The sequence below is a fragment of the Shewanella decolorationis genome (genome assembly GCF_004354305.1).
In the GTDB taxonomy this organism is placed as follows: Bacteria; Pseudomonadota; Gammaproteobacteria; order Enterobacterales; family Shewanellaceae; genus Shewanella; species Shewanella decolorationis.
In genome coordinates, this window is record NZ_CP037898.1 from 2,556,009 (window position 1) to 2,671,351 (window position 115,343).

104 protein-coding genes, 1 rRNA gene, 1 other RNA gene and 1 other annotated feature (2 of these 107 cut by a window edge) are annotated in these 115,343 nt (G+C 48.4%); of the genes, 54 read left to right on the forward strand and 52 right to left on the reverse strand.

All coding sequences use genetic code 11. From position 1 onward, the window contains the following. Positions 1 to 2,477, forward strand: a sequence feature (mutual gap in cmsearch alignment for this rRNA model is longer than 100); it begins 136 nt to the left of the window's first position. Between the two features lie 177 nt (positions 2,478 to 2,654). Both rrf and EYR25_RS11625 read left to right on the forward strand, forming a co-directional pair. Continuing rightward, positions 2,655 to 2,770: ribosomal RNA gene (gene rrf / locus EYR25_RS11620) — 5S ribosomal RNA — on the forward strand. 261 nt (positions 2,771 to 3,031) lie between these two features. Further along, the gene (locus EYR25_RS11625; RefSeq protein ID WP_039977728.1) at positions 3,032 to 4,306 is read left to right on the forward strand and encodes a CinA family nicotinamide mononucleotide deamidase-related protein; all 1,275 of its coding nucleotides are present in this window, start codon (positions 3,032 to 3,034) and stop codon (positions 4,304 to 4,306) included. A gap of 97 nt (positions 4,307 to 4,403) precedes the next feature. Here the strand turns inward: EYR25_RS11625 and EYR25_RS11630 are convergent, their stop codons facing one another. Both EYR25_RS11630 and ppc read right to left on the reverse strand, forming a co-directional pair. After that, positions 4,404 to 4,949: a YceB family lipoprotein gene (locus EYR25_RS11630; protein WP_133180230.1), complete on the reverse strand. Its 546-nt coding sequence runs from the start codon at positions 4,947 to 4,949 to the stop codon at positions 4,404 to 4,406. Next, on the reverse strand, positions 4,949 to 7,618 hold the full coding sequence (ppc, locus tag EYR25_RS11635; RefSeq protein ID WP_088212224.1) for a phosphoenolpyruvate carboxylase: 2,670 nt from the start codon (positions 7,616 to 7,618) through the stop codon (positions 4,949 to 4,951). The genes EYR25_RS11630 and ppc overlap by 1 nt, the downstream gene beginning before the upstream one ends. 670 nt (positions 7,619 to 8,288) lie before the next feature. On the opposite strand from ppc, the gene argC reads away from it, so the two are divergent. From argC to argH, 5 genes are all read left to right on the forward strand, one after another. Beyond that, positions 8,289 to 9,269: an N-acetyl-gamma-glutamyl-phosphate reductase gene (gene argC, locus EYR25_RS11640; protein WP_133180232.1), complete on the forward strand. Its 981-nt coding sequence runs from the start codon at positions 8,289 to 8,291 to the stop codon at positions 9,267 to 9,269. A gap of 31 nt (positions 9,270 to 9,300) precedes the next feature. Further along, positions 9,301 to 10,083, forward strand: a complete 783-nt coding sequence (gene argB / locus EYR25_RS11645) for an acetylglutamate kinase (protein ID WP_037424139.1) — start codon at positions 9,301 to 9,303, stop codon at positions 10,081 to 10,083. Between the two features lie 12 nt (positions 10,084 to 10,095). Next, positions 10,096 to 11,001, forward strand: a complete 906-nt coding sequence (locus tag EYR25_RS11650) for an ornithine carbamoyltransferase (protein ID WP_133180234.1) — start codon at positions 10,096 to 10,098, stop codon at positions 10,999 to 11,001. A 60-nt stretch (positions 11,002 to 11,061) separates the two neighbouring features. Beyond that, positions 11,062 to 12,285: an argininosuccinate synthase gene (locus EYR25_RS11655; protein WP_011624428.1), complete on the forward strand. Its 1,224-nt coding sequence runs from the start codon at positions 11,062 to 11,064 to the stop codon at positions 12,283 to 12,285. Positions 12,286 to 12,368: 83 nt separating this feature from the next. After that, entirely contained in the window at positions 12,369 to 13,736 is a 1,368-nt protein-coding gene (gene argH / locus EYR25_RS11660) for an argininosuccinate lyase (protein WP_133180236.1), read from the forward strand. 64 nt (positions 13,737 to 13,800) lie between these two features. On the opposite strand, the gene EYR25_RS11665 is transcribed toward argH, so the two are convergent. Further along, complete coding sequence (locus EYR25_RS11665) at positions 13,801 to 16,320, reverse strand: penicillin-binding protein 1A (protein WP_133180238.1); 2,520 nt, start codon at positions 16,318 to 16,320, stop codon at positions 13,801 to 13,803. A 189-nt stretch (positions 16,321 to 16,509) separates the two neighbouring features. Between EYR25_RS11665 and EYR25_RS11670 the strand changes: the two genes are divergently transcribed. The 9 genes from EYR25_RS11670 (at position 16,510) to EYR25_RS11710 (ending at position 25,514) form a co-directional block, all read left to right on the forward strand. After that, on the forward strand, positions 16,510 to 17,589 hold the full coding sequence (locus tag EYR25_RS11670; RefSeq protein ID WP_133180240.1) for a pilus assembly protein PilM: 1,080 nt from the start codon (positions 16,510 to 16,512) through the stop codon (positions 17,587 to 17,589). Further along, a complete protein-coding gene (locus EYR25_RS11675; protein ID WP_023266408.1) occupies positions 17,577 to 18,161 on the forward strand; it encodes a PilN domain-containing protein in 585 nt (194 codons plus the stop codon). Before EYR25_RS11670 ends, EYR25_RS11675 begins: the two co-directional genes overlap by 13 nt. Continuing rightward, positions 18,158 to 18,784: a type IV pilus inner membrane component PilO gene (locus tag EYR25_RS11680; RefSeq protein ID WP_133180242.1), complete on the forward strand. Its 627-nt coding sequence runs from the start codon at positions 18,158 to 18,160 to the stop codon at positions 18,782 to 18,784. Before EYR25_RS11675 ends, EYR25_RS11680 begins: the two co-directional genes overlap by 4 nt. After that, a complete protein-coding gene (locus EYR25_RS11685) occupies positions 18,784 to 19,299 on the forward strand; it encodes a pilus assembly protein PilP (RefSeq protein WP_023266406.1) in 516 nt (171 codons plus the stop codon). The genes EYR25_RS11680 and EYR25_RS11685 overlap by 1 nt, the downstream gene beginning before the upstream one ends. A 21-nt stretch (positions 19,300 to 19,320) precedes the next feature. Further along, the gene (locus EYR25_RS11690) at positions 19,321 to 21,375 is read left to right on the forward strand and encodes a type IV pilus secretin PilQ (RefSeq protein ID WP_023266405.1); all 2,055 of its coding nucleotides are present in this window, start codon (positions 19,321 to 19,323) and stop codon (positions 21,373 to 21,375) included. A gap of 219 nt (positions 21,376 to 21,594) precedes the next feature. After that, positions 21,595 to 22,110, forward strand: a complete 516-nt coding sequence (gene aroK / locus EYR25_RS11695; RefSeq protein ID WP_011624420.1) for a shikimate kinase AroK — start codon at positions 21,595 to 21,597, stop codon at positions 22,108 to 22,110. A 5-nt stretch (positions 22,111 to 22,115) separates the two neighbouring features. Continuing rightward, positions 22,116 to 23,195, forward strand: coding sequence for a 3-dehydroquinate synthase (aroB, locus tag EYR25_RS11700; RefSeq protein ID WP_133180244.1), 1,080 nt, complete (start codon positions 22,116 to 22,118; stop codon positions 23,193 to 23,195). Positions 23,196 to 23,213: 18 nt separating this feature from the next. Next, complete coding sequence (locus EYR25_RS11705; protein ID WP_133180247.1) at positions 23,214 to 24,626, forward strand: AAA family ATPase; 1,413 nt, start codon at positions 23,214 to 23,216, stop codon at positions 24,624 to 24,626. Positions 24,627 to 24,674: 48 nt separating this feature from the next. Continuing rightward, on the forward strand, positions 24,675 to 25,514 hold the full coding sequence (locus EYR25_RS11710; RefSeq protein ID WP_133180249.1) for a Dam family site-specific DNA-(adenine-N6)-methyltransferase: 840 nt from the start codon (positions 24,675 to 24,677) through the stop codon (positions 25,512 to 25,514). A 24-nt stretch (positions 25,515 to 25,538) separates the two neighbouring features. On the opposite strand, the gene EYR25_RS11715 is transcribed toward EYR25_RS11710, so the two are convergent. Together EYR25_RS11715 and EYR25_RS11720 are read right to left on the reverse strand one after the other, a co-directional pair. After that, a complete protein-coding gene (locus tag EYR25_RS11715) occupies positions 25,539 to 25,724 on the reverse strand; it encodes a DUF2970 domain-containing protein (RefSeq protein WP_011624416.1) in 186 nt (61 codons plus the stop codon). After that, positions 25,724 to 26,089 (reverse strand): hypothetical protein, encoded by a 366-nt coding sequence (locus tag EYR25_RS11720; RefSeq protein ID WP_011624415.1) that lies wholly within the window; start codon positions 26,087 to 26,089, stop codon positions 25,724 to 25,726. Before EYR25_RS11720 ends, EYR25_RS11715 begins: the two co-directional genes overlap by 1 nt. A 262-nt stretch (positions 26,090 to 26,351) precedes the next feature. On the opposite strand from EYR25_RS11720, the gene rpe reads away from it, so the two are divergent. Genes rpe through trpS form a run of 3 tightly spaced genes read left to right on the forward strand, consistent with a single transcriptional unit; the run spans position 26,352 to position 28,747 of the window. Further along, positions 26,352 to 27,029, forward strand: coding sequence for a ribulose-phosphate 3-epimerase (gene rpe, locus EYR25_RS11725; protein ID WP_023266401.1), 678 nt, complete (start codon positions 26,352 to 26,354; stop codon positions 27,027 to 27,029). Next, positions 27,029 to 27,712 (forward strand): phosphoglycolate phosphatase, encoded by a 684-nt coding sequence (locus EYR25_RS11730; RefSeq protein ID WP_133180251.1) that lies wholly within the window; start codon positions 27,029 to 27,031, stop codon positions 27,710 to 27,712. The genes rpe and EYR25_RS11730 overlap by 1 nt, the downstream gene beginning before the upstream one ends. Positions 27,713 to 27,748: 36 nt before the next feature. Continuing rightward, entirely contained in the window at positions 27,749 to 28,747 is a 999-nt protein-coding gene (trpS, locus tag EYR25_RS11735) for a tryptophan--tRNA ligase (protein WP_133180253.1), read from the forward strand. 96 nt (positions 28,748 to 28,843) lie between these two features. On the opposite strand, the gene EYR25_RS11740 is transcribed toward trpS, so the two are convergent. Continuing rightward, the gene (locus EYR25_RS11740) at positions 28,844 to 29,716 is read right to left on the reverse strand and encodes a LysR substrate-binding domain-containing protein (RefSeq protein WP_089066716.1); all 873 of its coding nucleotides are present in this window, start codon (positions 29,714 to 29,716) and stop codon (positions 28,844 to 28,846) included. A gap of 120 nt (positions 29,717 to 29,836) precedes the next feature. Here EYR25_RS11740 and EYR25_RS11745 point away from each other — a divergent pair, with 120 nt between their 5' ends. Beyond that, positions 29,837 to 30,757 carry a DMT family transporter gene (locus tag EYR25_RS11745; protein WP_133180255.1) on the forward strand — a complete coding sequence of 307 codons (921 nt, stop codon included), beginning with the start codon at positions 29,837 to 29,839 and terminating at the stop codon, positions 30,755 to 30,757. Between the two features lie 18 nt (positions 30,758 to 30,775). Here the strand turns inward: EYR25_RS11745 and dolP are convergent, their stop codons facing one another. The 4 genes from dolP to EYR25_RS11765 all read right to left on the reverse strand — a co-directional run bounded on the left by dolP (position 30,776) and on the right by EYR25_RS11765 (position 34,245). Continuing rightward, positions 30,776 to 31,342 carry a division/outer membrane stress-associated lipid-binding lipoprotein gene (dolP, locus tag EYR25_RS11750; RefSeq protein WP_133180257.1) on the reverse strand — a complete coding sequence of 189 codons (567 nt, stop codon included), beginning with the start codon at positions 31,340 to 31,342 and terminating at the stop codon, positions 30,776 to 30,778. Continuing rightward, positions 31,339 to 31,932 (reverse strand): phosphoheptose isomerase, encoded by a 594-nt coding sequence (locus EYR25_RS11755; RefSeq protein WP_023266396.1) that lies wholly within the window; start codon positions 31,930 to 31,932, stop codon positions 31,339 to 31,341. Before EYR25_RS11755 ends, dolP begins: the two co-directional genes overlap by 4 nt. Before the next feature lie 106 nt (positions 31,933 to 32,038). Next, positions 32,039 to 32,365 carry a YraN family protein gene (locus EYR25_RS11760; RefSeq protein WP_023266395.1) on the reverse strand — a complete coding sequence of 109 codons (327 nt, stop codon included), beginning with the start codon at positions 32,363 to 32,365 and terminating at the stop codon, positions 32,039 to 32,041. Continuing rightward, entirely contained in the window at positions 32,362 to 34,245 is a 1,884-nt protein-coding gene (locus tag EYR25_RS11765) for a penicillin-binding protein activator (protein WP_133180259.1), read from the reverse strand. Before EYR25_RS11765 ends, EYR25_RS11760 begins: the two co-directional genes overlap by 4 nt. An 88-nt stretch (positions 34,246 to 34,333) precedes the next feature. On the opposite strand from EYR25_RS11765, the gene rsmI reads away from it, so the two are divergent. Further along, positions 34,334 to 35,179 (forward strand): 16S rRNA (cytidine(1402)-2'-O)-methyltransferase, encoded by an 846-nt coding sequence (gene rsmI / locus EYR25_RS11770; protein ID WP_023266393.1) that lies wholly within the window; start codon positions 34,334 to 34,336, stop codon positions 35,177 to 35,179. Positions 35,180 to 35,254: 75 nt separating this feature from the next. Further along, an RNA gene (gene rnpB / locus EYR25_RS11775) (RNase P RNA component class A) lies at positions 35,255 to 35,608 on the forward strand. 351 nt (positions 35,609 to 35,959) lie between these two features. Here the strand turns inward: rnpB and EYR25_RS11785 are convergent. Further along, positions 35,960 to 37,303: an anaerobic C4-dicarboxylate transporter gene (locus EYR25_RS11785; RefSeq protein ID WP_133180262.1), complete on the reverse strand. Its 1,344-nt coding sequence runs from the start codon at positions 37,301 to 37,303 to the stop codon at positions 35,960 to 35,962. Positions 37,304 to 37,586: 283 nt separating this feature from the next. On the opposite strand from EYR25_RS11785, the gene EYR25_RS11790 reads away from it, so the two are divergent. Then, positions 37,587 to 38,765 (forward strand): PrnB family protein, encoded by a 1,179-nt coding sequence (locus EYR25_RS11790; protein WP_133180264.1) that lies wholly within the window; start codon positions 37,587 to 37,589, stop codon positions 38,763 to 38,765. Between the two features lie 4 nt (positions 38,766 to 38,769). Continuing rightward, on the forward strand, positions 38,770 to 39,891 hold the full coding sequence (locus EYR25_RS11795; protein ID WP_133180266.1) for an aminotransferase class V-fold PLP-dependent enzyme: 1,122 nt from the start codon (positions 38,770 to 38,772) through the stop codon (positions 39,889 to 39,891). A 125-nt stretch (positions 39,892 to 40,016) separates the two neighbouring features. On the opposite strand, the gene EYR25_RS21365 is transcribed toward EYR25_RS11795, so the two are convergent. Together EYR25_RS21365 and EYR25_RS11805 are read right to left on the reverse strand one after the other, a co-directional pair. Continuing rightward, positions 40,017 to 40,340, reverse strand: coding sequence for a YceK/YidQ family lipoprotein (locus tag EYR25_RS21365; RefSeq protein ID WP_133180268.1), 324 nt, complete (start codon positions 40,338 to 40,340; stop codon positions 40,017 to 40,019). A 185-nt stretch (positions 40,341 to 40,525) separates the two neighbouring features. Beyond that, entirely contained in the window at positions 40,526 to 41,728 is a 1,203-nt protein-coding gene (locus tag EYR25_RS11805; RefSeq protein ID WP_133180270.1) for a dicarboxylate/amino acid:cation symporter, read from the reverse strand. A gap of 404 nt (positions 41,729 to 42,132) precedes the next feature. Here EYR25_RS11805 and EYR25_RS21210 point away from each other — a divergent pair, with 404 nt between their 5' ends. After that, complete coding sequence (locus EYR25_RS21210) at positions 42,133 to 42,312, forward strand: hypothetical protein (RefSeq protein ID WP_165953492.1); 180 nt, start codon at positions 42,133 to 42,135, stop codon at positions 42,310 to 42,312. A 434-nt stretch (positions 42,313 to 42,746) separates the two neighbouring features. Here the strand turns inward: EYR25_RS21210 and EYR25_RS11815 are convergent, their stop codons facing one another. Further along, positions 42,747 to 43,541 carry a TetR/AcrR family transcriptional regulator gene (locus EYR25_RS11815; RefSeq protein ID WP_133180272.1) on the reverse strand — a complete coding sequence of 265 codons (795 nt, stop codon included), beginning with the start codon at positions 43,539 to 43,541 and terminating at the stop codon, positions 42,747 to 42,749. Positions 43,542 to 43,874: 333 nt separating this feature from the next. Here EYR25_RS11815 and EYR25_RS11820 point away from each other — a divergent pair, with 333 nt between their 5' ends. The 5 genes from EYR25_RS11820 to EYR25_RS11840 all read left to right on the forward strand — a co-directional run bounded on the left by EYR25_RS11820 (position 43,875) and on the right by EYR25_RS11840 (position 49,049). After that, a complete protein-coding gene (locus tag EYR25_RS11820; protein WP_133180274.1) occupies positions 43,875 to 45,395 on the forward strand; it encodes a flavocytochrome c in 1,521 nt (506 codons plus the stop codon). 3 nt (positions 45,396 to 45,398) lie between these two features. After that, on the forward strand, positions 45,399 to 45,770 hold the full coding sequence (locus EYR25_RS11825) for a cytochrome c3 family protein (RefSeq protein ID WP_133180276.1): 372 nt from the start codon (positions 45,399 to 45,401) through the stop codon (positions 45,768 to 45,770). Positions 45,771 to 45,807: 37 nt separating this feature from the next. After that, complete coding sequence (locus EYR25_RS11830; RefSeq protein ID WP_133180278.1) at positions 45,808 to 46,941, forward strand: hypothetical protein; 1,134 nt, start codon at positions 45,808 to 45,810, stop codon at positions 46,939 to 46,941. Between the two features lie 111 nt (positions 46,942 to 47,052). Next, a complete protein-coding gene (locus tag EYR25_RS11835) occupies positions 47,053 to 48,135 on the forward strand; it encodes a hypothetical protein (RefSeq protein ID WP_133180280.1) in 1,083 nt (360 codons plus the stop codon). 170 nt (positions 48,136 to 48,305) lie between these two features. Beyond that, positions 48,306 to 49,049 carry a cupin domain-containing protein gene (locus tag EYR25_RS11840; protein ID WP_023268209.1) on the forward strand — a complete coding sequence of 248 codons (744 nt, stop codon included), beginning with the start codon at positions 48,306 to 48,308 and terminating at the stop codon, positions 49,047 to 49,049. A 230-nt stretch (positions 49,050 to 49,279) separates the two neighbouring features. Here the strand turns inward: EYR25_RS11840 and EYR25_RS11845 are convergent, their stop codons facing one another. Continuing rightward, positions 49,280 to 51,517 carry a TonB-dependent receptor gene (locus tag EYR25_RS11845; RefSeq protein WP_133180282.1) on the reverse strand — a complete coding sequence of 746 codons (2,238 nt, stop codon included), beginning with the start codon at positions 51,515 to 51,517 and terminating at the stop codon, positions 49,280 to 49,282. 408 nt (positions 51,518 to 51,925) lie between these two features. Beyond that, positions 51,926 to 53,335, reverse strand: coding sequence for a glutamate--ammonia ligase (glnA, locus tag EYR25_RS11850; protein ID WP_023268211.1), 1,410 nt, complete (start codon positions 53,333 to 53,335; stop codon positions 51,926 to 51,928). A 965-nt stretch (positions 53,336 to 54,300) separates the two neighbouring features. Here glnA and typA point away from each other — a divergent pair. Then, positions 54,301 to 56,112: a translational GTPase TypA gene (typA, locus tag EYR25_RS11855; RefSeq protein WP_039978579.1), complete on the forward strand. Its 1,812-nt coding sequence runs from the start codon at positions 54,301 to 54,303 to the stop codon at positions 56,110 to 56,112. An 82-nt stretch (positions 56,113 to 56,194) separates the two neighbouring features. On the opposite strand, the gene EYR25_RS11860 is transcribed toward typA, so the two are convergent. After that, entirely contained in the window at positions 56,195 to 57,223 is a 1,029-nt protein-coding gene (locus tag EYR25_RS11860; protein WP_133180284.1) for a diguanylate cyclase domain-containing protein, read from the reverse strand. Between the two features lie 357 nt (positions 57,224 to 57,580). On the opposite strand from EYR25_RS11860, the gene katG reads away from it, so the two are divergent. Then, on the forward strand, positions 57,581 to 59,767 hold the full coding sequence (gene katG, locus EYR25_RS11865; protein ID WP_133180286.1) for a catalase/peroxidase HPI: 2,187 nt from the start codon (positions 57,581 to 57,583) through the stop codon (positions 59,765 to 59,767). A gap of 86 nt (positions 59,768 to 59,853) precedes the next feature. Here the strand turns inward: katG and EYR25_RS11870 are convergent, their stop codons facing one another. From EYR25_RS11870 to EYR25_RS11880, 3 genes are all read right to left on the reverse strand, one after another. Continuing rightward, the gene (locus tag EYR25_RS11870) at positions 59,854 to 61,068 is read right to left on the reverse strand and encodes a 4Fe-4S binding protein (protein WP_133180288.1); all 1,215 of its coding nucleotides are present in this window, start codon (positions 61,066 to 61,068) and stop codon (positions 59,854 to 59,856) included. Positions 61,069 to 61,380: 312 nt separating this feature from the next. Continuing rightward, on the reverse strand, positions 61,381 to 62,034 hold the full coding sequence (locus EYR25_RS11875) for a DUF2959 domain-containing protein (RefSeq protein ID WP_133180290.1): 654 nt from the start codon (positions 62,032 to 62,034) through the stop codon (positions 61,381 to 61,383). Between the two features lie 29 nt (positions 62,035 to 62,063). After that, the gene (locus EYR25_RS11880) at positions 62,064 to 62,285 is read right to left on the reverse strand and encodes a hypothetical protein (RefSeq protein ID WP_023268217.1); all 222 of its coding nucleotides are present in this window, start codon (positions 62,283 to 62,285) and stop codon (positions 62,064 to 62,066) included. A gap of 81 nt (positions 62,286 to 62,366) precedes the next feature. Between EYR25_RS11880 and EYR25_RS11885 the strand changes: the two genes are divergently transcribed. From EYR25_RS11885 to azoR, 8 genes are all read left to right on the forward strand, one after another. After that, positions 62,367 to 63,380 (forward strand): virulence factor BrkB family protein, encoded by a 1,014-nt coding sequence (locus EYR25_RS11885; protein ID WP_133180292.1) that lies wholly within the window; start codon positions 62,367 to 62,369, stop codon positions 63,378 to 63,380. 45 nt (positions 63,381 to 63,425) lie between these two features. Continuing rightward, positions 63,426 to 64,382 (forward strand): alpha/beta fold hydrolase, encoded by a 957-nt coding sequence (locus EYR25_RS11890; protein ID WP_133180294.1) that lies wholly within the window; start codon positions 63,426 to 63,428, stop codon positions 64,380 to 64,382. Beyond that, positions 64,379 to 64,981 (forward strand): hypothetical protein, encoded by a 603-nt coding sequence (locus EYR25_RS11895; RefSeq protein ID WP_023268220.1) that lies wholly within the window; start codon positions 64,379 to 64,381, stop codon positions 64,979 to 64,981. Before EYR25_RS11890 ends, EYR25_RS11895 begins: the two co-directional genes overlap by 4 nt. Before the next feature lie 15 nt (positions 64,982 to 64,996). Continuing rightward, the gene (gene dtd / locus EYR25_RS11900; protein ID WP_023268221.1) at positions 64,997 to 65,434 is read left to right on the forward strand and encodes a D-aminoacyl-tRNA deacylase; all 438 of its coding nucleotides are present in this window, start codon (positions 64,997 to 64,999) and stop codon (positions 65,432 to 65,434) included. Positions 65,435 to 65,473: 39 nt separating this feature from the next. Next, positions 65,474 to 65,917, forward strand: a complete 444-nt coding sequence (locus EYR25_RS11905; RefSeq protein ID WP_165953493.1) for a thioesterase domain-containing protein — start codon at positions 65,474 to 65,476, stop codon at positions 65,915 to 65,917. 160 nt (positions 65,918 to 66,077) lie between these two features. Next, positions 66,078 to 67,298, forward strand: coding sequence for a S1 family peptidase (locus EYR25_RS11910; RefSeq protein WP_133180298.1), 1,221 nt, complete (start codon positions 66,078 to 66,080; stop codon positions 67,296 to 67,298). An 11-nt stretch (positions 67,299 to 67,309) separates the two neighbouring features. Further along, positions 67,310 to 67,843, forward strand: a complete 534-nt coding sequence (locus EYR25_RS11915) for a hypothetical protein (protein ID WP_133180300.1) — start codon at positions 67,310 to 67,312, stop codon at positions 67,841 to 67,843. 186 nt (positions 67,844 to 68,029) lie between these two features. Further along, positions 68,030 to 68,626: an FMN-dependent NADH-azoreductase gene (azoR, locus tag EYR25_RS11920; protein WP_109287123.1), complete on the forward strand. Its 597-nt coding sequence runs from the start codon at positions 68,030 to 68,032 to the stop codon at positions 68,624 to 68,626. A gap of 61 nt (positions 68,627 to 68,687) precedes the next feature. Here the strand turns inward: azoR and EYR25_RS11925 are convergent, their stop codons facing one another. The 3 genes from EYR25_RS11925 to EYR25_RS11935 all read right to left on the reverse strand — a co-directional run bounded on the left by EYR25_RS11925 (position 68,688) and on the right by EYR25_RS11935 (position 69,882). Beyond that, positions 68,688 to 68,852 carry a hypothetical protein gene (locus tag EYR25_RS11925; protein ID WP_240131331.1) on the reverse strand — a complete coding sequence of 55 codons (165 nt, stop codon included), beginning with the start codon at positions 68,850 to 68,852 and terminating at the stop codon, positions 68,688 to 68,690. Between the two features lie 36 nt (positions 68,853 to 68,888). After that, positions 68,889 to 69,212 carry a rhodanese-like domain-containing protein gene (locus EYR25_RS11930; protein ID WP_133182836.1) on the reverse strand — a complete coding sequence of 108 codons (324 nt, stop codon included), beginning with the start codon at positions 69,210 to 69,212 and terminating at the stop codon, positions 68,889 to 68,891. A 94-nt stretch (positions 69,213 to 69,306) separates the two neighbouring features. Then, positions 69,307 to 69,882: a helix-turn-helix domain-containing protein gene (locus EYR25_RS11935; RefSeq protein ID WP_133180304.1), complete on the reverse strand. Its 576-nt coding sequence runs from the start codon at positions 69,880 to 69,882 to the stop codon at positions 69,307 to 69,309. A 127-nt stretch (positions 69,883 to 70,009) separates the two neighbouring features. Here EYR25_RS11935 and EYR25_RS11940 point away from each other — a divergent pair, with 127 nt between their 5' ends. Then, complete coding sequence (locus EYR25_RS11940) at positions 70,010 to 71,197, forward strand: benzoate/H(+) symporter BenE family transporter (protein WP_133182839.1); 1,188 nt, start codon at positions 70,010 to 70,012, stop codon at positions 71,195 to 71,197. Positions 71,198 to 71,226: 29 nt separating this feature from the next. Here the strand turns inward: EYR25_RS11940 and EYR25_RS11945 are convergent, their stop codons facing one another. Beyond that, a complete protein-coding gene (locus tag EYR25_RS11945; protein WP_011715552.1) occupies positions 71,227 to 71,682 on the reverse strand; it encodes a GNAT family N-acetyltransferase in 456 nt (151 codons plus the stop codon). A 362-nt stretch (positions 71,683 to 72,044) separates the two neighbouring features. On the opposite strand from EYR25_RS11945, the gene EYR25_RS11950 reads away from it, so the two are divergent. Beyond that, positions 72,045 to 72,629, forward strand: coding sequence for a hypothetical protein (locus EYR25_RS11950; RefSeq protein WP_133180306.1), 585 nt, complete (start codon positions 72,045 to 72,047; stop codon positions 72,627 to 72,629). A 337-nt stretch (positions 72,630 to 72,966) separates the two neighbouring features. On the opposite strand, the gene EYR25_RS11955 is transcribed toward EYR25_RS11950, so the two are convergent. From EYR25_RS11955 to recG, 23 genes are all read right to left on the reverse strand, one after another. After that, positions 72,967 to 73,266 (reverse strand): type II toxin-antitoxin system RelE/ParE family toxin, encoded by a 300-nt coding sequence (locus EYR25_RS11955; RefSeq protein WP_133180308.1) that lies wholly within the window; start codon positions 73,264 to 73,266, stop codon positions 72,967 to 72,969. An 8-nt stretch (positions 73,267 to 73,274) separates the two neighbouring features. Next, complete coding sequence (locus EYR25_RS11960; protein WP_023266112.1) at positions 73,275 to 73,517, reverse strand: type II toxin-antitoxin system Phd/YefM family antitoxin; 243 nt, start codon at positions 73,515 to 73,517, stop codon at positions 73,275 to 73,277. A gap of 185 nt (positions 73,518 to 73,702) precedes the next feature. Beyond that, positions 73,703 to 74,446 (reverse strand): hypothetical protein, encoded by a 744-nt coding sequence (locus tag EYR25_RS11965; RefSeq protein WP_133180310.1) that lies wholly within the window; start codon positions 74,444 to 74,446, stop codon positions 73,703 to 73,705. Positions 74,447 to 74,456: 10 nt separating this feature from the next. Continuing rightward, the gene (locus EYR25_RS11970; protein WP_133180313.1) at positions 74,457 to 75,710 is read right to left on the reverse strand and encodes a beta-ketoacyl-ACP synthase; all 1,254 of its coding nucleotides are present in this window, start codon (positions 75,708 to 75,710) and stop codon (positions 74,457 to 74,459) included. Beyond that, positions 75,711 to 76,436: a 3-ketoacyl-ACP reductase FabG2 gene (locus EYR25_RS11975; protein WP_133180315.1), complete on the reverse strand. Its 726-nt coding sequence runs from the start codon at positions 76,434 to 76,436 to the stop codon at positions 75,711 to 75,713. A gap of 103 nt (positions 76,437 to 76,539) precedes the next feature. After that, positions 76,540 to 77,082, reverse strand: coding sequence for a hotdog family protein (locus EYR25_RS11980; protein ID WP_133180317.1), 543 nt, complete (start codon positions 77,080 to 77,082; stop codon positions 76,540 to 76,542). A gap of 5 nt (positions 77,083 to 77,087) precedes the next feature. After that, on the reverse strand, positions 77,088 to 78,305 hold the full coding sequence (locus EYR25_RS11985) for a beta-ketoacyl-[acyl-carrier-protein] synthase family protein (RefSeq protein ID WP_133180319.1): 1,218 nt from the start codon (positions 78,303 to 78,305) through the stop codon (positions 77,088 to 77,090). Between the two features lie 96 nt (positions 78,306 to 78,401). Further along, on the reverse strand, positions 78,402 to 79,157 hold the full coding sequence (locus EYR25_RS11990) for a DUF3261 domain-containing protein (protein WP_133180321.1): 756 nt from the start codon (positions 79,155 to 79,157) through the stop codon (positions 78,402 to 78,404). Between the two features lie 4 nt (positions 79,158 to 79,161). After that, positions 79,162 to 80,469, reverse strand: a complete 1,308-nt coding sequence (locus tag EYR25_RS11995) for an NAD(P)/FAD-dependent oxidoreductase (RefSeq protein WP_133180323.1) — start codon at positions 80,467 to 80,469, stop codon at positions 79,162 to 79,164. After that, positions 80,470 to 83,007 carry an MMPL family transporter gene (locus EYR25_RS12000; protein WP_133180325.1) on the reverse strand — a complete coding sequence of 846 codons (2,538 nt, stop codon included), beginning with the start codon at positions 83,005 to 83,007 and terminating at the stop codon, positions 80,470 to 80,472. Between the two features lie 9 nt (positions 83,008 to 83,016). Continuing rightward, positions 83,017 to 83,814 (reverse strand): outer membrane lipoprotein carrier protein LolA, encoded by a 798-nt coding sequence (locus EYR25_RS12005; RefSeq protein ID WP_133180327.1) that lies wholly within the window; start codon positions 83,812 to 83,814, stop codon positions 83,017 to 83,019. After that, a complete protein-coding gene (locus EYR25_RS12010; protein ID WP_039977573.1) occupies positions 83,811 to 84,245 on the reverse strand; it encodes an acyl-CoA thioesterase in 435 nt (144 codons plus the stop codon). The genes EYR25_RS12005 and EYR25_RS12010 overlap by 4 nt, the downstream gene beginning before the upstream one ends. After that, a complete protein-coding gene (locus EYR25_RS12015; protein ID WP_133180330.1) occupies positions 84,242 to 85,807 on the reverse strand; it encodes an HAL/PAL/TAL family ammonia-lyase in 1,566 nt (521 codons plus the stop codon). Before EYR25_RS12015 ends, EYR25_RS12010 begins: the two co-directional genes overlap by 4 nt. After that, on the reverse strand, positions 85,804 to 87,612 hold the full coding sequence (locus EYR25_RS12020) for a glycosyltransferase family 2 protein (protein ID WP_165953570.1): 1,809 nt from the start codon (positions 87,610 to 87,612) through the stop codon (positions 85,804 to 85,806). The genes EYR25_RS12015 and EYR25_RS12020 overlap by 4 nt, the downstream gene beginning before the upstream one ends. A 20-nt stretch (positions 87,613 to 87,632) precedes the next feature. Then, the gene (locus EYR25_RS12025; protein WP_133180332.1) at positions 87,633 to 88,007 is read right to left on the reverse strand and encodes an ApeI family dehydratase; all 375 of its coding nucleotides are present in this window, start codon (positions 88,005 to 88,007) and stop codon (positions 87,633 to 87,635) included. Next, the gene (locus EYR25_RS12030; protein ID WP_133180335.1) at positions 88,000 to 89,364 is read right to left on the reverse strand and encodes an AMP-binding protein; all 1,365 of its coding nucleotides are present in this window, start codon (positions 89,362 to 89,364) and stop codon (positions 88,000 to 88,002) included. Before EYR25_RS12030 ends, EYR25_RS12025 begins: the two co-directional genes overlap by 8 nt. Next, positions 89,361 to 89,909 (reverse strand): COG4648 family protein, encoded by a 549-nt coding sequence (locus tag EYR25_RS12035; RefSeq protein WP_133180337.1) that lies wholly within the window; start codon positions 89,907 to 89,909, stop codon positions 89,361 to 89,363. Before EYR25_RS12035 ends, EYR25_RS12030 begins: the two co-directional genes overlap by 4 nt. Then, on the reverse strand, positions 89,909 to 90,157 hold the full coding sequence (locus tag EYR25_RS12040) for an acyl carrier protein (RefSeq protein WP_011621155.1): 249 nt from the start codon (positions 90,155 to 90,157) through the stop codon (positions 89,909 to 89,911). The genes EYR25_RS12035 and EYR25_RS12040 overlap by 1 nt, the downstream gene beginning before the upstream one ends. 9 nt (positions 90,158 to 90,166) lie before the next feature. Continuing rightward, positions 90,167 to 90,421, reverse strand: coding sequence for a phosphopantetheine-binding protein (locus EYR25_RS12045; protein ID WP_023266096.1), 255 nt, complete (start codon positions 90,419 to 90,421; stop codon positions 90,167 to 90,169). Beyond that, complete coding sequence (locus EYR25_RS12050; protein WP_133180340.1) at positions 90,399 to 91,256, reverse strand: lysophospholipid acyltransferase family protein; 858 nt, start codon at positions 91,254 to 91,256, stop codon at positions 90,399 to 90,401. Before EYR25_RS12050 ends, EYR25_RS12045 begins: the two co-directional genes overlap by 23 nt. After that, positions 91,249 to 91,983 carry a beta-ketoacyl synthase chain length factor gene (locus EYR25_RS12055; RefSeq protein WP_133180342.1) on the reverse strand — a complete coding sequence of 245 codons (735 nt, stop codon included), beginning with the start codon at positions 91,981 to 91,983 and terminating at the stop codon, positions 91,249 to 91,251. Before EYR25_RS12055 ends, EYR25_RS12050 begins: the two co-directional genes overlap by 8 nt. Before the next feature lie 370 nt (positions 91,984 to 92,353). After that, positions 92,354 to 93,250: a DUF3014 domain-containing protein gene (locus EYR25_RS12060; RefSeq protein WP_133180344.1), complete on the reverse strand. Its 897-nt coding sequence runs from the start codon at positions 93,248 to 93,250 to the stop codon at positions 92,354 to 92,356. A gap of 178 nt (positions 93,251 to 93,428) precedes the next feature. After that, positions 93,429 to 95,504, reverse strand: coding sequence for an ATP-dependent DNA helicase RecG (recG, locus tag EYR25_RS12065; RefSeq protein WP_133180346.1), 2,076 nt, complete (start codon positions 95,502 to 95,504; stop codon positions 93,429 to 93,431). A gap of 393 nt (positions 95,505 to 95,897) precedes the next feature. On the opposite strand from recG, the gene EYR25_RS12070 reads away from it, so the two are divergent. The 3 genes from EYR25_RS12070 (at position 95,898) to EYR25_RS12080 (ending at position 99,526) form a co-directional block, all read left to right on the forward strand. After that, entirely contained in the window at positions 95,898 to 96,923 is a 1,026-nt protein-coding gene (locus tag EYR25_RS12070; protein ID WP_425057225.1) for an ABC transporter substrate-binding protein, read from the forward strand. A 16-nt stretch (positions 96,924 to 96,939) separates the two neighbouring features. Then, on the forward strand, positions 96,940 to 98,772 hold the full coding sequence (locus tag EYR25_RS12075) for a sensor domain-containing diguanylate cyclase (protein ID WP_243729879.1): 1,833 nt from the start codon (positions 96,940 to 96,942) through the stop codon (positions 98,770 to 98,772). A gap of 340 nt (positions 98,773 to 99,112) precedes the next feature. After that, the gene (locus EYR25_RS12080) at positions 99,113 to 99,526 is read left to right on the forward strand and encodes a YkgJ family cysteine cluster protein (protein WP_023266089.1); all 414 of its coding nucleotides are present in this window, start codon (positions 99,113 to 99,115) and stop codon (positions 99,524 to 99,526) included. Here the strand turns inward: EYR25_RS12080 and EYR25_RS12085 are convergent. Then, positions 99,489 to 100,328 (reverse strand): substrate-binding periplasmic protein, encoded by an 840-nt coding sequence (locus tag EYR25_RS12085; protein ID WP_133180351.1) that lies wholly within the window; start codon positions 100,326 to 100,328, stop codon positions 99,489 to 99,491. The two genes, EYR25_RS12080 and EYR25_RS12085, sit on opposite strands and share 38 nt — an antisense overlap. Positions 100,329 to 100,497: 169 nt before the next feature. Here EYR25_RS12085 and paeA point away from each other — a divergent pair, with 169 nt between their 5' ends. Continuing rightward, positions 100,498 to 101,814 carry a polyamine export protein PaeA gene (gene paeA / locus EYR25_RS12090; RefSeq protein ID WP_023266087.1) on the forward strand — a complete coding sequence of 439 codons (1,317 nt, stop codon included), beginning with the start codon at positions 100,498 to 100,500 and terminating at the stop codon, positions 101,812 to 101,814. A gap of 58 nt (positions 101,815 to 101,872) precedes the next feature. On the opposite strand, the gene ilvY is transcribed toward paeA, so the two are convergent. Then, positions 101,873 to 102,745, reverse strand: coding sequence for an HTH-type transcriptional activator IlvY (gene ilvY, locus EYR25_RS12095; RefSeq protein WP_133180353.1), 873 nt, complete (start codon positions 102,743 to 102,745; stop codon positions 101,873 to 101,875). A gap of 190 nt (positions 102,746 to 102,935) precedes the next feature. Here ilvY and ilvC point away from each other — a divergent pair, with 190 nt between their 5' ends. The 7 genes from ilvC to EYR25_RS12135 all read left to right on the forward strand — a co-directional run bounded on the left by ilvC (position 102,936) and on the right by EYR25_RS12135 (position 112,089). Next, a complete protein-coding gene (gene ilvC / locus EYR25_RS12100; RefSeq protein ID WP_133180355.1) occupies positions 102,936 to 104,414 on the forward strand; it encodes a ketol-acid reductoisomerase in 1,479 nt (492 codons plus the stop codon). 588 nt (positions 104,415 to 105,002) lie between these two features. Continuing rightward, on the forward strand, positions 105,003 to 106,676 hold the full coding sequence (ilvG, locus tag EYR25_RS12110; RefSeq protein WP_023266084.1) for an acetolactate synthase 2 catalytic subunit: 1,674 nt from the start codon (positions 105,003 to 105,005) through the stop codon (positions 106,674 to 106,676). Further along, positions 106,673 to 106,933, forward strand: a complete 261-nt coding sequence (ilvM, locus tag EYR25_RS12115; protein ID WP_011621169.1) for an acetolactate synthase 2 small subunit — start codon at positions 106,673 to 106,675, stop codon at positions 106,931 to 106,933. The genes ilvG and ilvM overlap by 4 nt, the downstream gene beginning before the upstream one ends. Before the next feature lie 80 nt (positions 106,934 to 107,013). Further along, the gene (gene ilvD / locus EYR25_RS12120; RefSeq protein WP_133180357.1) at positions 107,014 to 108,873 is read left to right on the forward strand and encodes a dihydroxy-acid dehydratase; all 1,860 of its coding nucleotides are present in this window, start codon (positions 107,014 to 107,016) and stop codon (positions 108,871 to 108,873) included. A 1-nt stretch (position 108,874) separates the two neighbouring features. Next, positions 108,875 to 110,518, forward strand: a complete 1,644-nt coding sequence (ilvA, locus tag EYR25_RS12125; protein WP_133180360.1) for a threonine ammonia-lyase, biosynthetic — start codon at positions 108,875 to 108,877, stop codon at positions 110,516 to 110,518. Between the two features lie 142 nt (positions 110,519 to 110,660). Further along, positions 110,661 to 111,794, forward strand: coding sequence for a pyridoxal-phosphate-dependent aminotransferase family protein (locus tag EYR25_RS12130; RefSeq protein WP_133180362.1), 1,134 nt, complete (start codon positions 110,661 to 110,663; stop codon positions 111,792 to 111,794). 1 nt (position 111,795) lies between these two features. Next, complete coding sequence (locus tag EYR25_RS12135; RefSeq protein ID WP_133180364.1) at positions 111,796 to 112,089, forward strand: hypothetical protein; 294 nt, start codon at positions 111,796 to 111,798, stop codon at positions 112,087 to 112,089. A 482-nt stretch (positions 112,090 to 112,571) separates the two neighbouring features. Here EYR25_RS12135 and EYR25_RS12140 read toward each other — a convergent pair whose 3' ends face one another. Next, entirely contained in the window at positions 112,572 to 113,357 is a 786-nt protein-coding gene (locus EYR25_RS12140; RefSeq protein WP_023266079.1) for a hypothetical protein, read from the reverse strand. Positions 113,358 to 113,744: 387 nt separating this feature from the next. Here EYR25_RS12140 and EYR25_RS12145 point away from each other — a divergent pair, with 387 nt between their 5' ends. Then, entirely contained in the window at positions 113,745 to 114,266 is a 522-nt protein-coding gene (locus EYR25_RS12145) for a hypothetical protein (protein WP_165953494.1), read from the forward strand. Between the two features lie 102 nt (positions 114,267 to 114,368). Here EYR25_RS12145 and EYR25_RS12150 read toward each other — a convergent pair whose 3' ends face one another. Further along, the gene (locus EYR25_RS12150; RefSeq protein ID WP_133180368.1) at positions 114,369 to 115,142 is read right to left on the reverse strand and encodes a phosphatase PAP2 family protein; all 774 of its coding nucleotides are present in this window, start codon (positions 115,140 to 115,142) and stop codon (positions 114,369 to 114,371) included. A 117-nt stretch (positions 115,143 to 115,259) separates the two neighbouring features. Beyond that, on the reverse strand, positions 115,260 to 115,343 hold the end of the coding sequence (gene creD, locus EYR25_RS12155) for a cell envelope integrity protein CreD (protein ID WP_133180370.1). It continues 1,392 nt past the right edge of the window; 84 of the gene's 1,476 nt are visible here — the last part of the coding sequence; its start codon lies beyond the right edge, outside the window — the gene reads right to left on this strand; the stop codon is at positions 115,260 to 115,262.

The following is a 115,343-nucleotide window of genomic DNA, read 5'->3' on the forward strand; positions in this document are numbered from 1 at the left end:
AAATACTCCTGACTGACCGATAGTGAACCAGTACCGTGAGGGAAAGGCGAAAAGAACCCCTGTGAGGGGAGTGAAATAGAACCTGAAACCGTATACGTACAAGCAGTGGGAGCGGTACTTGAGACCGTGACTGCGTACCTTTTGTATAATGGGTCAGCGACTTACGTTTTGTAGCGAGGTTAAGCGAATAGCGGAGCCGTAGGGAAACCGAGTGTTAACTGCGCGTTTAGTTGCAAGGCGTAGACCCGAAACCCGGTGATCTAGCCATGGGCAGGTTGAAGGTTGAGTAACATCAACTGGAGGACCGAACCGACTAATGTTGAAAAATTAGCGGATGACTTGTGGCTGGGGGTGAAAGGCCAATCAAACCGGGAGATATCTGGTTCTCCTCGAAAGCTATTTAGGTAGCGCCTCGGACGAACACCTTTGGGGGTAGAGCACTGTTAAGGCTAGGGGGTCATCCCGACTTACCAACCCTTTGCAAACTCCGAATACCAAAGAGTGCTATCCGGGAGACAGACGGCGGGTGCTAACGTCCGTCGTCAAAAGGGAAACAACCCAGACCGTCAGCTAAGGTCCCAAAGTGTATGTTAAGTGGGAAACGATGTGGGAAGGCTTAGACAGCTAGGATGTTGGCTTAGAAGCAGCCATCATTTAAAGAAAGCGTAATAGCTCACTAGTCGAGTCGGCCTGCGCGGAAGATGTAACGGGGCTAAACATACCACCGAAGCTACGGGTGCAATTCATTAGAGTTGCGCGGTAGAGGAGCGTTCTGTAAGCCGTTGAAGGTGAAGGGGTAACCCACACTGGAGGTATCAGAAGTGCGAATGCTGACATGAGTAACGATAAAGGGGGTGAAAAACCCCCTCGCCGAAAGACCAAGGGTTCCTGTCCAACGTTAATCGGGGCAGGGTGAGTCGACCCCTAAGGCGAGGCCGAAAGGCGTAGTCGATGGGAAACAGATTAATATTTCTGTACTTCCGCTAACTGCGATGGAGAGACGGAGAAGGCTAGGCTAGCGCGGCGTTGGTAGTCCGCGTTTAAGGTGGTAGGTGGGTGACTTAGGCAAATCCGGGTCACTATACACTGAGAGCTGATGACGAGTCCCCAAGGGGATGAAGTAGTTGATGCCATGCTTCCAGGAAAATCTTCTAAGCTTCAGGTTAGCGGGAATCGTACCCCAAACCGACACAGGTGGTCGGGTAGAGAATACCAAGGCGCTTGAGAGAACTCGGCTGAAGGAACTAGGCAAAATGGTACCGTAACTTCGGGAGAAGGTACGCTGCTGTTGGTGATGGGACTTGCTCCCTAAGCTGACGGCAGTCGCAGATACCAGGTGGCTGCAACTGTTTATCAAAAACACAGCACTGTGCAAACTCGCAAGAGGAAGTATACGGTGTGACGCCTGCCCGGTGCCGGAAGGTTAATTGATTGGGTTATCGCAAGAGAAGCTCATGATCGAAGCCCCGGTAAACGGCGGCCGTAACTATAACGGTCCTAAGGTAGCGAAATTCCTTGTCGGGTAAGTTCCGACCTGCACGAATGGCGTAATGATGGCCACGCTGTCTCCAGCCGAGACTCAGTGAAGTTGAAATTGCGGTGAAGATGCCGTATACCCGCGGCTAGACGGAAAGACCCCGTGAACCTTTACTATAGCTTGGCACTGAACATTGACCCTACATGTGTAGGATAGGTGGGAGACTTTGAAGCGGGAACGCTAGTTCTCGTGGAGTCGTCCTTGAAATACCACCCTTGTAGTGTTGATGTTCTAACTTGGGCCCCTAATCGGGGTTAAGGACAGTGCCTGGTGGGTAGTTTGACTGGGGCGGTCTCCTCCCAAAGAGTAACGGAGGAGCACGAAGGTTGGCTAAGTACGGTCGGACATCGTACGGTTAGTGCAATGGCATAAGCCAGCTTAACTGCGAGACAGACACGTCGAGCAGGTACGAAAGTAGGTCATAGTGATCCGGTGGTTCTGAATGGAAGGGCCATCGCTCAACGGATAAAAGGTACTCCGGGGATAACAGGCTGATACCGCCCAAGAGTTCATATCGACGGCGGTGTTTGGCACCTCGATGTCGGCTCATCACATCCTGGGGCTGAAGTCGGTCCCAAGGGTATGGCTGTTCGCCATTTAAAGTGGTACGCGAGCTGGGTTCAGAACGTCGTGAGACAGTTCGGTCCCTATCTGCCGTGGGCGTTGGATGATTGAGGGGAGTTGCTCCTAGTACGAGAGGACCGGAGTGAACGAACCGCTGGTGTTCGGGTTGTCATGCCAATGGCATTGCCCGGTAGCTATGTTCGGAATCGATAACCGCTGAAAGCATCTAAGCGGGAAGCGAGCCCCAAGATGAGTCATCCCTTGGACTTTAAGTCCACTAAAGAGCCGTTCGAGACTAGGACGTTGATAGGTCAGGTGTGTAAGCGTTGTGAGGCGTTGAGCTAACTGATACTAATGACTCGAGAGGCTTAACCATACAACCCAGATGGGTTTTACTGAAAATGTTCCAGACATTTTCCAGTACTTCCTCCTTCCCTGGAGGTCGTACAGTACTTAGCTTGAATACAAACACTTAAGAAGTGTAACTCAAACCAGCTTTCCGAATTTAATTTACTGCCTGCGACAATAAGACGGGTAGTGAATAACAAATTTGCTTGGTGACAATAGCATTGTGGTCCCACCTGATCCCATCCCGAACTCAGAAGTGAAACGCAATCGCGCCGATGGTAGTGTGGGGTCTCCCCATGTGAGAGTAGGTCATCGCCAAGCGCCTAATTAAACAATGAAGCCAGCTGAATAAGCTGGCTTTTTTGCTTTTGGCGTTTGCCGTTTTTCGATTTTGATTTTGAAATCATTTATTCCAGTTTTCAGCCTCTTCAACTCGCACACTCCCAATGTTCGCTAAATCGCGCCTTACTGCCTTATTTTCTTAACACTACTTAACCATACCTCCCCAAGGTCAACTCTTGCTATTACTTCAGAGGTTACTTACCTTATGCAGTAACTTATTGGGGTAGCTAAGGATCTATGATGAAGTTAGAGATGATTTGTACTGGGGAAGAGGTGCTGTCGGGTCAGATTGTTGATACTAACGCGGCCTGGTTTGCCAGCACTATGATGGAGCATGGCATTGAGATCCAACGACGAGTGACTGTGGGAGATCGCCTCGAGGATTTAATTGCGGTTTTCCAAGAGCGTAGCTTGCATGCCGATGTCATCTTAGTAAATGGTGGCTTGGGGCCGACCAGTGATGATATGTCTGCCGAGGCAATGGCTAAGGCGAAGGGAGAATCTTTGGTTGAGAATCGTGAGTGGCGCCAACGTTTAGAAGATTGGTTTACGCGCAATAATCGCGAGATGCCAGTGAGTAATTTGAAGCAAGCAATGCTGCCTGAGTCTGCAGTGATGGTGGATAACCCCGTTGGCACGGCCTGTGGATTTAGAGTGAAGTTGAATCGAGCCTGGTTGTTCTTCACTCCTGGCGTGCCATTTGAACTCAAACATATGGTGAAGGAGCAATTTATTCCTTTTATCCGTGAAGAGTTTGGCCTCAACGCTAAGGTGGCGCTGAAGAAGTTGCTGACCATAGGTCATGGCGAGTCTTCCCTTGCCGACAAAATTGAGCCACTGGAGTTGCCTGAGGGAATTACCATTGGTTATCGCTCCTCCATGCCACATATTGAAATCAAGATCTTTGCCCGCGGAGAGAAGGCGATTGCTTTGCTGCCTCGGGTGACTGGGCACATCAAAATGGTGCTGGGTACTGCGGTTGTCGCCGAAGATAAAGCAACGCTTGCCGAGGAAATCCATGCTAAGTTACTGAATTCGGGTTTGACCTTGAGTGTTGCCGAGTCTTGCACGGGTGGGATGATTACCAGCCAATTAGTGGACTTCCCCGGCAGTTCTTCCTATTTGCAACACGGTCTAGTGACTTACAGTAATGAGTCTAAGGTACGAGTGTTAGGGGTTAATCCGGCGACCTTAGATGATCATGGCGCAGTGTCTATTCCTACGGTTGAAGAAATGGCCAAGGGCGCGCGTGCTATCTTAGACAGTGATTTTGCCCTAGCAACCAGTGGGATAGCTGGACCGGATGGCGGAACCGAAGAAAAGCCCGTCGGTACAGTGGCAATTGCCTTGGCAACCCGCAGTGGCGTTTACAGCCAAATGATTAAACTGCCGCGACGTTCGCGGGATTTAGTGCGTAGCTTAAGTGCGGCGGTTGCCTACGATATGTTAAGACGTGAATTACTCACCGAAGCTGTGATTGTGGATTATCAGTCGATAGGCCGCTTCAGCAAGTAACTTTTGGATACTTAAGAGTTTTAGTCAGTCTAGATGGATTAACAAAAATGCTCCCGAGGGAGCATTTTTTATGGCGAATGGTTTGCAACACAAGCCGTTATTTAGTGAATTTAAGGACTAATTTGCCAGGAACCACTTGAATGCTCTCGGTCATCTTGGCCATCAGCGCCTGATTACTATCTTTCGTATCGAGCACATAAACGGGCTGATTCTCGAGGAAATGCCTTAAGTAGCCCGTAACCTGTGGCGTCGCGCTACTGATGGCTTTCTCGATATCCTTGGGTGTTGACTCGACTTTCACCAATTCAAGCTGGCGTAGGTAGACGCTATGGGTGGCACTGTCATACCAAGGCTTAGCCTCAAAGGTGGTTGAAAGTTGCGCCTTCAACGGATAAATAGGGTTAGTGATGGACACCTGAGTGGTTGCACTTACGCTCATAGTGTCAGGCTTTTCACCGAGTCTGACACTGATGTCGTTAATACGCACTTGCGCGCCCACCAGTTGATTACCTTGTTTCACCTCAAAATGGATCTCTTTGCTGAGATACTGCTCCATTTCATGCTCGCTGATACTGTACTGCGTGACGCAGCCGCCAAGCAGTACAGATAATCCCAAGCAAAGGCTAAGCGTGAGTTTTTTCATTAACCTGTGTTTCTCATGCCCGCTGCAACACCGGCAATCGTCAGCATTAAGGCGAGTTGCACGTGTTCGGAAGCGGGAGCTTCGGTTGTTTCCTTGCGGGTACGAGCCAATAACTCGGTCTGCAGGAAGTTTAATGGATCGATATAGGGATTGCGCAGTTTGACAGATTCGCGATTCCAGGGTGTATGCGCCATTAAGGTATCCGATTTAGTCAGCTCCAGCACCACTTTAATGCCGAGATCTAAACGCTGGCGTAAAGTTTCGCCTAAGTGATGTAGATTGGTCGGTACCAAGCAGCTTTCATAGTAACGCGCCAAATTAGGTTCCGCCTTAGCGTACACCATCTCCAGCATGGAAATCCGCGTGCTAAAGAAGGGCCATTCGCGCTCCATATCCTGTAGTAAGCCCATTTCGCCACGTTGGCAGGCAGCCTGTAATGCTTCACCGGCGCCGAGCCATGCTGGCAACATTAAGCGGTTTTGTGACCAAGCAAAAATCCAAGGAATGGCACGCAAACTCTCGATACCGCCATCAACACGGCGTTTTGCTGGACGACTGCCTAATGGTAGTTTGCCCAGTTCAACCTCTGGTGTGGCTGCACGGAAATAAGGCACAAAATCAGGCTCTTCACGAACAATACCGCGGTAAGCACTCACTGACTCCTCAGCAATTCGTTCCATACAATTGCGCCATTCCTGCTTAGGCTCGGGCGGCGGAAGCAAGGTCGCTTCTAACACCGCTGAGGTGTACAGGGCTAAGCTTTGCACCGCCAATTTAGGCAGGCCGAACTTAAAGCGGATCATCTCACCTTGCTCGGTGACGCGAATACGGCCATCAACTGAGCCGGGCGGTTGTGACAGAATCGCTTTGTGAGCTGGGCCGCCGCCGCGACCAATACTGCCACCACGACCATGGAACAGCGTCAGCTTAACGCCAGCCTGTTTACAGACGGCGACTAACTGTTCCTGTGCACGGTATTGTGCCCAAGCGGCAGCCATTACACCCGCGTCTTTGGCCGAGTCAGAATAGCCGATCATCACCTCTTGCATACCTTTGGTGTAACCACGGTACCAGTCGATATCGAGCAGTGCGGTAATACACTCGGCAGCATTATTTAAGTCGCTTAAGGTTTCAAATAGCGGTACAACGCGCATTGGATGAGTGCAGCCGGTTTCTTTGAGCAGTAATAACACGGTTAATACATCTGAAGGCTTGCTCGCCATCGAGATCACATAGGAGCCCAAGGCCTTAGCAGGATGTTTAGCAATTAAGCGGCAAGTGTTAAGCACTTCGGCCACATCGGCGGAAGGTTGCCAGTTGCTTGGGATCAGCGGACGACGGTTACTGAGTTCACGCAGTAAGAAGGCTTGTTTTTCAGTTTCATCCCAATGGTTAAAGTCACCCATCCCCAAATAGCGGGTTAATTCTGCAAGTACATCGCAGTGACGGCCGGCGTCTTGGCGGATGTCGAGCCTTAACATATGGATGCCAAAACAAGCGAGACGACGCAGGATATCGAGCAGCAAACCGTTAGCGATCAAACGCATGCCGCAGTCACATAAACTCTTATACAGCATCTCTAGCGGCGCTTTCAGATCGCTTTCTTGCCAAATCAGCGTCGATTTATCCACTTCTGGATTATGGCCCTCGATGCGGGCGTTTAAGTAATCTATGGTGTCGCGCAGTTTTTGTCTTAATGAGCGCAGCACAAAACGATAGGGTTCACAGCTATTGTTGGTAAACGCCATCAGCTCGCTGTTGGCTTCTTCCATCGATAACTCGCCAACCAGCAACACTATATCCTTGAGGAATAAACGAGCGGCGGCATGGCGATTACGATCTAACACTTCTTGGGTGACTTTAGCGGTCACAAAAGGGTTGCCGTCGCGATCGCCACCCATCCAGCTTGAGAAACGCACTGGTGCGATATCGATAGGCAATTGCTGGCCAGTCCGATCTTGCACTTGATCGTTGAGTTGCCTTAAAAAGTCGGGGACGGCATGCCAGAGTGATTCTTCAATGGTGGATAATCCCCAGCGTGCTTCATCCACTGGAGTTGGGCGTTCACGACGAATTTCATTGGTGTGCCAAATCTGGGCGATTAACTGGCGCAGACGCAGATTAATTTGGCGGCGCTCTCTGTCGGACAGTTGATTGTTTTCTTGCTCGGCGAGGCAATCCACAATCGCAGCATATTTTTGGATCAGTGTGCGGCGAGAGATTTCCGTTGGATGCGCGGTGAGGACTAAGTCGATATCCAGCGTTTTTAAGCAATCCAACATTTTGGTTTGATCGATACGGCCATTAAGCATGCGGCCAAGCAATTGTTCGACCGGATCCGGCACGCAAACCAGTTCATCGCAGTTACGGCTAATAGTATGAAATTGTTCGGATAAGTTTGCTAAGTTGAGGAATTGGTTGAAGGCTTTGGCAAAGGGCACTAACTCTTCATCGGGGAGTGCGGTGAGCAGTTCTAGCATTTGCTCCCGTGCCGCTTCGTCGCCACGGCGGGAGTCTTTTGCGAGTTTACGAATTTGCTCAACCTTCTCGAGGAAAGAATCGCCGAGGTGGGTGCGCATTGTATCGCCCAGGATCTGCCCTAACATACTCACGTTCGATCTTAACGACGCATACATGTCGGTCACATTGTCTGCCACATTACCTGCCATAGTTACTCCGAATTGAAAAATATAAAAATCCGCAATATACCCAAACAACCTCTAGGTGATGAGAATCCTATCTTCAGGTCGCTTGGGTATATAGCCCGCTAGCACAATACCCACCACTGAGGGCAATGGTCAACAGCAGAACTTATAACTTATACGACTGGCTTATCTTATATGCAACCAATCACGATAATTGTTGAGGAATATTCAATATAAATGCGAGCTAACGCAATATTTTATTATGTTTAGCGGAGGTGAATATGAACTGCATCATTTTAGGTTTTGCAGGGATGTGTATTCGGTGTTAATAAAAAGGACTGATTTTTCAGTCTTTCATCCATAGATAACTGAGTTATTAGGCAGTTAGTGAAGTATGGTGTTATTTGTTAAGCGTGCTTGAATGCAGCTAAAAGATAAAATTTAATAAAAATATATATTCACATATATTGCATAAATAGATCTTTGTGGTAGTCTAGCCAGCAGTTGAGATGAGTCACCCCTTGTGACCTGTAGAGTAAATATCATGATGTATAGCGTTAAGCCGTCAGTGAATAAAATAACGAGCCATTACGATTTTCTACGACGATAGTCTTGTCATCATAGATATACGCTGGTGCGTGTACGCTATTCATCCATTCTTTAAGTCTCTTTGATTCGGTTTATAAAAATACATATGAAAAACATCGCCATTATCGGTGCCAGTGGTTACACAGGCGCACAACTAACAGCTTTAGTCCATGCGGAGTCTGAATTATCGATTCAAGGTCTGTATGTCTCTGAAAATAGTTTAGATAAAGGTAGAGCTTTAGCAGATTTGTACCCTGTCTACAGCCACATTGACTTAGCGCTGTCACCACTGACTGAAGATGCGAAGGCGAAGATCGTCGCCGAGGCGGATGCCGTAGTGTTAGCGACCGAGCATTCGGTGAGTTTGCATTTAGCGGCTTGGTTCTACAACCAAGGTTTAGCCGTATTCGACTTAAGCGGTGCCTATCGTTTCAGCGATGTGGCGCAGTACCCTAAGTGGTACGGTTTTGAGCATGAATATCCCGAAGTGTTGGCCAAGGCAGTCTATGGTCTGGCCGAGTGGAATGCCAAAGAAGTCGCCGCGACTAAGATGATTGCCGTGCCGGGTTGTTACCCAACAGCATCATTAACAGCATTGAAACCATTAAAGAATTTACTCACCTCAGCCTATCCAGTGATCAATGCGGTCAGCGGTGTGACGGGTGCGGGTCGTAAGGCACAGTTGCATACCAGTTTTTGCGAAGTGAGCCTCACACCCTACGGCGTATTAGGCCACAGACATCAACCCGAAATTGCCACTCAACTGGGGCAAGAGGTGATCTTCACGCCGCACCTTGGCAACTTCAAGCGCGGCATTTTAGCAACCATCACTGTTCAGCTAAAACCGGGCACCACCACCGCCGATGTGGCTGCGGCATACAGTGTTTATGACCAAGCTGCGCTGGTGACGGTGAAACAGAACCAGTTCCCGAAAGTGGATGATGTGGTGCTGACTCCGAATTGCCACTTAGGTTGGAAGTTTGATGAGAACAGTGGCTACCTAGTGGTTGCCAGTGCCATCGACAATTTGATGAAAGGCGCGGCGAGCCAAGCCCTGCAATGCATAAAGATTCACTTTAACCTTTAACCGTTCATCCTTATTTAAGAGAGTCGTCAAGATGTCTACCAACAACTCAGTATTAGTTCTTAAAGTCGGCGGCGCCCTGCTGCAGTGTGAAATGGGGATGGCGCGTTTAATGGATACCGCAGCAGCAATGATCGCCAATGGTCAGCAAGTGCTGATGGTGCATGGCGGCGGCTGTTTGGTCGACGAGCAATTAGCCGCAAACGGCATGGAAACCGTCAAGCTAGAAGGCTTGCGGGTCACTCCGCCGGAGCAAATGCCGATTATTGCCGGTGCATTGGCCGGAACATCAAACAAGATCCTCCAAGGCGCAGCGACTAAAGCTGGGATTGTGAGCGTTGGCATGAGCTTAGCCGATGGCAACACAGTATCGGCCAAGATCAAAGATGAGCGTTTAGGGTTAGTGGGCGAGGTTTCTCCTAAAGACGCCACTTACCTCAAGTTTATTCTGTCCCAAGGTTGGATGCCGATTTGTAGCTCGATTGCCATGATGGATGATGGCCAAATGCTGAACGTGAACGCCGACCAAGCGGCGACGGTATTGGCTAAGTTGGTCGGTGGCAAGTTGGTGCTGCTATCGGATGTGTCTGGCGTGCTCGATGGTAAAGGTCAATTAATCCCTTCACTGAATGGTAAGCAGATTGCTGAGCTGGTTAAGCAAGGCGTGATCGAAAAGGGAATGAAGGTAAAAGTAGAAGCTGCGCTCGAAGTGGCGCAGTGGATGGGGCAGGCGGTTCAAGTTGCCTCATGGCGTGATGCAAGCCAATTAGTCGCATTAGCAAAAGGTGAGGCCGTGGGCACACAAATCCAACCATAAGCGGAGTAGGTTATGAAGCATTTACTATCGATAAAAGAGTTAACCCAGCAACAGTTGCTGGATCTGATTACCTTAGCCAAGACGATTAAAGCGAATCCCGCTGAGTATCGTCATGCGCTGGACGGTAAGAGTGTGGTGATGTTATTTGAAAAGCCATCGCTGCGTACTCGTGTTAGCTTCGATATCGGTATTAACAAGCTCGGTGGCCACTGTTTATACCTAGACCAACAAAATGGTGCCTTAGGTAAGCGGGAATCGGTCGCTGATTTTGCTTCTAACCTATCCTGTTGGGCCGATGCTATTGTGGCGAGAACTTTCTCCCACAAGACCATCGAACAATTGGCCGAGTTTGGCACTGTGCCTGTGATAAATGCGCTTTCGGATTTATACCATCCCTGCCAAGCGCTGGCCGATTTCTTAACCTTGGCCGAGCATTTTGAAAATATCAGTGATGTTAAGTTAGCGTACGTAGGTGACGGTAATAACGTGACGAATTCATTGATGTATTGCGCGGCCATTCTCGGTGCCACCATGACAGTGATCTGCCCTGCGGGTCACTTTCCTGATGGCTACGTCGTGGCCGAAGTGCAAGAACTGGCCAGCCGATATGGCGGCAAGGTTGTACTGTCTTCAGATATTGGTGCTATCGAAGGTCACGATGCTATCTATACTGATACCTGGATTTCCATGGGTGATCCAACACCGTTAGCGGAAATTAAGGATAAGTTTGCACCTTATCAGGTCAATAAGGGCTTGATGGCGAAAGCGGGTGCTCACTTCTTTATGCACTGCTTACCCGCTCACCGCGGTGTTGAAGTGACCGATGAGGTGATGGATGGCGAAGGCTCCTTGATCCTGCAACAAGCAGAGAATCGGATGCACGCCCAAAACGCAGTACTGGTAACCCTATTTAGTTAATTTAACCCTGTTTAGCAGCCTACTTTCTCCAAGGTGAGAAACGAGTTATAGGAATTTAAGATGTCTATCGAGAACAAAAACACTGGCGTGAAAAAAGTCGTTTTAGCCTATTCGGGTGGTCTAGATACTTCGGCCATTATTCCTTGGTTAAAAGAAACCTACGACAACTGTGAAATCATCGCCTTTTGCGCTGACGTAGGTCAGGGTGAAGAAGAGTTAGTGGGTCTGACTGAAAAGGCATTAGCTTCTGGCGCATCAGAATGCCATATCGTCGATCTGAAAGAAGAATTTGTTAAAGACTATATCTACCCAACCATGGCAACGGGTGCGATTTACGAAGGGACTTACCTGTTAGGTACTTCAATGGCGCGTCCAATCATCGCTAAGGCGCAGGTTGAAGTGGCACGTAAAGTGGGCGCCGATGCCCTGTGTCACGGTTGTACTGGTAAGGGTAACGACCAAGTGCGTTTCGAAGGTTGCTTTGCGGCATTAGCACCTGATTTAAAAGTGATTGCACCATGGCGTGAATGGACCATGCAGAGCCGTGAAGATCTACTGGCTTACTTAGCCGAGCGTAATATCAAAACGTCGGCTTCTGCCACTAAGATCTACAGCCGTGATGCCAACGCATTTCACATTTCCCACGAAGGTGGTGAGTTGGAAGATCCATGGAACGAGCCAAGTAAAGGTGTGTGGACGCTGACTGCTGATCCGGAAGATGCGCCAAACCAAGCAGAATACGTGTCACTCGAAGTTGAACATGGTCGTGTGACTAAAGTAAATGGCGAAGCATTAACGCCTTACGCTGCACTGATGAAACTGAACGCCATCGCTGCACCACATGGCGTGGGTCGTATCGATATCACCGAAAACCGTTTAGTAGGCATGAAGTCTCGTGGTTGCTACGAAACCCCAGGCGGCACTGTTATGTTTGCTGCGCTGCGCGCGATTGAAGAGTTAGTGCTGGATAAAACCAGCCGTACTTGGCGCGAGCAAGTGGGTGCCCAAATGGCACACTTAGTGTATGACGGTCGTTGGTTTACACCTCTGTGTAAGTCTCTGTTGGCGGCATCTGAGTCATTAGCCGAGTCTGTTAACGGTGAAGTTGTGGTTAAACTCTACAAAGGTCACGCGATTGCCGTTAAGAAGCGTTCGCCAAACAGCTTGTACTCTGAAGCCTTTGCCACCTTTGGTGAAGACCAAGTGTACGACCAAAAACACGCTGAAGGCTTTATCCGTCTGTACTCGTTAGCGAGCCGCATCCGCGCGCTCAACGCTAAGTAATAGGCAGACTCAAAGGGCGCCTAGCGCCCTTTTTTATATCTTAAGTTTTAACGTATTCAAAGCAGTGACCGAGGGGATTGAGCATGGCTTTATGGGGTGGAAGATTTCAGGGCGAAACCAGCGCGCTATTTAAATTATTCAACGATTCACTGCCTGTGGATTACCGTTTGTTTGAGCAGGATGTGGTCGGCTCTATCGCTTGGGCCGATGCGATTGCCAGCGTCGGCATTATCACTGCCACGGAATGCAGCGACTTGAAGAAAGCGCTGAACGAGCTGCTGGTGGAAGTGAAGGGCGATCCTGCGATTATTCTCGCCTCGGGCGTGGAAGATATTCATAGCTTCGTGGAGTCGGCGCTGATCGCTAAAGTCGGCGATCTGGGTAAAAAACTCCATACGGGCCGTAGCCGTAATGACCAAGTCGCGACCGACTTAAAACTCTGGTGCCAATCCGAAGGTGCGGCATTAGTGGCTCGCCTGCAAACCTTACGCAGCGAACTTATTGCGCTTGCTGAGCGTGAGTTCGACGCTGTGATGCCTGGTTATACTCATTTGCAACGTGCTCAGCCTGTGACCTTCGGCCACTGGTGTTTGGCCTATGTGGAGATGATTGAGCGTGATCTTAGCCGCTTAACCGATGCCTTAAAACGCGCCAATACCTGTCCGCTCGGTTCGGGCGCTTTGGCGGGTACAGCCTATCAAATGGATAGACATGCGCTGGCTGCGGCACTGAACTTTGCATCGCCAACCTTAAACAGTTTGGACAGTGTGTCGGATCGCGACCATGTGGTTGAGCTATGTTCTACGGCCTCAATCAGCATGATGCACTTAAGCCGCATGGCTGAAGATTTGATTTTCTTCAACTCGGGTGAAGCGGGCTTTATCTCATTAAGTGATGAAGTGACCTCGGGTTCATCGTTGATGCCACAAAAGAAAAACCCCGATGCGCTGGAACTTATTCGTGGTAAAACGGGCCGTGTGTACGGCAGTTTAGTGGGCATTCTCACCACCATGAAAGCCCTACCTCTGGCCTACAACAAAGATATGCAGGAAGACAAGGAAGGCCTGTTCGATGTGGTCGACAGCTGGGCAATCTGCTTGGATATGGCGGCGTTAGTGTTATCTGGCTTGGTCGTGAATCGCCCGAATGCGCTGTTAGCCGCGCAGCAAGGTTATGCCAACGCGACCGAATTGGCGGATTATCTAGTGTCTAAAGGCATGCCATTCCGCGAAGCGCACCATGTGGTCGGCGTGGCAGTGGTTGCGGCGATTGCCAAGAAGATCCCGTTAGAAGGTTTTACGCTGGCCGAGTTTAAAACCTTTGCCGAGATTATCGAAGATGACGTCTATCCAAACCTCACCATCGAAGCCTGTTTGGCAAAACGTGATGTCCTCGGCGGCACAGCGCTGACTCAGGTGAAGCAAGCCATCGCGGCGAAGAAAGCGGGCTAATGCCTTAATCGGGTAATAAAAAACGCGACTCTAGGGTCGCGTTTTTTGTTTCTGTTACAGAGGCCTATTGGAATAAATCGTCTGTCGGCGCATCAATGAATAGGTTGTTTTCATCTTGGCTTTCACTGATGTATTCCTTAGGTTCAGTGCCCGAGATAAAGTATTCAAATGCGCTGGTATAATCTGTCTTACGAGTTAGCTTGCCGGTCGCCAGATCGATCCGTACCGAGACAATCCCCTCTGGCGGAATCGCTGTGGTTTCAGGTACGCCCTTCAGCACGTTATTCATAAACTCGTTCCAGCCCGGGCCTGCGGTCTTAGCGCCTGCCTCGGTACCCGTGATCTGATCTTTCTCGCCGTTAGAGTTCCATGCGGTTCTGCCTAACTGACGACCATGGTCGTCAAAGCCTACCCAGAAGGTGCTGGTCAGTGTCGGGCCAAAACCACTGAACCAGGTATCGCGCGATTCGTTGGTTGTACCCGTTTTACCAGCGATATCATGACGTTTGATTAACTGCGCCGCACGCCACGCTGTACCTTGCCAGCCAGTGCCTTTACTCCAATCGCCGCCACCCCAGATCACGCTCTTGAGCGCTTCGGTGATCAGGAATGCCGTTTGTTCAGAGATAATTTGTGGAGCATAACGGCCCGTTTGCTCAAAGCAATGAGCGACAGGCTCATCAGTTGGAGTTGTTGGCTCACCAAAGTTCATTGGAACGCTGCTAGGCTGCATTGAGCTGTTGCTAGGCTTACAGGCTAAGGTTGGATTGGCTTTTTCAATCACGTTACCGAAGGAGTCTTCTACCCGCTCGATATAGAAAGGCTCGACTAAGAAGCCTCCATTGGCAAAGACGTTAAAAGCCGTTACCACTTGAAGCGGTGTTACCGAAGGAGAACCTAAGGCTAATGACTCGTTACGAGGTAGGTCGTTAGGGTCAAAGCCAAACTTAGTCAATTCGGCGATAGCCGCATCTAAACCAATATGGCGCATGGCGCGAACCGACATTACGTTGATCGATTGTGCTAAGCCCACACGCAGGCGGGTCGGACCGCCATAGATATCGGGCGAGTTTTTAGGACGCCACGCAGTACCTTGGCTAATATCGGGTTTGTTAATTGGCGCATTGTTAATTAGGGTCGCGAGCGTAAAGCCTTTTTCTAATGCAGCAGCGTAGATGAAAGGTTTAATATTCGAACCTAATTGACGTTTCGCTTGGGTCACGCGGTTGTACTGGCTTTGGCTGAAGCTGTAGCCACCTACTAAGGTACGGATTGCACCATTTGTAGGATCGAGTGCCACAGTGGCACTTGCCACTTCAGGCACTTGCGATAATTGTAAGTACTGACCATTGTCACGGATCCAAATACGTTCACCAACGGTCAGCATATCTGAAGCAGATTTAGGTACAGCACCTTGGCGTTTATCGGTAATAAATTTGCGTGCCCATTTTAGGCCATCCCATTTAATGACTTTAGTTTCGCCCTTGGCAGTTAACACGCTGGCTTGCTGACCATCGATGCTTAATACCGCCGCGGGTTGCAATTCTTGTACAGGCGTAATTTTTGCGAGCTCAGCCTTAATTTGCGCGTTATCCGGCTTAGTGTCGGTCCAGAGAACGGCCGCAGGACCACGGTAACCATGGCGCTCATCGTAGGCGTAGACGTTATTGCGTAATGCTTGCTGGGCTAGCAGTTGTTGTTCCGATGAAATCGTAGTGTAGACGTTATAGCCATTGGTATAGGCTTCCTCTTCGCCGTATTTTTGCACCATATAATCTCGAGCCATTTCAGAGATATAAGGAGCGTACAGATCGATTTCAGCGCCATGATATTTGGCGACGAGAGGCTCTTGCACAGCAGCTTGGTATTCAGCCTTGCTGATGTAACCTACTTCGTTCATCCGCATCAATACCACGTTGCGGCGAGCCAGTGCGCGTGAGGGCGAGGTAATAGGGTTAAGAGTTGACGGCGCCTTAGGCAAACCAGCGATCATGCTCATTTCGGAAAGCGTCAGATCTTGGACGTTTTTACCAAAATACACTTGAGCGGCAGCGCCAACACCATAGGCTCTCTGACCCAAATAAATACGGTTAACGTAGAGCTCTAAAATCTCATCTTTAGTTAACAACTGCTCTATGTGGTAGGAAATAAAAATTTCCTTCACTTTACGAATAATGGTTTTGTCGCGGGTTAGGAAGAAGTTGCGCGCCACCTGCATGGTGATAGTACTTGCACCTTGCTTTTTTTCACCCGTGGTCAGCATGACAATCGCCGCACGGATCACCCCAACAGGATCGATACCGCCATGCTCATAAAAACGCGCATCTTCGGTGGCGAGGAAGGCTTGCAGCAGCGGTTTGGGGACTTCTTCTAACTTGAGCGGAATGCGACGCTTCTCACCAAACTGAGAGATGAGTTTGCCATCGCTACTGTAAATGCGCAAAGGTGTCTGTAATTGCACATTTTTTAGTGTCGAAACATCCGGCAGATCCGGCAAAACATAAAAGTATGCTGCAACAATGGCGCCCACGCCCAAAAGGGCTAGACTGAATAGAGCTATAACAATACGTTTTAACCACTTCACCTAAATTGATCCTAATGTTCAGTTAAGTGCGACAGTATATAAGGCGCGCACGTTTGGGTGAAGCAAAAACGTGATGTCCCTAAAATAGCGTTTGTAAAATCTTGAAACATTCTATACAAATACGTATAACGGGTTGATTTTGTGCTAATCTCTCTTACTGCAATATAAATAATAAAGTGACAACGGATTATGCTTTCAAATTTATGGAAGCGTCAGGCTCCGCAGATGGTTGGAATTGATATAGGTTCCCATGAAGTTAAGGCCATTTTGCTGAGTAAGACTGCTGATGGATACAAAATATTAAGTCACGCAGCGGTTCCCGTAAAAAAGGGGGCTATTAACGATCATGATATTCGTGATGCCGATGCCGTTGTTGAATGTTTAAGACAAATTAAACGATCTTTGCCTAAGTCGGTTAAATATGCAGCAGTTGCTGTTTCTGGCTCAGCGGTGATGACAAAAGTTATCTACATGGATGCTTCGCTGAGCGAAGAGGAAATGGAAGCGCAGATTGAGATTGAAGCCGATAACCTAATCCCTTATTCCCTTGATGAAGTCAGCATTGATTTCGAAACTTTAAATGTCAACAGTACTGACCCATCTAAAGTGGATGTGCTCCTTAGTGCTTGCCGTACCGATAATATTGATACACGAGTCGATGCCCTTGATGAAGTTGAGTTAGAGACCAAAGTGGTTGATGTCGAAGGTTACGCTTTAGGTCGATCTGTGGAATTAGTTCTCGGTCAGTTACCCGAAGGCGCTCGGCAGAAAGTCGTCGCTATGGTTGATATTGGTGCCAATATGACAACGTTCTGTGTTGTCGAGTCTGGAGAAACGACTTTTATCCGCGAACAGGCTTTCGGTGGCGAGCTATTCACTCAGTCAATTCTCTCTTTTTATGGAATGTCATATGAGCAAGCCGAAAAGGCCAAAATAGAGGGTGATTTACCGCGTAATTATATGTTTGAAGTGTTATCTCCCTTCCAAACCCAGTTATTGCAGCAGATTAAGCGGACATTACAAATTTACTGCACTTCGAGTGGTAAGGATAAAGTGGATTATCTCATTTTATGTGGTGGGACATCTAAGCTTGAAGGGATGGCAAATTTACTCACGAATGAATTAGGTGTTCACACTATCATTGCCGATCCTTTTCAGGGATGTTTACACGCGGAAGAGTCGGTTAAAAATATACTGCAACCTAGCATTAGTAAATATATGGTTGCGTGTGGCTTAGCGCTGAGGAGCTACGGTCAATGGCGAACATAAACCTGCTTCCTTGGCGTGAAGAAGCAAGAGAAAAACAAAAGCGTGATTACATTGGCATACTCGCTCTTGTATTTTTAGGCTCTGCGATTTTAGTTTATGTCGCTCTTTCTCTACTGGAAATAATGACAGATGAGCAAAGAGACAGAAATGCCTATTTGCAATCTGAGATCCAACAACTCGAAACCCAAATCGCAGAGATTAAAAAAATCACTGAGCGCAAAAAGGACATTGAACGACGAACTGAGATTATTTTAAATCTTCAGCAATCGCGTAATTTGCCGACACATGTATTAGATGAGTTGGTTCGTGTTGTGCCTCCCGGCATCTATCTATCTAGCCTAGAGAAGAAGGGTAGTTTATTACTGATCGAAGGCCGCAGTGAATCGAATAATAACGTTGCGAATATGATGCGTAAGGTTAAAGCATCCGAGTGGCTAACAGATCCCAACATGCAATCGATCGTAACTCAAGATGACGAATTAAGGCAGCTGCAGCGCTTTAGCTTAAGAGTGAGTATAAAAGGCGCTATCGCTGAAGAGCCTGCGAAACAGGCAAAAGGAGCTAGTAAATGAAGCTCGATCTCAGTCAATTCAATGATATCGATTTCGAGAATATCGGTAGCTGGCCCAATCAGGTAAAAGTTTTTTTTGCTGTTTTGCTTGCGTTGTGCGTATTTGCCGCAGGTTATTTTGTTGTATTGTCGGATGCGATTGATGTTTTCAACAACGAACAAAACAAAGAGTTACAGCTAAGGGATGATTTTAAGAACAAGTATCAGTTAGCAGCAAACCTAAAACTGTATCGTGAGCAATTAGCGATAATGGAAGGGCAATTTGCTGAATTGCTTAAGATGCTGCCCTCTGAGAATGAGATGCCCGGACTGCTTGATGACCTAACCTTCGTTGCCACTGATGCTGGTTTGCGAATTAAAAGTCTAAATTGGGAGCCAGAGATTCAGCGGGATTTCTATATTGAGTTCCCTATTAAGATGTCAGTGACAGGTGATTATCATCAGCTCGGCAATATGGTTAGCGGTGTTGCTAAGTTACCCCGTATTGTCAGCTTGCATGATTTCACTATTAAGCGGGATGAGGCTGGTAATTTGGCTATGGACATTCTGGCTAAAACATACCGCTTTAAAGAAGGTGCTGAATTACCGCCTGAAAACCCAAATAAAAAGAAAGGAGGTAAATAATGAAAGCATTACCTCTATTGTTTATGAGCCTTTTTTTATGGGGTTGCGTTGGCGATCGAAGTGATTTGGAGCTATTTGTTACTACAACGAAAGCACAGCACGTGGCTCATATTCCACCTTTGAAAGAGCCTCCAAAATTTGAGCATTTTGCTTATCAAGCAGAATTGATGCGTAGCCCCTTTGTTCCTCCGTCACGGGAGTTAACGGAGGAGGTGGTTGATACCAGTAAAAACTGCTTACAACCTGATTTAAAACGTCGTAAAGGGCGCCTAGAAACCTATGCTTTAGATAACCTAAAAATGCGCGGTACCCTAAGTGAAGCCAATTCAACTTGGGCCCTTATTGAAACGAACGATGGCAGTGTATATCGGATGGGGGTTGGTGAGTATTTAGGGCTGTTTAATGGACGCATTGCGAAAGTGACTCCACAAAACGTGGAAGTTGTAGAATTAATTCCTGATGGTTCGGGTTGTTGGTCAGAGCGAACAAACAACATCGAACTTTCTGGAAAATAACAAGCGAAGGATGAGGGAATAATGAAATCTTCTGCCGCGATAAAAATCCCAAGAGCATTTTTATCTTCAGGCTTAGCTAAGTCTGTTATTGGGATCGCATTAATATTTGGATTTTTGCCATCAAGCTTTGCGGCAAACAGATTAATCGATGTTAAGTACCATGCCTTGGTCGATCACCAATTGGAAGTAGAGTTAGTGTTTGAGGATGCCATTTCTGCACCCAAAATCGACTCTAATGCTGCTCCTGCTGAATTGGTATTAACTTTTGATGATAGTATTTCTGGTTTATCAAAAGACAAATTACCGATTAACCAAGTCGGTGTTAATGAGATTACTACTACGCAGCAAGACTCTCATCTGATGGTGACTTTGGGTTTATCCAAAGTGAAACCTTATCAAGGTAGCGTGACTGGTAACTCTTATCGTTTAACCATTAATGATGATGTGGTGAGTTCTCAAGCGAGTAATAATCCTTTTGTTAATAGTGTAAAGAATATTGATTTTCGCCGTAATGCAAACGGCGGTGGCGATTTACTTGTCTATCTCAATAACCGTTCTGTTGCAGCAAACGTTGAACAAGTTGGCGCTAAGCTTGAGGTTCAGTTGTACAACACTGATATCAATAACGACTTGCTATATGTGATGGATGTACAGGATTTTTCAACACCCGTTAAAAACTTTGAAACCTTTAAAGATGATTTGACCACTCGAATTTTAGTGGATGTATCGGGTAATTATGAATTTAACTATAAGCAGGAAGATAATCTGTTTAGGTTATCTATTAATAAAGCTGAACGTGCTGTTGCGACGAAGGAAGTCAAAAAATATAACGGTAAAACCCTTTCATTAAACTTCCAAAATATTTCAGTGCGAACAGTGCTGCAAATTATTGCTGATTATAACAATTTCAACTTAGTTACCAGTGATACGGTTGAAGGCGATATCACCTTAAGACTGGATGATGTGCCTTGGGATCAAGCTTTGGATTTGATTTTGCAAACCAAAGGACTGGATAAGCGCATTGAAGGTAATATTTTGATGGTGGCGCCAAGTGAAGAATTGGCGATTCGTGAAAGTCAAAACCTTAAGAATAAACAAGAGGTTAAAGAGCTTGCGCCTCTGTATTCTGAGTATCTACAGATTAACTATGCTAAAGCAACTGACATTGCAGAGTTATTGAAAGGTGCCGATTCCAGTTTATTGTCTCCTCGTGGTTCAGTCGCCGTTGATGAACGTACCAACACTGTACTCGTAAAAGATACTGCTGAAATCATCGAGAATATCCATCGTTTGGTTGAGGTGCTCGATATTCCTATCCGCCAAGTGCTGATTGAATCTCGTATGGTCACAGTAAAAGACGATGTGTCTGAAGATTTAGGTATCCGTTGGGGCGTGACTGATCAACAGGGGAGTAAAGGGACGTCTGGCTCACTTGAGGGGGCTGGAAGCATTGCCAATGGTGTGGTTCCATCACTAGATAACCGTTTGAACGTGAATTTGCCTGCGGCGGTCACTAACCCAACCAGTATTGCCTTCCATGTGGCAAAGCTTGCCGATGGCACTATCTTAGATTTAGAGTTGAGTGCGCTTGAGCAAGAAAATAAAGGTGAGATTATCGCTAGCCCTCGCATTACTACCTCTAACCAAAAAGCTGCGTATATTGAGCAGGGTGTGGAAATCCCTTATGTTCAGTCCACTTCCAGCGGGGCGACGTCGGTGACCTTTAAGAAGGCGGTATTGTCATTAAGAGTGACACCACAAATTACGCCTGATAACCGCGTGATTCTGGATCTTGAAATCACTCAAGACTCTCAGGGTAAAACGGTGGACACCCCCACAGGTCCGGCAGTGGCTATCGATACTCAACGTATTGGTACGCAAGTGTTAGTGGATAATGGGGAAACCATTGTGCTTGGTGGTATCTATCAACAGAACTTGATAAGCCGCGTAAGCAAGGTGCCTATCCTTGGCGACATTCCTTTAGTTGGCTTCTTATTCCGCAATACTACCGATAAGAATGAACGCCAAGAGCTGTTGATTTTCGTGACACCTAAAATAGTGAACGAAAAACTCTAACCATTTGTTATGGGTCGAATAAAGCCAGCACACCTTGCTGGCTTTGTTGTATCTGCAATACAATTCTTATCATAAATAGCGTGCATCACTTGCCAGACTAGACATGAAACTGAGATAATCCTCGGTCAAGTCTCATAAGAGCAAGGTAACATACAGTAGGTCGGCTTGATCGTGAGTCGATATAGGCATACTTTTCATTAAGATTCAGACGTACAAGAAATGGCTGAAAAACGTAATATTTTTCTGGTAGGCCCAATGGGCGCAGGTAAAAGCACAATTGGTCGCCATCTGGCGCAAATGCTGCATTTAGAATTCCACGATTCAGATCAAGAGATTGAGCAACGCACAGGCGCCGATATTGCTTGGGTGTTTGACGTCGAAGGCGAAGAAGGTTTCCGTCGTCGTGAGGCTCAGGTTATTGCTGATCTGTCTGAAAAACAGGGTATTGTCCTTGCCACTGGTGGTGGTTCAGTTCAGAGCAAAGATATCCGTAATCATTTATCTGCTCGCGGTATTGTGGTGTACCTTGAAACCACAATCGATAAACAGGTTGCGCGTACTCAAAGAGATAAGCGTCGCCCGTTATTGCAAGTAGATGATCCGCGAGAAGTGTTAGAAAACCTCGCAGAAATCCGTAACCCTCTGTACGAAGAAATTGCTGATGTGATCGTTAAGACCGACGATCAAAGTGCAAAGGTTGTTGCGAATCAAATCATTGAGAAATTAGGTTTCTAGGCAGAATGGCAAAACAAATTCAGGTTAATTTAGGTGAACGTAGTTACCCCATTTATATTGGCCAGAGTTTGATGAGTAATGGCGAGACCTTGTCTCGCTATCTGCTGAAAAAACGTATCCTTATCGTCACCAATGAAACCGTCGCGCCCTTGTATCTTAAGCAGGTACAAGACACGATGGCTTCGTTTGGTGAAGTCTCTAACGTCATCCTTCCCGATGGCGAACAGTTCAAAGACTTAACGCATTTAGATTTAATTTATACAGCGTTATTACAACAAAATTATGGTCGTGATTCGGTGCTGGTGGCCCTCGGTGGCGGGGTAATTGGTGATATGACGGGCTTCGCTGCTGCCTGTTACCAACGTGGTGTCGATTTTATTCAAGTTCCTACAACGCTTTTATCTCAAGTGGATTCTTCTGTCGGAGGCAAAACCGCTGTTAATCATCCGCTTGGAAAAAATATGATTGGGGCTTTTTACCAGCCACAGATCGTTATTATCGATACCGAGTGTTTACAGACGCTGCCCGCGCGTGAATTTGCGGCGGGAATGGCGGAAGTAATCAAGTATGGCATTATGTGGGATGCTGAATTTTTTCAATGGCTTGAGAACAATGTCGAAGCGTTGAAAAGTTTAGATACCCAAGCTTTGGTCTATGCGATCTCTCGCTGCTGTGAGATTAAAGCCGATGTCGTGAGCCAGGATGAGACCGAGCAAGGCGTGCGCGCGTTATTAAACCTTGGGCACACCTTTGGCCATGCGATCGAAGCAGAGATGGGATATGGCAATTGGCTACATGGTGAAGCGGTTGCGGCTGGCACAGTCCTTGCTGCACAAACAGCTAAGTCTATGGGATTGATTGATGAGTCAATTGTTCGACGTATTGTGCAATTGCTGCGTGCTTTCGATCTGCCTGTAACAGCGCCGGAATCAATGGATTTCGACAGTTTTATTCAACATATGCGTCGCGATAAGAAAGTGTTAGGTGGTCAGATCCGGCTGGTGCTCCCGACGGCCATTGGTCGAGCTGATGTCTTTAGCCAAGTTCCGGAATCTACCCTAGAACAGGTTATCTGCTGCGCATAAACCTTGTGTGGTGGATAAGTGACGTTTCAGGGCCAAGTCTTGCTTCCCTCACAGGAAGCCCTCGTAGAAAGATTGCATCATGTAGCCAGCTATAGCGACCAGCTACTGGTGCTTGTGGGTGCGCACGGCTCGGGAAAGACAACACTGCTGACCGCGTTAGCCACAGATTTTGATGAGTCGAATGCTGCGTTAGTCATCTGTCCTATGCACGCCGACAATGCTGAAATTCGTCGCAAGATCCTAGTACAGTTGGTCTCATCCCCAATTTTTGATGACGAAATCTCCCTCGCTGAAACCATACTCCGTGTCGCGCCAAAACAAAGTAAGCCGCTGCACATCATTATCGATGATGCGCATTTACTCTCTAAAGAATTGTGGGCCGAGTGCATCATACTCAATCAAGTGCAATGTGCAGGCCATCGTATTGCAGTGACCTTAGCGGTTCCTCCAGAGTTTTTAGCCGACTTATTACCACAATTACCAGAATCCTCAAGACGGCAGATTTTGCCTGTCAGTGTGGAACCCTTAAGTCTGCCAGAACGTGAAGCGCTCTATCAGACCTTGCTGCGATATAGTGACCAAAATCCATTTACGCCAAGAGATATAGTGCGAGCTCAGCTTGAGAAGCAGATGGGGACTCCTAAAGAGGTTGTCACTTTATTGGAGCTCGCTTTGCACGGCAAAAACGAGCAAAAGTCACTCTGGATTCAATATAAAGTCGCATTGATTGGGCTAGCCAGTGTATTGATCACACTTGTTATTTGGCTCGGTCTTGCGAAACCTTTTTCCAATGAGCCAATAGCTGAAGTCGTTATTTATCCCGCTATAGACTCCGCAGAGTTTCTTGCTCGTGGTCAACAGATATTGGCACCCTATTTTCAGCAACGTGATGCGTCCTTAGCACAGGCTCTATTAGATGAAGTCGCTAATCAAGCCGATCCATTGGCTCGGTTTCACGGTGAAGAGCCTACAAACGAAGGGATAAATGAAACATCGTTTGTAAACGAAACGACGTTAAAATCCGCAGCGGAGCAGGAGCCTTCATCCAAGGTTATCCCTGAAGACTCACCTGCAGTTCTTCCGCAAAAGCCCGTCGATTCAAAGGCTGAATTAGCTCCGAAACCCAAAGATGAAGTGAAATCGGTTAAGCCAACGCAAGGCTATACCATACAGATTGCGAGTGTGGAGCGACTCGATTCATTGCGTGCTGCCCTCGCTCAAGTTGAAGGAGCGCAAGATATCTCGGTTGCTAAACACAAGCGGCGTTGGGTTGTGTTAGTGGGGCATTTTGATAGTAGTAAGCTGGCCCATGAGACGGCGGCCATGTTAGTTAAACAATATCGGATTGATTCACCTTGGGTGAGAAAGTGGCGAGAATTGAAGGACTATCAGTTACAAGATAAGTTACCAAGCGATGAAATTTCAGAATAAACAGAGTACAATCATGGCCTTTATTTTTGTCGGCATTCATCAAGTTAAATGATCAAAAAACATAGAGCCTTCCTGAAATGGGCCGGCGGAAAATTTAAATTGGTGGATGAGCTCGCGAACTACTTACCAACTGGTGAGCGTTTAGTTGAGCCCTTTGTCGGCGCAGGTTCAGTCTTTTTAAATACTGACTATCCCAGCTATTTACTCTGCGACATCAATCAAGATCTGATCAACCTCTACAACATAGTGAAAGAAAGGCCTGCCGAATACATTGCGGCGGCCAAGAAGCTATTCGTCGATGAGATGAATCAAAAGGATGCCTACTACCGCGTGCGTACAGACTTTAATAAATCCCGCGATCCTTTTTTGCGCTCGGTTTATTTTTTGTACTTGAATCGCCATGGTTTTAATGGCTTGTGCCGTTATAACCGCAAAGGTGGCTTTAATGTGCCCTTTGGCTCCTACAAAAAGCCGTATTTCCCTGAGAAGGAAATCCTCGCCTTTTCAAAGAAAGCGCAGCGCGCCGAGTTTAAGTGCATCGGCTATGAACAAGCCTTCGAGCAAATCCGTACTGGCGATGTGATCTATTGCGATCCGCCCTATGCGCCGCTATCGACCACCGCGAGTTTCACCACTTATGTTGGTGCGGGTTTCAGCTTGGATGATCAGGCGCTGCTGGCGCGTTATTCACGGCATATGGCCTTAGAGCAGCGCATTCCTGTTGTGATCAGTAACCATGATATTCCGCTGACACGTGAGTTGTATCGCGGTGCCCACCTTGCCAAGATCCAAGTGCAGCGCAACATTAGCCAAAATGGCAGTGGTCGCAATAAAGTCGACGAGCTGATTGCGTTGTACGACGAGAATTATGACCCACAGGATGATTGATACTAGGTTGTAGTATCGAGTGACTTAACCAACGACTTGGCTAACAAGCAGAATCAGGCTGGCGACTAAGGCTATCGCTAGCACTATCCCCATCAAGATGTACGGTAATGGCGAGTTGGTCTGGAAGTCTTTTTGACGATTTCTATCTGACTGCACCCCAAAGAAGGCGGCTATCGTACTGTGAAAGACTTGCCAGATCCGGCTTAGCATCAATAGGACTGTTGTGAATTAGCAGGCTTCAAGTCATCGATAGGTTTATCTTGATGACCATGAAGTAATTCAAGCAAGTCAACAAAATGGAACTGGCTAGAGCGATTTTTGCCAGTGAGCCAAGTCTTCCAGCTTAAGGTTTGTGCCTGTTCGGCACAGCGGTTATTTGGATGGCTGCTAGGTAAACTGTTGTTGTAGCGAGTATCGCTGCTGCAAGCGCAGGCTGACGTATCGTTACTTGCGGTGAGTTTTTCCACGCCAAAGGCTAAGGAGGCGACTACCACTGCGGTAAATGCCAACATCATCGATGACTTAAATGTCACCGAGCCTAAAATGTGTGAAAACTGTGTTAACCGCCCCTTCATGATACTTCCTTTGAAACCACTAAATGATCCACGTTAGCGACCCGAGTATAACAAACTCGCTTAGTTTATGAACAATAATTTATCAATCTTCACTAAAAACTTTCTAACGCTTCAGCATCTCCTTGCGTTTACCGTACGTTATGAGTACTCCAATTGTGTTTCTATTGGGTTTCAATCGCGATAAATGTGGCATTTGCTATAGAGGCATGGCCTAGCTAAGGGTAAAATAAGGCACTTTTTGTTCAATTGCAGCGAGTGTCCTATGCGCCCATTTTTAATTGCTCCATCGATTTTATCCGCCGATTTCGCCCGTTTAGGGGATGACGTTAAAGCCGTGTTAGATGCAGGGGCTGACGTAGTACATTTTGATGTGATGGATAACCACTATGTGCCCAACTTAACCATTGGCCCTATGGTGTGCAAAGCGTTACGCGACTATGGCATCACGGCCGATATCGATGTGCATTTAATGGTTAAGCCTGTTGACCGCATCGTGCCTGATTTTGCCAAGGCGGGTGCGTCTATTATTACTTTCCATCCCGAAGCATCTGAGCATATCGACCGCACTCTGCAGTTGATTAAAGAATCGGGTTGTAAAGCGGGTTTAGTGTTTAACCCAGCAACACCGCTGCACTATCTTGACCATGTGATGGATAAGTTAGATGTGATTCTGCTGATGTCGGTCAACCCAGGTTTTGGCGGCCAATCCTTTATTCCTTCGACGTTAGATAAATTACGCCAAGTGCGTGAGCGTATCGATGCTAGCGGTTTCGATATTCGTTTAGAAGTCGATGGTGGCGTTAAAGTGGATAATATTGCCGAAATCGCCGCCGCAGGCGCCGATATGTTTGTCGCCGGCTCTGCCATTTTCGGTAAGCCAGACTATAAAGCCGTCGTCGACGAGATGCGCGCTGAGTTAGCGAAAGTAGAGGCCAAATAATGCGGGAACAGATTAAAGCGATTGCCTTTGATCTCGACGGCACACTGATTGACAGTGTGCCCGATCTTGCGGTCGCGACCCAGGCGGCACTCGCCGAATTAGGTTTAGCAAGGTGTACCGAGGCGCAGGTGAGAACTTGGGTGGGTAATGGCGCTGAAATGCTGATGCGACGCGCCATGAGCCACGCTTTAGGCACAGATGTTGAGCAAACGGCATTGGATGCGGCTATGCCCATCTTTATGCATCACTATCAAGAAAACCTTGAGAAGCACAGTGCACTCTATGCCGATGTGCACCTAGTGCTGCAAATCCTGTTTGATGCAGGATTTAAGCTGGCGGTGGTGACCAATAAGCCTTATCGCTTTACCTTGCCTTTGCTTGAAGCCTTTAAGATTAATGACTTCTTTAGCCTAGTGCTTGGTGGCGATTCGCTGGCGAAGATGAAACCCGATCCATTACCGCTCGAGCATCTATTAGCCGAATGGCAACTCGATAAAAGTGAGTTGTTGATGGTGGGCGATTCTAAAAATGACATTTTAGCGGCGAAAGCGGCGGGTGTAGCATCAATCGGCTTGACCTATGGCTACAACTACGGTGAAGATATTGGGCTCACTGGCCCTGACGCTGTATGCGAGCAGTTTGTCGAGATCCTGCGCTGGCTAAATCTCGCTCAGCCAGTTTAATCGAATCTTTTTATCTTTTTTTGGAGCAATGACGTAATGACCAAACCCATAGTACTCAGCGGTGCACAGCCGTCCGGCGAATTAACCATAGGTAACTACATGGGTGCATTGCGTCAGTGGGTTGCCATGCAAGATAGCCACGACTGCCTATATTGCGTGGTGGACTTGCATGCCATTACTGTGCGCCAAGACCCTCAAGCATTGCGTGAAGCCTGTTTAGATACGCTTGCACTGTATTTAGCCTGCGGTGTCGATCCAAAGAAGAGCACAGTGTTTATCCAATCTCAAGTGCCACAGCACACCCAGTTGGGTTGGGCGTTAAATTGCTACACCCAAATGGGTGAATTGAGCCGTATGACGCAGTTTAAGGATAAGTCACAAAAGCATGCCAACAATATTAACGTCGGTTTGTTTGGTTATCCGGTGTTGATGGCGGCGGATATTCTGCTGTATCAAGCGAATGAAATCCCAGTCGGTCAAGACCAGAAGCAACATCTTGAATTAACACGTGATATCGCGACTCGCTTTAACAACGCTTACGGCGAGACGTTTACCATTCCTGAGCCTTTTATCCCTGAGCATGGCGCTAAGGTGATGTCGCTACAGGATCCGCTGAAGAAGATGTCTAAGTCGGACGATAACCGTAACAACGTAATTGGCCTGCTTGAAGATCCAAAAGCGGTTATGAAAAAGCTGAAAAAAGCCATGACCGACAGTGACGAGCCGCCAGTCGTGCGTTTCGATATGGAAAACAAGCCTGGCGTGTCTAACCTGCTGAGCTTAATGTCGGGTATCACAGGTCAAAGCATTGCCAGCCTCGAAGTCGAGTTTGAAGGCAAGATGTATGGTCACTTAAAAGGTGCCGCGGGTGAAGCGGTCGTGGGCATGTTAGAGCCGCTGCAAGAGCGTTACCGTGCCCTGCGTGCCGACCGTGCTTACCTCGACCAAGTGATGAGAGCGGGCGCCGAAAATGCCCAGGCTCGCGCCGAAGTGACGCTGAAAAAGGTGTACGAGAAGATTGGTTTGTTAGTGTAATTTGACCTAAAAAGCGCATTACATAACTCTCGATTAAGCCGACCCATTCTTAGGTCGGCTTTTTTATGTCTGTTATTCATTGGGCTGTTTAAGCGTTTAGGCCTGTGATTTTAGCCAGGAGGAAAAGGCGGCAATCGCGGGTTCAGCTAGACGGCGCTGCTTACAGATAAAACTAAACTCAAAGCCTGTATGGACATCGGGCAGGTTAACCGCAACCAGTCTGCCGGTGCTGATATCACCCGCCACCATAAAATCCGGGGCGAGGGCAAGGCCTTGGCCCGCAATTGCTGCCTCAATCGCCATTACGATATGGCTAAAAATATGTTGCTGCTCGTTATTCAGCGGGATCTGATGGGCCGATGACCATTTATGCCAATCGAGTCCTAGCGGACCCTCGTCCACAATCAGTAGTGCCTGTTGCTGGAAATTGCTTAAGTTAATATCACGCCACTTGGGGTAAAAACTCGGGCTACATACTGGGATGAGCCGCTCCTTATGCAGTAGCTGCTGCCAATAGCCCCGTTGATTGAGTTTGCCTGCGATAAAGATATCGGCCGTGCTGGTGCTGAGATCGGGGTCTTGAGTGATCATCTCGAGGCGAATTTTAACGCTGGGATACTGGCGCCTAAAATCCGCTAATCTCGGGATCAACCATTTCACCGCAAAAGAGCTGTACACCGCCAAACAGAGTTGTTGGTTCGGGGTGTCGCGGATCTTGAGATTAAGATCGCTTAACTCATTAAAAATCCTTTCTAACTCAATAAATAAGCTTTGGCCTTTAGGTGTGAGTTGCAATTTTCGTCCCTGACGGTCGAAAAGCTGCTCGCCAAAATATTCCTCTAATACACGCACTTGGTGTGAAACCGCGCTTTGGGTAATGCAAAGTTCGGCGGCAGCCTTGGAAAAATGCTGTTGTCTAGCGGCGGTCTCAAAGACTTGTAGTGCGCGTAATGGAGGAAGCTTTCTCATGATTTTCAATGCCTAAAAGATTTAGTATGAATTTAATTCATCTAGTATGAGAAAGCATCATTTCAGCTTAAGTTTTGTGGGGATTATCATGCCTGCATTGAGATTTGTGGATGGTAAAAAATGCAGCGCCCTGTAGTTATCGGTCTGATTTTATTGATAGTGGGTAATCTATTTAGTGCTTTTTACGATGTATCGATCAAATGGTTGCCAGAAGATGCAAATGCGGCCACTTTTCTACTCGTGAGACAAATCACCTCAGTATTGATGTTACTCCCCATTTGGTTGTACTCGCAGCGACCTAAGACGGAACATATTCCGGTCCACCTTTGGCGTGCCAACATAGGCTCGGTTGGCGCGCTTTTTTTAATTATTGGCCTAATGGCTTTGCCTTTAGCGACGGTTAGCTCCCTATTTTACTCGGCGCCGTTGATGATTATTTTGATGGGCTATTGGTTTTTAAAGGAGCGGATCACCACAGGGCAAGTGGTATGCACATTGCTTGGGTTTGTCGGGATCTTAATTATCCTCAGACCGAGTGAAATGAACTGGTTTGGATTGGCAGTGCTATTTTCGGCATTTACCTTTGCGGTCAATCAGTTGACCCTGAAAAAAGTCCCTAACACTGAGCATCCAGTATTAACCTTGATGCTGTATAACCTGCTGGGTATTCCTGCGACCTTAATCATCGCGGCCTTTCAAGGACTTGAGGGGCTGAGCTGGGGATTGCTAGCCGTAGCGCTACTCAGTAATGCCTTCTTACTGATTTATCACTGGTTCTGCGTGCTGGCCTATCGCCGCGCGCAGGCGAGCGATATTGCGATTGCCGAATATACCGGCCTGTTATTTACCGTCTTTTTGGGCTGGCTGTTATTCGATGAATGGTTAGATAGCCTAAGTTGGCTGGGCGCCGCATTGATTGTGTTGCCGTCACTGTTTTTACCTTGGATTGGCATGTGGATGGCCAAGTCACCCAAGGAGATGGATAACATCCAAGTAAAAGCGTTAGGACTGGAAGCGGTAGAAGGCGAGCCTAAACCCTAAGGGCTTAGGCTCAATCGGTTATTCGATGTATTCGAATACTTTAACGACTTTACGCACACCGGCGGTGTTGCGCGCGATATCGACGGCCATATCGGCCTGAGAGCGGTGAATGAGTCCGAGTAGGAAGACTTCACCGTTTTCAGTGATGACCTTAATGCGGGTGACATCCAGCTCTTTCTCGTTGAGCATGCGTCCCTTCACTTTCGTCGTCACCCAAGTGTCATTGCTACGGGTGGTGAAAGAGGTTGGGTTACCGATGCGGATCTGATTGTGGATCTTTCCCCCAAGCTTAAGATCTTGTACGACCTTAATCGCCTTATCCCTCAACATAGAGTTGGGGGCTTGGCCAATCATCAGCACATTACCGTTAACCGAAACACCCGTAATGTTCGTTTGTTTCTTCAGTTCTTCATGCTCTAGCAGGGCACTGGTGATCTTAAAATCGGTATTGGTATCGTCGAGCTGGGTCTTCACCGAACGCTCATCGTTGGCCATCATGGCGCCACTGACTGCGCCCACCATAACGGCACCGGCGCAACCTTGCAGCAGCATGCAAACCATTAACAGTGGGGCAGAATATCTCATTGCTGTTCGTCCTGCGGGAAGAGCGTGCGGTCGATATTGTCACACAGGCAGTGGATAACCAGTAAGTGCACTTCTTGAATACGTGCCGTCACGTTAGAAGGTACGCGGATTTCCACGTCGCCCACGCTCAGCAATCCCGCCATCGCGCCACCGTCTTTACCGGTTAAGGCAACGATAGTCATATCGCGGCTCAGGGCGGCTTCCATGGCTTTAATCACGTTGCCTGAGTTACCGCTGGTCGAAATCGCCAGCAGAATGTCACCAGGTTGACCTAAGGCTAAGATTTGTTTTGAGAAAATCTCATTGTAGCTGTAGTCGTTGGCAATCGCAGTGATGGTCGAGGTGTCGGTTGACAGCGCAATCGCGGGCAATGGTGGACGTTCAATTTCGTAGCGGTTTAATAGCTCGGCAGAGAAGTGCTGAGCATCACCGGCACTGCCACCATTACCGCAGGCAAGAATTTTATTGCCGCCCAAAAGACATTGCACCATCATCTCAGCCGCTTTGGCGATGGATTCTGGCAGTGCTTCGGCTGCATCGATTTTGGTCTGGATAGATTCAGTAAAGCTGTCTTTAATGCGTTCTAACATGGATACATCCTTTCAGGATAAAGTGTGGCTATGATGCCATATTTCCACGGTGGAGTTGAGGCATAAGCGTTAAAAATTATTCGATTAGCTGAGTCGAAGGTCTCGTTTAAAAGGCATCGACTAGCCAGTGGATTTGCGCATCCTCGATGGCGACAACGTCGAATCGGCACGGCACATCCAGTTTATGCGTCTGTAAATAGTGGCTGGCCGCCATGCGGATCCTGCCGATTTGTGCTTTGCTAAGTGCTTGTATTGCGCCGCCAAATTGATTTGCTGAGCGATATTTTACTTCAACAAATACCCAGTGGTGTTTATGGCGCATGACGAGGTCTATTTCACCAAAGGGATAGCGGACATTGCGCTCGACAAAGGTTAAACCCTGCTGTTCGAGGTAACCTTGAGCGAGCGACTCTGCCTGCTGTCCGAGTGTCATAGTTGACGGAAACTGCCTCTTTGATAGCGTCCCCAGCTTAATTGGCGGTTTATCACGCCGTCTGGATTGACGGATAACACGCCGCTACGTCCATTGAACTGGTAACCTGTGAATGAGCGCATTTGTGCCAGTTTGCTGATCAAATCCATGGCATCATAGCCCATCACAAACAAGCGTTTCTGGCTGTTGTTCCAGCCCGACCAAAGTGTGTTAACCATCAGGTTTTCTTCACCATTTTGCATCAGCCAAGGTGCATCGCTCATGGTCAGGTTATTTAAATCCTGCGCTGTTTGGCTCGATTCGTTATCGACTCGACTACGGCTTGAGGTGTAAAGCGGCACCGGCTGAGTAAAGACGCTGAAGTTCACATCAATAAAGGCCTTGAGCAAGGTTAAATCCTGCGGTGTCGAGATCATATAAATCGCATCGATATCTTGGCGCGAACGAAAATCGGCCTGTACCGAATTGCCGAGCAACTCCTTGATCCGCGCGATACGTTCTTGGCTATCACGGACACCGAGCGCATCCTGCACTGTGGTTTTCATCTTATCGCCACCATCGTAGTAATAGACTTCGATAGGTGTGTCGCTTTTCTTTTTCCAAGCTTGGATAAAGCTTTCTGCCATGCGTTTACCAATGGCGTCGTTGCTGGCGAGCAGCAATGGCATAGTCACGCCATCTTGATACATGCGCGTTGCGGCATCGGCAGCTTCTTGGGCTGGTGACAGCGCAAAGAAAAACTTATTGATATCGGGCACAAACTTATCGGTTTGATTTAAAAACAGCTGCGGGATAGCTGCGGTGGGAGCGATAGGCGCAGCGGGTGCTGTTCCTGTTGACGTGCTCGTTGAAGGGCTTGTGTTATTCAGCGAGAGTAATTGATCGATTTCATTTGGCAGCAAGGGGCCAATAATAAACTCGGCACCTGCGTTTACCGCTTGCTGATATGCGGCGACGGCATCATTGGCGGTATCGTAAAAATTAACCGCAACCTGCTCATTGGGTTTGGCTAAATAGCTGGCTAAAATCCCTTGGCGAATCGCGTTGGCCGCGCTGGCGCGTTGACCTGTGAGTGGCAACAAGACGGCGATATTCTTCGGCATAAATGGCTTGGCATTAAGCGCTCTATCTAGATCTGCGGGTAATTTCGCCGCCGCGGGATGATAAGGATTCTGCTTTTGCCAGTCGCCTAAGTAACGAACCAGTTGATTAGGGTCGACCGCATAATGTTTGGCGATATAGGCGAGCTGCAACCAACCTGCAAATACGGGGCTTTTGGCATCTTTAGTAAATGATAGCAAGGTTTGCTCGTGCATCGGTTGCAACACCTGCCAGATTTGGTTATTCACTTCACTCGCCTCGGCGGGCGGTAAATAGGTGGTCAATAAACTCAGCTCGCGCACTTGCTCGATAGGTTGCTTATTCAACTGGAATAAATGCGCTCTAAATTGATGATATGCGGCCATTTGCCAGCCGGGTAACACCCAAGTGCTTGGATAGCTCAGGGTTTTGAGCGCCTCGACATAGGTCGATGTATGCTCTAATACACGCGCCGTCAGGTATTTATGCTCGGCCACCAGAGTGGGAGTCTGAGTCAGACTTGGCTGCATCGACTTCAGCAGTTTCTGCGCCGCCGCATAGTCATTGGCATTGATATAGGCATGCGCCGCCAGCAGCAGGTTAGTGTCGCGCTGCTGCGGATCTTTGCTATTTGCGGCCTGTGCTAAATACACATTGGGCGCCAATGGTGCAGAGGCTAAAGAGGTGGCCACTGTGGGGGCAGTACCGGTTGAGCTGGGCGCTTGGCTGCCGCAACCCGCCAACACTGCGGATAAAATGGCCACGGAAACGAACTTAGTTGTATTCAGGCTTTTTAACACTGGGCTTCACTCTGGTAAGATGCTGCCTCTAGTTTAACCTTCTCTTGCGCTTGACGAAAGTCTTGGCACTGTCATTACCGAGGTATATATGGACCAAAGCGTCGCACTCTACATTGTTCCCACTCCCATTGGTAACTTGGGGGACATGAGCCCACGTGCTATCGAAGTGCTCACTCAGGTCGCATTGATTGCCTGTGAAGATACGCGCCACAGTGGCAAGTTATTGAGTCATTTTGGTATTTCCACTAAAACGATCGCACTGCACGACCATAACGAGCGCGCCCGCGCCCAATGGATTGTGGAACAGTTGGCCGCAGGACAATCGATAGCGCTGATTTCTGATGCGGGCACACCACTGATTTCAGACCCCGGCTATCACTTAGTTTCTCATGTGCGCCAGTCGGGTTTTAGCGTGATCCCATTGCCCGGCCCTTGCGCAGCGATTACCGCATTAAGTGCATCGGGTTTACCGTCGGATCGTTTCTCCTTCGAAGGTTTCTTACCTTCTAAAGAGAAGGCGCGTGCCGATAAGCTGCTCGAGCTCAAGGAAGACCCTCGCACGCTGATTTTTTATGAATCACCGCACCGCATCGAGCATAGTCTGACGACCATGGTCGAAGTGTTAGGCGGCGAGCGCCAAGTAGTGATGGCTCGGGAAGTGACTAAAACCTTCGAGACCTTCCTCTCAGGCCCTGTGGCTGAGGTGTTGGCTACGGTCAGCAGCGATCCTAACCAGCAAAAAGGCGAGATAGTGCTGATGGTACATGGTCATCGGGCCGCGGAGGATGATGACGCCATTCCGACAGTCGCCATCAACACCCTGAAATTACTCTGTGAAGAATTACCCCTCAAAAAGGCCGCCGCCATTGCTGCGCAAATTCACGGTCTTAAAAAGAATGCCCTGTATAAGTTCGGTTTAGAGTCGGATTTATAAGCGGATCTTTGAGATAGGCACACACTGACGGGATTAACAGTGGTACGCGCAGATTGCTTAGGCTATAATCCGCGCCGAGTTGGCCAGACAGTCGCTGCGCTCGCAAGAGCGGGGAGGAAAGTCCGGGCTTCACAGAGCGGGGTGCCAGGTAACGCCTGGGCGGTGCGAACCGACGACAAGTGCAACAGAGAGGAGACCGCCATCATAGCCTCGGCTAAGGTGGTAAGGGTGAAAGGGTGCGGTAAGAGCGCACCGTGCGGCTAGCAATAGTCCGTAGCAAGGTAAACTCCACCCGAAGCAAGACCAAATAGGGTTCCGTATGGCGTGGCTCGCGTTGGAACCGGGTAGGTCGCTTGAGCCTGCGAGCGATTGCAGGCCTAGATGAATGACTGTCCAAGACAGGACCCGGCTTATCGGCCAACTCATTAAATTCAGTAAAAAAGCCCGTTTATCTAATTAGGTAAACGGGCTTTTTATTTAGGGCGTGTTGACGTTTCGAGATTAGATTTTGTTCGTTCTGGCAAACACGTGCTCGCGAAACGAGGAATGATGTGTCGTTATTCTACCCAAATGATGAGCGGCTCTTATAACAGAAAGTAAGAGCAAGGGCTTGCCAGACGAACCCTTCGGGCAGCATTTGGCTTGCTTTTCTGCCGCGTTATCGTCCGTTTATGTAGAATAACTACACGGCACGGACTTTGCCTTGCATAAAAGCCAGCCAAATTGCTGCAAAAATCCCCCTGAAACGTCAACACGCCCTAGTTTTTGGCTCTGTTCTGTTTACAACAAGGTAGTAGCCAACAGATAACCTACGGTCGATGCAGTGCCCACGCCTATCAATCCTGGGATAATAAAGCTGTGGTTAATGATGAACTTACCAATTTTTGTGGTACCTGAGCGGTCGAAGCCTATACAGGCTAAATCGCTTGGATAAGTGGGTAGCACAAAGTAACCATAGCTAGCGGGTAAAAAGGCAATCAATAGCTTAGGATCGACGCCTAAAGCCAAGCCCATGGGCGCGATAGCCGTGAGCGCCGCCGCTTGGCTATTGACCAATTTTGAGATTAAAAACAGTACTAAGGCATAGGTCCAAGGTTGGTTTTGCACCACATGGGAGAGGTTTTCCTTCAGCACATCCATATGGCTGATAAAGTAAGTATCACTCATCCAAGCCACGCCAAATACCGAGAAAATCGCCACCATGCCGGCTTTAAACACTGGGCCATTGGAGATTTCTGTGGGTTTAACTTTGCAGCTCATTAAGATAAAAGCCCCGGCGACCAACATCATCATCTGGATCACTAAGTTCATCGACAGCGGTGCCATTTTGCCCTTTACCTCGAACACTGGGCGCAGTTCGCTAAAGGAGCCGAGTAACACCACGGCAGCGATAGCGGCAAAGAAAATCCCCGTTGCCCAATAGGCTTCCTTCGGAAAGGTTTGATCCAGCAACGTTTCGCTCTTGTCGTAGATAAACGCCCTTTGTTCGGGATCTTTAATTCGTGCCTGAAACTCTTCGTCCTTATCTAAATCTTTACCACGACGCAGGCTCCAAAGTGCCGCCACTAAAACGCCGCAAAGGGAAGCGGGTACAGACACCATTAAAATTTCTAGCATGCTATAGGCATGACCAACGCCGTGCTGCGCCGCCAAAATCGATACCATAGAAACCACGGCAACAGACACCGGAGAGGCGCAGATTGCCATTTGCGAAGCGACTGAGGCCACTGCCATCGGGCGCTCTGGACGAATGTTTTTCTTCAGGGCGATGTCGGAGATGATTGGGAACATGGTGTAAACCACGTGGCCGGTTCCGCATAAAAAGGTTAAGGTCCAAGTGGTTAGCGGCGCTAGAATGGTGATGTACTGTGGATGGCGGCGCAGTAAACGCTCGGCAAACTGCATCATCACATTTAAACCGCCCGCGGTTTGCAGTACTGAGGCGCAGCCGATCACCGCAAGAATGGTAAGCATCACTTGTACTGGCGGTTGCCCTGGGGCGAGCCCAAACACAAAAGTCAGTAAAAATAAGCCAATACCACTAATTAGTCCGAGCCCCATACCACCATAACGGGTACCAAGCAGCAAGCAGCCGAGGACGACGATAAATTCCATTAAAATCATTTGATTCACCCTTGCGGAACCTGCCGCACGATTTGTATTAGAGCTAGCTGTATTTGGCGCTATTGTGCGAGGGGAATGGATTTGAGAACTTGCGCTGGCGCAAGGTGTAAATAAAAAGTGGCATTAGATTTTTCATAAATTTGAGCTAGCGCTAGAAACGCGCGAGCAGAAGTTGCATTCTGGTTAACTCGTATACGCTAAAGACGCCTGTCGCCAAATAAAAACGCGTCTATCAGTACTTGCTCCGGTAAAAATAACCATAACAATTTCCAAGGATGTCCAAGTGAAACCTGCCACCTATAACACTGAAGCTTTCGATGAGTGGATCCGCAGTCGCTTTGTGGAACTCAACTCCCAGCTCGAACAGCTTTATTACCAGCAGACCGACCGTGCCAATGTGCAAGATATCGGCACCGAGCTTAAGCAAACACTAGAAAGCGAAGGGCTCGAACTGATTAAGGCGCTGCTCGATGAAGGCAATACCGATGAAGGGTTCGACAGTGCCTTCGATCTGCTGGGGAATGTCGGCCTGTATATGGCCGCCTGCCGTCGCCATGAGATTACCGAGCCGACGCGGGAAACCACTTCGCCACTGGTTGAGGCTTCGGCGCTCGCAATGCATATCGGCGCCTCTATCGGCGTGACGCCACGTTTTGCCACCGCGCATTTAACTACCCATAACCGTGCCCACAATGGTACCTACAAACGCTTTACCGATCTGCCTGATGAGAAGCTGTTTGTGGATTACAACACTAAGGGCATCTTGGCCTACAAGCGCGCCGCAGATGCGTTATTAAAAATTCAGCCCTTGGGGATCTCCCATCCTATTTGCCACGATTTGCTGCGGGTCGCCAAGCAGGCATTGCAGGATGTGATTGAGTCAAATCAGCAATTATTCAAACGGTTAGATACCGACCGCTTTTTCTATTGTGTGCGCCCCTATTACAAACCCTATCGGGTTGGCTCTGTGGTGTATCGCGGCGCCAATGCTGGCGACTTTGCAGGGATTAATGTCATCGATTTAACCCTAGGTTTATGTTTTGCCAACGAATCGTCCTATTCGCAAATGCTGGTGGATAAGTTTTTATACATGATGCCAGAGGATCAACAAATCCTCCGGGAATGCATGCGTCGCCCGAATTTGATGGATGACTTTTTACAGTCAAAGCACTGCGTGCAGCAGGATTGGTATCAGGAAAACCTCAAGCTGTTTATCGAAGTTTGTGAATTACATGGCGAAACCGCCATTCAACACCACAATGAGTTGGTGACTAAATACATTGCCGAGCCTTCGGTGAATATGGAGCAGCAACATTTAGCCAAGGTCACCGCCAGTGGTCCACCATTGCATGTACTGCTTGGCTCCCTCGAGCGTTTAAGGGACAGACGCGCCGCGGTATTGCGCAACGATATTCGCACCCGTTATTACGATCTGAAAAAACTCAAAGACAGTTTAAGGTAAGGCCATGCTGCTAAATGTAAAACAGGACTTTTGCCTCGCAGGCCCTGGTTATCTGCTTAACCATTCGGTGGGACGACCACTAAAATCGACCGAACAGGCCTTTAAGCAGGCGTTTTTTGCGCCATGGCAAGAGTCTGGCCGCGAGCCATGGGGCCAATGGTTGGGCGTCATCGATAACTTTACCGCGGCGCTGGCGAGTCTATTCAATGGTCAGCCGCAGGACTTTTGCCCGCAGGTAAACCTATCGAGCGCATTGACCAAGTTGGTGATGTCACTGGATAGATTAAATCGTGATGGCGCCGTGGTGCTGATGAGCGAGATTGATTTTCCCAGCATGGGGTTTGCCCTTAAAAAGGCATTGCCCGCAAGCTGTGAACTGCGCTTTATTCCCAAGGGCTTAGATGTCACTGACCCCAACGTGTGGGACGCGCATATTTGTGCCGATGTCGATTTAGTCTTTGTTAGCCATGCCTATTCCAATACGGGTCAGCAGGCACCATTGGCGCAGATCATTCCCCTTGCCCGTGAGCGCGGCTGCTTGAGCCTAGTGGATGTAGCGCAATCGGCTGGGATTTTGCCGCTGGATTTAGCCAAGCTACAGCCGGACTTTATGATTGGTTCGAGTGTGAAATGGTTATGCTCTGGCCCTGGAGCCGCGTATCTTTGGGTCAATCCGGCTATTTTGCCCCAGTGTCAGCCGCAGGATGTGGGTTGGTTTAGCCATGAAAATCCCTTCGAATTTGATATCCATGATTTCCGCTATCACCCAACTGCGCTGCGGTTTTGGGGCGGTACGCCTTCTATCGCGCCCTATGCGATTGCTTCACACAGCATTCAATATTTGGCCAATGTTGGCTCGCAGTCGATGCGTGAACATAACTTGCAGTTGATGGAGACGATCGTCCAAACATTAGATCGAGAGTTGGTATCCCCGCGTGAAGCCGATAAGCGCAGCGGTACGCTGATTTTGCAATTTGGCGAGCGCCAAGCCCCCATCATGGCGGCGTTGGCGAAGGCGAATATCAGTGTCGATGCCCGCAGTTTAGGTGTGCGTGTATCGCCGCATATCTATAACGATGAGGCCGATATCGCGAAGTTGCTGGAGGTGATAAACGTCCATCGTTAACGGATCTCACTGGGCTTGCTCAAAGCGGCTATGAATGGTGGGCGCTAAAGCGACCTAGTTATCCCAAATGCCGATATAACATTAACCCTTAGCCTCACTGGTTGGGGCTAAGGTAATTTATGGGTTTAAATGCTGTAGTTATAGTGGCAGAACATAGAACGCGGGGTGCGAAGCTCAGGATTGCTTGGGGTGATCGCCAAATCGACGGGTAGCATCACAGCATCGACTACCAGTGAGCTGCCCATATCCACCAGTGTCAGGGGGATAGTAAATAGCAGCAATGGCGGAGCGGATATTGCGTATATCACTACACACTCCTCGCCATTATCGACAGCAGTCTGCACACTCGAAAAAGAGTGACCCCAGGTTGAATCTGCTCCCATTCTTGACGTTACCGCGGCGCATCCGGTGAGAGACCCGCATACAACTAACCAAGCCAACCAACGCATAACCACTCCATTGTTTATGTTTAAAAAAACCGCATCGCTTAGATTTGATCGATTTGCTTGATCGACTAAGCGTACTACTTATGTGGCAGCATAACGGATTTTACTCGGCACTAATGTGCTCTGTTTCAATGGTTTGGCATTCTAATCAGATGAGTTTCGTTGTCAATTATTCGGCAATTGCCCTGTTATGACTCAATCCGTTTGCGATTGAGGCGTTCAACAATCTGGCTGGCATTCAGATCGTGGACGACGTTGATAACGGTGGAAGGTGCGTCGGTAATGGCGCCTATCACCACCAGAATGGGGATGGTTTCCATTGGTAACCCTAAGGTACTGACGATAAAAATCTCCCCGAGGAAGGCGCCGCCCGGCACGCCGCCGATGATGAAGGCGGACAGGACAGAGATGAGTATGGTCACCATAAACACATCGACCGTGAAATCTAAACCGAGCAGAGAGTAAATAAATACAATCTTCAAGGCGGTGATAATGGACGCGCCGCCCTTATTCAAATTCACCAGCAGCGGCAGGCTGATATCGGCGATTTCGGGTTTTATCCCCATCTTAAGCGCCGCCCTTAAGGTGACGGGCAGAGTCGCGAGGGAGGAAGTGGTGCCTAATGCGGTCACTGCGGGTTCGAGGGCGTGGCGCCAAAATTGTCTAATCCCGTGCATGCCACCGCCAAGCCAGGCATAAAAGGTGGAGCCGACAGTAAGGTAGATAAAACAGGCTACTAAAAATAATCCCACGGCGCGGGCAAAGGTCACCACAAGCTGCGGATCTTGACTCGCCATGGTGGAGGCAAAGTAAGCACCAAGGCCGACGGGGGCAGCCAGCATAATGATGCTGACTATCTTCATGATGACGGTATTAAAACTGTCGAGCAGTGCCGAAACTTTGCGGCCATCTTCCCCCGATTGACCTATGGCGACTCCGGCAATCACCGACATGATGATAAGCGCCAAGATATTGGATTTGGAGAGTAATCCAGAAAAGTCATTGGTGGTTAGCAGCGCCACAAAATCCATCTTCCCTGAGGTGTCGCTAACGGTTTGATTAAGATCGAGGGTAACGCCTTGGGCAGGATCAAACATCAATGCTAGCAAGGTGATGCCGACGGCGGGAATAATCGCCATCAGAATCGAGACGCCCATAATTGACGCTAAAATCGCCCCAAGCTTTTTTAAGTCCGTCATGCGGGCTATCGATGAGGTCACGCTGATCGCCACCAAGGGCACGATAATCATAAACAACAGATTCAGAAAGATTTGCCCTAATGGATTGAGTTTGAGTGCTAAGGCTGGCCAATAGATGCCGATCATGCCGCCGAGTGATAATGCGCTGAGCAGCACAATAGAGTCTTGATAGGGTTTGAGTTTTTGCCACATAGCTAAGCGCCTATTGTTATTTTTATCATTGTTTCGGTGAGTCAGTAGGAGCGCCCAAATGAGAGGAGTCAATCATGCAGCATGGACATGTTCAAGCTAGCGAGTCATGTAAATAAGTGCAAGAAGGGATTGGAAATAAACTGTTTTTTGGCTTTGGGCTAACGGGCAACAAGGGTGCTTGAGTCTTTTCTTCATCTGATTTCGGACGATGCGGCTCTGGTTAACGCGACAGCTTCTGTTTAGACGTATTAGCCACGGCGAATGAACGTCAGTAGAAAGGTGTATTTACCTAGTTAGGCTCGTTTGTAGCGTTGTGCCACGCTCGTTTATTGATTAGCTTAACCACTCTGGGTTGTATGCTAATACCCAAGGCCAAAATTACTATTTAATCAGGGATGAATGAAATGCTAAAAAAATGGATTGCGATACTGCTGCCCGTTGCCGTATTAGGTTTGAGTGGCTGCTCCTCGGTAAATGACACAGATACCGATTCGACGGTAGCAAGCAGCGCCGAGAAGAAAGTCACCAAAAAAGATTGCGACAAAATCACTACCACGGGTTCACGCTTTGGTCGTTGCAGATAATTACTGTTTATCAATGCAGTATAGGATTGTATTCATTATTCATTTTTAATGATTAGAGAGCATTATACACAGAACGATAGAAAGTGCTAAACAAGGTGCTTTCTATATTTTGTTCACTTTTTGTTTTCATTTTTGTAGCAAGCCAAAGCCTATAAATAACCATAGTGGATCCTAGAGTTCATAGGTTTTTTAGCGTGATTGGGATTGGTTAAGAGATATTGCTGATTGAATTTAGTGTATTAAATCTAATCGCGAAATTTTGAAATGTTCAATAGTTATTCGTTCGCTGCTTTGTCAGTTGATTTTTAATAAATATCATGTTGCCAAGTTTTAAATAAATAGCTTTTTGTAATATTTTTAATATGAGATAAATTTGCTTGTATTTTTATGAATTACGTTGTTTAAATAATCTATTAATATTCGTGTTAGTTGTTTTATATGTCGAAGGTTAAGCTGTTGCGTGTACATTTTGATAATTCAAGAGTACTTTTATTCGATAGTGCACTACAAGCCGCACAGGTCATATGGTCACGATAGTGCTGGTCAAAAAACTTAACTGTTCTCGACTCCAGCGAATCAAAAAGCGCGAGGGTTAATGGCTTTTTCCATTTATATCTTTCCATTAGGTTTGCTAAATGTCGATAACAGGTGTCACGGCGATTAGATAAATACTCTGGGGCTATGAGCTGACTTTCAAATTGTGTCAAAGATCCTGTTAGGTAAAAGGTAATTCCTTGAACTAGTTCTTGTATTTCTAATGGGGTTGCTACTAATTCACCATTTTCAACTGCTAAATTTAATGCGTCTGTAAACCAACCCCAGAAGGCATTAATGCGTTTTTTAAACCGCTCTACTTTTTCATCACTCGCGAGTTTCCAAACCATGGTATTCACTGACACCGAGCGCAGTGTAAAAAAGCTACTACTACGCTTAATGGTTTCAAAGGTAAATAAAATGGGTAACAGCACTTTTTCTTGTGCAGTTAACTCTGGATTCTTATGGATAAAAATGGGTAAGTGATTTGATGTGGCACTTCTTAAGAATAAGCAAACCAACACATCTTCTTTGCGTTCAAAAAACTTATATAAAGTTCCTGTAGAGCATCCAACCTCATGCGCAAGCTGAGAAAATTTAAAAGACACAACACCTTGTGACTCAATCAGCTTTTCAGCTGCATCCAATATTTGATTACAACGTAAAATAGATAGTGAGTCAGTGGGGCATTTCATTTATTTATTCCAATATACCTAAAAGCACATTATGGATTGCTTGCAAATACGAGGCATAGCCAATAAGCAGCTAATCGGGATTGAGCTCACATCATAGAAGCCTTAAATTTCAACCTTTGTGATTTACCTCAAACACACATTTAATCAACAGTAATTTGTCATAAATTAAATTGTGTTCATTTAATCCTTCATCGCCAATCTCACTCAAAGAAAAGATATTCACGAGATGACTCACGAATAAAATTGTCACTGAAAAAAAGTCGTGACTCACTTCTCCTTAGACGTCGTTCATAACCTCTATCTTGCTTGCAACAGACATAGAGGGTTAACAAAATGCATGATAGAAGAAGTTTTTTAAAGCTAGGTGCTGGCGCTGCGGTAGGCGGTATCGCAGCGGCATTGCCAAGTGCAGTATCAGCCACTGAATGCGCCTCAAATATTAAATGGGATGAAACTCGTGATGTTATTGTCGTGGGGTCAGGTTTTGCGGGTCTGTCATCCGCACTAAATGCTAAGCGTCAAGGTTTAGGCTCGATACTGGTATTAGAAAAAATGCAGGTGATCGGTGGCAACTCAGCGATCAACGGGGGCTGGTTAGCTATCCCTAAAAACCCAATCCAATTAGCTCAAGGCATCAACGATGATTCACCCGAAGAGCTAGTGAAAGATCAAATTATCTCCGGCCGCGGTATGCAAAATACCGACATGCTACGACAAATCGCTAATCGTGCCCTGGATGCTTATCAGCTGTGTATTGATACTGGGGTTAAATTCCGTGAGGGCTTTAATCAACAAGTGGGAGGCCACAATAAAGCGCGAGCTATCCGTACTCTGCATGGCGTCGGTGGCGATATCACCACAAAACTCTATGAAGCTGGTAAAAAAGAAGGCGTTGAGTACCGTCTGCAGCATTATGTTGAAGACTTCATCATGGATGGCCAAGAGATTGTTGGCTTGAAAGTACGCCAAAATTATCGTTTCCCAGATCTCAAAACCGGTAAAACAATCTACATCAAAGCCAATAAGGCCGTTATCCTTGCCCACGGTGGTTTCTCACGTAACTTAGTACTACGTGAACTGGTCGACCCTGCGTTAGATAAAACCTTAGATTGTACCAATGCCCTAGGTGCAACGGGCGAAGTCACACTAACGGCTATGGCCCACGGTGCTTTCCCGGTTCATATGAGCTTTATTCAAACAGGTCACTGGGGCTCGCCCGATGAAGGCGGCTTTGGCTGGTCAAATGCTCTGCTCTCGATTGGTTTCCATAAAGGGATTTCAGTCAATGTGTTAGACGGTAAGCGTTTTATGAACGAACGCGCCGATAGAAAAACCTGCTCCGACGCCATTATGAAAAACCGTCATCCTGATGGCTCACCCGCCTATCCTGTGGTGTTTTTTAACCATGACGATCATATTGGTGCAGAAGAAGTCACCCGTGCGGTACGTGACCAAATCGCTTGGAAAGTCGATAGCCTTGAGCAGTTAGCCAAGCAATTCCATATCCCACTTGCACCGCTCAAACAAACTGTAGCCGAGTACAACAAGCAAGTGCCACAGCGCATTGACCCCTTGTTTGGCCGAATGATGGATACGGCTGACGAGCTAAAACCGCCGTTTATTGTGTCGCGGATTTGGCCCAAGGTGCACTACTGCATGGGCGGTTTAAAAACCGATTTAGGCGCGAGAGTGCTGCATAGTCAAACCCTAGCTCCGATGAAAAATCTCTATGCCGTTGGCGAAGCAACTGGCGGCACTCACGGTGGAACCCGTTTAAGTTCAACAGCTTGTCTGGAGTGCTTAACGATGGGAATTATTGTTGCTGAAACCATCAAATCTGACATGCAGGCCTAAATCATGATGAAAACATTAATACTCACACTGGTTGTTGCAACCCTGTTCACTGGCGCAGCCAATGCCGGAGACCTTGTCAAGATGAAAGGCAGCACCCAAGGTCGCAGCAACCACGAGTTTATCTATCAAGATGGCTGTAAAGGATGCCACCAAGGCTCGGGTAAACAAAATGCGACCGATGCGGCCTGCGTTGAATGTCATGGCGAAATCACCAGTATTCCGGTTGATGAGTCCAAACTTGCCATCCCTGAAGCTCATCCACACAAATCGCTGCACTACAACCAAGGTGCCAGCTGCTTAGCCTGTCACGGCGAGCATGAGAAAAAGGCACCAGTGTGCGCAGAGTGTCACCGTACTTGGTTCAAAGAAATGTAATTTAATTTTTATAATACAAAAGCTTAAAAAGGTAATGATGATGAAAAAATCCACCCGGTTTATGTTGTCCATGGTGGCAACCGCTATCGCACTATCTCAAACTAACGCCTTTGCCGCAGAGCAAGAAGATGGCATCAATATTGGCGGCGCAGTGCGCGTTAACTATGGCTATCGTGATTATGATGAAAAATCGAAGGATAAAGGTGGCGACTTTAACTTCGACATGGCGGCAATTAAATTCGATGGAAAAAAAGGCGATTTCGGTTTAGCGGCGGAATACCGTTTTACCTCAGGCACTAACTACATCAAGTATGGTTATGGCTACTACAACATTGACCCAGACTGGCAACTGCAATTTGGTATCAACAAAGTGCCCTTTGGTAACCGCGAGTTTATCTCTAACAGTTGGTGGTTTGGTCTGCCTTACTATTTAGGCTTTGAAGATGACCACGACATCGGCTTAAAAGCGACCTATGAGAAAAACGGCTGGCACACCGATTTAGCGTTTTATAAAAATGCCGAATACGGCCCCACCGAAAACAAGCGTTATTCAACTGACTTGTATACCGGCACCATCAATGGCACGGAATACAATAACGAAGAAACCAACCAACTCAACGTGCGCCAAACCTACACCGCAGAATACGAAGGTGGCGCAACCACCTTTGGTGGCTCAGTACAGGTCGGCCAAATCTATAACAGCAAAACCGGCAATAATGGCGACCGCTATGCTGTAGCCCTGCATCTAGACAGCAGCTACAACGGCTGGAACCTACAAATGCAAGCCATGCAGTATGAATACAATGCTGCAGATGCTATCGACGACAACAAAATTGGCGTATCGGTGGTGAGCTGGCAATACGAAATCGCCTCAAAAGGCCAAGCCTATAACATCAACATAGCCAAAACCGTTAACACGGATTGGGGCAGCATTAAGTTTTATAACGACTTTGGTTTAATGACGCCTGATGTTGATGACGATAACTACGACAACAGCATGCAAAACGTCACCGGTATGGCTATTTCAGCTGGCCCAACGTACACCATGATTGACTTTGTCATGGGTAAAAACATGACCTTCTCAACCGCCAATAACGACCACGTTGGCCTACCAGAAGTCGGTAACGATTGGGATAAACGTATCAACATCAACTTTGGTTACTATTTCTAATATTTGCGCAGTTTAGGACGTCCATCCTCCCTCCCTGCCGTTTTAGACTGCTATAGCTTTTTGGCCCTATTCGTTAGGGCTTTTTTTTACGTTTTCCCCATAGAGTGAACGATGAAACTACAATCTTTACCTACACTTGCCGTTTATTTTATCTGTTCATCCTCCCTGTATGCTGCCGATGTACAGTTAGGCGGATTTATTAAGGCCAACACCCGCTTTGTTGAAGGCACGGTGGCCTTTCAAGACAGTTGGACTGGCGGAGGCAAGGTTGTCGAACACAGCAAACGCACCCAATTTGGCGCCCAAGAAAGCCGCTTTAACCTGTCGCTCAACACTGATGAAGCCAAAGCCTTTGCCGAAATCGATTTTGTCGGCTCCAGCCAAGGGAATCCGATTATCTCCAACTCCTACAGTCCACGGCTTAGGCATGCCTATATCAGTTATCAAGGCATCACCGCCGGACAAACTTGGTCAACCTTAGTCAATACCAGTACCTTTGCCGAAACTGCCGATTTAGGCGGGCCATTAGTTGGACAAGCCATGGTAAGACAAGCACTTATCCGCTATAGCACCGAACAATGGCAATTCGCGCTCGAAAATCCCTACACCTATGGCACCCAAGCCCAAACCGATGGGATAACCAAGGCTACAGCAGCCAAACCTGACTGGATTGATACCAGTCATGATTACATCCCAGACATGATTGCCCGCTACAACCAATCCGGCGAGTGGGGCAATGTGTCTATCTCGGGCTTAGTGCGTTATTTAGATCCAGCGGGCACGTCGCAATGGGCTGGCGGACTCTCCCTTGCCGCCAAACTCTTTACCTTTGGCCAAGATGATCTGCGTCTGCAATTGCATTACGGCCACCTAGGTCGTTATGTTGGCACCGATGCCGCGCGCGATATCATCCAAGGAGAATTAGAAACCACGACGTCCGCCATGTTTGCCTACAGGCACTTTTGGACTGACTACACCCGTTCGAGCGTATTTTTTGGGCACACCAGCACAGAGAGAGAACAAACGGATCGCAGCCACGTTGGTGTGAATTTGTTTACCAACTTGACTCAAGCACTCACCCTAGGTATTGAAGTGGGCCGCTATCAAATTGAGGATAACAACAGCTCTGCTCATCCCAATGCGCAGAAGGGAAAGTCCAACTACGCGCAGTTAAGCATACAATTGCAGCTGTAAAGCGGCTCAGACGGTAAGATTATTCGCGAGTAAAGTCACGAATAAGTTTGCCACTCAAAACATGCCGTGATCCAATTCACCTTTACCATCAACCAATCATTTTATTGTTAGTCACGTAACAACATAACTAACAGAATATCGCCATTAAGCGATGTAGAAATAGGATTGGAATGATGAAATTAAAAATGCTTTTCGGATTAGCCGCACTGACTTCAACAGCGGTTATGGCTCAAGGCCCACAATGTAACCATGCGCAACTGCCGTATCAACAAATGACGCCAGTGCCGTACGACAGCACACCCTATGTGCCGCAAAACTCTATGCCAGAGCAGTGCCGCAACCCTGAAATCGAGGCTTATATTGCCGATTGGGAAGCTGGCAAAATCGACTTTAACACCATCAAACCCAATGACAGCATTGCCGCTGACCAACGTTTTTGTAAAACCTTGGATGACCACGGTAACGTGCTCGAAGCCAAAAACTGCGATCCTAAAAACTCACCTGTGGGTTATATCTGGAAAGAGCTATCAGATAGCCCTGTCGTAATTGGTATCACCAATGGCTTGAAATCAGACCATGAGCCACATTTCCACGGTCAACCAGAGTGTTACTACGTGGTCAACGGCACCAGTAAGACACTGGCAAACAATAAATTTGAAACACTGGCCAAAGGTCAATACTTCTATATTCCTGGTGCTCATATCCACAACACCCCAATCCTCAATAAAGAAGGTTTAGGTGTGTTTTACTGGTATCCGAACAACGCGCACTTTGATGGATTTAAATACTACTGGCGTAAAGATGTTAAAAACCTACGCGTAGCCGAAGAAGCCTTTGACCGCGTAGATGCGATCCGTAAACGCGATTTAAACCTAGGCCCATATGGTACCAACGAACAATTTTTCAAAAACTAGTTAGGGTTATTGAAACTAAACACCGATAAAGTTCGAAATTGATTTAACTCATTGTTTTATTGGTGTTGTTCAATCGTTATTAGCTGGCTATCGTGGTATTTACATCTGAAGCCTGATTGATTTATCTGAATAAAAAACGGTCCACTGTAGGACCGTTTTTTTTGGTTTGTAACACTTGGTCAACCCTACCTAATGGAAGGCTGACACAAGTGATTCTTTTTAGCCTGTTATCACCAACTCAGTTGATAATTGAGGGCAAAGGTGCGGCCACGGCCATGGTAGTCGAACATAGACTCAGGACCGTAGGTCGGGCTGTAGAAGTACACAGCTCGTTGGCCCCATAGGGTGCTGTAGTCTTTATCGAGCAGGTTTTCGATGCCGTAGCTCAGGGTACCGACGGGTAAATCGATAGAGCCCAGTAAATCCAGTGTCGTGTAGCTATCAAGCTCACTCGCTAGGCCATCATTGGTTTTGAAGCGATAGTCGTACTCGGCGCTAAAACTGTGCTCAGCCTGTAAACGTATCTTCTGTGTGTCGCCGCGCCAGCCAATAAAGGCGGTGGCCTTAGAGGGCGAGGCATAAGTGACGGTTTCATCGATCCAATTATTCTCATCCTTCACTTCACTGCGCACCAAATGCAGGTTGGTGCCGACTTGCCAGTCCGAGGTGATATCAAAGTTCAGCTGTGCCTCTAAGCCATAGCTGCGCTTATCTTGGTCTTTGACATTGATGGTCAGATCTTTGCTGTTGACCTCAATGACCTTGTCAGACACCGCATAGTAGACGCTGGCTTGCGCCTGCCAACGGTCTGCAAGATAACGCCATCCCAGCTCCATGGAGTCGGTCTTGATCCCGTCAAGGCGGGTATCATTGATATTGATGCTATTTTGCAGCTTTAAGTAACCGTCGGCATCGGCCTTGTAGGTGCCGCGGCCATAGTATTTCGACAGGTCTGGCAGTTCAAAGCCTTGGGAATAGGCAAGCCAGAGTTGTTGGTCTTGGCTCAACTTGGCCACCAAGCCAAGGTTGACTAAGCCTATGTTATAGTCGGTGCTGCCGCTTTTAATGGCGTCGGCTCCCTTGGCCTTGCCAGAGGCAATCGCTACCTGTTGGTTATAACCGATAAAATCATCAACACTGTTTTCCATCTGTTGATAACGGTAGCCAGCGTTTAGCACCAAAAAGCTATTCATCTCCCAACTGCTTTGGATAAATGCCGCAATGGATTCGACCGAAAAGTCGACATAACGCCCGGTAGTGAACAGCTCGCGCATCACTAAGCCGCCGTGTTGGTTGGCGGCATCGAGGTTGAAGCTCATTTGGTTCGAATCAAAACTTTCTTTGTCCCAATCCAGTCCCCAAGTGAGTGTGAGGCTATCGACGGGTTTGGATTCTACGACCGCCTTTAAACCATAGATGCTGGTGTTTTGGGCCGATGCTGAGAAGTTGTAGACACCACTGGTTTCATTGACATAGGGGAATGGGTGGAAATCCAGATTCTCCTTGCGATAAAAGCCTTGTAAATACAGGGTTTGACCCAGAAACTCATCCTGGGAGTAGGACAGATTCAGTAAAGTGCGCTCGGTGGCTGGGCTGCGATCAGCGTCTAATCCCTTACGGGTTTCCAGCACTGAGGCATCGCCCGTGACACCGGAGAAGTTCTCACCCATATACAGGCCATGTTCTTCGTCTGAACCATTGCGATAGTATTGCGCCATGGCGCTCAGATTTGCGTCATTGGCAAGCTGCCAATCCATATTCGCCATTAAATCATAACCTTGGGTGTACTGCATTCCGGTTTGGGAGATATCCTGCATCACAGGATTACCACTGCCATCAAACCACTGGCCGTTTTCCTGCCAAGCGGCGCTGAATCGTCCCTTTACTGAATCACTGCCCCCGGTAACCGCCAGCGCGGTGCGATAATCTAAATCATCACTGCTATTAAAGCCGGACTTAAATCCTGCTTCGGCCTCGAAGGTATCGCTGCTGTCAGCCGCTTTTTTAGTGACAATATTAATGGCACCGCCCAGTGCGCCACCACCATAGATAGCCGACGCGCCAGCCAGCACTTCGATGCGGGCAATATTAAATGGATCGATACTGTCGAGCTGACGGCTGATGCTGCGGGAGGTGTTCATCGACACGCCATCGATTAATACCACCATGGCGCGGCCGCGAATATTTTGGCCAAAGTTGGTGCGCCCTTGGCTGGACACATCCATCGACGGCACCAAGGCGGCGAGCATTTCCTTAATCCCTTTGCCGCTATCGGTTTGCTCGCGAATGCTGGCTTCATCAATGATCCACACAGTGCTGGAGAGATCGCTGATTTGGGTCGGTGAGCGGGTGGCGGAGACCACCATACGCTCCATCTCGTTTTCAGCGGCTGTCGCCACATTAATAAGCCCCAGTTGGCAGATAACTGCGGCGGCGACTAGGCTTATCGGCCCCATAGACTTAGGCATAGCATTCTCCATCAAAAACAACAGGTACATGAGAAGCCAAAAGGACAGCACTGTGGTGCCATTTTCTCGCGACCCAGAAAGCGTTTTTAATGGTTTGAATTCAATGCGCTAACTGAATATGAATGGAGAGTATTCTGTGTTTGGCTCCAAAAAAGACGCATTATTATAGTTGTAATCGAGAATCGTTCTTAATTGAATTTACAAAGCCTTTACTTTTTTACGCGTCCCAAATCACCAGTCGACAACAAATGGACAAATAACAACGAGAGGGCGGGGTTATGCGGGTTGATGGTGGGTAAAGCTATGTCAGATAGGTATTAAATCCGCAGGTGATTAGAGACAAAAAAGCCCCGACAGAAGACTGTCGGGGCTTTTAGGTGTAGTGCAACTAATCGATGCCGTTAGCCATTACAGGCTGTAGTACATCTCGAACTCTAATGGGTGAGTTGTACGGCTTACACGCTCAGCTTCTGCAGATTTCAGTGCAATGTAAGATTGGATGAAATCTTCGCTGAATACACCGCCGCGAGTTAAGAACTCGTGGTCAGCTTGCAGGTTCTCAAGTGCGTTTTCTAATGAAGTCGCCACTTGTGGGATTTCAGCCGCTTCTTCCGCTGGCAGATCGTACAAGTCTTTATCCATCGCTTCGCCTGGATGGATCTTGTTTTGGATACCGTCGATACCCGCCATCAGCAGTGCTGCGAAACCTAAGTATGGGTTTGCATGTGGATCTGGGAAGCGAGTTTCGATACGACGCGCTTTTGGACTTGGTACCACTGGAATACGGATTGAAGCGCTGCGGTTACGTGCTGAGTAAGCTAACATCACTGGTGCTTCAAAGTGTGGTACTAAACGCTTGTAAGAGTTAGTGCTTGGGTTAGTGAAAGCGTTAAGCGCGCGAGCGTGCTTGATGATACCACCGATGTAGTACAGTGCAGTTTCACTTAAACCAGCGTATTTGTCGCCAGCGAACAGGTTCACACCGTCTTTAGCTAAAGATTGGTGAACGTGCATACCGCTACCGTTGTCGCCAACGATTGGCTTAGGCATGAAAGTCGCAGTCTTACCGTAGGCGTGAGCCATGTTGTGTACTACGTACTTCAGAATTTGGATTTCGTCCGCTTTCTTAGTCAGAGTGTTGAAGCGAGTTGCGATTTCGTTTTGACCCGCAGTCGCCACTTCATGGTGGTGAGCTTCAACCACTTGACCCATTTCTTCGAGCACTAAACACATAGCGCTACGTAAGTCTTGTGATGAGTCAACAGGCGCAACTGGGAAGTAACCGCCTTTCACGAATGGACGGTGACCAGTGTTACCACCTTCGTAGCTAGTGCCTGAGTTCCATGCCGCTTCTTTAGCGTCGATTTTCACGAAACAACCAGACATATCAGTACCGAAACGTACGTCGTCGAACAGGAAGAATTCTGGTTCTGGTCCAACTAATACAGTGTCAGCGATACCGGTAGAGCGTAAGTATTCTTCCGCTTTTTTCGCGATAGAACGTGGGTCGCGATCATAACCAGTCATAGTGCCTGGCTCGAGAATGTCACAGCGGATCAGTGCAGTCGTTTCTTCGGTGAATGGGTCTAGTACAAACGTGGTTGGGTCTGGCATCAGCACCATGTCTGATTCGTTAATGCCTTTCCAGCCAGCGATTGACGAACCGTCAAACATTTTGCCGTCTTCGAAGAAATCAGCGTCTACCTGATGAGCAGGGATAGATACGTGCTGCTCTTTACCTTTGGTGTCGGTAAAACGTAAATCAACAAACTTAACTTCTAATTCTTCAAGTTGCTTTAAAACTGATTCAACTGACATTCTCAAGTCTCCGGTAGGGTAAAGGGATGTCCCTTCTATAATCTTTTAACTCAAGTCGCGCTTGAGCCAAACTTACAAGCTATATAGCGATATCTATGCCAACAATTTAAGGTGTTGATAATCAAAGGCTATATATTTTAGTGCACAGCAATTTGCTCAGCGTTGCACTATCTTGGTGCGTTTGTGTGTGGCATTTTGGTGCATTCATCCATTTTGGTGCGCACCGTCACAACACCATTTTAGTGCAAGGGATTTGGTGGCAATCTTGCCACGCTTATTTCTCCTGATTCTCGTCGGCTGATTAAGCTCATGAACTAGGCTTTTTGACTTTGCTTGAATCAAACAAAGCACAATGAATCTAGCACATTAGTTATGCTTGAGAATCGCTTAAGTTCACTATTTCAATCGCTCGCAATAATGTCACAAAACCGTGGCAATCTAAGCTATTTTTCGCGGGGCGGTTATGGATGGATATATTGAATAACGCTTAATTATCAATCCATTAAAATCGTTGTTCGCAATGGGGAATAGAGTTTGTTGAAACTGACGCCAAAGTCATCCGCAGAAACCGTTAACTGATGCCAGTCATGCATATTTTTATGGCTTAATCTGGCACGTTACGGCTTGATGGCGTGGATTGACTATACTTATGGCTGCTTTGTGCTGTGCGGCAAAGGAAGCGCAGAGTGAAAAACAGTGAATTCAGCTGCTTAGCTTAGTCGATGACAAGATAAACTGGCGAATTGTCTGCATATTAACGGTGCATTTAGGCTATTTGACTCAGGCAGAAGAGTGCCTTTTGAGTACAGTGATCAATAAATTGTTTTATAAGTGTTCAAAAATAATCCTGTGCGGCAGGGCCGCTCTGGAGTAGAATGTCACGCTTTTTTATGGCGACTCAACGTAGATTGCTATAACGAATATTGAAATATCCCTATTTTTGTTTGATGGTAAGAGGTTTATCCGTGCTAGAGAATTTACGTAACATCGCCATTATTGCGCACGTTGACCATGGCAAAACGACCCTGGTTGACAAGCTGCTGTCGCAATCAGGAACCCTTGCAACCCGGGGAGAAGCTACTGAGCGGGTGATGGACTCCAACGATCTTGAAAAGGAACGTGGGATCACGATTCTGGCAAAGAATACTGCCATCAAGTGGAACGACTACCGCATTAACATCGTAGACACCCCAGGCCACGCCGACTTCGGTGGTGAGGTTGAGCGTGTTCTGTCTATGGTGGACTCAGTATTACTGCTGGTTGACGCTGTTGACGGTCCAATGCCACAGACTCGCTTCGTAACCAAGAAAGCGTTCGCCCAAGGCTTAAAGCCAATCGTTGTTATCAACAAGATTGACCGTCCTGGTGCTCGCCCTGATTGGGTTATCGACCAAGTATTTGACCTGTTCGACAACTTAGGTGCGACTGACGAGCAATTAGATTTCCCAATCGTTTATGCCTCTGCATTAAACGGTTTTGCGACTTTAGATCCGGACGAAGTAAGCGCAGATATGACGCCGCTGTTCCAGACTATCGTTGAAAAAGTTTCTCCACCTGCAGCTGACGCTGAAGGTCCATTCCAGATGCAAATTTCTCAACTCGATTACAACTCATACGTGGGTGTTATCGGTGTTGGTCGCATCAAGCGTGGTAGCATCAAGACTAACCAGCAGGTAAGTGTGATCGGTGCTGACGGTAAAGTGCGCAACGGTAAAATGGGCCAAGTATTAGGTTACATGGGCTTAGAGCGTACCGAAGTTGACGTAGCAAACGCTGGCGACATCGTGGCGATTACTGGTTTAGGCGAGCTGAAAATCTCTGACACAGTATGTGCCGCAGGTAATGTTGAAGCGCTGCCGCCATTGTCAGTTGACGAACCAACACTGACCATGACTTTCCAAGTCAACACTTCACCTTTCGCAGGTAAAGAAGGTAAGTACGTAACTTCACGTAACATTCTTGAGCGTCTGCAACAAGAATTAGTCCACAACGTGGCACTGCGTGTTGAAGAAACCGATAGCCCAGACCGTTTCGCGGTATCTGGCCGTGGTGAATTACACTTATCTATCCTGATCGAAAACATGCGTCGTGAAGGTTACGAATTAGCGGTTTCTCGCCCAGAAGTTATCTTAAAAACCATCGATGGCGAACTGTGTGAGCCATACGAGACCCTGACCGTTGACGTTGAAGAAGAACATCAAGGTACAGTCATCGAGAAACTGGGTATCCGTAAGGCTGAGATGAAAGACATGCAGCTTGACGGTAAAGGCCGCGTGCGCGTTGACTTTATCATCCCAAGCCGTGGTTTAATCGGTTTCCAAACTGAGTTCTTAACTGCAACTTCAGGTACTGGTTTGATTTACCACTCATTCGATCACTACGGTCCGCACAAAGGTGGCGATATCGGTCAACGCGCTAACGGCGTATTGATCTCTAACGCAACCGGTAAGGCGCTGACATTCGCACTGTTCGGTTTGCAGGACCGCGGTCGTCTGTTTATCGGCCACGCTGCCGAAGTTTACGAAGGTCAAGTTGTGGGTATCCACTCACGTTCTAACGACCTGACAGTTAACTGTCTGAAAGGTAAGCAGCTGACTAACATGCGTGCTTCAGGTACAGACGAAGCTCAAGTACTGACTACGCCAATCACCTTAACTCTTGAGCAAGCCCTTGAGTTTATCGATGATGACGAATTAGTTGAAGTAACACCTAAGAGCATCCGTGTTCGTAAGAAACACTTAACTGAAAACGACCGTAAGCGCGCTAGCCGCGGCTAATGGTGGTTGTGTAGTCGAGTAAAGTGACTACCACACAGTGAATAAGGCCCCGCTAAGGCAACTTAGCGGGGCTTTTTAATGGCTATATTTCGGGTTCATGTACTAAGCGTATGCAGTTACGACCTGCGGACTTCGCCAAGTAAAGGGCGGTATCTGCTTGGTGGACTAATTCTAAGGCATTATGTTTATCTGAGGGGAGTAAACACGCAACACCCACGCTGACCGTGACAATTCCTATGTCTGTTTTAATATGGGGTATAGCAAGCGATTGAATAAGTTGATGTACGTGCTTGGCGGTGTCGAGTGCGCTTTGGTGATCCGTATTGGGGAGTAAAATAACAAATTCTTCGCCGCCATAGCGTGCAACCAATTCACCTGCCCGACGACCTGATTGAGATAAGCTGTTCGCCAGCATTTTGAGACAGTCATCTCCTGCGAGATGGCCATAAAAATCATTAAATAATTTAAAGTGGTCAATATCGAGCATGATAAGCGAGAGTGGCGTGTTGTTGCGTTGCCCACGACTCCATTCCTTTTGCAGCATTTGATCAAACAATCTACGGTTGCCAATATTGGTTAACCCATCGGTATTGCTGAGTTTTTCTAGCCTGTTGTTAGCTTCCGCAAGTTCATAGGTTCGCGCTTGGATAATGGACTCTAGCTCTCGATTGCGTTCTTCTAAACTCGTCATCGGGTAAATTTCGCCTTGTTTTGCTAAACCATAGGGAATGGATATTCCACTATGGACGATTTTCCAATCGTTGCTTTCTTGGCGAAAAATCAGCACTAACCTTGCGGTTTCTTGGCTGAGTATCGAGTCTGGAATAGGGATATGAATATGGAAAAATGCGGTAATAACAATAATATCTTCAGCAAGATCCTGTAGTGATAAATCTAACACCTCAATACGGATCCGTTCGGGGACTTGGGCGAAGTCCTGACGGGTTATTTTTACCCATTCATCTTTACTGGTGACAAGAATATCGCTGCTACCTGCATAACCACTAAAATTATCACTAAAGCGGGCTGTGAGCTTGTCATCCCGGGCAGCGTACATCTCAATATATTCATCAAAAAGTGACTGCATAAGTTGCAAGCGTCTCTGCCGCATGGGTTCACTCCGATTGAGACAATGTAAGCGTTTTCTTGTTCTTATTTGAGATGAGTATTAGTGATAAAACCATCTTCCGTTCTGATTAAAATCAAGATAGTGATGTAAAAACCACCAATAGTGTGATCTGTGCCCGCTTTTTGAGCTAGGGTTTGATGTTCTCGTTACTGTCTTCTCGCTTTAATTGCTTAAGTCTGAAATGTTGTTCATTTAGCATACAGATTGAAAAGTGCATTAATCGTCATTTTGGAGCAATGCAGAAGGGATTAATGCCAACGGTAAAACGCTCAACCAGATTAGCCTAATGACACCGTAAAGTGTCATTTCCTTCGTTAGCCATAAGTAAAGGAATATCCCATGGATAAGACTCAAAGCTCTCAAGGTAAATGCCCCGTGATGCATGGGGCGAATTCAGCGGTCGCCAGCAACAATATGGACTGGTGGCCTAAGGCCCTTAATCTCGATATCTTGCATCAGCATGATAAGAAGACAGATCCCATGGATCCCAACTTTAATTACCGTGAAGCCTTTAAGACCCTTGACCTCGCTGCCGTGAAGCAGGACTTGCATTCCCTTATGACCGATAGCCTAGATTGGTGGCCAGCCGATTGGGGGCATTATGGCGGCTTGATGATCCGCATGGCATGGCACTCTGCGGGAACCTATCGCATTGCCGATGGCCGTGGCGGTGCGGGGACGGGTAATCAACGCTTTGCCCCACTCAATAGCTGGCCCGATAACGCCAACCTTGATAAAGCCCGCCGTTTACTCTGGCCGATTAAGAAAAAATACGGCAATAAACTCTCATGGGCAGATTTGATGATCCTCGCGGGTAATGTGGCCTACGAGTCTATGGGCTTAAAAACCTTTGGATTTGCCGGCGGTCGAGAGGATATTTGGCACCCAGAGAAGGACATTTATTGGGGCTCTGAAAAACAATGGCTTGCGCCAAGTGATAATCCTAACAGCCGTTATTCGGGCGCGCGTGACCTTGAAAATCCCTTAGCCGCCGTAATGATGGGGCTGATTTATGTGAATCCTGAAGGGGTCGATGGCAAACCCGATCCCCTGCGAACCGCTCAAGATGTGCGTGTCACCTTTGCGCGAATGGCAATGAATGATGAGGAAACCGTGGCCTTAACCGCTGGCGGCCACACCGTGGGTAAGTGCCACGGTAATGGCAAGGCGCAGGATCTTGGTCCCGAGCCTGAGGGGGAGGATGTTGAAGCGCAAGGGTTGGGCTGGCTTAATAAGCACGGTAGAGGAGTTGGCCGAAATACCGTTACTAGCGGTATTGAAGGGGCTTGGACTACCCATCCGACCCAATGGGATAACGGCTATTTCAAATTGTTACTCAGTTATGACTGGGAGCTGAAAAAGAGCCCGGCAGGGGCGTGGCAATGGGAACCGATTAATATTAAGGAAGAAGATAAACCCGTTGATGTTGAAGATCCTTCCATTCGCTATAACCCCATAATGACCGATGCCGATATGGCGATGAAGATGGACCCCGAATATCGCAAAATCTCCGAGAAGTTTTATCAAGATCCCGCCTATTTCTCCGAGGTGTTTGCCCGTGCTTGGTTTAAGTTAACCCACCGTGATCTTGGGCCTAAGAGCCGTTATTTAGGTCCAGAAGTTCCGAGTGAAGAGCTGATTTGGCAAGACCCAATCCCAACGGTCGATTACCGTTTAGATGCCAGTGAGATTGTCGAACTTAAGGCGAAATTATTAGCCTCGGGGCTCAGCGTATCCGAGTTAGTGGCAACCGCGTGGGACAGTGCCCGCACCTTCCGTGGCTCGGATTTCCGTGGTGGCGCCAATGGCGCGCGGATCCGTTTAGCGCCACAAAAGGATTGGCAGGCCAACGAACCCGAGCGGTTGCAAAAAGTGCTTAAAGTATTAACTGAGTTGCAAGCAGGCCTGAGTAAAAAAGTCAGCATTGCCGACTTAATCGTATTAGGCGGCGCCGCTGCGATTGAAAAGGCCGCCCACGCTGCGGGAGTCAAAATCACAGTGCCCTTTATCCCCGGCCGTGGCGATGCGACGCAGGCGATGACAGATGTGGAATCCTTTGCCGTACTTGAGCCTTTGCACGATGCGTATCGTAACTGGCAGAAAAAGGATTATGTGGTTCAGCCCGAGGAGATGATGCTCGATCGCACGCAACTGCTGGGATTAACCGCCCATGAGATGACTGTTTTGATTGGGGGAATGCGGGTGTTAGGCACTAACTATGGAGGTACACGTCACGGTGTGTTTACCGACAAAGTGGGTGTGTTAACCAATGATTTCTTTGTCAATCTCACCGACATGGCCTACAACTGGAAGCCTGCGGGCAGCAATCTTTATGAGATAGTCGAGCGTAAAACTGGCGCAGTGAAGTGGACCGCAACCCGCGTCGACCTGGTGTTTGGCTCTAACTCGATTTTGCGCTCCTATGCCGAGGTATATGCGCAGGATGATGCCAAAGAGAAGTTTGTGCATGACTTTGTGGCCGCTTGGACTAAGGTGATGAATGCCGATAGGTTCGACCTTGCCTAATCTCTAGTGCTTAAGCTTAGCGTGAACATAAAAGGTGCAGCTTGGGCTGCACCTTTTTTATATTTATTTATCAATAAATCAGAGAGTTAATGGCCCACGCGGTCAATCACTTGGATAAGCTCCATGCGGATACTGTCCGGTGTTTGGCTATGCCAGAACCCGGCTAAATAGGCGCCCAGAGGTAGGGCAAAGAGTGCCAATAATAGCAAAACTAACAAGCCCTTATGGCTAACTCTGTGGCCCGACTTTAGGCCAAAACCGAGCGCCGCCGATTTAGGGCAAGCGGCCACACAGCGCATACAGGCTTGGCATTCGTCGCTGTGTACCGTGGTTTTGGTGTGCACTATGATGTTGGCTGGGCAGGCGCGGGTACATTTGTCGCATTTCATGCCTTTAGCTTCGATCAGGCAATGCTGAGTATTGCGGCGGATCTTGAGTGGGCTGGCAAAACTTAAGATCCCAAGCATGGCACCATAGGGACATAAGTAGCGGCAAAATCCTTGGCGACGCCACGCAGCTAAGGCGAGGATAAGAGCAAAGCAGGCGAAGGTAATGAGCCCTGGCGTGACAAAAAACAGCGCCATCTTAAGGTCGGCAATCTTGTGGTAATTGCCTTGCAGATAATAGGGAATCGACTCGCTAGGCATACCGATGACGATGTAAAAAAGCGCAAGTAATAATAGGTATTTAAGCATACGTAGTGGCCAGTCTAACCATGCGGGTGGCGCAAGTTCTGCTTTGATAAAGCGTTTGCGCAAGGCGTAGAGGTATTCGCCAGCAAGCCCTAATGGGCAGGCCCAACCACAAAAGGCGCGTTTGCAGAGTAAGCCCGTGAGTAGCACGGCGGCGAGCATGACGGCTGCGGCTGGGTGCGTTTGGTCCCACAGGTTGAGCGTCACTATGGCTTTTAGCTCAATGCCACCCGCGATAGGCAAGAAGGCGTCGGCGACATCGGGGCGCATCAACCAAGGCATAATTCCTTGTTTAAGCTGGATAGCATTGATGCTGTATTGGATTGCGACGATAAACAGCGAGAGCGCGAGCAGGTGTTGGCAGCCTTCGCGCAGGGTGTTGATTTTTATCTCACCCTTTAATTCCTCAGGTGCGAACTTGTTGGCTATCAGGCACAACGGCAAGGCAATGGCTAGGGCGATCGCCAAAGGCCAGTAGAGGCTGATCGCCACGGCGCCAACACTTAAGAGTAAGGTGGCAACGGCGCCCCATTTTTTACCGCTCCAATAACTTAAGGATGCGATATACATCAGGGCCAACATCAGGGTAAGAGATTCACTAAAAGTCATGTTAATACTGCAAATAGAATACACGTATTCCATCTGAGTGGCTTTCGTTGGATAAGTTTTTGAGCCTAAAGTGAAATTGTGCGGCAGATCCGATATTGATTGTGCTGTCAGGCTAAAGCGCGTCATGGCTCACAAAGCTAAAAATCTTAGCCTTGCACAAACGAAACTGAGAATGCAGGGAGGATAAAATCAACAGCAAACTGCCATCGCAGTTTGCCGAAGTGTTTAGAGGAGAGGGTTAAATGCAGTGCTAAGCTGTTAATTCAGATAGGCTTGGCGCAATTAATAGCCAATTTGAGCAAGCTAAATTGTCTACCCTTTTGCGTTCTCAAGGGCCTCGATAAACTTGCTCGACTCGTTGATCGATTTGTTCATCTCTTTGATTAGGCCTGAAATATCCGTCTGTAGGCTCGCAAATTCCCCTTTAATTGCGCCAATCGCTTGAGCATTCAAGTTATGCTTTAAATACAGCATGTTGTCTTTCATGGCGGTGAGGATGGGCGGCATTTTAGATTCGGCACGGCGCATGGTTTTCATCAGTTGCTCGTAGGAGCGGCGGGTTTCCTTGAGCTTAGTTTCACTGTTGCGGCGCAGGCTGGCTTTGCTGATCTCGCTGATTTCGGCTTGCCATTCATCGAATAGCGCCTCGGCGACATCTTCGACTTTATTGATGCGATTACTTACGTCATCGGCGGCACTTTGGGCTGACTCGTATTCATCTTTGGCCTTGTTGTAGGCCTTTTCGAGGTTGCCACCATTGTGGTTGAGCAGGGCTTGCATCTCCTCGAGTGCTGAGCTGAACTCTTTTTGGGCATCCTCTTGGGATTCTTTTGCGGCCTTCACTCTGTCGACCATGATGTCGCGCTTGTGGTAGCCCACTTTTTCCATGGCACCGTAATAGGCGCTCTGGCAGCCCGTCAGCAATAGCGTTGCCGCCATCAGGCCAGAGGTGATCAATCTTTTCATTGGGTATTCCGTCACTGAGTCAGATGAAGTTAGTCGGCCTTAAAACGCGCCGCATCGATAATGCTCCAGAGGTGAAAGATAGCACCTATTACCGCAGGCACAATTAACCACCAAAGGGCATAGCCAACCACTGTAACTACGAAAAACAGCAATGCAGCCAAAATTCGTCCCTGAACCAGTTGACCTAGGCCGGGAAAGAATAGACTTGCGATAGCGGCGATAACATTGCCCGCAGATCCTTGTTGTGACATCAATTCACTCCTTAGACTTGTAAATTAAGTGTTTATTGTACGAAGATAACGAGTCTACACCAACAGAATCAAGAGAAACCCGTGACTAAGAAGATAGAACTGGCACAAATTCAAGTCTTATTCCTCGGGATCTGGCGCTTCCTGCTGCATTTACGTCAGCGTTTAGTGGAAGATCAAATCAATATTCGCGCCGGCCATTTGGCCTATGTCACTCTGTTATCCCTTGTGCCTATGGTGGCGGTGACTATGTCCATGCTGTCGGCTTTCCCTGTGTTTAAGGGGATCCGTGGCCAAATCGAAGCCTTCGTTTACGAGAATTTTTTGCCCGCGGCGGGCGATACGGTACAAGTCTATATCAATGAATTTGTTGGCAATGCCTCTAAGGGAACTGCCGTGGGGATCGCGGCTCTCGTGGTGGTGGCGATTATGCTGATCTCTGCCATCGATAAGTCGCTGAATAATATCTGGCGAACTAAGGAAAAACGTTCTGTGGTCGTGGCCTTTTCCATGTATTGGATGGTGATTACCTTAGGTCCAGTGCTGGTGGGCGCGAGTCTAGTAGCTACCTCCTATGTTGTGTCGTTAAAACTGTTTGAGGGCGATACCTTATCTGGCGTTATGCCGTTATTTATCGAACGTTTGCCTATGCTGTTTTCGGTTGCAGCGTTCTTACTGCTCTATATGGTGGTGCCGAATCAGAAGGTGAAGTTTTGGCACGCACTATTAGGCGCGGTAGTGGCGGCCTTGCTATTCGAGCTTGGAAAAAAGGGCTTTGCCTTGTATGTGACTAAATTCCCAAGTTATGAGGCCATTTACGGCGCATTGGCGACCATCCCTATTCTGTTCGTTTGGGTCTATTTATCTTGGATGATAGTGCTGCTGGGCGCTGAAATTACCGCGGCCATGCCTGAGTATTTGGACTATGAGTCCAGCAGCGGTGTTAATGAAACCAATCTCGATGGTGAGCCCTTAGCGGCGCAGGATATACCCGCCGTGGAGCCCGAAACTCCATATGCCCAATCAAGCCAAGAGGTTGATACGACGAGTGAACTTGCCGCAAACGCGCCGCAATCGACTACACTGGATAAGCCGTAGCTAAGTTGTCATCCACCAAGACATTCAACGAGCCTTATCCCGCCTATGATCACTGACGCCCATCAGCTTGCTCCTTTTATCCGCCGTGATTGGTTGATGATGGGCAATGGGCAGCAGTTGCATCTTGCCCAATATGGTAATCCGCAGGGGATCCCACTGCTGTATTTACATGGCGGCCCTGGCGCAGGCGCTAGTACAAGTGAACTGAGTTTATTTAACCCCGAGCACTACTGGATTTTACTGCTAGATCAACGTGGTGCGGGGCAATCGCTGCCTGCTGGCGAGTTAGAACATAATCATTTAAATGGACTTATCAGCGATATTGAGGCGATTCGCATTCATTTAGGCATAGAGCATTGGTGCTTAGCGGGTGGCTCATTTGGCGCCACCTTAGCCTTAATTTACAGTGGGTTATTTCCCCATCGAGTGATTGCCCAAGTGCTGTGGGCTGTGTTTATTCCCTCCAAGGCAGGTATTGAATGGCTCTATGCACCCTCGGGCGCAGCGCAGTTATATCCACAGGCATACCGTGAATTTGCTGCACCTTCTGTTGGATTGGCGGATTTATTTACGCACTATCAGCTAGGGTTTAACGCCCTAGATGAGCAAACTCGTCATGAATTTGCCCGTTGTTGGATCCAATGGGAATTAACCCTAGCGGGCGTACCAACTGGCCTACCTAAGCGGCTTGCGCCGCCGCTATTCACCTTAGCTCAAATTGAGCTGCACTATGCGCAAAATGATTACTTCAATATGTTCAGTGTATTACAACGGGTGACATCTCAAGTCACAGCGCGTACCCTGCTATTACAAGGCACGCAGGATGCCGTCTGTCCGGCACGCTTATTAGCCGCATTTTTGGCAAAAATCGACAACCCTAGGATACAAATTCATACCATTGTCGATGGTGGGCATTCGCTGAATAGTGACATACTCTCACTTGCCGTCACACTCGAGATCCAAGCCATGTGGACTTGGATAAAGCGACAGGAGCTAGCATGAAATTAGCCGTTATCATTGCCGCCATTTTGGGATTAACTGCCTGCGCGGCCACCTCATCCTCCACCCCAGAGTCTCAATCCTCATCTTCAGTGGTCGAGTCCTCTGAGGTGCGCGCTCCTGTGGCACCTAAAGTGGTGCAATTGGCGGGAATGACCAACGAGGCCGCCGCCGATACCTTGTATCAGGCCTTGCTCAATGCCAACTATTTAGCCACCAAAGTCGGGGCGGATAAGGTTGCGGTGCAGTTTGGCAATAATGACTTTATGCTCGAACCCAGTATGAATGCAGCGGGGATTGACCGTATTCTGATGAATCGTTTTTATGCGGTGCATCCACAGTTGCAGGCTAATCCAGAACTGCCCGCGGTGATTGGTGAGCTGAATGCCAAGCTCAATTTTGCTAAATTCGTGCTGCGTGAGCAGGGCGCAGTGATCCAAATCCAAGGCACTGTGACCTTTGCCGATAAGGTCGAAATCGAGGAACTTCGCCGCTTTATGCTGTGGACCGATGGCGGTTTAGCGGAAATTGCCCAGTCATTACCCGAAGGTGTGGAACAGTATCTGCGTCCTATCCCCTTGATGCCCCTCGTTAAGTCTTAATTTAAAGGAAAAGTTGTGATCGCGTTAATTCAAAGAGTGAGCCGCGCCAGCGTGGTGGTGGACAATCAAACCATAGGTGCAATCGATAAGGGCTTGTTAGTTTTACTTGGGGTTGAGCGGGAAGATAACCGCGAAAAGATGGAAAAATTAGCCACTAAGGTGATGAGTTATCGAGTGTTTTCCGATGAAAATGGCAAGATGAACCTCAACTTAACTCAGGCGGGTGGCTCGCTTTTAGTGGTTTCGCAATTTACCTTGGCCGCCGACACAGGTCGTGGTCTGCGCCCGAGCTTTTCGGGGGCGGGTACGCCTGAGCAAGCGCTTGGCCTGTATGAAGACTTTGTCGCATTTTGCCGCGCGCAGGGCGTGACCACAGAAACGGGTCAATTTGGCGCCGACATGAAGGTTGAGCTGGTCAACGATGGTCCTGTGACCTTCCATTTACAGGTTTAACCTACAGGACAGTGTGCCAACGGCAGTAAGGACATGCACATGGATGAATTATTAAATCAATTGCGCCAGACCTGGCACAGCACCATTCCCGTCAGCGAGTTTATGCAGATAGCGCCAGTTTCCTTTGTCGAAGGGGAGCTGCGCGTGAGTGCGCCACTGGCGCCGAATATCAACCTGCACAACACTATGTTTGCGGGCAGTATTTATACCCTTATGACCCTCACAGGCTGGGGCATGGTGTGGCTGCAACAGCAGCTTCAACGGGTGGATGGCGACATAGTGTTAGCCGATGCCCATATCCGTTATTTAGCGCCCATCCGTAATCAATCTATTGCACGCGTGGTTTGGCAGGATGCCAGTTTAGCGGGCTTATCTGTGGGGCGAAAAGCCAAAGTTCGACTTGTGGTTAAGCTTTATTGTGAAGACCTGCTCTGCGCTGAGTTTTCTGGCCTGTATATTAGCCTTCCAAGTATTAAGGAATAGTTGCGACTGTTTGATTTTTGTAAATTTCCATCGTTGATGTTGCCTTTAACTTGCAATAGAATCTTTGGCTTAATGCAACTTAAGTTGCATCCGCCATGGTCCGTACGGTTATCGTATTTATGCTGTATGGCGCTATTTGCATTGATATTAAGGATAACCGATGCGATTTCTCTCCAGTGTGCTTATTGCTCTACTTTGTTTTCATCTTAGTGGTTGCGCAAATACCAAGTTAAATGCCAATAAATTACCTAAAGGTGTGGTGCTAAATAAAGCTATTACGCTCCCTGTGGATGTGAGTGTAGCTTATTATTTACCCCACTCGCAGTTAAATAACCGTTTTTATTTAGAGAAATGGAATATTTGGGTCGATCCCGGAAAATCACTCAGCGATGGTGTAAAGGACGGTTTTGGTGCTTATTTTTCAAATGCTAAGTTATTAGACCGCACGCAAGCGAGCCAGTATGGGTTATTGATCGATATCGATCCTGAGTGGAAATTTGACTCAGGCAAGGCGGAAATGATCATGAGCTATCGGGTATTTAATGGCTCCGATAAACCCATTCGCGAGGGGCAAAAATCCTTTAAGGCCGATATTGGCTATTTAGGGGATGGTTTAGGCCTTTATAACGCCGCATTGCGGGCGACTCAATTAGTGATTGTCGATGTACTCAACACGCTGACACCTTCGGCCAGTTCCTATCCAGCGCAGTATGCAATGAAAGATGTCTCAGCGAATTTGCTCGCAAATATGCAAAAACCAGTCAGTACAGGGACAGGTTTTTATATTAATCCTCAGGGACAAATTGTCACTGCGGCCCATGTACTCAAAAATTGCATGGTGACACAGGTGAATGTTGGCGGTAAATCCTTTGATGCGGCCGTAGAGGCTAGCTCGACCTTATTGGATTTAGCGGTCGTGAGTACAGGGACGCCAGCGGAGCAATACTTGCCATTGCGTAAAGGTACAGAGATTTTCCTAGGCGAGGCGATTACCAATGTTGGTTATCCCTTACAGGGATTATTGGCAGCCTCCCCCAATTTAACGCGCGGCAATATCAGTTCCCGCGAGGCATTAAAGGGGGCGGTGGGGCAATTCCAGTTTTCGGCACCGATCCAGCCTGGCTCGAGTGGTGGCCCAGTGGTCTCTGATGGTGGGGAGTTATTAGGTATTACCGTCAGTACCTTAAATGTGACGAGTCTGCGTGAATCGGGTGCATTACCGCAGAATGTTAACTTTGCCCTCGATGCAAAATATGCCGCCCGCTTTTTAGATAAGCATCGCATTAGTTATCAGTCGGTTGAACCCAATATGAAGGGCGATATTCGAACGGCAAATGCGGCAGCACTTGGTGCTGTTGTTCAACTAAATTGCTATCAATAAGGATGTTTCCAATGCTATCTATGTTTCGTTTTTTGATGCTGAGTTTGTTGCTCATAAGCCCGTTTGTTAAAGCGCAAACCACGGTACTTCCACCTGTGTTTTTTATTAGTACCATTGATTCAATTGATTTTTATAACAAACTTAAGGGCATGCCATTATTTGAAAAAATGGATAAAGAGAATATCGGCAATCCATTAAAGCTGATTGTGACCTATAAAATGGAACCTACAGCAGGGGGAGAAGCTGCGGGACTGACCTCGGCGATTTTAGCCGGTGGCTCCCTAGGGCTGTTACCTATGGTGACCAATAATGATCTGGTGCTGACCTATGAGTTTAGGGTCCACAATGAGGTGGTTGCCAGCGTCAGTTATCGTGAAAATTTTACCAAGGCTCACAACATGTACTCCAATGAGGGAATGTATAGCCTAGATAAAGAGAGTTTGGCATGGGCGATGACCACGACTGATAAGTTTATGGTTGATATTCAAAACTCGCCAGAGCTTTCCCAGCTAATCAGTGAATACAACTATTATTTTGCTCAATAGTTCGAGTGACGCATCTCCATAAATGAAGGGCTAGCTTTGCTAGCCCTTCATTTAACCATTCTATTTTTTAGAAATTAATCTCAAATTTTATCCGCTTTTTTTCTTTTTTATGGGCTAATAAACTAAGCCCATAGAGTCGAGAGCAAGTTGAAAGACTCTCAAGAATTTCAATTTTCGGAGCAGATTATGTCTAAAGTCCTAGTGTTAAAATCCAGTATTCTTGGCGGTTATTCACAATCTGCCTTGTTAGTTGACCACCTGATCGGTAAATGGGAAGACCAAGGCGCGACCATCACAGTTCGCGATTTAGCGGGTAAAGATGTGTTGCCAATGGTTGATGGTGAAATTGCCTCTGGCCTACGTGGCGGCGCTGAGTTAACCGCACGTCAGCAAGAGATGCTCGACCTGTCTAACGCCTTAGTTGAAGAGTTAAAAGCAAACGACACTATCGTGATCACTGCGCCTATGTACAACTTCAACATTCCAACTCAGCTGAAAAACTGGATTGATTTTGTGGCCCGTGCAGGTGTGACTTTCACTTATACCGAAAACGGTCCTAAAGGCTTAGTGGAAGGTAAACGCGCCGTGTTGATCACCACCCGTGGTGGTGCTCATAAAGATGGTCCAACGGATCACATTGTACCTTTCTTAAAAACTTTCCTCGGTTTTATCGGTATCACCGACGTGGAAGTGGTTTATGGCGAAGCGCTGAACATGGGCCCAGAAGCCAACCAAAAAGGGATCAGTGAAGCTAAAGCCAGTATCGATAAGCTAGCGGTTTAATCGTAAAAATAATAAAAATGCCAGCATCTTAGCTGGCATTTTTGTTTATGTAGAAAGCCTATTACTCACAAAGCTTGCAGCCAAGAGACATGGCGCTGGTTTCGATATAACGCACTTTGGCGCTCGCTTGGCCACGGTTACGGCTCACGCTGTAGCAGGTTTCGCGAACCACTTTGGGCTGCGGCGGTTGTTCGCCGCTAGTTGGGCGCGGGCACTTTGTTGTCATCTGCACCTCCTCACGCATGGTTACTTGGCTTAGGTTTTAGCTTGGCTGGCAGCAGACTAAATCTTTTAGTGAACCACCGTTGACCACACATTCAAAACCGTTGGCCCTTAAAATATCGCAGCCCTTTTGGGCACGGATACCCGCGCCGCAGTAAAGCACAAAGGGATGCTGTTTATTGTCAACCTGATGCAACCATTGGTCGAGCGTTGGCAGCGGCACATTGATGGCCTGAGGCAAATGACCCGAAGCAAACTCTTCCGGTGAGCGCACATCGATAACGCGCGCACCCTGCTCAATCAGTTGCCAACATTTTTCACCACTGCTGCTGCCAGATAATTTAGCCAGTAAAGATTGAAACATCACTTTGCCTCTATGATTAGAAAAATTTCAATAAGTTTATTCTAATGGATTGGCGGGTGCAAGCGGCAATCTATTGGCGCTTGGCTTGTCGGCGTTACTCGGTGGCTGGCGCTGCTCTGTGGTAGTGGATTAGATCATGAAACACCACGGGGTGATCGCTCAAGTTACGGTAACCATGGGGTTTATCGGCAGCAAAGCGCACGGCTTCACCCTGCTGTAATGGTTGCCACTGGCCATCGACTAACACTTCCATTGTGCCGCTCAGTACGATCACATGCTCGGTCACACCCGCCTCATGGGGCTCTGAGAGGCGCTCATAATGCGGCAATAGGGTGAGTTCAAACATTTCAAAACCAAAGCGTGGTTCAAAGGGAAATAGCGACGCCACTAACATGCCGTCGGTTGCAGGTTTTTGGCGTAATGCATCGGCGTTACGAAAGACCGCGCCTTGGCTCTCGGGTGTTGGCTCCAAAAAGGTTGAGAGTGAGGTATTAAAACCGCTGGCGATTTTCCACAGTGTGGCAATGGTGGGGCTAGATTCGCCGCGCTCAATCTGGCCTATCATGGCCTTGCTTACGCCTGTTTCGAGTGCCGCTTTATCTAAGCTCCAACCCTTTTGGCTGCGCAGTTGTTTTAGGGTCGCTGCAAGATAGCTGTTGATGGTCTGCATTAGGTTCTGATGCTTAAAAAATTATTTGTACGTTATAACGCACAAGTGCTATCTTGTCCATCTTGTGCGTTATGGCGCACGAGTAATGGTGCGATGGATGATCAAGGCAAAGGTAGGAGTAGGGATGATGTGGCGCGAAGCTTTAGGACTATCAAAAATATCGGCGGGCTTTATTGCTGTGCTGGTGGGCTACAGCAGTTCGGCGGTGATTATCCTGCAGGCGGCGGATGCCGTTGGCGCGACATCGGCACAGATGAGTTCATGGCTGTGGGCCTTAGGTGTCGGCATGGGACTCACCAGTATTGGCCTGTCTCTCTACTATAAAAATCCGGTGCTTACGGCATGGTCAACACCCGGGGCGGCGCTGATGGTCAGCAGCCTTGCGGGATTGAGTATCCACGAAGCCGTTGGTGCCTTCCTTATTAGCTCCTTTTTGATCACCCTCTGCGGCTTGGCTGGCTGGATGGATAAGCTTATTCGTATCATGCCACCCTCGGTGGCAGCGGCCATGTTAGCGGGGGTTTTATTGCAGTTTGGCTTAGGGCTGTTTCAAGCCATACAGACTCAACTGAGTTTAATCCTCTTGATGTTATTGGTATTTGTTGTACTTAAGCCCTGGGCGCCGCGCTACATTATGCTGCTCACCCTCGTTGCGGGGATAGGGATGAGTTATCAATTGGATTTATTGCAACTCGATAAGCTTGAGCTGCAATTCGCCGCCCCCGTATGGATAGCGCCTACGTTTTCTATCGCCAGCGTGGTGGGCGTGGCGCTACCCTTATTTGTGGTGACTATGGCTTCGCAGAATATGCCTGGGGTGGCCGCACTCCACGGCCATGGTTATCGTCCGCCTATCTCGCCATTAATTATCGTGACGGGTCTGATGGGCGTATTGTTTGCACCCTTTGGTGGCTTTGCTTTTAACTTATCAGCTATTACAGCGGCGATTTGCATGGGAAAAGAGGCGGACCCTAACCCCGCAACTCGTTATTGGGCGGCTGTGTGGGGCGGAGTCTTTTATTTGATAACAGGTCTACTCGGCGCAACTGTGGTGGGGCTCTTCGCCGCATTTCCGAAGGAATTAGTGCTCGCGATTGCAGGATTAGCCCTGCTTGGCACCATAGGTAACAGTCTGACCGCTGCGCTCGCGGATAACGACGAGCGAGAAGTGGCGGTGGTTACGTTTCTCGTCACCGCCTCGGGTGTGAGTATATTGGGGATCGGCAGCGCCTTCTGGGGATTATTACTCGGATTTTTAATGCATTACTGGCACAAGCATCGCGCCTTAACCACAGCTAAACAGGCAAAAGCTTAGCTGTGGTCAGGATTGATGTGTGCAGAGGCCTAGAGTTTTTTGGTCATAAACAGGCTATTGGGGTCGAGCACGTAATCGGCAAAGGGGCCGCACAGCTCGAAGCCAAATTTGGCATACAGGTTACGGGCAGGTTGGAAAAAGGCCATTGAGCCCGTTTCTAAACTGAGGCGCTGCACGCCTGCGGCTTTGGCATCATTGATCAAATGCTGCAATACCTTAGAAGCAATCCCCTGTTGTTTGTAGGTGGCGGCGGTGCGCATCGATTTGATCTCGGCGTGTTCGGCATCTAACCATTTTAGTGCACCGCAGCCCGCCAGATTACGGCCATCCCACAGTGTCCAAAAGCGAATATTGGGTTGGCGCAGTCCATCCAAGTCTAATGCGTGCACACTCTCTGGCGGCGAGGTTGCTCGCATATCTTCAAGGTGTTCAGTTAAAAGTGCTGCAATTTCAGGCCCTTTTAGATCATCTAGTATTATTTTCATTGTTGCTCTCAAGATTAAAATTCCCTGTGTTGTCGCTTATCCATCATAACGTTATCGCGTTTCGTTGTTTTAAGAGGTAAAACGCCGCGGTGGATAAGCAAAGGGTAGGCCAAGAGTTTTTGCTAAAAGGGATGATGCTTCATCCCTTGGTTTTTATCGAGAGGCGAGCAAGAAAGCTTGTGCTTACTTTTGTTTGAAGGCAAGGCAAAAACATATTATGTTATTGTCTTATATTAAGCGTTTTAATTTTTACTAAAACTACAGGGATTGTTATGTTAAGGAAGAGCGTTTTCTTTTTGTTTTTTCTACTCGTTTTAATTTTTATTACATTGTATTTTTTTGAAAATAACAATGAAGTTAGTGTGAACGATACATCCTTTATGAAAGATAGTCATATCGTTTTGGTCGATGATTTTAACTCTGCTAATGTTAATTTTGATGTGTCAACAAATATAAAAGAGCCTCGAGCAAGTGATAGTTCTTTGCACTCTTTGACTGAACATAAAATGGAGCTTAATGGAGGTTATGATACAGGGATAGTTAGTGATGACAATGTTGTTGATAGTACTAAGCTAAATTCAATTTTGGCTTCAGCTAACTTTTACGAAATTATAGATGTTTTCTCGACAATGCCAGACAAGTCATTTGAAACAATAGTTTTTGAAAACAGTATTAGTGAGTTTTTAAATAAGTCAAAATATAGTTCTATTCTAAATGAGTACCGTGTTTCATGTGATAATAAAATTTGTTTTGGATATTTTGTATTTTCAGAACCAGATGCTTTTGCTAATTTCTACAAGGAGTTTAGTCTTAGTAATAATAGTCCTATGAATAAGTCTGGTTATGTAAACTATTTAATGGTTACAAACAATGCTAAAGGGGGAAATGAGTATAGGATATCATTTAATTCAGACCCTTTAGTTAAATCAATAACTGCACAGAAATAGTTGCATCATTGGCAAAATAGGACGGACAGAATTGGATGGTGATTGGCGAGGCGACCGTCCGCCCCATGGACGGGGCGGCCCTGCATCCAGGGATGGACTTGAACAACATCCGTGTTTAACTGCCAGTTCGCCGTCCATGGCTCTCGTTCATAAGCTTAGAAAACCTAGGTTTCTATTCACCGTGTCGTCGAGTCAGTATCATGGTTGGCTTAACTCCGTGGCGTGTTGTCGAGTCAGTACCATGGTTGGACTCACTCTGAACAATATTGCCAGTCCACCTTCCATAGCTCTCGCTTATCAACTTAGAGCCCACGGCTTCTTTTACAGCGTCGTAAGGCTATTTCAGATGATGTTGGGGTAGCTGTGGTTGACCTAACAGGGCAACGATAAGGATGAAGTCGTCTTCTTTGGTGAAGTAGGCTGTGTGTTTACCGATAGGAAAGTAGAAACCGTTGGGGTAAATATCGTTGCAGCTTCTGCCTAATCCGGGGTTATTGGCTAACATTTGCAAACCGGATATAAGGTTTTCTTTATATTTGTGCCACTGCGACTCAGAAAAGTGTTGAAGGGTGTAGTCTTTAATCTTTAGTAGGTGAGCCTGAGCTAACCTACTCAGTTTATAGCGTTTATTATTCATGTGAGTAGCTACAGGGCGTTAAGAAAATCTTCGCCATCAACAACATTACCTTGCGCTAAGTCTTCTTTAGCAGCGTTGAAACAGTGCTTCAGATAGTCGGCTTTCATCGCCTCAAGCTGTTCGTAATCGTGGATAGACATGACCACAACCGCATCTTTACTGTTTTTGCTGATCTTGATGGGTTCACGTTGAGCGTTTAGCAGCAACTCACCGAAATTTCGTTTGGCGTCATTGGCGGTTAATGTTTGCATGAGTTAAGTCCCGTTTTGGAAAGACAGTGGCAGTATAGTTTATTGAGCGAAATGGTCAAAATGATTAAATCGTGCGATTTGTGCTAAAGATGGATTGGCTTGATGATGGTTTGCTTACACAATGAAATCAACAAGCCGAGATGATTCTCGGCTTGTTATTAAGGCTTTTACTAACTCAAAAGCGATTAGTAGTACTTCTTCAAATAGCTTTCAGCATAGCTTTTCAGCTTTTTGTTTGGGTTGTTGTTGGCAATGTTTTCAATCACTTCACGATATTGGGTATTACCCGATGCGGCGAGGGCCTTGGCCATATTGGCGTAGGTGTCGATGGCTAACTTGTCGTTGCGCATAAGGCGTGGATTTTTAAGTTCAACGCTCAGGCGCTCTAGCAAAAAGTCATCGTAATTTTGATCATCCATCATGCGTTTGGCGGCGAGGCGCATTAGCTCTAAATCATCGCTTTTAAAAGCATTGGCAAAAGCATTGTTTTTAGCACTTTGTTCGGCCACATATTGGCTCTTATCCGCTAAAATTGCGTTCCATTTCTTGTATTGGTCAAGATTTTCAAGTGCTTGGGTAGCGTACTTCTTTAGCTTCTTATGGTAGCTGCCATTGACAATGTTGCTGATGGTCGCGCTGTATTTGTCATTGCCCGAGTAACCTAAGCCTTTGACTAACCAAGCGCTATAGTCAATAGCATTTTTCTCGGTAGCGAAGGGCAGCGATTCGATCAGTTTGGCCTCTAACACATCGTAAATGGCGGGATCGGATAATCCGGCAATCATCAGGGTTTCGATGGCTTGTTTTTGCTTAAATTGATTGTCGCCTTTAAAAATTTCTTGATAGGTTTCAACCGTATATTCCTGCGCCCACACAGGTGAGCCCAGTAAACTAATGCCGAGTAAAATACTTGCTACTAATGGTTTCATTGATATGTCCTTATGTCGTTTTCCAGCGTTTAAAAATCAGTGAAGTGTTGATACCGCCAAAGGCGAAGTTATTGCTCATCACATAGTCAGTGTCGAGTGTACGTGGCTCGCCGCGAATGTAATCGAGTGCTGCACATTCTGGGTCGATATTGTCGAGATTAAGCGTTGGGGCAAACCAGCCCGCATTCATCATTTCGATACTGACCCATGCCTCTAACGCGCCGCAGGCACCTAAGGTATGGCCTGTGTAGCTTTTCAGGGATGAAATCGGCATATCCGCACCGAATACGGCATGGGTTGCATGGGTTTCGGCAACGTCACCGCGATCGGTCGCTGTGCCGTGGGCATTCACATAACCAATGGCATCTGGCGTGAGCGCCGCATCCTTAAGGGCTAAACGAATGGCGATTTCCATGGTATCGCTATTGGGCTGAGTGACATGCTGACCATCGGAGTTAGTGCCAAAACCGACGATCTCGGCGTAAATTTTCGCGCCGCGCGCTAAGGCGTGATCTAACTCTTCAAGTACTAGCGTACAGGCGCCTTCGCCAATCACTAAACCGTCGCGATGGGCATCGAAGGGGCGAGGCGTTAACTCTGGTGTGGTATTTTTGGTGCTGGTGGCAAACAGGGTGTCGAATACTACGGCCTCGGTGGCGCAGAGTTCTTCGCCGCCACCCGCAAGCATTAAGGTCTGTTGCCCGTATTTAATTGCTTCATAGGCGTAGCCTATGCCTTGGCTGCCCGAAGTACAGGCGCTGCTGGTGGTGTGAATGCGTCCCTTAAGACCAAAGAAAACCCCCACGTTTACCGCAGTGGTGTGGGCCATCATGCGGATATAGCTGGTAGCTGTGACGCCCGACATATCGCCATGTTTGAGCATATCGCCAAAGGCGATCAGCGGATCGGTACTGCCGGTGGAAGAACCATAGGCAATCCCCATTTCCCCCGAGGTAACGATAGGGTCGTCTAAGAGTCCAGCATCCATCAGTGCAAGCTCGCTGGCGCGAGTCGCCATAATCGAGACGCGCCCCATGGAGCGGATCTTTTTGCGGGAATAGTGGCTCGGCACTTCAAAGTCAGTCACAGGTGCGGCGAGGCGAGTGTTTAGTCCGTCGTATTTATCCCATTCCGCCATCGTCACGACACAGTTTTTTTGTGCCTTAAGGCTGCTTGCGATACTCGGCCAGTCATGGCCTAGGGCACTGATGCCACCGATACCAGTAACGACGACTCGTCTGCCTAGGGGATTGCGCTGCGTCATTTAGATCATGCCTCCATTCACCGAAATCACTTGGCGCGTGATATAGGCAGCATCGTCCGACATTAAAAAGGCGGCTAAGGCGGCGATTTCATTGGGTTTACCCATGCGGCGCATCGGCACTAACTGCTCGACCATATCCTTAGGAATATCCGCCACCATATCGGTTTCTATTAAACCTGGTGCGATACAGTTGACGGTAATCTTTCGTTTGGCCAGCTCTAAGGACAGCGCCTTAGTGGCGCCAATCAGCCCAGCTTTAGAGGCGCTGTAATTGACCTGACCACGGTTACCCGCGATACCTGAAACGGAAGCCAAGGTGATAATTCGTCCGCCCTTGCGCGCTTGTACCATAGGCATAACGCAGGGGTGAATGACATTGTAAAAACCATCGAGGTTAGTGTGGATTACGCTATCCCATTCGGTTTCGCTCATCGCTGGGAAGGCATTGTCACGGTTGATGCCCGCATTGAGTATCACGCCATAGTAGGCGCCATTGGCCTCGATATCGGCCTCAATGGCGGCTTTTACCGCGGCTCGGTCGGCAACATCAAACTTCAATAGGCTGACGTTCACCCCAAGGGCGCTAAGTTCTGCGGCGCTGGCATCGGCTGCGGCCTGATTGCTGTGATAATGCAGCGCGATATCGTAGCCCGCCGCGGCCAGTTTAAGGGCGATGGCTTTGCCAATACCGCGGCTCGAACCTGTGACTAATACTCTGTTATTCATCTTTATTTCTCCACCCGTGATGCTTGATGATGAGTTGTTTATGCATCAAAGGGCTAAATCCTTTTGTGATAATACTTGTTGTTGCCAAGCATAACTCTGGGCATTAAGCCTGCTGGCTTGAGGCGATATACGCTTGGGTGTCCTGTGGCTGGAACACATTCACATTGGCCTCTGCAACTAACTGTGGTGTTTGCTGCGCTTGCGCCTCTGGCAATAGATAAATCTGGCAATCGAATACCGCCAGTCCCGACTCTTCTTGATAGAGGCGTTTAACCCGTGTGCGGTAACGACGATTGAGTTCGTACTGCGCCGTGTGTAAGGCTAATTTACGCGATCCCAATAAAAATCCCACACGGATTTTATCGTGACGCAGTTTAGCCTCAACGCCCGCTAAAGCGGCGATGCTCTGCGCCATATATTCGATACCCACATAATTGGGGACGGCCTGACGTTGCTCGTCAAAATAAGCGCTCTGCGGAGTGATCAGCACTTCGGTTTCGAGCGCATCCTGTTGATGGCTAATAATCTTATCAATCAAGATCATTGGCGCGCGGTGCGGAATAAAATCGGCAATATTCTGCTCGGCTAAGTGTTGCAGCCAAATCGGCTCGGCGGCTGAAATTGCGGTATCGATAGAACTGGACATCAATCTTAAGCCCCTTTACGGCAAAAAATCAGGCTGGCATTGCTGCCGCCAAAGGCGAAGGAGTTGCTCATCACATAGTTAAGCTTGCCATGATCGCTGCATTGCATGGGCGCGACTAGCGCAATGCTGGGGTCCCGTGGATCTTGCTGCCCATCAAACCTATGGGGCGGCAGGGAAAAGCTGTGATTATGCGGTGACAGCAAGAGGTAACAAAATGCGGCTTCAATCGCGCCCGCAGCGCCTAAGGTATGGCCGACCAGCGGTTTGGTTGAGCTTGCAAGGGGCGGCGTGTCGCCAAATACCGAGAGTACGGCGCGGCTTTCCATTGCATCATTTTTAGGCGTTGCAGTGCCATGTAAGTTTATATAATCAATATCTTGCGCCGATATTTGTGCATCATCAAGCGCTGCCTGCATGGCGGCAATCGCCCCTGCGCCTTCAGGATGCGGCGCCGACATATGGTGCGCATCGCTCGACTCACCGATACCTGCGAGCAATACACAGGCTTCATTTGCTGTGTTGTCTGTCGCTAAGGTCAGGGTAAATAGCGCGGCGCCTTCACCGATATTGATGCCATCGCGGTTGGCGCTGAAGGGATTGCAATGTCCTTTGGAAACCGATTCTAAGGCGTGAAACCCGTTGACAGTGAGTTGGCACAGGCTGTCGATACCGCCGACAATCACCATATCGCACAGCTTGGCCTCAAGTAGGCGTTTGGCACTGGCAAACACTTTGGCGCTGGAGGAGCAGGCGGTTGAAATGGTGTAGCAGGGGCCTTGGAGCGCAAATAACTGGCGCAAAAAGTCGCTGGTACTGCCGAGTTCCTGTTGGAAATAATGATAATCAGCCGGAAAGTGGCCGTGTTGATTGCGATAGGCCAAGGCTGCTTCGCCCTTCGAAATTCCCGAGGTGCTGGTGCCTAACACCACACCAATGCGGTCGGCACCATATGTCAGTTTCGCCTGTTCGACCGTATCGGCAATTTGCTGCGCGGCAGCAAGGAGTAATTGATTGTTACGGCAATCGAATTGCGCCAGCTCGGCAGGAATGGCGGGCAGCGGCGCAGTAACAGGCGCAACCAGTGTCGACTCCCCAAATAATAGGGTGTCATTGATTTGCATGGCACTGGTATCGCCTGCAATCAAGCGGGCTAACACTTGCTCTTGCGTTTGCCCTAACGGGGTACACAATCCAATCTGTGTAATGGCGACTCTGTTGTTCATTGCTGCTTGCTATACCTATGGCCTTTGATGCGAGCAATGCTAAAGGCTCATATCGATTGGCGGTTAACGGGTGCCTATGGCATTGTCAAAGGACGATTAAATCGGTTGTATCTCTAACTCAAATTTTGCCTGTGGCATGGTTAAATTAATATGTGCCTGCCAAAGGGAATCGTCGATTTGGTGCTGATAACGAATTTGTATCACTTGGGTCTGATTGTCGTTGTAACTGATAAGCGTGTCTTGGCTATAAAACTGGCGGCAGGGGATGGCGTCACACAGCCCTGTCACTAAACTTCCACCTTCTAAATGACTACGAATACTCTGTTCTGGCCAATAGATAAGTTGCATCATCGCCATCAGGTATTCGGCTTTAAACTCATTCCCGAGTAGCTGACTCTGCTCACTGCTGAGTGTATTCCCATCGTAAACCAAGGTAAACAACGCTTGCCCTAGCGGAGCGAGCCCAACCAGCGTCATGCGTTCCCCTTCAAGTTCAAGCTGGGTGAGCAGCTCATGGGTGTTATCACCCACTTTTATGCTCACCTTCTGACTAAAAGATTGGGAGGATACCTTTGCTTTGCTGTCGCCTTGCTGACTTTGACTCTGGTTCGCAGAGTCTGTGCCAGCTGGGTTTGCGGCTGGCTGAGTTGTTGGCTTAGTGAGTGGTTTATCCGTTGCAGGGCCAAAATGCTGTGGCAGTGGCGCTAAGCAATAACGCATATCTTTTGTGAATCCGACGCAGGTTTGCCGATAGAGCAGCTCACTGCAGCCCATCAAGCCGAGGCTTGAGAGCATTAGGGCAACTGTCACTATCGCTTTTGTGCGACCTTTGGCGTTAAGGCTTAAGTGCATCGAATTACACCTCGGCTAATTCGCTAACGTCAGGTTCGGCGCTGAGTTCGGCTTGTTGCCGACATAGCTCGACCACCATGTTTAGACGTCGCTCGGATTCTTTAACAAAGGGATTTTGCACATCCCAAGCATAGCCAGCCAAAATCGAGCAGATCATTTGCTTGATTTTAGGATTCGGATTTTCGTAAAAAATCACATCCTGGAAGCGGCCATCGTACCAAGCCTGTACATAAGTGCGGAAGGTGTTCACCCCTTGCATTAACGGCGCCGAGTACTCGGCGGGCCAATCGACGGTATCGCCATTAAGCTGTTTAAGCACGCATTTCGCCGCCATGGATGCCGACTGCATGGCGATAGTTACGCCCGATGAAAACACCGGATCGAGGAACTCGCCCGCGTTGCCCAGCAAGGCAAATTTGTCGGTGGCGAGGCGCGATACGTTGGCGGAGTAGCCCTTGAGTGTCGCACAGGGCTGGGCGACCTTAGCATTGGCCAGCAATGCTTTCAGACCGGGTTCTTCTTTGACTATGGTCAGTAGCTGCTGCTCTAAATCGCCTTCGAGACGCGCGAGTAACTGCGGCTCAGCCACGACGCCGAGTGAGCAGCGGCCGTTGCTGAAGGGAATTAACCAGTACCAAATATCCTGATGCTGTGGGTGTACGCTAATTAAAATCTTGTTCCGGTCGAAGTCGGGATCGCTGATGTTATCTTCAACATGGGTGAAGATAGCGCTGCGGGTCGGCAGTGAAGACGGCGTTTCGAGGTCGAGTAGCCGTGGCAATACTCGGCCAAAACCGCTGGCATCGAGCACATATTGCGCCTCGACCTGATAGAGTTCGCCCTGTTCGTTACGCACGCTTAAGCGTGGATTGGTGCTTAAATCGATTGCCTCAACGGTTTCACCGTAACGGATCTCCACCCCAAAGCTTGCTGCGGTATCGGCGAGTAGTTTGTCGAAGTTTGCCCGTTGCACTTGGAAGGTTGTGCCCGGTCCAGGGGTAAATTTGTCGGTAAAGTCGAAGGTGGTATATACGCCATCGCGGCGGAAGGCGGCACCATTTTTATATTGGAATCCTGCTGCATTCAGCGCCTCTAACATGCCCGCTTCTTCAATAAATTGCATGCAGCAGGGCAGCAGGCTCTCGCCGATAGAAAAGCGTGGAAAGTGTTGTTTTTCTAGCACTAATACGCGTTTGCCTTGCTTATGCAACAGGCTAGCGGCAATCGAGCCCGAGGGGCCTGCGCCAATAATGGCCACATCGACGTAAAGGGAGTGAGACTGTGTGGTGCTTGCAGCGGTAGATGTGGACATTTAAACAACATTCCTTGTAGGTATCGAGACCTTGTTGGTGGTTAAAACCTGACTGGTGGTCAAAATCAATGGCGAAAGTACAAAGGTAAAGCCTATGCCGAGGGATAGAGTTAATCCAAAATAATGAATAGCTTGGGTTTGGCTAAAGGCGAGTAAGCCAAAGGCCAACAGGGTCGAGCAGGCGGACATAAACACCGCCATCATCACTGCCTTGCCATGTTGCACTGCAGAGGCAAAGAACAAACTGTAATCTATCCCAATCCCGAAGACTAAAATCAGTGCCAGCGCATGGAATAAGCTTAAGGGCGAGCCGACTAAGCCTAAAATGGCCAAGGTGAGTACCGCGGCCAGTGCAGGCACGGCGACCACTAGGGCGGCTCTTTTAACGCCAAAACTTAGGCTAAATAGCAAGAGCGCGATAACGAGCGCTAGGCCCAATAATTTAAGGGTGAGCAGGCGATAATGCCCCATCACGGTGGAGATATCCGCGACTTTATCGATAAGTTGTACTTGCGCATCGTTAGCAAAGCGTGCCTTGAGGGCCGAAATATCTTCAATACCACCGAGCAACACTATGGCGCCATGGTTGTCGTTCCCTTGGTTGGTATTATCAGGATTGGTCGCTGACTCTGTTGAGTGCCCAAGCGGTGCAAATCCCTGTGGTGCAAGCCAGAGTGGGGCTAACTGTTTGCCTAGGCCCAGTTCGAAAAAATCCGTCGGGGTGATATAGCTATCCTTGGCGGCAAGATAGGCGGCAGAAAGCTCAGGTGCTAGGCCGTCATCTAGGCCAATGCTGTTTAGCACTGTGGTTAATTGCGACTGGTAAATCTTGCCCTGCAATTGATACGCCGCATCCTGCTTTTGCTTGCTAGGCAGATAACGGCTGAGGCTGACATAGTTGCCCAGCTCTTGCTGTTTTATGGCCGTATCGAGCTGCGGACTGAGGGCTTCGAGCCGTTGCAGTAAGGCTTCTTCGCTGGGCGCGCGCACCAATAAAAACTGGTTATCCGTGCCGCCACTGAGTAATTTTCTGAGCTTGTCTTCAGGCTCAGTCACGCTTGCTGGGCTTTGCTGTAAATGGCGAATATCATCGTCGACGTTAAGCTTGCTGATCCCCAATAGGCAGACTCCCGAGAGCACTAAGGCAAACAGACTCAATCCCCATGGCGAGACCAGTTTATTTGAGAATCCGGTGAGTTTCGCAAGATAAGCTTGCGCGAGGGTTAACGGACGCTCTCCCGAAGGTAACTTGCTGCCCGCCAATAATGGATAGGCGAGCACTAACGTCAGGTAGGCGCCGAGTAAGCCTGAGGCGCAGAAAATCGCCACCTGCTGCATGCCGGGAAACGGCGCTAAACCGATACCGACATAGGCTAAGGCGCTGGTGATAAACGCGAGTGACACTGTGGGGAAGATATAGGCCACGGTCGCCTGCGCGCTACGCTGATGATCGCTTAACCGCTCGCAGTAAAAATGAAAGCTGTAGTCGATGGCAATCCCAATCAGGCTAGTGCCAAAGACGAGAGTGAGCAAATGCAGCTCCCCGAACACGCTTAGGGTAAAGGTCACCGCCAGCAGCAGGCCACTGCCTATGGTCACCATCGCCAGCAAGAGTGGCATCACGGAGCGAAAGGCCAGCCAAACCAATAACACTACCCCAAGCAAAGAAGTGAGACCGAGGACAGAGATTTCACTCTTCGCGGTATTGGTGGCTTCTATGGCATGGAACAGCGCGCCCGCCTGTAACACTTTAATGCTGGGGTATTGCGCGCTGACGGTATTCAGCGCCTGAGTCAGTGCCGCTTGCTGGCGTAATTGCGCATTCGGGTTAAAGGCGCTTTCAGTGCCCTTTGCCATCACAATGGCGGCCACGCCTTCACTATTATCAACACCTTGCTTGGTATCAACACTTTGTTTGGTATCAACACTTTGTGGATGAGCAAGTAAAATCCCTTGGCTGGCGCTCAGCTTCGAGCTGGGCGCAAGGGCGAGCAAATTGTCGGGGAACAACAGCAAAGGATCTTGGGTCAATAGTTGGCTATTGGCATAACTAAAGGCGTTGTAGAGCTGCTGAGTGGCCGAGGCAACTAAGCTATTGAGGCCATCATGGCTTAAGGCTTCGGTTTGCTCAGGGGTGAGCAGTTTAAATCTATGGGGGAAATAAAATTGACCTAGGGCTTCACCCATTTGTATGTCGGCACTACGAATATCGGTAAAGGCGGTATTTTGAGTCTTAAGCTGCTCCATCAGGAGTGTGGTCGCGGCAATTGCTTGAGGTTCATCCTTGGCAATCAGGGCGAGATACACTTGATCGGCGAGTGTCGATTCCACTTGTTCGAGGGCGCGCGCCGTGAGTGCGTCCTGCTGAAGATGGGGCAGCATGGCGAGAATATCGCTTTGTACCTTTGCCCCATTTTGCCATAGTTGCAGCGTCCACAGGCTCGCCGCCAGCATCAAACACAACCAAATAGCGAAGCGCCATTTAGTCGAGGTTTGCATCATTCTATGGCCAATACGTGTGGCAATCTTGGGCGCCATGATTCTGCCTTACTCTCTCGGACCAGCGTCTTTAGGCGTTGTCTGGCTGATGGCATATTGGGCTAACTCAGCCTCACTCAGTGGACCTTGGCGCAGCTCGCTAAAATCGATACGGGTGATATCCTGCGGACTCACACTCGGATTGGCGCTAAGTAGCACTAAGGCGTGTAGCGTATCGCTGCCTTCGAGCACCATATGGGCGATGGCCTTCTTCATCAGCGGATCTTTTGGGGTTAATCCCAACTGCCAGTTTGGCTTGCCTTGCGCTAAGGGTTCTTGGACGAAAAAGTGCAGTTCGAAGTTTGCACTTAAACCCGAAATATCGCCGCCCAGCATGGCATTCACTAGACTCGGTAATAAATCCCCCATGGCCGCCGCGCTTGCCGAAGCATCGGCTTGGCTGATTTGCACTCGCCCTTGGCTATCTTTTTGGATCAGTTGCTTATCCTTTAAAATCAGCAAAGATTCGAAGGGGCTTAGTTGTTGCCAGATCAGTCCTTGTGCCTTGTCGAACACAAACTGGCCTTGGCTCACTAGGGGCTTTTTCAGCACTTTAAGCTGGCGTGATTGCACAAAGTGGCCGCGAACCGTCTCGCCAAGATTGAGCTTTTGGCTGAGGGCGAGTAATGCGGCGTTATCTGCGCCTTGGGCGAATAGCGTTTGATACTGGCTTGCCCCAGCTAGGTTGGTATCGGCGAGGCTCTGCGCCTGTACCGAGCCAAACAGCAATGTGCAGCTTAATAGTAGGCTTTGGCAGAACCCTTGCGACCACTTAGCTCGTGGCCAATTTGTAAAGAGGGCAATCATTCGCTATCCGCCTTTGCAAGTAACGGAGCGATTTTGCTGCGGAATATCTCTGGCGTCACAAAGCACATTTCTTGGCTCGTCATATCCACTGCCGCCTGAATGGTATAGCCCTTAGTAATGCGCTCACCGGTTGCCGTATCACGGATTTGATAATTGATTTTTAGGCGATTTTCCCACTCGACCAACTCGGCGCGCACGGTAATGTGTTGCTCGAAGGTGCTGGCCTTAACGTATTTGATCTGCAAATCAATAATCGGCCAAGCGTAGTTCGAGGCCTGCATTTGACGATAGTTGTAGCCTAACTCGTCGAGTAATTTGCAGCGGGCAATCTCGAAATAACGCAGGTAATTACCATGCCAAGTGATCCCCATCGAATCCACATCGTGGAAGGGGATCTGCATGTCCATTTCTATGCTAAGCAAGGCTTTCATCGGCATACTTCCCATTCACCCGCTTGGATTTTCGCAACGGTTTGGCGCAGTACGGCTTCGAGCGGTCTGTCTTCGACCAATGGCTCAAAATCGGCGCGCACTTGGGCGAGCGTGGTCGCCAGCGATGGCGTCAGCGAGGCTTCGTCTAACTCGTTCTGTGTGATACGCAGACCAATGCCTTGGGTCATGGCGAGCAGCGCTGCTGCGGCGACTTGTTCTGTTAGCTGCAACACGCGCATACAGTCACGGGCGGCGATAGTACCCATGCTGACTTTATCTTGGTTATGACATTCGGTTGAGCGGGAGAAAACGCTCGCGGGCATAGTGTGTTTCAGTGCTTCCGCCGTCCAGGCCGATACGCCAATCTGCACCGCCTTAAAGCCATGGTTTATGGCGCGGCGTGGCCCAGTTGAACCCGAGAGATTAGCGGGTAAACCGTTGTTAAACTTAGGGTCCATCACTAATGCCATTTGGCGGTCGATAAGATCGGCGATATTGGCCACAGTGTTTTTTAAGGAGTCCATCGCAAAGGCAATGTGTCCACCGTAGAAATGGCCGCCGTGGAGAATATGCTCGCCTTCACCATCGACTATGGGGTTATCGTTGGCGCTGTTGACTTCGGTTTCGATAAATTGGCGCATAAAGGGCAGCGCATCCTGCAGCACGCCAATAATGTGCGGTGCGCAGCGGATGGAATATCTGTCCTGCAGACGATCTGAATTGCGGGGGTGAACATGGTGGTTCAAATCTTCCCTAATCCAAGCCGCGATTTGGTTTTGCCCCGGATGGGGTTTGGCGGCAAACAGAATATCGTCGAAATGGTTCGAGTTACCCTTGAGGGTTAAGGACGCCATGGCGGTAATGCGGCTGGCTAAACGCGCTAAATATTGTGCGCGATCAAAGGCTAAACAGGCTAATGCCGTCATCACCGCCGTGCCATTCATCAGGGCTAAACCTTCCTTGGGGCGCAGCACATGGGGCGTGATGTTCAGCTCGCGGTAAACCTCTTGGGTGGCTCTGCGCTCGCCGTTATAAATCACTTCGCGCTCGCCAACTAGCACTGCGGCCAAGTAAGACAATGGCGTTAAGTCACCGCTGGCACCGACCGAACCTTCCTCGGGGATCACCGGCACGATATTGAGATTAAGCAAGGTTTCGATGCGCTTTAATAACTCATAGGTTACGCCGGATTTACCGATGGCGAGGGAGTTTAAACGGCAAGCCATTACGGCGCGCGCCTGCATCATGCTCAAGACTTCGCCGAGGCCACAGCCATGGAAGCGGGATAAGTGCAGTGGCAGCTCGTGGACTAAATCGAGACTCACATTCACTGTGCAAGAGTCACCATAGCCTGTGGTGACACCGTAGACCACGCCTTCTTCGTGCAGCAAACTATCGATAAAGCGGGCGCCTTTTTGGATATATTCCTGATAATCGGCATCATCACAGAGTTTGACCTTGGCGCCCTTTGCCACGGCAACGACTTGCTCTAATGTGAGTAACTGACGGCCAAATTCGATTGGCGACTCAACGGTTGTCGTTTGAGTAACTGCGTGGCTCATAAATGCTCTGTCCTGTCTGTAGTGCGCTCCTGCTCCGGGAGTGCTGCTGTCGTTTTGTGGGCGGATGTCGGGCGGTTAACCTGGTTATCATCCCGCCAAAAATCAAAAAAGTTAAACCACTGCAAAGGCTCACGCCTTGCGTAGTGTTCGAGGCGTTCGCTGTAGCGAGAAACGGCCTGTTGTAGTCTTTCCATTCTGCCCGCTCGTGGGCCTTTAAGTGTCTCGGCGAAGTGTTCTAAATGCACTCGATAACGCCCTTGCTCACGCAGGCAAAACATCAGATACACTGGGCAATCCAAGAGTCCGGCCAGAATAAATGGCCCCTGCGGGAAGGCGGCCTCTTGGCCCATAAATGGCGCGTACACGACACGCCCTTGGGCGTGGGATGAGGTCCTATCGCCTGCAATTACCACTAGCTCACCGTCTTCAATCTTTTGCTGTAGCAGCATAGAGGTGGCGGGATTAAGCTCGGTCACTTGGATCAAATTCAGCGTGCTATCGGGGTTTAATTGCTTGAGTACATTATTAAAGTTTTCGGCATGGCTGGTTAACACCATGACATTCACTTTAACCTTACGCTGGTGGATTGAAATCGCGCGGCACAGTTCGAGGTTGCCCAAGTGAGAGACTAGCAGCACAGCACCTTTGCCGCTTTCTAGCTGTTCGGCCAGCACGTGGCGGTCGGGAAAATCCACTTGGCTTAATTGAATGCGATCGCACCAAGCATCGATTCTATCGAGCGCTGCATTACCAAAGGCGATAAAGTGGCTTAAGCTGTCGCGCCAACCAACGGGGCGGCTTAATTGCGGGTGTTGTGGTTCGAGGCGTTGTACCCGTCGCAAAAAATCTAACGAGGCTTCGCGGCTGACTTTGCCCGTCAAGAAGAAATAGCAAATCACCGGATACATAATGGCGCGGCATAGCCAATGGCCACCAAAGCGGTAGCTTTCGACTAACAGTTTTATGCCCCAATAACTGCCGCGCTCCTTCATGGCTGACCAATGGGTCGCAGTATGATCGGATGATATCGATTTCGCTGCTTGTTTACGGCGCAGCAGTTGTGGCAGGCGCTTTAACATGCCGAAAAATAATCGGGTGTGCAGCTTAGTGATACGCACATTGTCGGCCACACCCTGAAAGTGGCTGACGCCGTTTTCGGGATAAATGACCTTAGTGGGGTGAAACAGGATTTCCACCCCTTGCCAGTAGAGTTTGACCAGGATTTCGATATCAAAATCCATCCGCTCCGTGAGGGCTTGCTGGCTGAAGAGACGCTCGGTGGCGGCTAGGGGATACACCCTAAATCCGCACATAGAATCTTGAATATCAAAGCTTAAGGTTTCGACCCATACCCAAAAGTGGGTGAGATAACGGCCGTAGAGTCGCCCCTTGGGGACGGACTCGTCGTACTCGGGCTTGCCCGAGATCAGCGCATCCGGCTTGGCCTGCGCTTTGGCGAGCATGGCGGGGATATCACTCAAATTATGCTGGCCGTCGGCATCGACCTGTAGCGCATGGGTAAAGCCATCGCGATAGGCGCGGCGAAGCCCCGTCATTACAGCCGCACCCTTTCCACGGTTGTAGGGGTGTTGCAGTAGCGTCACCCAGTCGTGTTGCTCCGCCAAGGATTGCAGTAGATAGCGGGTCTCATCATTGCTGCCATCGTCAATCAAATAGCAGGGCAGATTGAGGGCGGCGAGTTCGGCCAAGGTCTGGGCGATCGCGGCGCTATGATTATAATTGGGGATCACCAATGCCAGCTTGATTGGCGCCGTGCCCATTAAATCACTCGGCGGGACTAGCATGGTGTCGCTCATACCGTCGCTCACAGGGACGCTCCATCATCTTTCTGGCTAGCAAAGCTGATACGCCCGGAGGCATAGCGGTGGTCGCCATCGCTGTAGGCAAAGGTTAACTTCTCTTTGGCGGCATTATGGCTAATGGTTAAGGTGACTTCCTGCCCAGGTAGAATAAGCTGTTGAAACTTTAGCACTTCTAAATTAGCGACCGCAGCGTTATACCCAAAATGCTCGCAACCTAAGCGCACTGCCCAATCGAGTTGGGTCACACCGGGGAGCACGGCTTGCTCGGGAAAATGGCCGTTAAAATATTCGAGATCGGCGGCGACCAGCAGGCGTAATTCAATGCTATCAGGGCCGATCTCTGATGCGAGTATCGGCGGTAAACTCGACTTAATCATGGTCAAATAACTCAACTAGCTGGGCGACGACGCGCTTGCCCTGAGTGTTTAACGGCAAGGTTTCGGGGTAACGCCAGCGGCGCGGTAAGGTTACTCGTTCAAACTGGGTCAGTAGATGCGCTTTTAAGGCATTGTTGATACTGAGTTTTCCCTGCTCTTGATGCACGCTGCGGCCCAATGGCGACAGGGTGATTACCGCCCCTAACTGGGATTTAAACTGGGGCAACACCACCAAGGCGGCCTGCTCGACATAGGCATGGCTACAGAGCAATGTCTCCATTTGCGCCAGTGAAAGACGTTTTTCTTCAATCTTAACGATGCGATCAAGTCGTCCCTTGAGCCTGAATTGGCCATTGGCCGTTGGCTCGATTTTATCTTCGCAACGTAACCATTGATCGTCGGCCAAATAGGGTGACTTTAGCAGCAGGGCGCCATCGTCAGCGTCTTGGTCTATGGTAATTTGTTCAAACACTTGCCAAGGTTCGTCGGCCTCGTGCTGGCGACGGTAGGCGATACCGCCGGTTTCGGTGCTGCCGAATATCTCGATAGGTAAATGGCCATAGCACTGGGCAACCCCTTGGGCGGCGGTGAAACTTAAGGGCCCGCCGGAGCTGAAGACTAAGCTGGGTGAGCGTAGTTGGCGTTCGTGTTCTAGCGCCTTAGGCAAGCGGGATAATTGCGCTGGGCTACTGATGAGGCACAGGTTTGGTAACAAGGCGGTGTAGTAGCTTAAGGTCTCAGGGTATTCGATCTGCTCGCTTAAAAAAGGGCGACTGGCGGCTAAGGGCCAGAGGATCTTAAACAACAAGCCATAGATATGCTGATGGGAAACGGTCGATACCACACTGCAGTGGGGCAAATGTTCGGCGAAGGTATGCTCGAGCACGGTCACTTCGGCATCGAGCTGCCTTAGGCTCTTGCGAATCGCCTTGGGCTCGCCACTGCTACCCGAGGTAAAGAGTACCAGTTCACCAAAGGTGTCGCTCTCTGGCCAAGGTTTGGTCGGCAGACTCAGCTCTTTATTTAGCAGGATAAAGGCGTGGCTCTCGCACAATGGCTTGTCGGACAATATGCCTTCAAACTGATGGGTCAACTCACTCAAGGTGCCGGTTTGGGTGTTGGGCGGCAGAATAATTTCCTTGCCAGCCAACAGTGCGGCACATAAACCCACAGCAAACAGATCGCTGGTATCACTCGCCAGTAACCATTTTTGCTCAGGCGCTTGGCGCAGCTGCTCGTAAAAATGGGCCACCTGATTGGTAAACAGGGCACCTGTGACTATGTCATGGTGATTAAAGCTGATCAGTTGTTGGGCGAATGGCCCTTGGGTTAACCAGTTTTTGAGTAGTTGTGTCATGTCTTCTTCAACCAAAAGCTGCGATATAACCATTCCCCACCGAGGAGCAGTCCCATGAGTACGTATGCAATCAAACCGTTATACAAGGTCCAAGTTGCTAAGCTGGTAAACGCGGCGGTATAAGCCGCCACTGTGCCGTTTAGGATAAACAAGCCACACCAAAGCAGGGTGACTTTTTTAAGATAACCTATGGCTTCATCCGGCAAATCGGGCTCTTTGAGCCGTGCGAACCGTTCAATCATGCTCGGGCCTTGGTATAGCGAGTAGCTAAACAGGGCTAACATGGTGAGGTTTATCACCACGGGGTAATACAAGAGCCAGTCGCTGCGTTTGGCGACAAAGCTGCCTGCGGTGAGCCCAATCCCCACAAGCAAAGGCAAAACTAAGGTTTTAACCTTTTGCTTTTGCAGCATTAAACGCACAACTAACAAGAGGCATAATATTAAGGCTATGGTGCCCGCTGGCAGATAATTCAGTCCTAAATACACGGCGACTGGATAAGCGATCAGCGCGAGTGCGGTTAGGACTTGTAGCAGGACACGCATTAGTCTTTCACTAGGCCTTCAATGGCGTTAACGACGTCGTTGACTGTGCGAACGGATTTAAATTCATCGGGTTGAATTTTTTTGCCTGTCAGTTGTTGCAGCTTAATCACCAGATCGACGGCATCAATGCTGTCCAGATCTAACTCTTGATAGAGATTCGCCTCTGGCGTAATCGCATCGGCATCGATTTCAAACTCATCCACCAAAATTGTGGTCAGCATAGCGAGGATTTGTTCACGGTTTTGCATCTTCCTCTCCTATGGGCGCTGTGATTCAATAAATTTAGCTAGGCTGGCGACACTGTAAAAATGTGCTTTAGTGCTATCCGAGTTGGCTTCGATTTTGACATCAAATTTTTTCTTGATGGCTAAACCCAGCTCGAGCGCGTCGATAGAATCGAGTCCGAGTCCTTCACCAAATAGCGGTGCATCGGTTTCTATATCATCAATACTGACATCTTCAAGGTCGAGGCAGTCGATAATTAACTGTTTAATTTCGTTGTGTAAAGTCATAATTGTTTTCGAGTTGTTGTTGATAATATTGTTCAAGGTCCCGAGTTAATTGTCGGGCCATTTTCGCATGCTCACCTAAAGAGGCTTGATAGGCTTGGTGAGAAATTGTGTTGCCGATTTCGACGGCCATTCCCATGGTTTGCCTTGGGATCTCATACCAAGGCTGCTCCTTTGTCAAACCACGCACATTAGTGCGTAATACCACGGGTAAAATATCGGCTTGAGTACGAATGGCAATATTGGCGGCGCCCCGGGCAAACTCATTGATTATTGAGCCAAATACTGTGCGCGTACCTTCTGGGAAAATAATTAAATTAGTGCCTCTTGCGAGCACTTCACGGCAATCTTCGAGCATCAACTCGGCGCCGCGATTGGGGATATAACCGGCGCAGGACACCACACCACGTAAAAACGGATTACGCCAAAGGCCTTGTTTGACGATACAACCTGCATTGGGCATCAAGCTGATTAACACCACCACATCGACCAGACTCGGGTGATTGGCAATGACTATTACGCCCTTAGCATTTCGGAGCAGCTCGGCATTATGGGTGCTAACTTTGATAACCCCTGCCCACGTAAGCATGGCGACAAAGCCCTTAAACATAAAATGCACGGCTTTTTGTACGCGGATAATCCTAGCCTCGGGTGTACCCGGCCAAAAACGCAGTAACGGCAATATGGTTAACGAACTTAATAGTCCACCTAAACCAAAGGCAATGTAGCAACTGACGCCGCCGAGCCAACGGGGGATATAGTGAATTCCCGCGCGGCGTTTTTCAGGCAGCGTATAGGCGGCATTACATTCGGCATTATGTGGGACTGGGTTAGGCATGCACTAGGTTCCAGTGCCAGTGTGACAAGCAGCCGGCAATATCCTGTGAGGTTGCCAGCGCATGGAGCAACATGCCATAGGATAGCGGCGTGGCCTGCTGTTGCTGTTCGGGTGTCAGTTGGCTCAGTGTGAGAGTAACAGTTGCAGCATCATCGGCAGGGGCAAGGGTAAACCCCAGGGCTAAGGGCAGCTCAAACTCTTGAGTAAATTCATCATAGACCGGCGGGACGGGATCATCGCCAAACACCAATAACAGTGGCTCAGGCGATTGGTGCAGTTGGGCAAAAGCTTCCACCATGGCTTGGGAAAGGGTTTCAGTGCCCGCGGCAATAGAGGTCGAAGGGGCGGTGTTATTGGTTAAAATGCCAAAAATACCACTGCCAGTGTTATGCACCGACTGACTAAAACCTAAGGGAGAAAGCGGTTGTTTTTCAATAATATCTTCGAGCAGGCCAATGGTGCGGTGCAGCTCGCCGTGGCGAGAAGCAAATACCGAGCGACAGTTAGGTGCGGCCTGACACTGGAAGCTAACATCCAGCATCATCTTGGTTAAACGACTAAAACGTCTGCGCTGCATAGCGGGTACTTGGGGAAGTGCAGGGGAAATTCCCTCGAAGTCATCTTTGCTTGTGTCAGCCGAGTGCTTGCACCAGATTTGCCAGTCATCACGCTGTGGAAATTTGGGTGCCCATGCGCCCCAAGAGAGGATGCTGAATGTGAGTTGCACTACTTTGCCTCGACACGATTTAAAGCTGTCTTAGTTATCCCTAACTAAGCGAAAATACTAATGAATTGATTAGCTTATCGCTGTTCGCTCGTTGGATTTACGAACACAATTCCCCCAGTTATTGAATGGCACATTCTACACTAAGTCCTTAGTTTTTATGAAGCCATTTGCATTCTGGTGGTTAATAAAATGCAACCAAATTTGAATTTATCACCTATCGACAACATTTGTCTCAGCTGTTGTGTCTGGGCTGGCTGATAATAAAGTGTTTGACTGAATCTGAGTTGAACAAGCCTCCAAGTATTATTTGGGATGGGTCAGGGATGTAAAAAAGGCGCTCAAGGCGCCTTTTAAATACCCGTTTGGTTTATTACTGCGCGAGTTGGTTTTCCAATTTACGCAGCGCTGCTTTCACTTTACGGGTGTTTTCAGGACCCATGCGGACAAGTAATTTTTGCGCGCTTGGTAAGGCTTCTAAATTAGGATCCACAAAGCGGTAGTTTACGCTGATTGAACTCAGCTCAATGGGTTCTTCGATGATAGGAGCGGCGAGCATGATCTTAATGGCTTGCAGCATTCTGTCATTGAACTTGGCGTTACTATAACCAAGTTCGGCAAAGGCCTCGTCAAACAGAGGTGTAAGCTGTTTGTAGGTGTGCATTAAGGCTTGCTCATCCATGTTAGCAATCACGGTCGCGTAGGCATCGTATCTGTGGTAACTCTCTGGATTTAAATACACTTTATTAGTGATTTCAGACACAGTAAATAGCTTTTCGGGGCCTTTTACTGGGCTGACCTTACGGGTTAATTCACCTTGGGCTAGGTTGTCCACAAACACCACAAACTGACGGGCTAGATCTTGGTTCACTAAGGATGAACCAATCACATTGTTATTAATCATTGCCAGCGCTTTTTGATGCACAAAGGCATCGCTCTCAGGCAGACTCGGGACGGTTTCAACTGGCGTTTCAGGTTCCGTTGGCGTAATGGCGGTTTCGGTTTCAGTCGTAGTAGCCGCTGGGATTTCATTTTCCACTGGCGCGGTTTCGGGCTCAGTACCGGTTTCGAGCGTCATAGGTTCAGATGAAGGCGGCTCAGGTAGCACTATCGGCGCATTGGGGATGAGCTTGGGTGAGTCATCTTTGGTGTAGTAATAATAACCTCCGGCAGAGAGCAGGACGACGAGCACAATCGCAATTAAAGCAAAGCGATTACTGCTTGAGGAGGTTTCTTGAGGTGTAATTCTATCATCTTGATTAACTTGCATTTTACATCCTTCGCTTAAGTGTCAAGGTAACGGGGTGAATACATGCAGCTAACATTTAAAGTGCAAGTGCCAACGAGTTGTCGGTGGCAGCTTCATTGTGCAAGTTTCCACGCGCTTGTCCATAGCGGTGAGCTGAACAGGCTTAATTTATTTTACCTTGAAGGGGTTAGCTTAAGGTTTAGGCCTGAACGTATTGCTGCCTGTGTCCAAGCCAACGATGAATAATGGCATCGACCGACTCTGGCGCCTGTGACATCACATGGCTCGCCAGTTTTTGGATATGTGGGATAAGCGCCTGATCCCGAACAAGGTCGGCGATTTTCAGCTCGGCCAGTCCCGTTTGTTTTGTACCCAGTACTTCGCCCGGCCCACGGATCTCTAAGTCTTTCTGTGCGATCACAAAACCATCATTACTTTGCCTGAGCACATTTAACCGTTGGCTTGCGGTTTGGCTCAATGGCGCCTTGTAGAGTAACACACAATGGCTCGCCACGGCACCGCGCCCTACACGGCCCCGCAGCTGGTGCAACTGTGCAAGGCCCAGTCGTTCGGGGTTTTCGATAATCATCAAGCTGGAGTTGGGGACATCAACGCCGACTTCAATCACTGTGGTTGCCACCAAGAGATGAATGGTTCCTGCCTTGAAGTCGGCCATAATTTTTTGTTTTTCAGCGCTTTTCATCCGGCCGTGGACTAAACCTATCGTCAGCTCCGGCAGCGCTTGGCGCAATTCTTCGGCGGTATCTTCCGCGGCTTGGCACTCGAGAACTTCGGATTCTTCAATCAGAGTACAGACCCAATAGGCTTGGCGCTTATCCGTGACCACACTGTTGCGGACGCGTTCCAGCACTTCATTGCGGCGCGAATCGGGGATGGCAACTGTGGTAACGGGCGTGCGACCGGGGGGCAACTCATCAATAATCGAGGTATCCAAATCGGCGTAGGCCGTCATGGCTAAGGTTCGCGGGATTGGGGTTGCTGTCATAATCAACTGGTGAGGATGAAAACCTTGGTTGATGCCTTTTTCCCTGAGTCCCATCCGTTGATGAACCCCAAACCTGTGCTGTTCATCGATAATGATTAAAGCCAACTTATTGAAGGTCACCTGCTGTTGGAAGATGGCATGGGTGCCTATTACCATTTGTGCCGCGCCAGATTCAATATCGGCTAAGGATTGCGCCCGTGCCTTGCCTTTAAGCTTACCCGCCAGCCAACCGACTTTTAACCCGAGGGGTTCAAACCAGGCGGCAAAGTTAGCCGCATGCTGCTCGGCGAGTAATTCGGTGGGCGCCATCATGGCGACTTGATAACCATTTTCTATGGCTTGCAATGCGGCGAGGGCGGCGACCAAGGTTTTACCCGAGCCGACATCACCTTGAACTAAGCGCATCATGGGGTGCGCCTGCGCTAAATCTTTACCTATCTCGGCGACAACTCGTTGCTGCGCACCCGTGGGCTTAAAGGGTAATGAGGCGATAAAGGGATTCAATAGCTGGCCGCTGGCGTGCATGGTGACGGCAGCGTCGAGATTACTGCGTTGCCTGAGGCGGAGCATGCTGAGGTTATGGGCGAGCAGTTCTTCCTGCACCAGTCGTTGCTGCGCCGGATGCTGGCCGAGCTCTAAGTCAAATTGCGATATCCCCGCGTGGGGGCGATGCAGGGTTTGCAGTGCTTGTTTCAAGCTCATGCTGTTGGGCTGCAAATGGGCGGGTAATAACTCGGTCAAACCGCCGTCTTCTAATAATTCGAGTGCTTGCTCGGTGAGCTTAATCCAACTCGCCTGTTTGAGCCCTTCTGTCGTCGGATAAATCGGCGTAAGGGTATCGCTTAAATGAATATCTTCACCGGGATAGACAATTTTGTACTCGGGATGGACGATTTCTGCTTGATGATTACCACGACGAATTTCGCCATAGGCGCGGATAATCATACCATTTTGCATCGCGTTACGTTGCGCCATTGAAAAGTTAAAAAAGCGCAGGCTCATGCTGCCAGTATTATCCCGCACATTGCAAACCAGCATGCGTTTGCGGCCTTGAATGATTTGCGTCGACTGAATTTCGGCTTCAATAGTGCCGTAATTGCCGGGCATCAGCGCGGCAATGGAATAGATTTGCGTGCGGTCTTCATAGCGCAGGGGTAAGTGAAACAGCAGATCTTGTACTGTTGTAATGCCGAGCTTGGCGAGTTTTTCCGCGACTCTTTTGGCGACGCCTTTGAGGTCGGTGATCGGAACAAGATCCAATTGCTGCAAGTTGTTAGCACTCAATCACTGTGAATTTATACATATACTAACAGAGAATAAGCGTAAGGCAATCTTAGGCAAGACTATCACTTTGTGGTTATGTTTTAGCGTATTGAATTTAGGAATGAGTAAGGAGCAAATAAAAAAATGGACTTCCAAAATTTTAGTTATCTTATTCATATTAAAATGAATATTCTGTAATTTATGGCTTTAAAATGAGGCAAAAATAAATATTCTTTATTATAAAGTACACTTTTTGTTATTTTGTGGTTTAATCGAACTGTTGGTTACCATTGGGAAATTATGGTAATTGTGAGGTAGCAAAGTTGTAAATTGACAATAATAAAGTGACCTCTGTGACGGAACACAATGGGGGGAAACATAGCCGAGGAGTATTCGCCTTTGCGTCTTTGGTGCTTAAGTTTTTTATTGATAGGCCTGTTATGTTCCGTAGCTCCTGCGTGGGCTAAAATGAATGTGGTTTTTTTCAACCCTGGGTCTGAAGTTGATAGTTTTTGGGGCGATGTGGACAAATTAATGGAATTTGCTGCGTCTAAGCTCGATATCTCTTTAGATATTATTCACTCAGATCGTAATCATTTTAAAATGATTACTCAGTTAGACTCTTTATTAAAATCAAATACTTCTTTCCCAACACATATTATTTTGGTGAATGAGAAGCAATCCGCGATTAAAATGTTGCAGATGCTGTATAAGCATCCTGTATATGTGCAATTGATTTTAAATGATATTTCATTATCAGAACGTGAATCCTTATTAAAAGATCCGCATTGGAAAACCTATTTATTACCTGCAATTATTCCTGATAATTATGCGATTGGTGCTGAGACTGCTAAGACCTTACTCGGTCGTTTAGAAACTAAAAAAGCTAAGGTTTTATTAATTTCGGGCGATAAGTCAACTCCCGCATCGGTGCAGCGTACTCAAGGCGCTAATGATTACTTTTTTATGCAGCCTAATGTAACTGTCACTCAAACTGTATATGGGCAGTGGAGTGAGGATATTGCATATGGACAGACATTAACGCTACTGACTCGCTACCCTGATTTAAATTTGATTTGGACTGCGAGTGATAACATGGCTGTAGGTGTTGTAAAGGCCTTACGGGAAAAAGGGCTCGAAGCGGGACGAGATGTACTTGTGAGTTCCGTTAATACCTCCCCAGAGATACTTAAGCTTTGCCAAGAAGGTAGCATCACTGCATTGGGGGGCGGTCATTTTTTGGCTGGGGCATTAGCATTGGTGCAACTGCAATATTATCAAAATAGTCACGGTGATTTTCCCTATCAAAATATCAAACTGTTTAGTGTACTGAACCCTGATTCCGCTTTTTATCAGATGTTAGTCGCGAGGGATTGGTCTGGGATTTTTAAGAGTCAGATTTTAGAGAAGTTACCAAAACAATAATAAAGAACAGGTATTCATGAAGCACCGAAATCATTCAATTAGCCACAGAATGACGCTGACGATTATCGGCGTAAGTTCGTTTTTTGCCGTGTTGACTATGCTTGTGCAGTTAATATGGAACTATCAGGAGAGCATAGATAAGACGACTGCGGATATCCGTGAGTATTCAGAATCTATCTTGCCTAGTATTGCTAAGTCGCTCTGGGACGTGGACCACGGACTCTTATCTGATTTGCTTTCTGGCCTAGGTATGATGCCTATGGTGGCGAGTGTGAATCTCGAAAGCACCGACGGGGTGGCAATGCAGCTGGGGCCGTCGATTCACAGTAATGAGCGTCGACAAACGCTATTTACGTATCCAATTATGTACCAAGAGCAGCAAATAGGCGTGCTGACTGTCGGGCTTGACACTGACAAGCTTTACTACGAGCTATGGCAGCAACTCATTTTTATCGTGTTAGGTAATGGCTTAAAAACTCTGCTGATGATTTACCTGATCCTGACCTTGGTGCGCCTCTTGGTCACTAATCGTTTATCAGCGCTGGAGCGATTTGCTAATCAGATCAATTTAAATGCCTTACCTAAGCTAACCGTTCCCGACAGTGTGGTGAAAAGCCCTGACGAGATTGGCCATGTAGCGCACTCTCTACAGGCCATGTATCAGCGTATACGCAATGATTTAGCCATCAACAAGCGCCAACAACGGGCATTGCAACAACAGCAGAGCCAATTGTCGCGTTTAGTCGATGAGCGAACTCGAGAGCTCAACTGGCAATCACAAGCGAGTCAACTTTTAGCTGAAATATCATTAGCTTTTTTAAAGGTCGACATACTGAAAATAGACGAAACGCTTGCTAATGCCTGCCAGAAAATTGGTCAGCAGTTTGATGTTGAAAGAGTCAGTATCGTCGAATTCCAACAGCGACAAGTTAAATACCGCAGCATATGGTCTTGCGAGCCTATTAGAGATGAAATCCATAGCGTTTCAGAGGACAATGTTGCCTTACTCACGCAAAAGTTTGAGCAAGAGTCGACACTAATCATTGAAGATGTTGATGCTTTGAGGCTTTTGTCACCTGTTGAATATGAGTTGATTCGAGGTATTGGCATTTGTTCAATTGCAGCATTTGCGATTAAAAATGCTGATGAAATCGTTGGTTTATTGTCACTCTCAATGACTTCACGGCCACTCAATTGGACGCCGCAAAAGAAGGTTATGTTGACTCAGTTTGCGATCGCATTAAATGAATTAATGTTGCGTGAAGAAAAAGAGCGACAGATGCTGAATTTGCAGCAAGCCCTAGTATCAGTAAATTCGCAATTGTTAGTGATGGCCGAAACAGATGAATTAACTGGACTGAGTAATAGACGCCCATTTACCCAAACCCTTGAAACGTTACTACAGCACGACAACGCTATCGGCTTACTGATGTTGGATATCGACTACTTCAAGAGCTACAACGATACCTATGGCCATATCGAAGGGGATGTTGTACTTCGACGAGTGGCTCAAAACTTAAAACAATGTGAGATACTGCCAGCCAATGCACTTATTGCGCGTATTGGTGGTGAGGAGTTTGCCATTATCGTGGAACAAGTCACTTCTATCCAATTAGAAGCGATGGCGAACCAGCTTTGTTATCAGGTTGCCGAATTGAATATTCCGCATATGGGCTCGCCTAAGGGTAAAATTACCTTGAGCATAGGAGGGGTTTATGTGGCAAAGGATGCATTCAATGGTATGACGATATCTGGCCTGCTACGCCGTGCTGATATTTGTCTTTACCGTGCGAAGGAGCGTGGGCGAAATACCGTGGTGATTGAAAGCTCTAAACAAGCGGCTAAGTAACCTGAGCTCGGGATAAGTAGAGCCGCTGAATAGGCATCTTTTCGGGCCTCTCTGCGTTGCTTTGTCTCACCATAGCTCGCTATGGCATACGACAGAGCGCCTTGATATGCACAAAAATCTGCGCATTCAGTCAGAAAAAAGATTCTTCTTTTCAAAAAATCTTTATAGCATTGATTTGGTTTATTAAATTTAGATTTCTCCGACACTCGTTATCCCGAGTTCAGGTTAAGTACTGAGTTAGCCTATACTTGGTGAGTTTTGGTCGATCATCTACAACGATTTATTTCTATTTTTGGCCTGTTATAATGCCGCCCTCAAGTGTTTATCTGTGGGTTATAGCGTGTCAAAACGGGGCAAAAATACGGCGAGTGCGGTATCGATTTTTAATATTGATGATTTGTCCACTTGGCAAAAATACCGCAAAGGCCTGTGTGATACCTGCCATGCTACCTGCTGTACGCTCCCCGTCGAGGTTACTGTTAGTGACCTAGTTCGTATGAGCTTAGTGGATGAGTTTGAAGCCGAGGGTGATCTCAAAGCCATCGCCAAACGTCTGCAAAAAGCGCGCATTATCGATAACTTCAATCATAAAACGGCGATATTTACCCTCGCCAGGATGGCCAATGATGACTGTTTATATTTAGACAGCAAAACCCGTCGTTGCACTATTTACCATCAACGCCCCGAGACTTGCCGCAATCATCCACAAATTGGTCCTAAGGCGAATCACTGCCCTTATCGCCCCCGTGAGTAAGTTGTTGAAGGTGGTGTTGGTAGAGATCTTCAAGTTGGTGGTTAGCCTGCATCTCTTGTACTTTTCTATTAAACTCTTTAGCAATCATGTCTTTATAGTTTGAGTGTCTCGATATCAACATATGGAACGGCTCTTTGCCCGAATTGGGTGATACCTGAGATGCGAGCGTCTTAGGGAGTTCTCCCGCCTGGGCTAATGCGAGTGTTCCCGCTAAAATTTCCTTGCGTGCTAAAAAGAATTTGCATCTGCGTTTAAGCAACATTTCTGGCAAATGCTGTAGGCTACGAATTTCGCTAATAGGGGTTTCTTTACGCCAACCAAAGTTTTGATAGTTGAATCCATTAATACCGCAAACAGTCCCTAAATCTGCTAACTGATTAATATCATCGATGCGAAATGGAGTCTCGAATTCAGCTTTTAAATAAAAATAACTGGGAGTGAGGTAATAATAGGCAATAGATGGGATATAATCTGTCGCCCTTTGTCGATTGAGCGATGCGCTCATCGCGGCATCTATGCTGCCATTCTGGACGTCTTTTAAGCAACGAATCCAGGGCAACGCCAGCACTTCGTACGCAATTCCAATAGGTTTAAAGGTGCGTTCTAGCAGGTCAATATCATAGCCGCTAAGCGTGGAAGTCTTAACGCCATTCTGCCGAAGAAAGTAATTAAATGGTGGATATTCAGTCTCTTCGACACAAAAGCGTAACTTAAATGAGGAAAGCTCTTCAGCGCCGTGGGCGATAGGCGAGAGCAGAATCACGCATACGAAGACAATTAGCGGATATAATAAACGCATCATACTTTTTTAAACTAAATGGCAATTTTTAAAAGTGTAGCAAAGGGTTATTGGCAGCACTGGCTCTTTAGCTATGCATTTCTGCCCTGTATCAGGGCAACATTCGACTAACACGTGAAAATCACTGCGCGGGTTGGTGCAAGTAAGTTAAGTGTGAAACAAAAGGTGTTACATGAGTCTCTTTGATAACGTGATGATAATATTGGGCTTAATTGCCGCAAGTTGTTTCTTTTCTATGTCAGAAATCTCCTTGGCTGCATCACGCAAAATCCGTTTACGTCAGTTGGCTGAGGAAGGCGATAGTCGTGCTGAAAAAGTGCTGCAACTTCAAGCACAACCCGGTAGTTTTTTTACTGTGGTGCAGATAGGCCTGAATGCCGTTGCCATCATGGGCGGTATTGTAGGTGAATCGGCATTTCGTCCTTACTTCTATCAGTTTTTAAGTGCGTGGATGAGCGATCCTTGGTTAGGTCAAGTGAGCTTTTTCCTGTCCTTCTTTGTGGTGACCAGTGCTTTTATCTTGGTGGCCGATTTAATGCCAAAGCGAATTGCGATGGCGATGCCTGAGTCTGTCGCCTTGGTTGTCGTTGGCCCTATGAGTTTCTGTATCGCAGTACTTCGCCCGTTAGTTTGGTTTTTCAATGGTATGGCAAGCGGTATCTTCAAGTTGCTGCAAATCCCGACCGTGCGTAACGATGAAATTACCCCAGACGATATTTATGCTGTCATGAACGCGGGGGCAGAAGCTGGGGTGCTCGACAAGGGCGAGCAGCAAATGATTGAAAATGTGTTTGAAATGCAAACCGTTTCAGTAACGTCCGCCATGACGGCCCGCGAGAGCTTAGTGTATTTCTTGCTGCAAGACAGCGAGGAGGATATCAAGCGTAAGATTGCTGAAGATCCCCATACTAAGTTTTTAGTCTGCGACGGCCAATTGGATATGGTCAAAGGGTTTGTGGATGCCAAAGAGCTGCTGATCCGTGTGATTAACGGTGAAAAAATTACCTTAAAAGACAACAGTCTTGTGCACACCTCGCTGATTATCCCTGACACCTTAAGTTTGTCTGAGGCGATGGAATACTTCAAAAATAGCCGCGCCGATTTCGCGGTGGTGATGAATGAATACGCCCTCGTTGTCGGGATTGTCACCACTAACGATCTGCAACGTGCTGTGATGGGCGCTTGGTCGTTGCATGAGAGCGAAGAGCAAATTATTGCCCGTGATGGCAACTCTTGGTTAGTAGATGGGGTGACGCCGATTACCGACGTGATGCGTGCCTTCGATATTGAAGAGTTCCCCCATAGCCAAAACTACGAAACCATTGCCGGTTTTATGATGTACATGCTGCGCAAGATCCCCAAGCGTACCGACTTTGTTAACTATGCCGGTTATAAGTTTGAAGTGGTTGATATCGACGCCTACAAGGTTGACCAGCTGTTAGTGACGCGTATTGAAGCCAACGATAAATTACAGTCGCCAGATACCTAATCTTATCAACACCATAAAAAACGGGACTCAGTCCCGTTTTTTTATATCGCCACTAAATTTAAATCGCCTCTAAAAAGGCATTCACTATCGGGTCGTCCAAGCGTTTGACCTTACAGCAGCAGCCCAGCTCAAAGGGGGCAATTTTGACAGGCGAAGGTAACAACTGAATACGATCCCGTACTGGACTGTTATTAATTACCACCTCAGGGCTAATGCTCACACCGCAGCCGAGTGCCACCATGGACGCAATGGCTTCCTGTCCTGACACCTGAGCATAAATATTCGGACTAATCCCCATCTGTTTAAACCAATTGTCGGCTCTGCGCCGCCCCGGTCCGTGGTCGGGAATGATAAAGGGCACCCGCGACCAGTCTATCTGAGCTTGGTTTATCTGTTGCTGCACCGCACAGCGCATGGTCGGCGCTATTAATGACAAGGGCACATCATCAATCTTGGCAAAATGCAGTGTGGTAGGAAAGGGATCCGGCAGCGCGGCAATGGCAATATCGGCGCGATTTTGTTGTATTTCAGCCAGCGCATTGGCGGCATCCCCCGTGGTGAGGGCAATTTCGACAAAGGGATGTTCCTGACGAAAACGCTCCAATAATTGCGGCAAATGGCTGTAGGCGGCGGTCACCGAGCAATAGAGATTTAAGGTGCCACGCAGCACGTCCTGCTTAAGATCAATGCTGTGTCGCAGGTTGCGCCAATGGTGCAGCGTCTGCTCGGCGAACAATTTAAACTCGCGCCCCGCATGGGTTAAGGTCACGCTACGGTTATCCCGTTCAAACAGCTTTGCGTTCACTTCTTCTTCGAGCCGTTGCAAGGCGCGGCTTAAGGTCGAAGGGCTTACATGCATCTGCTCCGCCGTCTTGGCGAAGTGCAAACTGTCACATAAGTGCAGGTACAATCTGAGGGTGCGTATGTCCATAACCTCGTCCTATTGGCTGCTTAGCAAGGATATTGAAAATGACATTGCATAAAACGCAATGTGAAGTTTCGAATATATCATTTTAAGCAACGATAGCCATAGGTTATAGTGATTTCAATCACAACCAGTCATTAACAAAAAGTTGATATTGGTTGAGTCCCAAATTCCCGACTGAAAGGTGGTATCTCAGATGGCTAACTATTTTAACTCTCTGAATTTACGTCAACAATTAGCGCAGCTTGGCCAATGTCGTTTTATGGATCGTTCTGAATTCAGTGACGGCTGCAATTACATCAAAGATTGGAATATTGTTATTTTAGGTTGTGGTGCTCAGGGTCTTAACCAAGGTCTGAACATGCGTGACTCGGGGCTGAATATTGCTTACGCCCTGCGCCCAGAAGCCATTGCCCAAAAGCGTGCCTCATGGCAAAAAGCCACAGACAACGGTTTTAAAGTGGGCACCTTTGAAGAGCTGATCCCAACGGCGGATTTGGTGCTGAACTTAACCCCCGATAAGCAGCACTCTAACGTGGTTAGTGCCGTGATGCCGTTGATGAAACAAGGCGCAACTCTGTCTTATTCCCACGGTTTTAATATCGTTGAAGAAGGCATGCAGATCCGCCCCGATATCACGGTCATCATGGTGGCGCCTAAGTGCCCTGGTACCGAAGTGCGTGAAGAATACAAGCGTGGCTTTGGTGTTCCTACACTGATTGCAGTGCACCCAGAAAACGATCCAAACGGCGATGGTTTAGATATTGCGAAGGCCTATGCGAGTGCCACTGGTGGTGACCGCGCTGGCGTGTTGCAATCATCCTTTATCGCCGAAGTGAAATCGGACTTGATGGGCGAGCAAACGATCCTCTGCGGTATGTTGCAGACGGGCGCTATCTTAGGTTACGACAAGATGGTGGCCGATGGTGTTGAACCTGGCTATGCCGCTAAGTTAATCCAACAAGGTTGGGAAACCGTGACCGAGGCGCTTAAGCACGGCGGTATCACTAATATGATGGACAGGCTGTCTAATCCAGCCAAGATTAAAGCATTTGAAATTGCAGAAGATTTAAAAGAAATCCTGCAACCTTTATTCGAAAAGCATATGGATGACATCATCAGCGGTGAGTTCTCTCGCACTATGATGCAAGACTGGGCTAACGATGATGCGAACCTGCTGCGTTGGCGCGCAGAAACCGCCGAAACGGGCTTCGAAAATGCGCCTGTTTCGAGCGAGCATATCGACGAGCAAACCTATTTCGACAAGGGGATTTTCCTGGTTGCGATGATCAAAGCCGGTGTCGAATTAGCCTTCGATACTATGGTGTCGGCAGGGATTGTTGAAGAGTCAGCCTATTACGAATCACTGCACGAAACGCCGCTGATCGCTAACACCATCGCCCGTAAGCGTCTGTACGAGATGAACGTGGTGATCTCGGATACCGCAGAATATGGTTGTTATCTGTTCAACCATGCTGCCGTGCCACTGCTGCGTGACTATGTAAATGCCATGTCGCCAGAGTATTTAGGTGCGGGCCTGAAGGACAGTTCTAACAATGTCGATAACCTACAGTTAATCGCCATCAATGATGCGATTCGCCACACCTCAGTTGAGTATGTCGGTGCGGAACTCCGTGGTTATATGACTGATATGAAAAGTATTGTTGGAGCTTAATTGATAAAGGCCGAGCCCCTAAGGATGTGGGGCTCGGCGACGCAAATTTATTCCTGCTTCGTAGGTTGTCGAGCGGGCAAAACCGACATGGGTTAGTTGGCGATAAGGTTCACTAACGCGCGTTTGTTAACGTTTCACTTTGTTGTTTTGCATTGTCTCGGCAGGGAAGCTGAATTTTTTTGACGTAAGAAAATTTTTATTGTGTTTGGCTGTCGCTTTATGGTAAAGCTAATAACTCGCGGCGGGGCAAGGTCCCAAGGCAAGCATCGCTCAGGCTTAAAAGTGAGTAGCGATAAGAATTTCAGCGATACACATACAGAACACCGATTAGGAACCCATATTGATGTTTAACCAAGCTGCCAAGCTCATTCTCGTGATTATTACCGTAGTGATTATTAAATCACAGCGGGGGCGGCGCATGGCAAACTGGTAGACCTAAAAGGTTAAAAGTTTCGAAAGAACCCCCCGCTCCGAAAGGACCGGGGGGTTCTTCGTTTTCAGGCCCTAGGTTTTGGAAATGAGGTTTCGAAATAGCACAAATTACGAGTCGATTTTCGGCATTTCAGGATTAAGGTAGCGAGAGAAAGTATGGAACCAGGGCAGATGATTAGAGGTGCAGACGCAGTCATAAAAGTGTTGGCAGCACATGGTGTTACCACAGTATTTGGTTACCCAGGTGGTGCCATTATGCCAATCTACGATGCCCTCTATGGAAGCCCTGTCGAACATCTCTTAAGCCGCCACGAACAAGGCGCAGCCTTTGCCGCCGTAGGTTACGCTAGAGCCAGTGGTAAAACCGGCGTGTGCTTTGCGACCTCAGGCCCTGGTGCAACAAACTTAATCACTTCGCTTGCCGATGCGCTATTGGATTCTGTGCCTGTTGTCGCTATCACGGGTCAGGTTTCAACCGCCGTGATTGGCACAGATGCGTTTCAAGAAATTGATGTATTGGGCATGTCCTTAAGCTGCACTAAGCACAGCTTTATGGTGACGGATGTCAACGATCTTATCCCGACCCTGTATCAAGCTTTTGAAATCGCAGCATCGGGTCGCCCTGGCCCAGTGCTGGTGGATATCCCTAAGGATATCCAAATCGCGCAACTGGAATATCGCACTCCCTTGCTAGCGGTGACCAATGAGCCACAGGCGAGCGCCAGTGAGATTGAAGCGGCCCGCGCCCTGTTAGCAGAAGCTAAGCAGCCTATGTTGTACGTGGGTGGCGGCGTGGGGATGGCTGGCGCGGTCGATCAACTGCGGGAATTTATCAAAGCCACAGGTATGCCATCGGTCGCGACGTTAAAGGGCTTAGGCAGTATTGCCCATGGCACCCCAGGTTATTTAGGCATGTTAGGTATGCATGGCGGAAAGGCGGCCAACCTAGCGGTGCAGGATTGTGACTTATTAGTGGTTGCTGGCGCGCGCTTCGATGACAGGGTCACGGGTCGTTTAGCAACCTTTGCCAACAAGGCTAAAGTCATCCATTTAGATATAGACGCCGCCGAGCTAGGCAAATTGCGCCAGCCCGATGTGGCCATCGCCGGTGATTTACGCCAGATTTTCCCCGCCCTTGCTATGGCACTGAACATCACGCCTTGGCAGGCAGAGGTTGAACATCTTGCCCGTAAACATCAATGGGATTATCAACATCCCGGCAGCTTAATCTATGCCCCCGCTATGCTGCGCCGTTTAGCCAATAAACTGCCCGAAGACAGCGTAGTGTGCTGCGATGTGGGCCAACATCAAATGTGGGTTGCCCAGCATATGTGGTTCCGTCGCCCTGAAGATCATTTATCCAGCGCAGGTTTAGGCACTATGGGCTTTGGTTTACCCGCCGCCATCGGCGCCCAAGTGGCTCGTCCCGATGCAACTGTGGTCACAGTGTCTGGCGATGGTTCTTTTATGATGAACGTGCAGGAGCTGACCACCATCAAGCGCCGCAAATTACCGGTGAAGATCCTACTAATCGACAACCAAAAACTGGGAATGGTGAAACAGTGGCAACAGCTATTCTTTGAAGAGCGCTACAGCGAAACCGATCTGTCAGACAACCCCGATTTTGTGCAACTCGCCTCGGCCTTCGATATCCCCGGCCGCACGATTTTCTCTTCCGACGAAGTGGAAGAGGCCTTAACCGAAATGTTAGCGGCTAAGGGACCCTATTTGTTACACGTAGCAATCGACGATGCTTTTAACGTTTGGCCACTGGTGCCCCCAGGCGCATCAAACAGCGATATGATGGACGAAATGGAGAAACAAACATGATCCACTCCCTAGAATTAACGGTTCAACAACGCCCAGAAGTGATAGAGCGTGTACTACGTGTGACTCGTCACCGTGGTTTTACGGTCACCCAAATGCAAATGCGGATGAACGACGATGCGAGTCTGTCGCTGGATATGGAAGTGGACAGCGAGCGAGCCATCGAGCTGCTCAGCAATCAACTGAATAAATTGATTGATGTCACTCAATGCAAGGTCTTGTTACCGCTAAACTTGCAACAGCAAAAAGTACACGCATAAGCATCCAGTGGCTGCGGGCATTAACGCTGCAGCAAGGCCCTTAGGGCACGATTTTCGATTTGAGATAAAGGATAGAGTCAATGCCAAAGTTACGTTCAGCAACCAGTACCGAAGGCCGCAATATGGCGGGTGCCCGTGCGCTATGGCGCGCCACAGGGGTGAAAGACAATGATTTTGGTAAGCCGATTATTGCGATTGCCAACTCCTTTACTCAGTTTGTTCCCGGCCATGTGCACTTAAAAGACATGGGCTCTTTGGTGGCGAGCGCCATCGAAGAAGCGGGAGGCATTGCTAAGGAATTCAACACCATCGCCGTCGATGATGGTATCGCCATGGGCCACGGTGGCATGCTCTACAGTCTGCCTTCGCGGGAGCTTATCGCCGATAGCGTCGAGTATATGGTCAATGCCCACTGCGCCGATGCGCTGGTTTGTATCTCTAACTGCGACAAAATCACCCCCGGCATGTTGATGGCGGCGCTGCGCCTCAATATCCCTGTGGTATTTGTGTCGGGCGGGCCGATGGAAGCGGGTAAAACTAAGCTGTCGGACAAGCTTATTAAGCTCGACTTAGTCGATGCCATGGTGGCCGCGGCCGACTCGAGTGTAAGCGATGAAGATAGCGCTAAAATCGAACGTAGCGCTTGCCCTACATGTGGCTCCTGTTCGGGCATGTTTACCGCTAACTCGATGAACTGTTTAACCGAAGCGTTAGGCCTGTCGCTGCCGGGCAACGGCTCCATGCTCGCGACCCATAGCGACCGCCGCGAACTGTTTTTAGAAGCGGGCCGCCGCGTGATGGCGCTGACCAAACGTTACTACGAACAAGATGATGCCTCGGCACTGCCGCGCAATATCGCCAGCTTTAAAGCCTTTGAAAACGCCATGGCGCTGGATATTGCCATGGGCGGTTCGTCTAATACTGTGTTGCACTTGTTAGCGGCGGCGCAGGAGGCGGAAGTGGCATTTACGATGGACGATATCGACCGTATGTCGCGTCTTGTGCCGCACCTTTGTAAAGTCGCCCCATCGACCGCGAAATACCATATGGAAGACGTGCACCGCGCCGGTGGCGTGATGGGGATTTTGGGTGAGCTCGACCGCGCCGGATTGCTGCATACCGATGTGCCACACGTTGCCGCCGATGCGGGCGGCAATCTCAAGTCGGTGCTCGCCAAGTACGATGTGATGCAAACCCAAGATGACAACGTAAAACAATTCTTTATGGCGGGACCTGCGGGCATTCCCACCACGAAAGCCTTTAGCCAAGACTGCCGCTGGCCATCGCTGGACGATGACAGGCGTGAAGGTTGTATCCGTAGCCGCGAATTTGCCTTCAGCCAAGAGGGCGGTTTGGCCGTGTTATCGGGCAATCTGGCCGACAATGGCTGTATCGTTAAAACTGCTGGTGTGGATGAATCTAACCTGACCTTTACTGGCAGTGCTCGGGTGTACGAAAGCCAAGATGACGCAGTCGCTGGTATCTTAGGTGGCGAAGTGGTGGCGGGTGATGTAGTGGTGATTCGTTACGAAGGGCCAAAAGGCGGCCCGGGTATGCAAGAAATGTTGTACCCCACCAGTTACTTAAAATCCCGCGGCTTAGGCAAGGCCTGTGCACTGATCACCGACGGCCGCTTCTCTGGTGGGACATCTGGTTTATCCATCGGCCATGTGTCGCCTGAGGCGGCGGCGGGTGGCACGATTGCTTTGATTGAAAACGGCGATCGCATTGAAATCGATATTCCTAAGCGCAGTATCAAGCTTGCGGTGAGTGATGCCGAGTTAGCGGCGCGCCGTGAAACCATGCTCGCTCGTGGGCCAATGGCGTGGAAACCGCTTTCGCGTCAGCGTTATGTGTCGATGGCGCTTAAAGCCTACGCCATGCTTGCCACCAGTGCCGATAAGGGCGCGGTGCGCGATCGCAGTAAGTTGGAGGACTGATATGTTATCTCTCGCAGCATCGCAAACGGAGCAGGCTGAGGCGCAGGCCTCTCAGTCGAAGCCGGCCACTTCTGCCTTAGAAAAGAGTCAGCTTGCGCAAAGCTACCTGCAAAAAATCCTGCTGTCGTCGGTTTATGACGTTGCGAAAGTGACACCACTCTCCAGCCTTAATAAACTCTCGGCGCGTTTAGGCTGCCAAGTGTTTTTAAAGCGTGAGGATATGCAGCCAGTGCATTCCTTCAAGCTGCGCGGCGCCTATAACCGCATCGCCCAGTTGAGCCAAGCCGAATGTCAACGCGGCGTGGTGTGCGCCTCGGCGGGCAACCATGCCCAAGGCGTGGCCATGTCGGCGGCCAGTCGTGGTGTGGATGCGGTGATTGTGATGCCCGAAACTACGCCGGATATTAAAGTCGATGCGGTGCGACGTTTAGGCGGCAATGTGGTGTTGCACGGCCAAGCCTTCGATCAAGCCAATGGTTTTGCGATGGCAATGGCGCAGCAGGAAGGTCGGGTGTATATCGCCCCCTTCGATGACGAAGCCGTTATCGCAGGCCAAGGCACAATCGCCCAAGAAATGTTGCAACAGCAGCGCGACCTCGAAGTGGTATTTGTGCCCGTAGGCGGCGGTGGCTTAATTGCTGGGATTGCGGCCTATTACAAGGCGGTGATGCCACAGGTCAAAATCGTTGGGGTTGAGCCTGAGGATGCGGCCTGCTTAAAAGCGGCGATGGAGGCGGGCGAGCCTGTCACGCTGGCTCAAGTTGGTTTGTTTGCCGATGGTGTTGCGGTTAAACGTATCGGCACTGAGCCATTCCGCTTAGCCAAGCTGTTTGTGGATGAAGTGGTGACGGTCACGTCCGACGAAATCTGCGCTGCCGTTAAAGATATTTTTGAGGATACCCGCGCCATTGCCGAACCTGCGGGCGCTTTATCCCTTGCTGGGCTTAAAAAATATGTCAGTACCAATGCCGCAGGCGAGAGTGGTAAGGGTGAAAAAGTCGCGGCGATTTTAAGTGGCGCGAATGTGAACTTCCACAGCCTGCGATATGTGTCGGAGCGTTGCGAGCTAGGTGAGCAAAAAGAGGCTGTGCTGGCGGTTAAAGTGCCCGAGCGTCCCGGCAGCTTCCTGCGTTTTTGTGAGTTGCTCGAAAAGCGGGTGATGACCGAATTTAACTATCGCTTTAGCAGTCGCGATATGGCAGTGGTATTTGCGGGTATTCGTTTGACCAAAGGCCATGGCGAATTAGAGCAGATCATCAATACCTTAGAAGATAACGGCTTTGAGGTGCAGGACTTATCCGCTGATGAAACCGCGAAATTACATGTGCGTTATATGGTCGGCGGTCATCCACCGGAGCCGTTAGAGGAGCGCCTATTTAGCTTCGAGTTTCCTGAGCATCCGGGTGCGCTGCTGAAGTTTTTAACTACCTTGCAGAGCAAGTGGAATATCAGTTTATTCCATTACCGTAATCACGGCGCGGCCTTTGGCCGAGTGCTGGCAGGTTTTGAAGTCCCCGAGGGCGATGCCTTGCCGTTTCAGCAGTTTTTAACTGAGCTGGGATTTGTCTATCAAGAAGAGACCCAAAGCCCTGCTTATCAGCTGTTTTTGAATGCTGGAAAAGGAAAAAACAACCTGCCTTTGTAATCACTTAGCTTTAGGTTACAACTTAGGCTAAAGGAGGGGCGCACAGGCGCCCCTTTTTGTGGTAGTTTGGTTTAACAAGTTAAGAGTGAATGCTCTAGTCACACAATAATCAGACCTCGACCCTACGCATTAAGGAGACATGATGTTACCTGCACCGCATTTTTCTGCCTTTAATCCGCCTCGCCGCATTTTGATGGGGCCAGGTCCATCGGATGTTTATCCTGAAGTATTAGCCGCGCAGGCAAGGCCGACCGTTGGTCACCTAGACCCATTGTTTGTTGGCATGATGGATGAGCTTAAGAGCCTGATCCAATATGCGTTTCAAACCAAAAATGAAATGACGATGGCGGTGTCTGCCCCCGGCAGTGCAGGCATGGAAACCTGCTTTGTTAACTTAGTTGAACCCGGCGAAAAGGTGATTGTGTGCCGCAATGGCGTGTTTGGTGAGCGTATGCGCCAAAACGTCGAGCGCGTCGGTGCGATTGCCGTGGTTGTGGATAATGAATGGGGCACACCGGTCGACCCTGCTGCGGTTGAAGCGGCGCTTAAGGCCAACCCCGATGCTAAATTCCTTGCCTTTGTGCACGCCGAAACCTCGACTGGTGCATTGTCCGATGCTAAAACCCTTTGCGCGCTGGCAAAACAATACGGCTGTTTATCGATTGTCGATGCGGTGACATCCCTCGGCGGTGTGGAATTAAGAGTCGATGAATGGGGAATTGACGCTATTTATTCTGGCAGCCAGAAATGTCTCTCCTGCGTGCCGGGATTATCGCCCGTGTCTTTCTCGCCTGCTGCGGTAGAAAAGCTTAAAAACCGTAAAACGCCAGTGCAGAGCTGGTTCCTCGATCAAAGTCTGGTGATGGCCTATTGGACCAGTGCCGGCGGTAAGCGCAGTTATCACCACACCGCGCCCGTTAATGCGCTTTATGCCCTGCACGAATCGCTGCGTTTATTGGCCGAAGAAGGTTTAGAAAATGCGTGGAAGCGTCATCAAGACATGCATTTAGTGCTGCGCGCAGGCCTTGAAAAACTTGGCCTGAAATTTGTGGTTGCCGAAGCTTCACGCTTGCCACAGCTTAATGCCATTTATATCCCCGAAGGTGTTGACGATGCCGCTGTGCGCGCGCGTCTGCTCAAGGATTACAACCTTGAAATCGGTGCTGGCCTTGGTGCACTTGCGGGTAAAGCGTGGCGTATCGGTCTAATGGGCTTTGGTGCCCGTCGTGAGAATGTGGCGCTCTGTTTGCGCGCCCTAGAAGAGGTGCTGAACTAATATGTCTGTTTCGCGTATAGGGATGTTACGCAGAGTGAGTTTGCGCTTAGTGAGTTCACGTTTAGTGATTGGCGGTTTGATTCTGAGCTTAAGTGGTTGTGCCTCCAGCAATATGAGCAATACCAGTTGTGATTTTGTACGAGGCACCGCTGGCAATCAGAGTCAACGCGAGGCCAGCGGTGATGATAGCAATGCCCGGCAGATGGACGTGGGCATTGGGATTTTAACCGCAATCTTCGGCAGTATTAGTCGAGCACTGTCTTCCGATGATAAATCGGATGAGAAGTGTGTGTAATCGGTGAGTTTTAGTCGTCTTTGATAGTTTATAAATCCCCGTAATTCGGGGATTTATACTTTTCTACTAGTTGCACTTAGTTGATGTTTTCTGAATTCATCCAGAATAATGTTCAAGGTGCTCTAGGGGATTCTTTGTTTTAAAGATGTAATTTATTAAACATATTGCGGCCTAACGGCCGAGGTGAATCAAAGTCGTGGGGCTTCACCCCACACCCGACCAAGGAGGACTGCTCGTCCTATCCTCCTTGGATGCTCCAAGACGCCCCTCACGGAGTTGAAAGCCCCTTGTGCTCATAGCCAAATTTGCTACCGCTTCCGAAGGATGCGTCCTTGCACCTGCGAAAGCTAGCTCGCCATCCATGGCGAGACTCACGCAATTTGTCTATTCGCCCTGCGGCAACTCCGAGGGGATGGTGAACTTCTGTGGGTTCGGTGTTCGCTGTTAATCCCAAAAGAGTAATGCTAGTACCATCTATTGGGCTATAAGTGTTCTGTTATAGCTACCAAGTCATCAATGTCTGATTTTTTAGGAATCTCTAAGGTGTCACCATGTACTAAACGATTTCGCTTATCAGCCATTTGAACTAGAAAACTAGCATTATTGGTGCTTATAAAGCCTAATGTATGAAGTTCTCTTATTAGAAATTTCCCACCCATAGAGCGCGAATTTGTAGCTAGTTGTTGTAGTTTTTTACGACCAACTTTTTCGAAGTCTATCCATGCTGTAATAAAGCAAGTAAAACCTGAAACAAACATATACTCCTCGTTACTGACATGTGGCAAATGACCAACAACAGAGAGAATCATGTCATTGCGTAAATCAAAAAGATCATACTCAAGGTCTTTAGCTACTAAAACACTAGCTTTTTCCAACCCAAACTTTGACTTTAGATAAAGCATTTTTTGTTGTAACTGAGGAGGAGCACCTTTGTATTTGTCGTTTAATACAAAGTAAAAATTTTTAACAGGGCATAACTCATCCCATTGCTTCAGTAACCCATTTAGGTCAGCTTCAAGTTTATTTACTGCATCGTTGATGCTTTTTTCTATATTTGAAGGTGCATAAACCTGAAAGTAGGTATTTTCACTTTGTATCCAACCATCATTTTTACGGTCACCAATGTTTCCGTATGGCTTTACAGGCTGAAAATCTCGGTTTTTGTATCCCATAATTTTTGAGAAAAGATCCTCAAACCTTTGACCATCTGCCTCATGGATTTGTAAATGGAACATATTTCTAGCAATAGCTAAAGAAACGTCATTCATGATCAAATTACTCTATTTGCCTATCATTTGTATCGTGCGCATACGCATAATCTCACCTTAGACGATTTAGTAATACTGTGTTAATAAGCCACCCGTTATTAAATTTAAAGAATATATGTTTCTAAGAGGTCTCAGATTACTGTGGGGATTGGCAAGATTAAGCACTGGCATGTAAGTGACCGTTGGCGGCATGGATGCCGCCGTCGAGCACACAGGGATGTGCTTGTAGCGTGTCACTGGAATGACTGTGCTTAATCGCTTATTGGGAGAATAATGGCGAAAAGTATGTGTTCCTTGATAAGTCCTTTATAAATTATTAACAGGAAAATAGAATTCAATCTTAATGGTTTCTCGCTCTATTTTTTCTGGTGTTAAATGCACAAATTAATGTTGTTTCTCGCTTTTATCCTATCCATTCCTGCTGTGATTATTGGCGCATTTGTCTTCGAGGATATTGGCGGACTGCTGTTAATCTCTTGGTTTTCTTTGGTGCTTGGGCTGATTGGGATTGGTGGGATATTAAGATTTAGGCAAGAGCAACTGTTAGCTTATGAGCTGGTTGAAGGGACGGTTATTTCGCTGCACGAGAATACTCGATATAGCGACGAGCCTGAGCACTTTAGGGATCAGCAAGTGTTTATTAATCCGGTGATTGAATATTTTTGGCGAGGGCAGCGCTATACCTGTGGCGCGCTGATGAATTACAACGAGCATGCCTACAACCGCTTTGGGCCGAAGATTGGTGATAAGCTGAGTTTATCTGTGCCTGTCCAACAACCAGAAGCGGCCATCGAACACAAGTTCCTCGCAAGATATAGTCACTTGATTATTGGGGTGATGGCGCTTTCAATATCTGTCGTCTTGGCTGTATTGTTGTTGACGGATATCGTGGCATTGATGCATGGCTGAAGTGATTGGTCGCTTAGGCCCATCCTGATAAAAACGGCATCTACATAAGTTGCAGATGCCGCCTGTCGCACTGAATTAGCCCTTGGGCTGGCGTTATGCTTCTTACCCGTTGGGTTGCTCTTTACTTCTTGGCCTTAACTTTTCCACTAAAAATACACTTAAGCTGCTGATGATGGCTGCGAGTAGGGTGGAGAAGAGCACATCCTGCGGCCAGTGCATGCCGAGTAACATACGGCTGAGGCCCATCAATAACCCCCAAGTAAATAACGCATTGGCAAATAGCGGCAAACCTGCGAGTAGCAAGTAGTAGCTGGCGGTGAGCACTAAGGTGACCGCGAAAATCGTGTGACCCGAGGGGAAGGAATAGCCGATTTCATCCTCCCAATGTTGATGAATGTTAGGGGCGAGCTTGACCTCGGGCTCCATGGTGTGTAGCTCGGTTAGTGCCTCGGCAATGACCTGTGAACGCTCTGGCTTGGCTAATTGATAAAAAGTCTCTGGGCTAAGCTGCGCCTCCTCTGGAAGCGCTTGTTCTGACAGATATACTAGGTTTGGCCTTGGTTCTTTAAAAAAGCTCTTAAGGGTATGGCTGGTACTCAGGCTAATCACTTGGCTGAGGGCAATAGCTAAAAACAGGCTAATAAACAGCGCCTTAGGCATATATCTATAGGCAAGCGCGAGTACCAATAACACTGTCCCGACGCCATAGGGCGCCGTGCCTGTGGTGGTAAGCCAGTACAGGGCTTTGGCTAAGGGCGATTGTAGATCGAGCAGCGGAAATAGTTGATTTTGCGTGAGTAACAGTAAGCTTGGAATAGCTGCTAGCAGTAACCAGACAAGGGCTAAACGACGCAGAAGATAGGCTGTATGAGTCAAAATATTCGCCTCCGAGTAAACAGCATAGGCTACATGCCATACTTGGACTTGCCAATAAAAAAATCCCGACAGCAAAAAATGCGCTGTCGGGGGTCTTCAAGGGTGGAACCTTGGGTGCTATTGCACTGTGTCCTTGGGTTGATGACGGGTTATGAACATCAGAACCAGTAAAACCACTAATAACAATCCGGTGCCCATCAG

Bases quoted from the DNA above. Each gene is read 5' to 3' on its own strand.
- katG (WP_133180286.1), top strand. From the start codon at position 57,581: ATGGATAAGACTCAAAGCTCTCAAGGTAAATGCCCCGTGATGCATGGG.
- ilvM (WP_011621169.1), top strand. From the start codon at position 106,673: ATGATCCACTCCCTAGAATTAACGGTTCAACAACGCCCAGAAGTGATA.
- argH (WP_133180236.1), top strand. From the start codon at position 12,369: ATGGCTTTATGGGGTGGAAGATTTCAGGGCGAAACCAGCGCGCTATTT.
- EYR25_RS11880 (WP_023268217.1), bottom strand. From the start codon at position 62,285: ATGTCACAACAAGGATCTGCGGGCAATGTTATCGCCGCTATCGCAAGT.
- dolP (WP_133180257.1), bottom strand. From the start codon at position 31,342: ATGAGATATTCTGCCCCACTGTTAATGGTTTGCATGCTGCTGCAAGGT.
- EYR25_RS12035 (WP_133180337.1), bottom strand. From the start codon at position 89,909: ATGCGTGTCCTGCTACAAGTCCTAACCGCACTCGCGCTGATCGCTTAT.
- EYR25_RS12015 (WP_133180330.1), bottom strand. From the start codon at position 85,807: ATGAGCCACGCAGTTACTCAAACGACAACCGTTGAGTCGCCAATCGAA.
- EYR25_RS11755 (WP_023266396.1), bottom strand. From the start codon at position 31,932: ATGTTAGAACGCATTAAAGACAGCTTTACTGAATCTATCCAGACCAAA.
- EYR25_RS11945 (WP_011715552.1), bottom strand. From the start codon at position 71,682: ATGAAAATAATACTAGATGATCTAAAAGGGCCTGAAATTGCAGCACTT.
- EYR25_RS11655 (WP_011624428.1), top strand. From the start codon at position 11,062: ATGTCTATCGAGAACAAAAACACTGGCGTGAAAAAAGTCGTTTTAGCC.
- EYR25_RS11630 (WP_133180230.1), bottom strand. From the start codon at position 4,949: ATGAAAAAACTCACGCTTAGCCTTTGCTTGGGATTATCTGTACTGCTT.
- aroB (WP_133180244.1), top strand. From the start codon at position 22,116: ATGGCAAAACAAATTCAGGTTAATTTAGGTGAACGTAGTTACCCCATT.
- EYR25_RS11860 (WP_133180284.1), bottom strand. From the start codon at position 57,223: ATGCGGCAGAGACGCTTGCAACTTATGCAGTCACTTTTTGATGAATAT.
- EYR25_RS11940 (WP_133182839.1), top strand. From the start codon at position 70,010: ATGTGGCGCGAAGCTTTAGGACTATCAAAAATATCGGCGGGCTTTATT.
- EYR25_RS12140 (WP_023266079.1), bottom strand. From the start codon at position 113,357: ATGAATGACGTTTCTTTAGCTATTGCTAGAAATATGTTCCATTTACAA.
- EYR25_RS11805 (WP_133180270.1), bottom strand. From the start codon at position 41,728: ATGTGGCAAAAACTCAAACCCTATCAAGACTCTATTGTGCTGCTCAGC.
- EYR25_RS11710 (WP_133180249.1), top strand. From the start codon at position 24,675: ATGATCAAAAAACATAGAGCCTTCCTGAAATGGGCCGGCGGAAAATTT.
- aroK (WP_011624420.1), top strand. From the start codon at position 21,595: ATGGCTGAAAAACGTAATATTTTTCTGGTAGGCCCAATGGGCGCAGGT.
- glnA (WP_023268211.1), bottom strand. From the start codon at position 53,335: ATGTCAGTTGAATCAGTTTTAAAGCAACTTGAAGAATTAGAAGTTAAG.
- trpS (WP_133180253.1), top strand. From the start codon at position 27,749: ATGACCAAACCCATAGTACTCAGCGGTGCACAGCCGTCCGGCGAATTA.
- rsmI (WP_023266393.1), top strand. From the start codon at position 34,334: ATGGACCAAAGCGTCGCACTCTACATTGTTCCCACTCCCATTGGTAAC.
- EYR25_RS12135 (WP_133180364.1), top strand. From the start codon at position 111,796: ATGTCTGTTTCGCGTATAGGGATGTTACGCAGAGTGAGTTTGCGCTTA.
- EYR25_RS11965 (WP_133180310.1), bottom strand. From the start codon at position 74,446: ATGAAACCATTAGTAGCAAGTATTTTACTCGGCATTAGTTTACTGGGC.
- EYR25_RS12025 (WP_133180332.1), bottom strand. From the start codon at position 88,007: ATGATTAAGTCGAGTTTACCGCCGATACTCGCATCAGAGATCGGCCCT.
- EYR25_RS11990 (WP_133180321.1), bottom strand. From the start codon at position 79,157: ATGCACTTAAGCCTTAACGCCAAAGGTCGCACAAAAGCGATAGTGACA.
- EYR25_RS12010 (WP_039977573.1), bottom strand. From the start codon at position 84,245: ATGAAAGCCTTGCTTAGCATAGAAATGGACATGCAGATCCCCTTCCAC.
- EYR25_RS12020 (WP_165953570.1), bottom strand. From the start codon at position 87,612: ATGCTAGTCCCGCCGAGTGATTTAATGGGCACGGCGCCAATCAAGCTG.
- EYR25_RS11930 (WP_133182836.1), bottom strand. From the start codon at position 69,212: ATGTTTCAATCTTTACTGGCTAAATTATCTGGCAGCAGCAGTGGTGAA.
- EYR25_RS21365 (WP_133180268.1), bottom strand. From the start codon at position 40,340: ATGCGTTGGTTGGCTTGGTTAGTTGTATGCGGGTCTCTCACCGGATGC.
- EYR25_RS11715 (WP_011624416.1), bottom strand. From the start codon at position 25,724: ATGCTAAGCCGGATCTGGCAAGTCTTTCACAGTACGATAGCCGCCTTC.
- EYR25_RS12060 (WP_133180344.1), bottom strand. From the start codon at position 93,250: ATGCAAGTTAATCAAGATGATAGAATTACACCTCAAGAAACCTCCTCA.
- EYR25_RS11835 (WP_133180280.1), top strand. From the start codon at position 47,053: ATGAAACTACAATCTTTACCTACACTTGCCGTTTATTTTATCTGTTCA.
- EYR25_RS12085 (WP_133180351.1), bottom strand. From the start codon at position 100,328: ATGATGCGTTTATTATATCCGCTAATTGTCTTCGTATGCGTGATTCTG.
- EYR25_RS11910 (WP_133180298.1), top strand. From the start codon at position 66,078: ATGCGATTTCTCTCCAGTGTGCTTATTGCTCTACTTTGTTTTCATCTT.
- EYR25_RS11680 (WP_133180242.1), top strand. From the start codon at position 18,158: ATGAAGCTCGATCTCAGTCAATTCAATGATATCGATTTCGAGAATATC.
- ppc (WP_088212224.1), bottom strand. From the start codon at position 7,618: ATGGCAGGTAATGTGGCAGACAATGTGACCGACATGTATGCGTCGTTA.
- EYR25_RS11915 (WP_133180300.1), top strand. From the start codon at position 67,310: ATGCTATCTATGTTTCGTTTTTTGATGCTGAGTTTGTTGCTCATAAGC.
- EYR25_RS12130 (WP_133180362.1), top strand. From the start codon at position 110,661: ATGTTACCTGCACCGCATTTTTCTGCCTTTAATCCGCCTCGCCGCATT.
- EYR25_RS11970 (WP_133180313.1), bottom strand. From the start codon at position 75,710: ATGACGCAGCGCAATCCCCTAGGCAGACGAGTCGTCGTTACTGGTATC.
- paeA (WP_023266087.1), top strand. From the start codon at position 100,498: ATGAGTCTCTTTGATAACGTGATGATAATATTGGGCTTAATTGCCGCA.
- EYR25_RS11785 (WP_133180262.1), bottom strand. From the start codon at position 37,303: ATGATTTTAATGGAATTTATCGTCGTCCTCGGCTGCTTGCTGCTTGGT.
- EYR25_RS11980 (WP_133180317.1), bottom strand. From the start codon at position 77,082: ATGTCCAGTTCTATCGATACCGCAATTTCAGCCGCCGAGCCGATTTGG.
- EYR25_RS11955 (WP_133180308.1), bottom strand. From the start codon at position 73,266: ATGAATAATAAACGCTATAAACTGAGTAGGTTAGCTCAGGCTCACCTA.
- argC (WP_133180232.1), top strand. From the start codon at position 8,289: ATGAAAAACATCGCCATTATCGGTGCCAGTGGTTACACAGGCGCACAA.
- EYR25_RS11745 (WP_133180255.1), top strand. From the start codon at position 29,837: ATGCAGCGCCCTGTAGTTATCGGTCTGATTTTATTGATAGTGGGTAAT.
- EYR25_RS11895 (WP_023268220.1), top strand. From the start codon at position 64,379: ATGAAATTAGCCGTTATCATTGCCGCCATTTTGGGATTAACTGCCTGC.
- EYR25_RS12030 (WP_133180335.1), bottom strand. From the start codon at position 89,364: ATGACACAACTACTCAAAAACTGGTTAACCCAAGGGCCATTCGCCCAA.
- EYR25_RS11675 (WP_023266408.1), top strand. From the start codon at position 17,577: ATGGCGAACATAAACCTGCTTCCTTGGCGTGAAGAAGCAAGAGAAAAA.
- EYR25_RS11935 (WP_133180304.1), bottom strand. From the start codon at position 69,882: ATGCAGACCATCAACAGCTATCTTGCAGCGACCCTAAAACAACTGCGC.
- EYR25_RS21210 (WP_165953492.1), top strand. From the start codon at position 42,133: ATGCTAAAAAAATGGATTGCGATACTGCTGCCCGTTGCCGTATTAGGT.
- EYR25_RS12040 (WP_011621155.1), bottom strand. From the start codon at position 90,157: ATGCAAAACCGTGAACAAATCCTCGCTATGCTGACCACAATTTTGGTG.
- EYR25_RS11795 (WP_133180266.1), top strand. From the start codon at position 38,770: ATGCTGCTAAATGTAAAACAGGACTTTTGCCTCGCAGGCCCTGGTTAT.
- azoR (WP_109287123.1), top strand. From the start codon at position 68,030: ATGTCTAAAGTCCTAGTGTTAAAATCCAGTATTCTTGGCGGTTATTCA.
- EYR25_RS11960 (WP_023266112.1), bottom strand. From the start codon at position 73,517: ATGCAAACATTAACCGCCAATGACGCCAAACGAAATTTCGGTGAGTTG.
- EYR25_RS11840 (WP_023268209.1), top strand. From the start codon at position 48,306: ATGATGAAATTAAAAATGCTTTTCGGATTAGCCGCACTGACTTCAACA.
- EYR25_RS12000 (WP_133180325.1), bottom strand. From the start codon at position 83,007: ATGGCGCCCAAGATTGCCACACGTATTGGCCATAGAATGATGCAAACC.
- EYR25_RS12075 (WP_243729879.1), top strand. From the start codon at position 96,940: ATGAAGCACCGAAATCATTCAATTAGCCACAGAATGACGCTGACGATT.
- ilvD (WP_133180357.1), top strand. From the start codon at position 107,014: ATGCCAAAGTTACGTTCAGCAACCAGTACCGAAGGCCGCAATATGGCG.
- EYR25_RS11870 (WP_133180288.1), bottom strand. From the start codon at position 61,068: ATGACTTTTAGTGAATCTCTTACCCTGATGTTGGCCCTGATGTATATC.
- EYR25_RS12045 (WP_023266096.1), bottom strand. From the start codon at position 90,421: ATGACTTTACACAACGAAATTAAACAGTTAATTATCGACTGCCTCGAC.
- EYR25_RS11685 (WP_023266406.1), top strand. From the start codon at position 18,784: ATGAAAGCATTACCTCTATTGTTTATGAGCCTTTTTTTATGGGGTTGC.
- EYR25_RS11875 (WP_133180290.1), bottom strand. From the start codon at position 62,034: ATGAAAAGATTGATCACCTCTGGCCTGATGGCGGCAACGCTATTGCTG.
- rpe (WP_023266401.1), top strand. From the start codon at position 26,352: ATGCGCCCATTTTTAATTGCTCCATCGATTTTATCCGCCGATTTCGCC.
- EYR25_RS12005 (WP_133180327.1), bottom strand. From the start codon at position 83,814: ATGATTGCCCTCTTTACAAATTGGCCACGAGCTAAGTGGTCGCAAGGG.
- EYR25_RS11650 (WP_133180234.1), top strand. From the start codon at position 10,096: ATGAAGCATTTACTATCGATAAAAGAGTTAACCCAGCAACAGTTGCTG.
- EYR25_RS11820 (WP_133180274.1), top strand. From the start codon at position 43,875: ATGCATGATAGAAGAAGTTTTTTAAAGCTAGGTGCTGGCGCTGCGGTA.
- EYR25_RS11995 (WP_133180323.1), bottom strand. From the start codon at position 80,469: ATGTCCACATCTACCGCTGCAAGCACCACACAGTCTCACTCCCTTTAC.
- ilvA (WP_133180360.1), top strand. From the start codon at position 108,875: ATGTTATCTCTCGCAGCATCGCAAACGGAGCAGGCTGAGGCGCAGGCC.
- EYR25_RS11625 (WP_039977728.1), top strand. From the start codon at position 3,032: ATGAAGTTAGAGATGATTTGTACTGGGGAAGAGGTGCTGTCGGGTCAG.
- EYR25_RS12145 (WP_165953494.1), top strand. From the start codon at position 113,745: ATGTTGTTTCTCGCTTTTATCCTATCCATTCCTGCTGTGATTATTGGC.
- EYR25_RS11825 (WP_133180276.1), top strand. From the start codon at position 45,399: ATGATGAAAACATTAATACTCACACTGGTTGTTGCAACCCTGTTCACT.
- EYR25_RS11905 (WP_165953493.1), top strand. From the start codon at position 65,474: ATGGATGAATTATTAAATCAATTGCGCCAGACCTGGCACAGCACCATT.
- EYR25_RS11740 (WP_089066716.1), bottom strand. From the start codon at position 29,716: ATGAGAAAGCTTCCTCCATTACGCGCACTACAAGTCTTTGAGACCGCC.
- EYR25_RS11760 (WP_023266395.1), bottom strand. From the start codon at position 32,365: ATGACACTCGGACAGCAGGCAGAGTCGCTCGCTCAAGGTTACCTCGAA.
- EYR25_RS12050 (WP_133180340.1), bottom strand. From the start codon at position 91,256: ATGCCTAACCCAGTCCCACATAATGCCGAATGTAATGCCGCCTATACG.
- EYR25_RS11845 (WP_133180282.1), bottom strand. From the start codon at position 51,517: ATGCCTAAGTCTATGGGGCCGATAAGCCTAGTCGCCGCCGCAGTTATC.
- EYR25_RS11925 (WP_240131331.1), bottom strand. From the start codon at position 68,852: ATGACAACAAAGTGCCCGCGCCCAACTAGCGGCGAACAACCGCCGCAG.
- EYR25_RS11975 (WP_133180315.1), bottom strand. From the start codon at position 76,436: ATGAATAACAGAGTATTAGTCACAGGTTCGAGCCGCGGTATTGGCAAA.
- EYR25_RS11720 (WP_011624415.1), bottom strand. From the start codon at position 26,089: ATGAAGGGGCGGTTAACACAGTTTTCACACATTTTAGGCTCGGTGACA.
- ilvG (WP_023266084.1), top strand. From the start codon at position 105,003: ATGGAACCAGGGCAGATGATTAGAGGTGCAGACGCAGTCATAAAAGTG.
- EYR25_RS11815 (WP_133180272.1), bottom strand. From the start codon at position 43,541: ATGAAATGCCCCACTGACTCACTATCTATTTTACGTTGTAATCAAATA.
- EYR25_RS11830 (WP_133180278.1), top strand. From the start codon at position 45,808: ATGATGAAAAAATCCACCCGGTTTATGTTGTCCATGGTGGCAACCGCT.
- EYR25_RS11985 (WP_133180319.1), bottom strand. From the start codon at position 78,305: ATGAACAACAGAGTCGCCATTACACAGATTGGATTGTGTACCCCGTTA.
- ilvC (WP_133180355.1), top strand. From the start codon at position 102,936: ATGGCTAACTATTTTAACTCTCTGAATTTACGTCAACAATTAGCGCAG.
- EYR25_RS11890 (WP_133180294.1), top strand. From the start codon at position 63,426: ATGATCACTGACGCCCATCAGCTTGCTCCTTTTATCCGCCGTGATTGG.
- ilvY (WP_133180353.1), bottom strand. From the start codon at position 102,745: ATGGACATACGCACCCTCAGATTGTACCTGCACTTATGTGACAGTTTG.
- EYR25_RS11730 (WP_133180251.1), top strand. From the start codon at position 27,029: ATGCGGGAACAGATTAAAGCGATTGCCTTTGATCTCGACGGCACACTG.
- EYR25_RS11690 (WP_023266405.1), top strand. From the start codon at position 19,321: ATGAAATCTTCTGCCGCGATAAAAATCCCAAGAGCATTTTTATCTTCA.
- EYR25_RS11670 (WP_133180240.1), top strand. From the start codon at position 16,510: ATGCTTTCAAATTTATGGAAGCGTCAGGCTCCGCAGATGGTTGGAATT.
- argB (WP_037424139.1), top strand. From the start codon at position 9,301: ATGTCTACCAACAACTCAGTATTAGTTCTTAAAGTCGGCGGCGCCCTG.